The organism is Flavobacterium ammoniigenes (genome assembly GCF_020886055.1).
Classification (GTDB): Bacteria; Bacteroidota; Bacteroidia; order Flavobacteriales; family Flavobacteriaceae; genus Flavobacterium; species Flavobacterium ammoniigenes.
The window spans coordinates 1,095,756-1,211,098 of the sequence record NZ_AP025184.1; the positions used below are offsets into that span (position 1 = coordinate 1,095,756).

A 115,343-nucleotide genomic window follows, 5' to 3' on the forward strand; every position below is an offset into this window, starting at 1 on the left:
AAGTGAAAAATCAATTAAAAAGAACGGTCAAGTAGTTGATATTCCTGATTTTACAAAAGGTGCTTGGCAAACAAGAAAACCAGTATTTGGATTTGATGGAGCATTTTAGTTCGCCAAAAACACTGCTTATTATGGCAGGTGGATTAGGGAGTCGCTACCAAGGTTTGAAGCAAGTAGACGGCATCACTTCTGATGGTGCCACTGTTTTGGAATTTTCTATGTATGATGCTATAGCTGCCGGTTTTGCCAAAATCGTTATTATAATTAATTCACATCTGCCGGTTTCGTATCTCGCCAGACTTACTGATATAGCAACTCGAAAAAAGTTTGAACTTCATCTGGTGTCCCAAACAATTGACAAGTTGATTCCGGAAGAATTTAGTTATTTGTTGCAAGAAAGACAAAAACCGTGGGGAACTGCTCACGCTATTTTGTGTGCCAAAGAAACTATTCAGGAACCGTTTGTAGTAATTAATGCCGACGATTATTACGGAAAGCTAGCCTTTATAGAAATGGCTGAATATATCAATAAAGGACATATTCAACAGAATCAATTTGCTATGGTTGCTTATCCAGTATCGGCCACTTTAAGCGAAAATGGAGCTGTATCAAGAGGAATTTGTACACTGTCAAACGAAGGATACTTAGAACAGGTAATTGAACGCACCAAAATTGCTCGAGAAGGAAATACTATCGTATTTATTGAAAAAGGAGAAAAGGAAATTATTGCTTCGGATGCTTTAGTTTCCATGAATTTTTGGGGCTTTCATCCAACTGTTTTTGAAGATTTAGAGAAGGCCTTTCATGCTTTTTTAAAAGCGGTTCCTGAGCCTACTTCAGAAATCTATATTCCAACTGAAGTACAGGGATTGATCGACTCCAAAAGTGTCAAAGTAAAAGTTTTACATACCTCAGATCGTTGGCATGGAATTACCTATCCCGAAGACAAAGAGCAATTGGTTGGATTTATTTCAGAATGTGTCGAGAATCAATTATATCCTAGTAATTTGTGGGAATAATGAAAAATCAATTCCAAATTATACAGGCTTTTTTTCCTCATGCAAAAGAGGTGACAATTGAACCCATCCTAGGTGGTTTGATCAATACTACTTTTAGTGTGCAAATACAAAATGAGCAGCAGTGTAGTAACTATATTTTGCAACAAATCAACACGGCTGTTTTTCAAAATCCAAAAACGATTCAAGCCAATATTACTGTAGTAAGTAACTTTTTAAAATCAAAAAAGTATCCCCATCCTGTGTTGGAATTATGTCCCACAGTTGAAGGGGAAACTGAAACAGTTTATGATGGTGGTACGTGGCGACTTTTAGCACAAATTGAAAATAGTTACACCATCAATGTAGTTCAAAATACGGAACAGGCACATGCAATCGGAGCTTTTTTTGGTCAATTCTACACCTTTTTAAACGGAATTGATCTTCACCAAATCCAAGCGGTTTTGCCCCATTTTTTGGATACCAAAAGCAGGCTAGTTGCTTTTGAACTTGCATTGCAATCGGCTAATTCATCGCGTTTAATTGAAGCCAATGAATCAATACAATGGATGGTAAAACACCTAGACTTACCACAAAAATGGATACAACTTCAGGAACAAAAAGAGTTGTCTGTTCGTCTCATTCATGCCGATCCAAAAATCAGCAATGTGCTTTTTGACTCCGTTACCCACCAACCCAAAGCGATTATCGATTGGGATACCTTAATGCAGGGCACCATTTTATACGATTACGGCGATATGATTCGTTCGTATACCAATACAAAACCAGAAGACGATCCCAATCCAGAAGGAGTGTTCAATGCCGACTTGTACCGCGCTTTAACAGATGGTTTTTTGACTGAAACACGTGCTTTCTTAACCAAAGTCGAATTGGAAAACTTACCCTATGCGCCGCAGGTGATCATTTATATTCAGGCTTTACGTTTTTTAACCGATTATTTGAATGGGGATGTGTATTACCAATGCAGCTATCCGAAACAAAATCTAAATCGCACCAAAAATCAAATCAACCTATTAAAGAATATTTTGAAAGTCTAGTTTTAGGGCGTTCCCTGTTTGCTTCGTGCCTCGCAATGACAGGGTCTGGCTTTCGGCTGTATCTCTACGTTGCACTTCGAGGATGCCGCCTCAATCCCTAACGCAATAGCAACAATTTAAATCAAACCTGCGCGTTTCAACAACGCCTCTGGTTTTGGTTCTTGACCTCTGAAACGTTTGTACAATGTCATTGGGTGCTCGGTACCGCCTTTAGATAAGATATTGTCTTTGAATTTTGTAGCGACTTCTGTGTTGAAAATTCCTTTTTCTTGAAAATAAGCAAAAGCATCGGCATCCAAAACTTCGGCCCATTTGTAACTGTAATATCCAGACGAATAACCTCCCTGAAAAATATGAGAAAACGACACGCTCATACAATTTTCGGCTACATCTGGATACAAACTGGTACCTTCAAAAGCCACTTTTTCAAAGGCTTTAATATCTGTAATATCCGTTGGATTAGTACTGTGAAAGGCCATGTCTAATAAGCCAAAACTCAATTGGCGTAAAGTGGCCATGCCTTCTAAGAAACTCGCACTTTCTTTGATTTTTTCGACATAGTCTTGTGGAATGATTTCGCCTGTTTCATAATGTTTGGCAAACAATGCCAAAGCTTCCGGTTCGTAACACCAGTTTTCCATCATTTGCGAAGGCAATTCAACAAAATCCCAAAACACAGACGTTCCTGATAGACTAGGATAGTTAGTATTGGCTAACATGCCATGCAAACCGTGTCCAAATTCATGAAACAAAGTAGTCACTTCGTTAAAAGTTAATAGCGAAGGTTTGGTTGGAGTAGGCGGAGTAAAATTGCACACATTAGAAATATGGGGTCTTTCGTTTACACCATTTTGAATGTATTGCGGTTTGAACGAAGTCATCCAAGCACCGTTGCGTTTGCCTTTTCTTGGAAAAAAATCGGCATAGAATAGTGCTACTAATTCGTTTTTGTCATCGACAACTTCAAAAGTTTGCACGTCAGCGTGGTATTTTTCAATGGTGTCAATTTTTTTGAATGTCAATCCAAATAATTTATTGGCAATTGTAAAGGCGCCTTGCAACACATTTTCTAATTGGAAATAGGGTTTCAAAATTTCGTCGTCCAAATTGAAAAGTTTTTGTTTCAATTTTTCTGAATAATAGGGTCCGTCCCATTTTTCTAATTGCTCAATGCCGTTTAGTTCTTTCGCGAAAGCGGTTAATTGGGCCAACTCTTTTTCGGCAGCCGGTTTGGCTTTGGCTAACAAATCATTCAAAAACGTTTTAACCTGATCAGGATGTTGCGCCATACGCTCTTCTAAAACAAAGTGTGCATGAGTTTCATACCCTAATAAATTAGCTCTTTCGTAACGCAGTTTGGCAATTTGTAAGGTGATTTTTTGATTGTCGAATGCATTGTTTTGAAAGGCTTTTTTTCCTGCAGCAATACTAATTTCTTTTCTCAATTCACGATTGTCAGCATAGGTGACAAAAGGTAAATAACTCGGAAAGTCTAGGGTAAAAATCCATCCTTCTTTTGCTTTTGATTCGGCCAAAGAACGAGCCATTTCTATAACACCTTCTGGTAAACCTTTTAAGTCGGCTTCGGTAGTAATGTGCAATTCGTAATTGTTGGTTTCGGCCAACACATTTTCGCCAAAAGTCAATTTTAGTTTAGCTAATTGAGTGTCAATTTCGCGTAAGCGTACTTTTTTATCCTCAGAAAGTAAGGCGCCGTTGCGAGCAAAACTTTTGTATTTTTTATCTAATAATGTGGCTTGCTCTGGTGTTAAGGTCAGTTCGTCTTTTTGATCGTATACGGCTTTCACTCTGTGGAATAATCCTTCGTTTAATGAAATATCATTGCTGAAAGCAGTAAGTAAAGGCGATACTTCTTGTGCAATTTTTTGCATTTCGTCAGAAGTTTCAGCCGAATTCAAATTGAAAAAAATCGACGATAAACGATCCAAAGTTTGGCCTGAAAAATCCAAGGCCTCGATGGTATTTTCAAATGTGGGTTGTTCTGGATTGTTTGTAATGGTGTCAATTTCGGCACGCGCTGCTGCAATAGTGGTTTCAAAAGCAGCTTGGTAATCGCTCATTTGAATTTGAGCAAAGGGTGCCGAGTTATATGGGGTTGTGTACGTTGAGGTTAAGATAGTCATTTACAATAGTTTTTTAAATAAGTAAGGGATCAAGAATAGTTAAGAACGGTTAATATTTCTTAATTTTTCTTGATCCCTTACAGATGTTTTATAATTTATTTTTTCAATCCTTCAGAGGCTTTGATGACCGCTTCTTTTAGATTTTGTTTGTAAGCAATAATTCGGTTTAAAATAGTTGCATCTGCACTTCCGATGATTTGAGCTGCTAAAATTCCTGCGTTTTTAGCTCCGTTCAAAGCTACTGTAGCTACTGGAACTCCGCCTGGCATTTGCAAGATCGATAAAACTGAATCCCAACCGTCAATTGAATTGCTTGATTTCACGGGCACTCCGATAACTGGAAGCGGACTCATAGACGCTACCATTCCAGGTAAATGTGCCGCACCACCAGCGCCTGCTATAATTACCGAAATTCCTCTTTCGTGTGCTTTTGTGCTGAAATCAAATAATTTTTCAGGAGTTCGGTGCGCCGAAACAATATCGACTTCGGTTTCGATTCCAAATTCTTTTAAAATGTCGATGGCGTCTTGCATTACCGGCATATCCGAAATGCTTCCCATGATGATGGCTACTGTACTCATTGTTGTCTATTTAACTGATCACTTTAATCGTATTTTTTACTTGTTCGGCAATTTTACGTGCCTCGTTCACATCCTCGTTTACAATGGTAACATGTCCCATTTTTCTGAAAGGACGGGTTTGTTTTTTACCGTAAATATGTGGTGTAACCCCATTCCAACCTAATATTTTTTCAATGTTTTCGTAAACTACTGGTCCTGAATGTCCTTCTGAGCCTACCAAATTTACCATAATTCCGGCTACTTTACTATCGGTGTTTCCTAAAGGTAAATCCAATATAGCTCGCAAATGATTTTCAAATTGCGAAGTGTAACTGGCTTCAATAGAATAATGTCCTGAATTATGAGGTCTTGGCGCTACTTCGTTGACTAAAATTTCGTCGTCTTCTGTTTGGAACATTTCTACAGCTAATAATCCCACATGATGGAATTGTTGGGAAACATTCAATGCGATGGCTCTTGCTTTTTTGGCTACTGCATCATCAATTCGCGCAGGACAAATCACATATTCTACTTGATTGGCTTCGGGATGAAATTCCATTTCTACCACAGGGTAGGTTTTGATTTCGCCCGAAGGATTGCGACACACAATTACTGCCAGTTCATTTTTGAACGGAATCATAGCCTCTGCAATACATTCTACATTGGGCAATGCGTCTAAATCAGTTGCTTTTCGAACTACTTTTACACCGTTTCCGTCATAACCAAATTCGGTACATTTCCATACAAATGGCAGACTAAGTTTGTTATTTTCAACCGCGGTTTTTAGTGATGTTGTTGTGTCAAAACGGTTGTAAGCTGCAGTGGGAATGTTATGTTGGGAAAAAAAATCTTTTTGAATGCCTTTGTTTTGAATTAATTTCAACGTTTTAGGAGAAGGATAAACGGGCACTCCTTCCTCTTCTAATTTTACTAAAGCATCTAGGTTCACCAATTCGATTTCGAAAGTCAATACATCTACTTTTTTGCCAAAGCTGTACACAGTATCAAAATCCATCAAGTCGCCTTGAACAAAATGGTTGCAAGCAATTTTAGATGGAGCTTCCTCACTTGGGTCTAAAACATAGGTTTGAATGTCAAATTTTCGGGTGTCAAACAAGAGCATTTTGCCCAATTGACCACCGCCTAAAATTCCTAACTTAAAATCAGAAGAAAAATAATTCATTTGTTTTCTCTATTACTTCAATTGCTGGGCTTTTGTTGCCTAGGTGTGCAAAGATACTTAGTCCGTTGATAATTAACAATTGATAATGCATAATTCGTCATTTTAAAACTACAAATTCCCCGTCTTTTATAGATTGTCCAATCCGAATTCAGTATATTTGCTCTTTATTTTTAAAATCAAATAATGATTCAACTTCACGATAAGCAATTTGTTCCGTTTATTTCTGCCAAAGAAATCGATCTTGCGATCACTAAATTGGTTACAAAGATATCGGCTGATTATTCGAATGAAATACCTGTTTTTATTGGGGTTTTGAATGGTGCATTTATGGTAGTTTCCGATTTATTGAAACGCTATTCATCGCCATGCGAAGTGAGTTTTATCAAAATGGCTTCTTACGAAGGGACTTCTTCTACTGAGGAGGTAAAACAATTATTGGGTTTGAATCAAGACTTGACAGGAAGATCGGTAATTGTGATTGAGGATATTGTAGACACCGGCAACACTTTAGTAGCTTTGAAAGCTTTATTCGAAAAAGAAAAAGTAAAAGAATTCAAGATCGCAACCTTGTTTTTCAAACCAGAAGCCTACCAACAGGACTTACCAATAGATTATGTAGGCATTCGAATTCCGAACAAATTTATAGTTGGCTACGGCTTGGATTACGATGGTTTAGGTCGTAATTTACCCGAAGTATATCAATTGAAAGACTAATTAATAACCATATTTACAACACACAAAATAGATTTAGAAAATGATTAATATTGTTTTATTTGGGAAACCAGGTGCAGGAAAAGGAACGCAAGCCGAATTTTTAAAAGGGAAATACAATTTAACTCACCTGTCAACAGGGGATATTTTTAGATTCAATATCAAAAACGAAACGGAATTAGGAAAATTAGCCAAAACCTATATGGACAAAGGCGATTTAGTTCCTGATGAAGTGACAATCCAAATGTTGCAATCTGAAGTAGATGCTAATCCGGATTCAGCAGGTTTTTTATTTGATGGTTTTCCTAGAACGATTGCTCAAGCCGGTGCTTTGGATCGCTTTTTAGAATCAAAAGGACAACAAATTACAGCCACAGTGGCTTTGGAGGCTGATGATGAAATCTTGGTGCAACGTTTATTAGAAAGAGGAAAAACTTCGGGTAGACCAGACGATCAAGATGAAGAAAAAATTAGAAACCGTTACCAAGAATACAATGAAAAAACAGCTCCTTTGATGGGGTATTACAAAGAGCAAGGAAAGTTTTATGCTGTTGATGGCATTGGTTCTATCGCAGAAATCACAGAACGATTAAGTGCTGTAATCGATAATTTATAATACTAACAAAAAAATGTTTGGAACCTTGGATTAAAGTAATATTCGGTATTCGATTTTCTTTACATCTGATTTTAAACTTTTAACAACATACCATTGGAAATACTCATTATATTTTTCTTAATTCTTTTGAATGGCGTTTTCTCTATGTCGGAAATCGCATTGATTTCTTCGCGAAAGAGCCGATTGGAAACGGCTGCTAAAAAAGGAAGTAAGAGTGCTAAGGCGGCATTAGATTTGGCCAATTCACCCAATAAATTTCTATCGGCAGTCCAAATTGGAATTACTCTTATCGGTATTTTGACTGGTATTTATAGTGGTGATAAAATTACCGAAGATGTTGAATATTTTGTAAGTGGATTTGAGGCCATTACTCCTTATGCGCATTCAGTTGCTGTGGGAATTGTAGTGGTAGTATTGACTTTCTTCTCTTTGGTTTTAGGCGAATTATTGCCTAAGCGCATCGGATTAAATCATCCAGAATCAATTGCCAAGGCCATGGCGATGCCCATGAAAGTCATCTCAATTATTACGGCGCCATTTATTTGGTTGTTAACTACTTCAACAGAATTTTTATTGAAAATTCTTCAGATCAAACCAACCGCAGACGGTAAAGTAACCGAGGAAGAAATTAAGGCTATTATTAAAGAAGGTACTGAAGTAGGTGAAGTTCAAGAAATCGAGCAAGACATTGTGGAGCGTGTGTTTCATATTGGTGATCGAAAAGTGAATTCCTTGATGACACATCGTAGCTCTATGGTCTATCTTTCTATGGAGGATACTTTAGACGAAATTAAGACAAAAGTGTTAGACGAATTGCATTCGGTTTATCCGGTTTGTGAAGAGAATTTAGACGAGGTTGTGGGTGTGGTATTTTTGAAGGATTTGTTTGCCAATTTTGAAAAAGGCAATTTTAATTTGCGTTCCATTGCCAAAGAACCTTCCTATTTTATTGAACATACTTCGGCTTATAAGGCACTAGAAAATTTCAAAAAAACTAAGGTGCATTATGCTTTTATTACAGATGAATACGGGGTTTTTCAAGGGATAATTACCTTGAATGATATTTTGGAAGCATTGGTAGGAGACGCGGCTGACTTTGATGACGATGAATATAAATTGATTGCCAATGAAGATGGATCTTGGTTAGTGGATGGGCAATATTCATTACACGATTTCTTGACCTATTTTGACATGGATGAGTTAACTACAGACTATGAAGTGACAACGGTGAGTGGATTTATTATCACCGAATTAGGTGCTATTCCAAAAGAAGGCGATAAGTTGATTTGGAATAAATTAGAGTTTGAAGCTCAAAAAATGGATGGTGTGAAGATTGATAAAGTATTAATCACCACACTGAAAGATTTATAAAATAAAGAACAATGACAGAAGGTAACTTCGTTGATTACGTTAAAATATTTGTTTCTTCCGGTAAAGGAGGAAAAGGTTCTACGCACTTACATAGAGAAAAATTTATTGAAAAAGGTGGTCCAGATGGTGGTGATGGTGGTCGTGGTGGACACGTATATTTAGTGGGTAATAAAGGACTTTGGACTTTGTTTCACTTAAAATTTGCACGTCACGTCAAAGCCGGTCACGGTGGCGATGGAGGAGGAGACCGAAGCACAGGTGCTGATGGAGACGATAAATACATTGAAGTGCCTTTAGGAACTGTGGTTAAAGACAAAGAAACCGGCGAAGTGCTTTTTGAAATTACTGAGGACGGAGAAAAACGTATCTTGGCTCAAGGTGGTAAAGGAGGCTTAGGAAACTGGCACTTTAGAAGTTCTACGAATCAAACGCCACGTTACGCGCAACCGGGTTTGTTGGGTATAGAAATGGACGTAATTTTAGAATTGAAAGTTTTGGCTGATGTAGGATTGGTAGGTTTTCCAAATGCAGGAAAATCGACTTTGTTATCCGTTTTGACTTCGGCTAAGCCAAAAATTGCCGATTACCCATTTACTACTTTAAAACCTAATTTAGGAATTGTTGCCTACCGTGATTTTCAATCGTTTGTAATTGCTGATATTCCCGGTATCATAGAAGGTGCAGCAGAAGGAAAAGGTTTAGGACATTATTTCTTACGTCATATCGAAAGAAATTCTACCTTATTGTTTTTAGTGCCGGTGGATACACCCGACATTAAAGCCGAATACGATATTTTGGTCAACGAATTAACCAAATACAATCCAGAAATGCTCGACAAAGAACGATTGTTAGTCATTTCAAAAATTGATATGTTGGATGAAGAATTAAAGGCCGAATTGAAAACCGAATTAGATGTGGCATTTAAGGACATTCCTTATATGTTTATTTCTTCGGTGGCACAACAAGGTTTGACAGAATTAAAGGATAAATTGTGGTCGATGTTGAATGACTAAGTTTTACTTTGTTTAAAATACAAATCCGTTTCGATTGAGACGGATTTTTTTATGAAAAACCTTTTCCATTAGAGTGGAATACAAGTATTTATTTCCTTATTTTTGAAATATGAATCGATTATTATTTCTTTTATTTTTAATTCCAAGTATGCTTTGGTCTCAATCTAATTTTGAGAAAGCAGAGCAGCTTTTGGAATCAGGAAAAACAGATCAAGCACGGGTAGTGTTTGAAAATATAGTGAAAGATAATCCGTCTCAAGTCAAAGCAATAGAACGTTTGGGTGATATTGCAGGTCAAAATAAATCATGGGATAAGGCACTATTGTATTATAAAAAGGCCAAACAATTACAACCTACAGCAGCCGAATATTATTATAAATACGGCGGCGCTTTGGGTATGAAAGCCAAATCAGTAAATAAATTCAAGGCTATAGGAATGATTGACGAGATCAAATCGTCCTTTGAAAAGGCGGTTGCTTTAGATCCAAAACACAAAGAATCTCGTTGGGCCTTATTAATGTTATATTTGGAATTACCTGGAATTATTGGAGGAAGCGAAACAAAAGCAGTAGCGTATTCGAATGAACTAATGCGATTATCGCCTCTGGAAGGTTATTTATCAAAAGGATATATTGATGAATATTTTGGAAGAAATAAGAAAGCAGAGTTGAATTACTCCAAAGCATTTGAGTTAGGTAAATCAAAAGTGGCTTTTCAAAAATTATACAATTTGTATGCGTATAAATTAAAAAATTTAGAGAAAGCCCAACAGTTAAAAGAACAATTTGAAAAATAGTTAAATAGGATAATAGCGTATAAGTTTATTTTTCGAACTTATAAATGGTGTAATCCTTTAAACTCATAAACTAAAAGAATGAGAACACATTTTATTGCTATTGGCGGAAGCGCTATGCACAATTTAGCCTTGGCGCTACACAACAAAGGATACCAAGTTACAGGAAGCGACGATGCTATTTTTGAACCTTCCAAATCACGATTAGATAAGAAAGGAATTCTGCCCGCTGAAATGGGTTGGTTTCCTGAAAAAATAACTACTGATATTGAGGCCGTCATTTTAGGAATGCACGCCAAAGCAGATAATCCCGAGTTATTGAAAGCACAAGAATTGGGTTTGAAAATTTATTCGTATCCAGAATTTTTGTACGAACAATCTAAAAACAAAACGCGAGTAGTTATTGGCGGTTCTCACGGAAAAACTACGATTACTTCGATGATTTTGCATGTCATGCATTACCATAATATTGCCGTAGATTATATGGTGGGAGCCCAACTGGAAGGATTTGATACCATGGTGCATTTGACCGAAGAAAATGATTTTATGGTGCTGGAAGGCGATGAATATTTGTCTTCACCCATTGATAGACGTCCTAAATTTCATTTGTACCAACCCAATATTGCTTTGATTTCAGGAATTGCTTGGGATCATATTAATGTATTTCCAACCTACGAAAATTATGTGGAGCAATTTGAAATTTTCATCGACAAAATTACGAATGGTGGCATTTTAGTCTACAATGAAGACGATGCTGAGGTGAAACGTGTATCAGAAACCGCTACAAATCCGATTCGTAAATTACCTTATAGTACGCCTGCTTATAGTGTAAATGACGGTGTAACACTTTTGGAAACTCCTGAAGGCCCTATGCCAATTGAAGTTTTTGGTGCACATAATTTGAATAATTTGGCTGGAGCCAAATGGATTTGTCAAAATATGGGCGTTGATGAAGCCGATTTCTACGAAGCCATTGCGAGTTTCAAAGGGGCATCAAAACGTTTGGAAAAAATTGCCGAAGGAAAAGGAAGAGTTGCTTATAAAGATTTTGCGCATTCGCCAAGTAAGGTAGCTGCGACAACTAAAGCCGTGAAGGAACAATATCCGAATCGTACTTTAGTTGCTTGTTTAGAGTTGCATACCTATAGTAGTTTGAATGCTGAATTTTTGAAAGAATACGAAGGAGCGTTGGAATATGCGGATGAAGCGGTTGTTTTTTATTCGCCAGATGCAGTAAAAATCAAACAATTGGAAGAGGTGACTTACGAGCAAATTGCCAAAGCCTTTAATCGAAAAGATTTAATTATTTATACTAATCCAGCCGAATTCAAACAGTATTTGTTCAATCGAAATTTAGATAATTCCGCTTTATTGTTGATGAGTTCTGGAAATTACGGCGGATTGAATTTTGACGAAGTCAAGCAGTTGATCGAATAATAGCAACTTAAATAGTACACCTATGGAAAACGCCCCCTTTCCCATTAGTAGTTGGTCCGAAGATGATAAACCTCGGGAGAAATTGATGTTTAAAGGTAAAAATGCCTTGAGTGATTCCGAATTGATAGCGATTTTAATTGGATCTGGAAGCAGGAATGAAACGGCAGTCGATTTAAGTAAACGAATGTTGGCCAGTATTAACCAAAATTTAAATGCCTTAGGCAAACTGAGTTTGTCGCAATTGATGCAATTTAAAGGAATTGGCGAAGCCAAAGCGATTACCATAATTGCCGCCCTTGAATTAGGAAGAAGACGCAGGGTAGAAGAGACAGTTGAATGGGTTAAAATTACTTCAAGCAAAGTAATTTTTGATGTGATGCAACCCATAATTGGTGAATTACCACATGAAGAATTTTGGATAGTGTATTTGAATAATTCCAATAAGGTGATTTCAAAAACACAATTAAGCAAAGGCGGTATTACTGGAACGGTAGTAGACATACGATTGGTTTTTAAAATGGCATTAGAATTTGGAGCGACTTCCATTGTATTGTGTCACAATCATCCGTCGGGGAGTTTAAAACCTAGCGATGCCGACATCCAAATTACACAAAAATTAAAACGAGCTGGAGAGAGTTTAGAAATAGCCATTTTGGATCATGTAATAGTAACTGAAACAAGTTATTTTAGTTTTGTTGACCAAGGAATTTTGTAATTATACGAATGAAATATAAAAATATACAGCACGTTTTTTTTGATTTAGATCATACCCTTTGGGATTTTGATAAAAATTCTGAAATGGCTTTTGGTACGATATTCAAACAAAATCATCCAGAAATTGCTATAGCCGATTTTATTGAAAAATACGCACCAATTAATCAGGCTTGTTGGAAGTTGTATCAGTACGATAAAATTACTCACCAGGAATTGCGTTATAAACGACTTAAAGAATCCTTTGATGCTCTGAATTATGCTATTTCAGATCAAGCTATTCATCAAATGGCAGAGGATTATATTACTTTATTGCCCGACAATAATCATTTGTTTGACGGTGCTATTGAAATTTTAGAGTATCTGAATAGCAAATACCAATTGCATATTATCACGAATGGATTTGCGAATGTTCAATATAAAAAAATAGCCAATTCAAAAATTGATACCTATTTTAAAACGATTACCAATTCTGAAATGGCAGGAGTGAAGAAGCCTAATCCCATCATATATCAGCATGCTTTAGATTTGGCAAAAGCCCAAAAAGAACACAGTATCATGATCGGTGATTGTTTGGAAGCCGATGTACAAGGGGCCTTGGATTTTGGAATGGAAGCCCTTTTTTTCAATCCTAATAAAGAGTATAAACCCGAAAATATTATTGAAATTAACCATTTATTAGATCTTAAAAACTATTTGTAATTATGAAAAAACTACTATTTGTATTGTTGTTTACTTCGTTTTGTTTTGCTCAAAACGTGAATAACTTCAAAGCTGTAATCATCCCTTTGAAATTTGACTTTATTCGTACTAATAACCAATACCGTCTTTGTACAATTTCTAAAGCATATCTTAACACTGCAGGATTTAATGCGTATTATTCGAATGAGATATTACCAAAGGAATACGCAGATCGTTGTGATTTATTGTATTATGATATTGTGAAAGAAAATGCTTTTTTGGCTACGAAAATGTACATTGAATTAAAAGATTGTACTGGTAAAATAATTTTTAAATCAGAAACGGGATATTCTAAAGAAAAAGATACTGAGTTGGCTTATGCCGATGCATTAAAGAAAGCCTTTGTTTCTGTAACTAATTTGCATTATCAATTCGAAAAAACTTCAGCGGCTAATCCAGTTGTAGCAATAAAAAGTGAAGTTGCTCCAATTGTTGTGTCAACTGTTCCTACTGCTGTTATTGAAAAATCTACTTCAGATTTGTTGTATGCTCAAACCACAGTCACAGGCTATCAGTTAGTTGACGCTAGTCCTAAAGTGGTGTATAAATTGTACAAAACCTCTCGCTCTGATTTGTTTATTGCTTCAAAAGGCATGAACCAAGGGGTGTTGATTCAGAAGGACAATCAATGGTTTTTTGAGTATTACGAAAGCGAAAAATTAGTTTCAGAAAAAGTAGCGGTGAAGTTCTAGTAACCGTATTTGTCTTTCCATCTGTTTTTCAGGAATTCTCTGGTTGAATTTTCTCGTGTGTTATTTCCAGGTTCATAGATTGCAGTTCCTGTAATTGCATCGGGCAAGAATTCTTGTTCGGCAAAATTATTGGCATAGTCATGCGAATATTTGTAGTCTTCGCCATAACCTAGCTCTTTCATTAAGGGAGTAGGTGCATTGCGCAAGTGAATTGGAACAGAAAGATCTCCGGTTTGTTTTACGATTTGTTGTGCTTTCCCGATGGCTTGATAAGACGCATTACTTTTTGGGGAGGTTGCTAAATACACAGCGCATTGACTCAATATGATTCGGCTTTCAGGATAACCAATAGTGGCTACCGCTTGGAAGGTGTTGTTTGCCATAATAAAGGCGGTTGGATTGGCATTGCCAATATCTTCGCTAGATAGAATCAGCATACGTCTTGCAATGAATTTCACATCTTCTCCACCTTCAATCATTCGGGCAAGCCAATAGACCGCTCCATTAGGATCGCTTCCACGAATGGATTTAATAAAGGCCGAAACAATATCGTAATGTTGTTCGCCAGTCTTATCATACAAAACGGTATTTTGCTGTACTAATTCAAGTACACGATCGTTGGTAATTAAAATTTCGTCCTCATTAGAGGCGTTTACAACCAGTTCAAAAAGATTTAATAGTTTGCGTCCGTCTCCGCCAGAAAGTCGTAATAGCGCTTCTGTTTCGTTTAATTGGATGTTCTTTTCTTTTAAAACGGCATCCATTTGCATGGCTCTGTGTAATAATGCTTCTAAATCTTCTTTATTAAAGGCATTCAAGGTATACACTTGACAGCGGGATAGGAGTGCTGGAATTACCTCAAAACTTGGGTTTTCAGTTGTAGCTCCAATTAAAGTAATCCAACCTTTTTCTACAGCAGCCAATAAGGAATCTTGCTGTGATTTGCTAAAACGATGAATCTCATCAATAAACAAAATAGGATTTTTGGACGTAAATAGTCCGCCACTTTGTTTGGCTTTTTCAATGACTTCGCGAATGTCTTTTACGCCAGAATTAATGGCGCTTAAGGTATAAAATGGACGTTTGGATTCTTGCGAAATAATTTGGGCTAAGCTGGTTTTGCCTGTACCTGGAGGCCCCCAAAAGATCAATGAAGGTATAATCCCTTTTGCAATTTGCTGCGTTAGTGAACCATTTGGTCCCACAAGATGCTGTTGACTAATGTAGTCTTCTAGTTGTTGTGGACGAATGCGTTCTGCTAAAGGAGCTTCCATTGGAGTAATGGGTTATTTGTTGATTCGGTTATTTGTAATACAAATTTGAAGATTTTATTTCTAACTTCTTTGTCTAACTGCTTCGTATAGAAAGGCACCACAAGCAACAGATACGTTTAGTGATCCGATTGTCCCAAACATAGGAAGTTTTGCTTTTTCGTCTACGATTTTTAATACAGAAGGATTGATTCCTCTATCTTCTGATCCCATGATGATGGCTACCGGTTCGTTCAAAGCAATGTCGTAAATGTTTTGTTCTGTTTTTTCTGTAGCAGCTACGGTTTTGATACCAGAACCCTGAAGGTAAAAGATAGCATCTTTAATATGTTCTACTTTACAAATAGGTACATTGAATACAGCTCCAGCAGAAGTTTTTACAGTATCACCATTCACAGGTGCAGAGCCTGCTTTTTGTACGATAATGCCATTAACACCGGTGCATTCGGCAGTTCTAATTATTGCCCCAAAATTACGGGCGTCAGAGATTTGATCTAGGATTAAGAATAAAGGTTGTTTCCCCGATTCTATAGTCGATTCTACTAAATGTTCCAATTCCATAAAACCAATAGGAGAGATGCTAGCCACAGCTCCTTGGTGGTTGTTAGGTGTTAAGCGGTTTAGTTTTTCTACTGGTACATAGGAAAAATTAATATTGGCACGTTTCATCACCTTCATTAAATCCTTCATCAGTTCGCCAGCAATTTCTTTTTGAATAAAGACTTTGTCTACTGCTGTTCCTGCTTGTATGGCCTCAATAATGGCGCGTATTCCGAATATTATGTTTTCTTTTTCCATGCGGCAAAGATACAAAAAAAAACCACCAGCCAAAGGCTGATGGTTTTGATATAGTAAATCAATTTAATTGATTTGAGTAGCTATTATAATTTTTTCAAATTAAATGCATAAGTACCATAAGCACCCCAAGTCAATTTTAATTCAATATCTCCTGTACAAGAGTTAACTGAACCTGTTCCTGCCGTTACAGTATAATTTGTAGCAGAACCATAATTGAAAAATGAATATGAAGTTGCTGAAGTTACAATAGCTTTAGCTGCATCAATTGTTACAATGATATACGGTGTACCTGCATTCACGGCACTTGGGTTAGTAGAACTCAAGATTTTGAATTTAAGTGTTCCAAATGCTGCATCATAAACAACAGGAACAGTAGCTCCAACTGGATAGTCTTCCCATTCATCCTTAATTACTCTGTAGTTTCCGTTGAATAAAGACGCATCTGTTATAGGACATACTACATTTACTGTGTATCTAAATGGTGAGTTGAAAAAAGCACCACCAGTAACTGTACCAGCAGCATTAGTGCTTGTATACACTTTGCCATTTTTCATTACTTGTGCTAAACGTACTGTGAAAACATCTCCTCCAGTATATTGGCTTGCAGTCAATGAAAATTTAGTTTTTAACTCAGCGATAGTTACATCAATAGCTGCATTCATAAATTCTCTACTTCCTTGTACAAAAGATGTAGCAGGAATAGATTTTAATAAGACTTCAGCTTTAGAATTGTTTCCGTCAGCAAGATTGTTGTCTTTAAATGTAACGTAAATGTCAATTTTTTCAGTATCCTTACTTTGATTAACATCTTGTACTTCTACAACTGCAGAAAACTTACTTGTTGCAACACCTGATTCAATGATCGGGCTTGCTACTGAAAGTGTTCTTAGAGCACCTCCACCAATTTCAGTGTCATTAAGTACTTGGTCAATTACTTTATTCCCTTCTGTACAAGCAAAAAGGCTTAAAGCGATTAAAAGTACACTAACTTTATTTATTAATTTTTTCATAATAATTTATTTTAGTTACCAAGAGGGAAACCAGTTTCTGGATTATTATCCCAGAATACACGTTGTCCTACACTTGCTTTTTGTTTAACATTTGGATTTGTACCTGTTTCTGAAGCAGGGTATAAGAAAGAACGGATGAATTTACCTGGAGTTGGCTCAATGTTAGGTTGAATTCTACTTGGTAAACCAGTTCTTCTATACGCATTGTAAGCATCGATACCATTACCATAAAGTGTAATGAAAAATTCAGTCATTACCACATCTAATTTATTGGTAGCATTATCGTAGTTCAATCCAACTGAAGTCAAGTAAGAAGTATCTGCAGTTAAAGCAGGAACTCTAGTTACATCAGCTGTTTTATCTCTACCAATAAACCCTCTAACTTTAGCTAATGACTTAGTGATACCAGCTGTCATTAAAGCTTTAGCATCTCCTGTACCGCCTGGAGATAAAGCCGCTTCGGCTCTCCAAAAATCAACTGTAGAAGCTAAGATGATTGGTGTAATACCTTGTCCTTTGGCTCCAAATGAGATTCCGTTGATTGCTTTAAATGAACTGTCGTCAAATCGACCTCCAGCTGGATACAATCCTGCAGCAGTTCTTTTTTGAGCATCATTAGGTGTTCCTTCGTTATTACCGTGGTCTCTACCCCAATATCCTGCATTATTTGCAATTCTACAGTAAGTATGACCTCCAGCTAAATAGTGAGCAGGAGCTGTTTGTACAGAACAAGTCATGTCTTGTTCGTTAACAGGAGTATCACTAACTTGTCTGTAGAAATAGAAACGAATACGTGGGTCAATTACAGATTTACCATTTTTCATTTCGTTTAATAACCAGTTAGCTTGGTATCCTGAACCTACTCCAGATGGAGTATAGTTGTTTACATACTCAGGATGTCTTGAATCTGGATTGGCATTAGCTGTACCCCAGTTGAATTCAAAATCTTCTCCAGTTCCAATGAATGAACCAGCACTTACTAAAGTATTGAATTTAGAAATTGCAGTAGCATCTACTAAACGAGTTTGAAGATAAATCTTCATTTTGATAGTATTCGCTAATTTAACCCATTTTGACCATGATTTTCCATAATAGAAATCGTTAGTTGGTTCTGCAGTAGCAGTAGCGTTAAAGTTAACAATAGCTTTGTCTAACAATACAAGAGCAGCAGCATATACATCTTTACCAGAATCTAATTTTGGATTCAAATTAGAACCGTCAAAAGCTTCAGAGTAAGGAATATCACCAAAATAATCTACTAAAGTTACAATAGTATACGCTTCAATTACTTGACCGATTGCAAGGTGGTGTTTGAAACCTTTTTCAGTTGCAATAGGGTTCATTAAACGAATGTTTTTAATAATTGAACGGTAAGAATATTCCCATTCAGTATTAAAGAATGATGCACTATATGCATTTTGGTAATCTCTACCATACATATATTTCAAACGTGTTACTTCAGCACCACTGTTTCCAAAGTATTGGATTGTGTTAGCGAATTTTAACTGAACTCCATTTAATAATAAATCAGGATTTGAAGCTGATATTGGAAGTTCATTCGGATTTTCCGTTAATTCTAGGTTGGTCGTTTCACATGATGAAAACGTCACTAAACTTATCATTAGGATAAGAAAACCTACTGTTTTAAATAATTTTTTCATAGTTTTTATAAGTTTAGAATGAATTAGAATGTCGCTTTAATGCTGAAACCATATCTTTTTCCACTAGGTCCATTCAAGAAATCAAAACCTCTACCATTACCAACTCCAGTACCAATTACGTTAGGATCGAAGTTAACTCCTTTAGGAGTATTGAAGGCATTGTAGTATAAGTTGTATCCAGCTACATTAAAAGTAATGCTGCCAAATGGTGTTTTTTCTATCAATTTGCTTGGTAAAGTATATCCTAATGAAACTTCGTTCAAACGGATTACAGAACCATCATAAACACTCAATTCATCTGGTCCAAAACCAATATTGGTAAAGTAGTAATCAGAGTTGTTGATTTGAATGTCGTTTTTAGTTCCATCTGCTTTTACACCAGGTAATACAAAAGTATTTACACGGTTATCAGTATCAGCAGTTAAACCTCTCGCTAATAAAGCAGAAGAAGTACCTGAGTAGATATCCCCACCACTTACATAACTAATCAAGAATGAGAAGTTGAAGTTTTTGTATGACATTGTACTGTTAGTGTTCAATGTGAAATCTGGGTTAGGGTTACCAATAATAAATGGACCTGCTTCAATTTCGTAAGAACCTGTACTGTTTACTACATAATTGTTGTTAGCGTCTCTTTTGATTCTACTACCTACCATTACACCTAATTGCTCTCCTTCAATCGCTTGGTTACCCAAGTTAGTGAAACCTGCAACAGTTACTTTTTCTAAGTCACCTAAATCAGTAACGATCATTTCTCCTTTAAAGAAATTAGCGCCTAATTCCCAGTTGAAACCATTTTTATCATTTTTGATTGCATGAACATCAAGGTCAATTTCTAAACCGTTACCTTCTAATTTACCAATATTAGTAAATGTGTTTAGGTATCCAGTTGAATTAGCAATTGGAGTAGATGTAATCAAATCTGTAGTATATCTTTTGAAATAAGAAGCATTCAAAGAGATTCTGTTATCAAAGAATTTAGAGTCAAATCCAAATTCAATTTCTTTTAATAACTCAGGACGTAATCCAGCGTTACCTAAAGAAGAACTACCTGATTGTGCAGCGTTAACCACTCCGTTTACATCAGAGAAGTCTCTTGCAGAACTCTCAAGAGTATTGGCTACTGGATAGCTTGGTGCAAATCCTGCAGAAGTACCGTAACCTGTTCTAATTTTTAAATAGTTTAATCCTTTTACACTTTTGATGCTTGGGAAAGCCTCAGTAGCAATAAATGAAGCCGAAGCTGATGGGTAAAGAATAGTATTTTCGAATGTATTAGATACCCAGTCTTGTCTTGAAGACAAAGTTACATATAGGTATTTGTTGTAATCAAATTCTGCAGTACCATACAAACCAACAATATTACGTTGTTCTGAATATTGAATTGGTGATTGAGTACCAAAATTGTAATGTCTTAAAATACCGTAAACTTGTTGTCCTACACTTGAAACCCCTTGTCTGTCAAAGCTCTCCGCTCTTGAAGTAGCTCCAGCAGTAAAGTTCAAGTTTAATTTGTCTGTTAATGAATAATTACCATTCACCATTACGTTATGATCCCAAATCATATTGTTGTTATCATACGTTCTTAAAGATCCTTGAACAGGTCCTCTAGGCGCACCAATATTTGTTGCTACAGTATTACGCTCGTTATAAAAGTCATAACCAACTCTATAGTTTAATTTGATGTTGTCATTTAAATCATAAGTTAATGCAGCATTACCAAATGTTCTGTTAGTAATTTGGTTTACGAATGAGTTTTTAAGCGTCCAATATGGATTCAAAATATCATTTCCTGAACGGTAACTTAAGTTAGCACCTGTAATAGGGTGTTGGTATGGCCAGTTTTGCAAATCAACGTTTCTAGGAGTATAGAAAACGTCAGCATAAATAGACAATCCACCTCCTTGAACACCAGAACCGTTACTACGAGCAACAGGTGGGGTTAAGAAGTCAGTTTTAGAGAAGTTCATTGTTCCGCTAACTGTAAATTTGTTTGTTAACTTAGAACGTCCACCTAAACTGAATGAAGTTCTTTTTAATTTGTTTCCAGGAGTAAATCCTTCGTCACTTAAATTACCAAAGTTGATGTTGAAATTAGTGTTTCCGTCATCAGAACCACCAGCAACATTTAAACTTGTATTGATCACTGATCCAATTCTAAAGAAATCTTTAACATTGTTTGGAGCAGCTTTGTAAGGAATTCTTAATCCTTGGTATTCAGGGAATACAGCAGCTAAAGCTGATCTACTGTAGGGGTGAAGGATAGTTCCGTCAGTACCAATACCTGATCCAGCAGCAGCCCATCCACCTAAACCTTTTTCATAAAAACCTGGTCCCCAGTTAGAGTAGAAGTTTCCATAAGCCTGGTCAAAACCATTACCAAATTTATTTTGGAAATCTGGCAAAGAAGCAATTTCGTTGAAAAATAAAGATTGGTTTAAAGTAATTTCAGTTTTCTTAGGACCTTTTTTAGCTTGACCACCTTTAGTTGTAACTAAGATTACACCATTTCTACCTGCAGTACCATATAATGTAGTTGCAGCATATCCTTTAAGGATGTTAACATTTGCAATGTTATTTGGATCTAAGTCTAAGAAACGACTTGAACCAGAGTTACCATCAGCAAAGTTACCAGTTGCATTGGTATCGCCTGAGAAAGGCACACCATCAACAATAAATAATGGTTGAGTATTTCCAGAGATAGAGTTTAATCCACGAATGTTAATGCTAGTTCCTGAACCAGAAATACCACTTGTTTGATTAATAATTACTCCAGAAGCTTTTCCAGATAATACTCTGGCTACATCTCCTTCTGCTCTTTGTTCGATATCAGCAGCTTTGATTTCACTTACAGCATATCCAAGAGCTTTTTTCTCTCTTTTAATACCTTGGGCAGTAACCATTACCGTTTCTAATTCCACTGAGTCATCTTTAAGTTTGACATTTAGTGAAGTTGAATTAGCTACTACTTCTTGAGATTTCATCCCGATGTAGCTAAAAAGTAACACTTGGTTAGCACTCGCTTTGATAGAAAATTTTCCATCAAAATCAGTTTGCGTTCCTGTTTTGCTTCCTTTAACCAATACACTCACACCTGGAAGAGGCATGCCTGCATTGTCAGAAACAGTACCTGAAACGGTTCTTTCTTGAGCAAATGTAATTTGCGTCACTAGCGCCAAAAGCAGCACTAAGAATCCATTTAATTTTAGTTTCATTTTTAATTATTTTGAATTAGTGAAGCAAAACTCTTAATAATTTGTTAACATTCCTAATGTTTTGAAGAATTTTTTATGCGTGCATCTAAAATTTAACATTATAACGTATTGATTTAATAATGTTGTTTTTTTGTGTTTTTTGCCGATTTGACGTTTTTTTCAATCTCCAAAACACTTGATTTTGTTATATTATTAACTTATTGTCTATTTTTTGTATAGTCTGTATTTATTTTGAAAAGGCGAATTAGAAATGTGATATTCAATTTAGTTGATCAATATTAATTGTTTGTAATCTATTTCTTTATAATGACCACTGTGTTATTATTGATTTTATAAGAATCTAAATATCAAATAAATCTCATAAAACTCTAATTTTAATAATTGTATTGAAAATTAATTAATTATGGTTTGCAGAGTTAAAAATAATTTATACATTTGCGACCCCGTAAAAAGCGGGAATTTAATATAATAAGAAATTTTTAGTATTAATTATGCCAACAATTCAACAATTAGTAAGAACAGGAAGAACTCAGATAACTAAGAAGAGTAAATCGGTTGCTTTAGATTCTTGTCCTCAAAGAAGAGGGGTTTGTACGCGTGTTTACACTACTACACCAAAAAAACCAAACTCTGCAATGCGTAAAGTAGCGCGTGTACGTTTGACAAATGGTAATGAAGTAAATGCTTACATCCCTGGAGAAGGACACAATTTACAAGAGCACTCGATAGTATTAGTTAGGGGTGGAAGGGTAAAAGATTTACCAGGAGTTAGATATCACATCGTTCGTGGTGCGCTTGATACATCAGGTGTAGCAGGAAGAACGCAAAGAAGATCTAAGTACGGTGCTAAACGCCCAAAAGAAGCAAAAAAGTAATTTAAAACGTTATGACTACATGTATGTGTGATTTATTACATATATATAGGTATGACATTTAATTAAAAAAAAGACATGAGAAAAAGAGCGGCAAAGAAAAGACCACTTTTACCAGATCCAAGGTTTAATGACCAATTGGTAACTCGTTTTGTGAACAACTTAATGTGGGACGGTAAAAAATCAACAGCTTTTAAAGTTTTTTATGATGCAATTGATATCATTGAAACAAAAAAGCAAGATGCAGAAAAATCATCATTAGAAATTTGGAAAGATGCGTTAACTAATGTTATGCCTCACGTAGAAGTACGTAGTCGTAGAGTTGGTGGAGCAACATTTCAAATTCCAATGCAAATTAGACCAGACAGAAAAATTTCTATGGCAATGAAGTGGTTAATACTTTATTCAAGAAGAAGAAATGAGAAGTCAATGGCTCAAAGACTAGCTTCAGAATGTTTAGCTGCGGCTAAAGAAGAAGGAGCGGCTGTTAAGAAAAGAATGGATACTCACAAAATGGCAGAAGCTAACAAAGCTTTCTCTCACTTTAGATTTTAATTCATAAAGAAATGGCTAGAGATTTAAAATATACAAGAAACATTGGAATTGCTGCTCACATTGATGCTGGTAAAACAACAACAACAGAGCGTATTTTATTCTATACAGGAAAATCACACAAAATTGGTGAAGTACACGATGGTGCTGCAACAATGGACTGGATGGCACAAGAGCAAGAAAGAGGTATTACAATTACTTCTGCTGCTACAACTTGTGAATGGAATTTTCCAACTGAACAAGGTAAAATTTTACCTGAAACATTACCTTACCACTTTAACATTATTGATACCCCAGGACACGTTGATTTTACCGTAGAGGTAAACCGTTCGTTACGTGTATTGGATGGTTTAGTTTTCTTATTTAGTGCGGTTGATGGTGTTGAGCCACAGTCAGAAACTAACTGGAGATTAGCAGATCAATATAGAGTTCCGCGTATGGGATTCGTAAATAAAATGGACCGTCAAGGTTCTAACTTCTTGAACGTATGTCAACAAGTTAGAGATATGTTAAAATCTAACGCTGTTGCAATCACTTTGCCAATTGGTGAAGAGAATGATTTCAAAGGGGTAGTTGACTTAGTTAAAAATCAAGCTATTATTTGGCATGATGCTACTCAAGGAGCTACTTTTGATATTGTGCCTATCCCAGAAGATATGCTTGCAGAAGTAAAAGAATATAGATCAATTCTTATTGAAGCAGTAGCTGATTATGATGAAAATCTATTGGATAAATACATGGAAGACGAAAGCTCTATTACAGAGGAAGAAATCAACGTGGCTTTAAGAGCTGCGACTATGGACATGGCGATCATTCCTATGATTGCTGGTTCTTCTTTCAAAAATAAAGGAGTTCAATTCATGTTAGATGCAGTATGTAAATACTTACCATCTCCAATGGATAAAGAAGGTATTACAGGTATTCACCCTGATGATGCTGAATTATTAGAAGAAGATCAAACTAAAATATTACGTAAACCAGATGTAAAAGAGCCATTCGCTGCTTTAGCATTTAAGATCGCTACTGATCCATTCGTTGGTCGTTTGGCTTTCTTCCGTGCATATTCTGGTCGTTTAGATGCTGGTTCTTATGTTTTGAACACTCGTTCAGGAAACAAAGAAAGAATTTCTCGTATCTACCAAATGCACGCTAACAAACAAAATCCAATCGAATATATTGAGGCTGGAGATATTGGAGCTGCTGTTGGATTTAAAGATATCAAAACTGGAGATACATTGTGTGATGAAAAACACCCAATCATTCTTGAGTCTATGAAATTCCCTGCACCGGTAATTGGTATTGCTATTGAGCCTAAAACTAAGGCTGACGTAGATAAAATGGGTATGGCTTTGGCTAAATTAGCTGAGGAAGATCCTACATTTACAGTTAGAACAGATGAGGCTTCTGGGCAAACTATTATCTCAGGTATGGGTGAGTTACACTTGGATATCCTTGTAGATCGTATGAAACGTGAGTTTAAAGTTGAAGTTGACCAAGGTGAGCCTCAAGTAGAATACAAAGAAGCGTTTACAAGATCAGCTACACATAGAGAAACCTACAAGAAACAATCTGGAGGTCGTGGTAAATTCGGTGATATCGTATTTACATTAGAGCCTGCTGATGAAGTGGACGGTAAAGTTCCTGTGGGATTACAGTTTATCAACGCAGTTAAAGGTGGTAACGTTCCTAAAGAATATATTCCTTCTGTAGAGAAAGGTTTTAGAGAAGCTATGAAAGCAGGTCCTTTAGCAGGATATGCAGTAGATAGTTTGAAAGTAACGTTGTCAGACGGATCTTTCCACCCGGTGGATTCTGATGCATTGTCATTTGAATTAGCTGCTAGAATGGGGTACAAAGAAGTGGCGAAAGCTGCTGGTGCTGTTATTTTAGAGCCAATCATGAAAATGGAAGTGATCACACCTGAAGAAAACATGGGAGATATCGTAGGTGATATTAACCGTCGTAGAGGTCAGGTAAATGACATGGGTGATAGAGCTGGTGCTAAAACTATTAAGGCTGATGTGCCTTTATCTGAAATGTTTGGATATGTGACTACATTAAGAACATTGTCTTCAGGTAGAGCAACATCTACAATGGAATTTTCACACTACGCTGAAACGCCTGCTAATATTTCAGAAGCAGTAATCAAAAAAGCAAAAGGAAACGCTTAATCTTTAAGAAAATGAGTCAAAAAATCAGAATAAAATTAAAATCTTACGATCATATGTTGGTAGACAAGTCTGCTGAGAAGATTGTAAAAACGGTGAAAACTACCGGTGCAGTAGTAACAGGACCAATTCCATTGCCAACGCACAAAAAATTATTCACGGTATTACGTTCTCCACACGTTAACAAAAAAGCGAGAGAACAATTTGAAGTGATGTCATACAAGAGATTAATTGACATTTATTCATCTTCATCTAAAACTATTGATGCTTTAATGAAATTAGAATTGCCTAGTGGAGTTGAAGTAGAGATCAAAGTTTAGGTACCAGTATTTTCGAAATACAAGAGCATTCCGTTTAAGCGAAAACATTTTTTGGAATATCTGCAAATAAGTTATACTTTTGCACCTCATTTTTAAAAAATAGGATTCGCTTAAACGTGTGTTCTATATTTATATTTAATAATTAATAATTAATATTTATGTCTGGGTTAATTGGTAGAAAAATCGGCATGACTAGCATTTTCGATGAAAACGGGAAGAATATTCCTTGTACAGTAATCGAAGCTGGACCATGTGTTGTTACCCAAGTCAGAACCAAAGGTGTTGACGGGTACGAAGCGTTGCAACTTGGTTTCGATGACAAAAACGAGAAACATTCCACAAAAGCGGCTGTAGGTCACTTTAAAAAAGCGGGAACTGTTGCTAAGAAAAAAGTCGTTGAATTCCAAAATTTTGCAACTGAACAAAAATTAGGAGATCTTATTGATGTTACTATTTTTGAAGAAGGAGAGTTTGTAGATGTACAAGGTGTATCTAAAGGTAAAGGTTTCCAAGGGGTTGTTAAACGTCACGGTTTTGGTGGTGTTGGACAAGCTACTCATGGTCAACACAACCGTTTAAGAGCGCCAGGTTCTGTAGGAGCTTCTTCTTATCCATCTAGAGTATTCAAAGGAATGCGTATGGCTGGAAGAATGGGAGGAGATAATGTAAAAGTTCAAAACCTTAGAGTTTTAAAAGTAGTGGCTGAAAAGAACCTACTTGTTATTAAAGGATGTGTTCCTGGTCATAACAACTCTTATGTAATCATTCAGAAGTAATGGAAGTAAAAGTATTAGATTTCAACGGAAAAGATACTGGAAGAAAAGTTCAACTTTCTGATTCAGTATTCGCAATTGAACCAAATAATCACGCAGTATACCTTGATGTAAAGCAATATCTTGCTAATCAAAGACAAGGAACGCACAAAGCAAAAGAAAGAGCTGAAGTTGCGGGAAGTACACGTAAGATTAAAAAACAAAAAGGAACTGGTACTGCTCGTGCGGGTAGTGCAAAGAATCCATTGTTTAAAGGTGGAGGAACAGTTTTCGGACCTAGACCAAGAAGTTATTCATTTAAATTGAATAAAAACTTGAAACGTTTAGCTAGAAAATCAGCTTTCTCAATCAAAGCAAAAGAGTCAAATATCATCGTTTTAGAAGACTTCAATTTTGAAACTCCAAGCACTAAAAATTTCATTAACGTTTTGAAATCGTTAGGCTTAGAAAACAAAAAATCGTTGTTCGTGTTGGGTGATTCAAATAAAAATGTATATTTGTCGTCACGCAATTTAAAGGCTTCTAACGTAGTAAGTAGCTCAGAATTAAGTACTTACGCCATCTTAAACGCTAATAATGTAGTGCTTTTAGAAGGTTCTTTGGAAGGAATTGAAGATAATTTAAGCAAATAAATAGGAAAATGAGTATTATAATCAGACCTATAGTAACTGAAAAAGTAACCAAAGAAAGTGAAGTTTTAAACCGCTTCGGATTTTTTGTTAACAAAAAAGCAAACAAAGTTGAGATTAAGAAAGCTGTTGAGGCTACTTATGGAGTAACTGTTGTTAGTGTTAACACAATTAACGTAAGACCGGATAGAACTACCAAATACACTAAAAGTGGTTTGATCAGTGGAAAAACAAATGCTGAAAAGAAAGCATTTGTACAAGTAAAAGAAGGAGAATCAATTGATTTTTACAACAATATCTAATAGAGAACAATGTCAGTTAGAAAATTAAAACCTATTACCCCAGGTCAGCGATTTAGAGTTGTGAATGGTTATGACGCCATTACAACTGATAAGCCGGAACGCTCTTTGATAGCGCCGATAAAAAACTCTGGAGGTAGAAATAGTCAAGGAAAGATGACCATGCGTTATACGGGTGGTGGTCACAAGCAGAGATATCGTATTATTGATTTTAAACGTACTAAAGAAGGAATTCCTGCTACGGTTAAATCAATCGAATACGATCCAAATCGTACTGCGTTTATCGCTTTATTAGCTTATGCTGATGGAGAGAAAACTTATGTTATTGCACAAAACGGATTGAAAGTGGGTCAGAAATTAGTTTCTGGACCAGAATCTCAACCTGAAATTGGTAATACATTGCCATTAAGCAGAATTCCATTAGGAACTGTTATTTCATGTATTGAGTTACGTCCAGGTCAAGGAGCAGTTATTGCTCGTTCAGCTGGTACATTTGCTCAATTAATGGCAAGAGATGGAAAATATGCAACAATTAAAATGCCATCAGGAGAAACAAGATTAATCTTGTTAACCTGTTCAGCTACAATTGGAGCAGTTTCTAATTCTGATCATCAATTAGTTGTATCTGGAAAAGCAGGTAGAACAAGATGGTTAGGAAGAAGACCTAGAACAAGACCTGTTGCAATGAACCCTGTCGATCACCCAATGGGTGGTGGTGAAGGACGTTCTTCTGGTGGACATCCACGTTCAAGAAATGGAATACCAGCTAAAGGTTATAGAACTCGTTCTAAGAAAAACCCGAGTAACAAGTATATCGTAGAACGTAGAAAGAAATAATAAGATATGGCACGTTCATTAAAAAAAGGACCTTTCGTTCATTATAAGTTAGACAAGAAAGTTCAAGAAAACATTGAAAAAGGTGGTAGTGGAGTTGTTAAGACATGGTCTAGAGCTTCAATGATCACTCCAGACTTTGTTGGACAAACAATCGCAGTTCATAACGGTCGTCAGTTTGTACCAGTTTACGTTACAGAAAACATGGTAGGTCACAAATTAGGAGAATTTTCACCAACACGATCTTTTAGAGGTCACGCTGGAGCAAAAAATAAAGGTAAAAAATAAGAAGCAATGGGAGTTCGTAAAAGAGAAACAGCAGACGCAAGAAAAGAGGCTAATAAGTCACTAGCTTTTGCAAAATTGAATAACTGCCCTACTTCACCTAGAAAAATGCGCTTAGTTGCGGACTTGGTAAGAGGTCAGAAAGTGGAAAGAGCACTTAATATATTAAGATTTAGCTCAAAAGAAGCTTCAAGAAAATTAGAGAAACTATTATTATCTGCAATCAATAACTGGGAGCAAAAAAATAGTGAAGGTAATGTTACTGAAGCAGGCTTATTTGTAAAAGAGATCAGAGTAGATGGTGGAATGATGTTGAAAAGACTTCGTCCAGCTCCACAAGGTCGTGCACACAGAATTAGAAAACGTTCTAACCACGTAACAATCGTGTTAGGAGCTATTAATAACACACAAAGCAATTAATAAAGATGGGACAAAAGACAAATCCAATTGGAAATAGACTTGGTATCATCAGAGGATGGGACTCTAACTGGTATGGTGGAAATGATTATGGCGATAAATTAGCCGAAGATCACAAAATCAGAAAGTACATCCATGCTCGTTTATCAAAAGCTAGTGTATCAAAAGTAATCATCGAGAGAACTTTGAAACTTGTAACCGTTACTATCACTACTGCTAGACCTGGTATCATTATCGGAAAAGGTGGACAAGAGGTAGACAAGTTGAAAGAAGAACTTAAGAAAATTACTGACAAAGAGGTTCAAATTAACATCTTTGAAATCAAAAGACCTGAACTTGATGCTTATTTAGTTGCAACAAGTATCTGTCGTCAAATCGAGAGTCGTATTTCTTACAGACGCGCAATCAAAATGGCTATTGCTGCTTCTATGCGTATGAACGCTGAAGGTATCAAAGTTTTGATTTCTGGTCGTTTGAATGGAGCTGAGATGGCGCGTTCAGAAGGTTTCAAAGAAGGTAGAATTCCTCTATCAACTTTCAGAGCCGATATTGACTATGCTTTAGCAGAAGCACATACTACTTATGGTAGAATGGGTATTAAAGTATGGATCATGAAAGGTGAAGTTTATGGAAAGAGAGATCTTTCTCCGCTTGCTGGAATGGACAAAAAACAATCTGGTGCAGGTGGTAAAGGTGGAGATGCCCCTAGAGGTAAATCTAACTTTAATAAAGGTGGAAAACCAGACGCTCGTAAAAGAAAGTAAATTTTTAAACTAAAGAAAAATGTTACAGCCTAAAAGAACAAAATACCGTAAGGTACAGAAAGGTAAAATGAAAGGAAACTCTCAAAGAGGGCATGAACTTTCTAATGGAATGTTTGGTATTAAATCTGTACATGAAGATGGAATGTTCTTAACCTCTCGTCAAATCGAAGCAGCTCGTATTGCAGCTACTCGTTACATGAAGAGAGAAGGACAATTATGGATCAAAATATTTCCAGACAAACCAATCACCAAGAAACCTCTTGAAGTACGTATGGGTAAAGGTAAAGGAGCCGTTGAATATTGGGCTGCCGTTGTTAAACCCGGAAGAATCATGTTTGAAGTTGGAGGAGTACCTTTGTCAGTTGCAAAAGAGGCGTTACGTCTTGCAGCACAAAAACTTCCAGTAAAAACTAAATTCGTTGTTGCGAGAGATTTCGAAGCATAATCTAATTATATTATGAAACAATCAGAAATAAAAAATCTTTCTGCAGCGGAGTTGCAAGAAAAACTTAGCCAGACTAAGAAAGCTTATGCTAACCTAAAATTGGCTCACGCTATCTCACCAATTGAAAATCCTCTACAAATTAGAACTGTAAGAAGAACAATTGCAAGATTAGCTACTGAGCTTACAAAAAGAGAGTTACAATAATTGTAATCTGCTGAAAGATGGAAAAAAGAAATTTAAGAAAAGAGAGAATTGGTGTTGTTACTTCAAACAAAATGGAGAAATCTATTGTTGTTGCTGAAGTACGTAAAGTAAAACACCCTTTATACGGTAAGTTCGTGTTGAAAACTAAAAAGTATCACGCACACGACGAAAAGAACGACTGTAACATTGGAGATACTGTAAGGATAAGTGAAACTCGTCCTTTGAGTAAAACAAAATGTTGGAGGTTAGTTGAAATCATTGAAAGAGCTAAATAATTATGGTACAACAAGAATCAAGACTAAAAGTAGCAGATAACACAGGAGCTAAAGAAGTTTTAACTATCCGTGTTTTAGGAGGTACCAAAAGAAGGTATGCCTCTGTTGGTGACAAGATTGTAGTTTCTATCAAAGATGCAACTCCTAACGGAAACGTTAAAAAAGGAGCTGTTTCAACTGCAGTTGTTGTACGTACCAAAAAAGAAGTGAGAAGAGCCGACGGTTCATACATCAGATTTGATGACAACGCTTGTGTGTTATTGAATGCTGCTGGTGAAATGAGAGGAACTCGTGTTTTTGGTCCGGTAGCAAGAGAACTTCGTGAAAAACAATTCATGAAAATTGTATCATTAGCACCAGAAGTGCTTTAATTCGTTTTAAGATGATAAAGCTAAAAATAAAATCAGGAGACGTAGTAAGAGTTATTGCAGGTGACCATAAAGGTGCTGAAGGTAAAGTATTACGCGTGTACCGTGAAAAAAACAAAGCGATAGTTGAAGGTGTAAACATGGTTTCGAAACATACTAAACCAAGTGCTAAAAACCCTCAAGGTGGTATCGTTAAAAAAGAAGCTTCTATTCAAATTTCAAATATTGCTTTAATTGATCCTAAAACTAAAGGAACAACTAGAGTTGGTATTAGAGTAGAAGGAGATAAGAAAGTGAGATTTTCAAAAAAATCTAATCAAGTACTATAGTGATGGCATATACACCTAGACTAAAAGAAGAATACAAGAGCAGAGTAATTGCTGCTCTTAAAGAGGAATTCGGATATACAAACGTAATGCAAGTTCCAAAATTGGAAAAAATCGTTTTGAGCCGTGGAGTTGGTGCAGCTGTATCTGATAAAAAATTAATCGACTATGCAGTTGATGAATTGACAAAGATCACTGGACAAAAAGCAGTTTCTACAATTTCTAAGAAAGACGTTGCGTCTTTCAAATTGAGAAAAGGAATGCCAATTGGAGCAAAAGTAACCCTTCGTGGAGAAAGAATGTATGAGTTTTTAGATAGACTTATTACTTCTGCATTACCACGTGTTAGAGATTTTAGTGGTATCAAAGCTACTGGTTTCGACGGAAGAGGTAACTACAACCTTGGAGTTTTAGAGCAAATCATTTTCCCAGAAATTGATATTGATAAAGTAAACAAAATTTCCGGTATGGATATTACTTTTGTTACTACTGCTCAAACAGATAAGGAAGCAAAATCGTTATTGGCTGAATTAGGATTACCTTTTAAAAAGAATTAAGACATGGCTAAAGAATCAATGAAAGCCCGCGAGGTGAAAAGAGAAAAAACGGTAGCAAAGTATGCTGAGAAAAGAAAAGCTTTGTTAGAAGCTGGAGATTTCGTAGGTTTGCAAAAATTACCAAAAAATGCTTCACCTGTTCGTTTACACAATCGTTGTAAATTAACTGGAAGACCAAGAGGATATATTCGTCAATTTGGTATTTCACGTGTAACATTCCGCGAAATGGCTAACAACGGGTTAATTCCTGGTGTTAAGAAAGCTAGCTGGTAAGAATTAAGAATTATAAATTGGTTTAAGGTTCGATGGCAGAGTGCCATCGAAAACCAAAACCGCAAATTGATACATATGTATACAGATCCAATTGCAGATTACTTGACGCGAGTTCGTAACGCTGTGGCTGCAAACCACAAAGTTGTTGAAATTCCGGCATCTAATCTAAAAAAAGAGATTACCAAGATCTTATTTGATCAAGGGTATATCTTAAGTTACAAGTTTGAGCAGAATACCGTTCAGGGTTCTATCAAAATTGCTTTGAAGTATGATAAAGATACTAAAGAGCCTGTAATCAAAGATATCCAAAGAATTAGTAAACCAGGTTTACGTAAATACGCAGGTGCTTCTAAAATTCCAAGAATCCTTAATGGATTAGGTATTGCGATTGTTTCTACTTCTAAAGGTCTTATGACTGGGAAACAAGCTAAGCAATTGAATGTAGGTGGTGAAGTAATTTGTTACGTATACTAATATTAAAGACTATATAAGATGTCAAGAATAGGTAAAAATCCAATTGTAATTGCTGCCGGAGTAACTGTTGAAGTTGCTAATGGTGTGGTTACAGTAAAAGGAAAGAATGGTCAACTTACACAGGAGTTTTCGGACGTTACTGTAAAAGTTGAAGACGGTCAAGTTCTAGTAGAAAGATCGTCTGATCAGAAAGACCAAAGAGCAAAACACGGTTTATACAGATCTTTAATCAACAACATGATTCAAGGTGTATCTACAGGTTTTACTAAAGAATTGGAATTGGTAGGAGTAGGTTATAGAGCTTCAAACCAAGGTCAAAAATTAGATTTAGCTCTTGGATATTCACATAATATCGTTTTAGAAGTAGCTCCCGAAGTTGTTGTGGAGACTATCTCAGAAAAAGGTAAAAACCCAATTGTGAAATTAACATCATTTGACAAACAACTTTTAGGACAGGTAGCTGCGAAAATCAGAGGTTTCCGTAAGCCTGAGCCATACAAAGGAAAAGGTGTTAAATTCGTAGGTGAAGTATTAAGAAGAAAAGCAGGTAAATCAGCTTAAAAAATAAGATTATGTCATTAACAAAATCTGATAGAAGACAGAGAATTAAATTCAGAATTAGAAAGATTGTTAGCGGTACTGCTGCTAAACCTAGACTTTCTGTATTTAGAAGTAACAAAGAAATTTATGCGCAATTAATTGACGATGTAAATGGAGTTACTTTATTAGCTGCCTCTTCAAGAGAAAAAGAAATAGGAAAAGGTACAAACGTAGAAGTAGCTGCAGCAGTTGGAAAACTAGTGGGCGAAAAAGCGTTAAAAGCCGGTATTGATGCAGTAACTTTCGATAGAGGAGGTTATTTATATCACGGTCGTATTAAATCATTAGCAGAAGGCGCGAGAGCTGCTGGACTTAAATTCTAATATAGTATGTCTAATAAATACAAAAATATAGAGTTAGTAAAATCAGCTGGTCTTGAATTAAAAGACCGTTTGGTAAGTGTAAATCGTGTTACTAAAGTTACAAAAGGTGGTAGAGCATTTGGTTTTTCTGCTATTGTAGTGGTAGGTGATGAAAACGGAGTGGTAGGTCACGGATTAGGAAAATCTAAAGATGTTTCTGAAGCAATTGCGAAAGCAGTGGAAGATGCTAAGAAAAATTTAGTACGTATTCCTTTGAATGGTCAATCAGTTCCTCACGAACAAAAAGGTAAATTTGGTGGTGCACGTGTATTCTTAATTCCTGCCTCTCATGGTACTGGAGTTATTGCTGGTGGAGCTGTTCGTTCAGTTCTTGAATCAGTAGGTATTCACGATGTATTGTCTAAATCTCAAGGATCTTCAAATCCTCACAACGTAGTAAAAGCAACTTTTGATGCTTTGTTACAAATGAGAAGTGCTCACACTGTTGCAAAACAAAGAGGAGTATCTTTAGAAAAAGTTTTTAAAGGTTAATATTCAAGGAAATTATGGCTAAATTATTAGTAAAACAAGTTAGAAGTAAAATTAACTGTCCTCTTTCTCAAAAGAGAGGTTTAGAAGCTTTAGGTCTACGTAAAATGGGACAAGTTGTTGAGCATGATTCAAATCCTGCAATCCTTGGTATGTTAAATAAAGTTAAACACTTAGTTTCCGTTGAGGAAGTTAAATAACAATTATAGTTATGAATTTAAGTAACTTACAACCTGCTGAAGGTGCTACACACAATCAAAATAAAAGATTAGGTAGAGGAGAAGGTTCTGGTAAAGGTGGTACTGCTGCACGTGGTCACAAAGGAGCTAAGTCTCGTTCTGGGTATTCTAAAAAGATTGGTTTTGAAGGTGGTCAAATGCCACTTCAAAGACGTGTGCCTAAGTTTGGTTTCACAAACATCAACCGTAAAGAATACGAAGGTGTTAATTTAGATACTCTTCAATTATTAGTTGATAATGGAGTAATTACTGATACTGTTGATATGACAGTTTATGTTGCTAATCGTTTGGCTACCAAAAATGAAATCGTTAAGATTTTAGGTAGAGGTGAATTGAAAGCAAAATTGAAAGTAACTGCTCATAAATTTACTGCAACTGCTAAAGCGGCTATTGAAGCTGCTGGTGGAGAAGCTGTAACATTATAATTTTCAATTAAGATGAAGAAATTTATTGAATCAATAAGTAATGTTTGGAAAATCGAAGAGTTAAAGAATCGTATTCTTTTAACTCTTGGTTTACTTTTAATCTATCGATTTGGAGCTCAGGTTACGCTTCCAGGGATTGATGCTACACAATTAAGCGGTCTTGCAGGACAAACCAAACAAGGTATTGGTTCTGTATTGGATATGTTTACAGGTGGTGCTTTCTCTAAAGCGTCTGTTTTTGCTTTAGGAATTATGCCTTATATTTCTGCATCTATTGTGGTTCAGTTAATGGGTATGGCCATTCCTTATTTGCAAAAATTGCAAAACGATGGCGAAAGTGGACGAAAAAAGATCAATCAAATTACACGTTGGTTAACAATTGGAATAACTTTACTTCAGGGACCTACTTACATTTATAATCTATACAGAACATTACCAAGTAATGCCTTTTTATTAGGTTTTAATTCTTTTGAGTTTTTATTTTCTTCAGTGGTTATTTTAACTACAGGTACCATATTTGCAATGTGGTTGGGTGAGAAAATTACAGATAAAGGAATTGGTAATGGTATTTCATTATTAATTATGGTGGGAATTTTAGCTCGTCTTCCGCAAGCTTTTGTTCAAGAATTTACAACTAGAGTTACAAATAATAATGGTGGACCAATGTTATTGGTGATCGAAATTATTGTTTGGTTATTAGTTATTATTTCTTGTGTATTACTTGTCATGGCAGTTAGAAAAATACCTGTTCAATATGCTCGTCGTACATCAACTGGTGACTATGAACAAGACGTTATGGGTGGTAATAGACAATGGATTCCTTTGAAGCTTAATGCTGCAGGAGTTATGCCAATTATCTTTGCTCAAGCGATTATGTTTATTCCAGCTGCTGTCGCAGGTTTGTCAAAATCAGATGCTTCACAATCTATTGTGGGTGCTTTTAGTAATATGTTCGGTTTTTGGTATAATCTTGTTTTTGCAACATTGATTGTTGTATTTACATTTTTCTACACAGCAATTACAGTTCCTACTAACAAAATGTCTGATGATTTGAAAAGAAGTGGTGGATTTATTCCAGGTGTTAAGCCAGGAGTTGAAACTTCGGATTTTCTTGATAAAGTGATGTCTTTAATTACTTTCCCAGGATCTCTATTCCTTGCATTAATTGCTGTGTTCCCAGCTATCGTTGTAAGTATAATGGATGTTCAACAATCTTGGGCCATGTTTTTTGGAGGTACCTCTTTAATTATTATGGTTGGTGTTGCTATCGATACGATGCAGCAAATTAATTCGTACTTATTGAATCAACATTATGATGGTTTAATGAAAACGGGTAAAAATAGAAAAGCAGTAGCTTAATTTATGGCAAAACAATCAGCAATAGAACAAGACGGATCAATTATTGAAGCATTGTCTAACGCAATGTTCCGTGTAGAGTTAGAAAATGGACATATTGTAATTGCTCATATTTCTGGAAAAATGCGAATGCATTACATCAAATTATTACCTGGTGATAAAGTGAAACTAGAAATGAGTCCTTACGATTTGTCAAAAGCAAGAATTACTTATAGATATTAAAAGATATTTCAACAATGAAAGTAAGAGCATCAGTGAAAAAGAGAAGTGCCGAGTGCATTATCGTTCGTAGAAAAGGAAGATTATACGTAATCAACAAAAAGAATCCTAGATTTAAACAAAGACAAGGATAATTATGGCAAGAATAGCAGGGGTAGATATCCCAAAAAACAAGAGAGGTGTTATAGCACTTACCTACATCTTCGGATTAGGAAAAAGTAGAGCAATTGAGATTTTAGATAAAGCTCAAGTTAGCCAAGATAAAAAAGTTCAAGATTGGAATGATGCTGAGATCGGAGCAATTCGTGAAGCAGTATCAGCTTTCAAAATTGAAGGTGAATTGCGTTCTGAGGTTTCTTTGAACATCAAACGTTTAATGGATATTGGTTGTTACAGAGGTATCCGTCATAGATCTGGTCTTCCTTTAAGAGGACAAAGAACTAAAAACAACTCTAGAACAAGAAAAGGGAAAAGAAAAACTGTTGCTAACAAGAAAAAAGCAACTAAATAATAAGTAATATGGCTAAAGCAACTGCAAAAAAACGTAAAGTTATCGTTGAATCAACGGGAGAAGCTCATATTTCTGCTACTTTTAATAACATCATCATTTCTTTGACTAACAAAAAAGGTGAAGTTATTTCTTGGTCTTCAGCTGGTAAGATGGGTTTCAGAGGTTCTAAAAAGAATACTCCGTACGCAGCTCAAATGGCAGCAGAAGATTGTACTAAAGTAGCTCTTGAAGCTGGACTTAAAAAAGTAAAAGTATATGTTAAAGGACCAGGAAACGGACGTGAGTCTGCTATCCGTTCTTTGCATAACGGTGGAATTGAAGTTACAGAAATTATTGATGTAACTCCAATGCCTCATAATGGATGTCGTCCTCCTAAAAGACGTAGAGTATAATACTCAAAACAATTATAGTATAAACTAGATAGATTTATAGATTATCGAAGGATACGACCTGAATTCATAATCTCTATCTTAAACAATTTAAAATGGCAAGATATACTGGTCCAAGTACAAGAATCGCACGTAAATTCGGCGAGGCAATTTTCGGAGATGATAAAGCTTTCGAAAAAAGAAATTACCCACCTGGTCAACACGGGATGGCTAAAAAAAGAGGAAAAAAATCTGAGTACGCTATCCAGTTAATGGAAAAGCAAAAAGCTAAATATTCTTACGGAATTTTAGAAAAACAATTCAGAAATTTATTCGAAAAAGCATCAGCTACTAAAGGTGTTACTGGTGAAGTTTTATTACAATTATGTGAAGCTAGATTAGACAACGTAGTTTTTAGAATGGGTATTGCTCCTTCTAGAAGAGGTGCTCGTCAAATCGTTTCTCACAGACACATCACTGTAAATGGTGAAGTGGTTAATATTCCTTCTTACCACCTTAAACCTGGTGATAAAGTTGCGGTTCGTGAAAAATCTAAATCTATAGAGGCTATCGAACGTTCTTTATCTAATTCAAGTCATGTTTATGAATGGATTACATGGAATAACGATATCAAAGAAGGTACTTTTGTTTCTGTACCTGCAAGATTGCAAATTCCAGAAAACATTAAAGAACAATTAATCGTAGAGTTGTACAACAAATAATAATTGACTTAGTCGAAATTTATGGCAATATTTAATTTTCAGAAGCCCGATAAAGTTATCATGATCGATTCAACCGATTTTGAAGGTAAATTTGAATTTAGACCTTTAGAACCTGGTTATGGATTGACTGTTGGTAATGCACTTAGAAGAGTTTTGCTTTCAGCATTGGAAGGTTATGCAATCACATCGGTTCGTATCGAAGGTGTAGATCATGAGTTTTCTACTATTTCAGGAGTTGTTGAAGACGTTACCGAAATTATCCTTAATCTTAAACAAGTACGTTTCAAACGTCAAATTGAAGATATCGATAATGAAGCTGTTACTATTTCAGTTTCTGGTAAAGACCAATTAACAGCTGGTGATTTTCAAAAATTCATTTCAGGTTTCCAAGTTTTGAATCCAGAACTTGTAATCTGTAATCTTGATAGTAAAATCAAACTGAATTTCGATTTAACTATCGAAAAAGGTAGAGGATATGTTCCTGCTGAAGAGAACAAAAAACAAAATGCTGCAATTGGAACCATTTTTACAGACTCTATTTTTACTCCGGTAAAAAATGTAAAATATGCTATTGAAAACTTCCGTGTAGAGCAAAAAACAGATTACGAAAAATTAGTTTTTGAAATAAAAACTGATGGTTCTATCAATCCTAAAGATGCTCTTACTGAAGCGGCTAAAGTTTTAATTCACCATTTCATGTTGTTCTCAGACGAAAGAATCACTCTTGAGGCTGACGAAATAGCACAAACAGAATCATACGATGAGGAATCATTACACATGAGACAATTGCTTAAAACTAAGCTTGTTGATATGGATCTTTCTGTTAGAGCATTAAACTGCTTGAAAGCGGCTGAAGTTGATACACTTGGTGATTTAGTATCGTTCAATAAAAATGACCTAATGAAATTCCGTAATTTCGGTAAGAAATCGTTAACTGAACTTGATGAGTTGGTAGCGGTGAAAAACTTGACCTTCGGAATGGACTTGGCAAAATACAAACTAGATAAAGAATAATCTAATCTCCTTAGGGTAGATTACATTTCATAAAGCAATGAGACACGGAAAAAAATTCAATCACTTAAGCAGACAGACTGCACATAGAAAATCTATGTTAGCTAATATGGCTTGTTCTCTAATCGAGCACAAACGTATTAATACTACTGTTGCTAAAGCAAAAGCGCTTAAACAATTTGTTGAGCCATTAATAACAAAATCAAAAGCGGATACGACTCACAATCGTCGTATTGTTTTTTCATACTTACGTAGCAAATATGCAGTTACTGACTTGTTCAGAGATGTTGCTGCTAAAGTAGGTGACCGTCCAGGTGGATACACTCGTATCATTAAAGTTGGAAATCGTTTAGGAGATAATGCTGATATGGCAATGATCGAATTAGTAGATTTTAACGAACTTTACAACGGAGGTAAAAAAGAAGTTAAAAAAGCAAAAAGCCGTCGTGGTGGAAAAGCTAAAAAAGCAGACGAAGTAGAAGCAGCTCCAGTTGCAGAAGCTCCGGTTGCTGATGCTGAACCAACAACAGAAGCTGCTGAATAATTATGATTATAATCATTCAATAATAAGAAAAGGATAAACTAATTTTTAGTTTATCCTTTTTTTTTGAATTTTTTAATTTGAAAATCGTCAACCAATTTTTTGCATCCGCTGTATTAATGAATTAAATTTGCAGCATATTAAACTACACATGAAATACACAACTAGACAAAGTGCCATTCTATTACTAAGCGATGGGACTATTTTTCACGGAAAATCAATCGGAATTAGCGGAACTACTTTTGGTGAAGTATGTTTCAATACGGGTATGACAGGATACCAAGAGATCTTCACAGATCCTTCTTATTTTGGACAAATCATGGTAGCTACTAACGCCCACATTGGAAATTATGGTGTGAATGATAAAGAAGTAGAATCACAAGGTATTAAAATTGCAGGTTTGGTTTGTAAAAATTTCAGTTTTAATTATTCTCGTCCAGATGCTTCAGAAAGTTTAGAAGACTATTTTACCAAGCAAAATTTAATCTGTATTTCGGATGTAGATACCCGCGCTTTAGTAAGTTATATTCGTGACAATGGCGCCATGAATTCGGTTATTTGTACCGATGGTACTCCGATCGAAGAATTGAAAGCGGCTTTGGCTCAGGTTCCGGATATGAAAGGATTAGAATTAGCCTCTAAAGTTTCTACTACAACACCCTATTTCTTTGGAGAAGAAAATGCAACCTATAAAATTGCTGCCTTGGATTTAGGAATTAAAACGAATATTCTACGCAACTTTGCTAAGAGAGATTGTTACATCAAAGTATTTCCATACAACGCCACTTATGCTGATTTGGCTTCGTTCAATCCAGATGGGTTCTTCTTGTCTAATGGGCCTGGTGATCCAGATCCTTTAACAAGTGCCATTGGAGTAGCTAAAGAAATCATTGCCAATGACCAACCCTTATTTGGAATTTGTTTGGGACACCAGGTGATTGCTTTAGCCAATGGAGTGTCTACTTATAAAATGTTCAATGGTCACCGTGGAATCAATCATCCTGTTAAAAATGTGATTACTGGTAAAGGGGAGATTACGTCTCAAAATCACGGTTTTGCTGTGAATAAAGAAGAGCTAGAAAAACATCCAGATTTAGAGATTACCCATTTGCATTTGAATGACGAAACTGTAGCCGGAATGCGTATGAAAAATAAAAATTGTTTTTCAGTACAATACCATCCGGAGGCGAGTCCAGGTCCACACGATTCATCTTATTTGTTCGATCAATTTATTGAGAACATGAAAAAATAAAACACTTCTTTTGAGAGTGTTATAAAAGCGGAGTAGTTGTACTTCGCTTTTTTTATTTAACAATTTGAGGTTTTTGAGTGTTATTTTCTTTAAAACTTTGAGAATCACAAATCAAGCTTAAAATTCATTAATTAATTACAACGTTTTCGTTAATAAGATTGATTTTTTTTGTGTTTTGATTGCGAAAGATGTAATATATTTGCGCTTAAAATATAGAGTTCAACATTATAAAATAAATGATTATGAGTATTATCGTTAAAATTCACGCAAGACAAATTTTTGATTCTAGAGGGAATCCTACTATTGAAGTTGATGTTATCACAGAAAATGGTGTTTTAGGTAGAGCAGCAGTACCATCTGGAGCTTCAACTGGAGAACATGAAGCTGTTGAATTACGTGATGGAGGAAAAGCTTTCTTAGGAAAAGGAGTTTTAAACGCAGTGAACAATGTAAATACTCTTATCGCTGATGAGTTAGTAGGTACTTCTGTTTTCGAACAAAATGTATTGGATCAAATGATGATTGATTTAGATGGTACGCCAAATAAATCGAAATTAGGAGCTAATGCTATTTTAGGAGTTTCTTTAGCTGCTGCTAAAGCGGCTGCTAATGAATTAGGATTGCCATTATACCGTTACGTAGGTGGGGTTTCTGCTAATACTTTACCAGTACCGATGATGAACATCATCAACGGAGGATCGCACTCTGATGCGCCTATCGCATTCCAAGAGTTTATGATTTTCCCAGTAAAAGCAACTTCTTTCTCTCACTCTATGCAAATGGGTACTGAGATTTTCCATAGTTTGAAAAAAGTATTACACGACAGAGGTCTTTCTACGGCTGTAGGTGATGAAGGTGGTTTTGCTCCTAATTTAGCTGGTGGTACTGAAGATGCTTTGGATACTATCAAAAAAGCAGTGGAGAATGCAGGATATACTTTTGGTGACGAAATTATGATTGCTCTAGACTGTGCAGCTTCTGAATTTTATGTGAACGGAAAATACGATTACACTAAATTTGAAGGAGAAACTGGTAAAATTAGAACTTCAGAAGAACAAGCGTCTTATTTGGCTGAATTAGCTGCTAAATATCCAATTATTTCTATCGAAGACGGTATGTACGAAAACGACTGGGATGGATGGAAATTATTAACTGAGAAAATCGGTGATAAAGTACAATTAGTGGGTGACGATTTGTTTGTAACTAATGTAGAGCGTTTGTCAACTGGTATCGAAAAAGGAATTGCTAATTCTATTTTAGTAAAAGTAAACCAAATTGGTACCTTGACAGAAACTATTGCGGCTGTAAACATGGCAAAAAATGCAGGTTATACTTCAGTAATGTCTCACCGTTCAGGAGAAACAGAAGACAATACTATTGCTGATTTAGCAGTAGCATTGAACTGTGGCCAAATTAAAACAGGATCGGCTTCACGTTCTGATCGTATGGCAAAATACAATCAGTTGATTCGCATCGAAGAAGAGCTTGGAAATACGGCTTATTTTCCTGGAAAAAATGCTTTCAAGATAAAATAATTAAAGATTTCTCAAAATTTTAAAGCCATTCACGGATTGTGAATGGCTTTTTTTTTGAATTTTAACATTTTTGCCTCAGATTTCACTTTCAAATTAATATGAAATTCCCTAAATTTGAGAATTATTATTTTAATACAGTTTATTTCCTTTTTATATTATGTCAAAAATAGCAACATTAGAAATCGATGGCAATCAATTTGAACTACCCGTTATCGTTGGTAGTGAAAATGAAGGTGCGGTAGATATTAGTAAATTACGTGACGCTTCAGGTCTAATTACATTAGATCCAGGTTACAAAAATTCAGGTTCTTGCAAAAGTGAAATTACTTTCCTTGATGGTGAGTTAGGAATTTTGCGTTACCGTGGTTATTCTATCGAAGATTTGGCTGAAAAGTCCAATTTCTTAGAAGTTTCGTATTTAGTTATTTTTGGAGAATTGCCTACTGCAGAGCAGTTGCACCAATTTGAGGAAGATATTAGAAAATATACTTTGGTAAACGAAGAAATGAAAAACATCATTGACGGTTTCCCAAAAACAGCTCACCCAATGGGTGTTTTGTCTGCTTTGACAAGTGCATTGACTGCTTTCAATCCGAAGTCGGTGAATGTAGAAAACAGCAAAGAAATGTATGAAGCAGTTTGTAAGACGATGGGTAAATTCCTAGTTATTGCAACTTGGACGTACAGAAAGAGCATGGGCTTCCCATTGAATTACTATGACAATACAAAAGGTTATGTAGAAAACTTCATGCACTTGATGTTTGAATTGCCTACAGGGCCTTACAAAGCAGATCCAGTTGTTATAAATGCTTTAGACAAATTATTTATTCTGCACGCTGATCACGAACAAAACTGTTCGACTTCAACGGTACGTATGGTAGGTTCTTCACATGCTGGTTTATTTGCTTCTATCTCTGCAGGTGTTTCGGCACTTTGGGGACCATTGCACGGAGGTGCTAATCAAGCGGTACTTGAAATGCTAGAAGAAATTGCTAGTACAGGTGGTGATGCCGACAAATATTTGGCGAAGGCCAAAGACAAAAACGATCCTTTCCGTTTGATGGGATTTGGTCACCGTGTATATAAAAACTTTGATCCAAGAGCTAAAATCATCAAGAAAGCAGCTGATGAAGTATTGAGTACTTTGGGCGTTCATGATCCAATTTTGGCTATTGCCAAAAAATTAGAAGAATCGGCTTTGGAAGATGAGTACTTCAAGTCAAGAAACTTATATCCAAACGTAGATTTCTACTCTGGAATTATTTACAGAGCCTTAGGTATTCCAACTGATATGTTCACCGTAATGTTTGCTATTGGAAGATTACCAGGTTGGATCGCACAATGGAAAGAAATGCGTGAAAACAAAGAACCAATTGGTCGACCAAGACAAATTTATATCGGACATCCTTTGAGAGAATTCAAACGATAATTCGAACAAGAATATTTATAAAGCTTCACTTTCTAGTGAAGCTTTTTTTGTTATCTTAGCCCACTTAAATTCCGAATTTATGTTGCAATTACATGTACAAGACGAGACCTCGCGATTGCGTGCAGTGGTTTTAGGAACGGCAGAAAGCAATGGGCCTACACCAAAACCCGAAGAGGCTTATGATCCAAAATCATTAGAACATATCAAAGCAGGAACCTATCCTATCGAAGCGGATATGGTACCAGAAATGAATGCTTTTGAAGCAGTGTTAAAAAAATACGGGGTAACGGTTTTTCGTCCCCAATTGATTTCAGATTACAATCAAATTTTTACTCGCGATATTGGCTTCGTTATTGACAATATCTTTATTAAATCCAATATTTTACCGGATAGAGAACGGGAGTTGGATGCGATTCAATATGTAATTGATCAAATACAGCCCGCACAAGTGGTTCGTCCGCCTGAGGAAGTTCACATAGAAGGTGGTGATGTTATGTTGTGGGAGAATTACATTTTTGTAGGAACTTACAAAGGAAGTGATTACAAAGACTATATTACAGCTCGAACCAATATGCAAGGTGTGGAATATCTTAGAAAATTGTTTCCAAACAAAATAGTCAAGGAATTTGATTTGGTTAAATCCAAAATAGAAGCCCGAGACAATGCTTTGCATTTGGATTGTTGTTTTCAGCCTGTAGGCAAAGACAAAGCAATCATTTACAAACGGGGTTTTCGAGAAGAAGCCGATTATTTATTTCTAGAACAGTTGTTTGGGATCGACAATCTTTTTCATATCAAGCGAAAAGAAATGTATCATATGTATTCTAATGTTTTTTCAATAGCACCCGATGTTGTAGTGTCGGAACGTAAATTCCATAGATTGAATAAATGGCTTCGAAAAAATGGATTTACCGTAGAGGAAATTCCGTATGCTGAAATAGCCAAACAAGAAGGCTTGTTACGATGCTCGACTTTACCGTTGATTCGTGAATCGTAAACCGAAATTCGTAAACCGTGAACCAAGTACAGATAACCGATAACAAAAAAAATATGAACCAGACCACTAACGCTATTTTGATGATTCGCCCAGTGGCGTTTCGCATGAACGAACAAACTGCAGTTAATAATTACTACCAAAAGGTGTTGGACGGTTTATTGCCTGCTACGGTAAATGCCAAAGCACAACAAGAATTTGATGCTTTTGTTGACCAATTACGTGGGGTAGGTGTTCAAGTGATTGTGGTAGATGATACCACGGAAACGGACACGCCTGATAGTATTTTTCCCAATAATTGGATTTCGTTTCACGAAAATGGCGATGTAGTACTGTATCCTATGTTTGCTGAAAATCGCCGATTAGAGCGTAGAGAAGATATTTTAGATATCTTGGAAGAGGAAGGATTTCAAGTCAACGAAATTATGGATTATACTTCGGCAGAAACCGAAGGGTTCTTTTTGGAAGGCACCGGAAGTATTGTTTTAGATCGTGAAAATGGAAAAGCCTATTGTGCTTTGTCTCCGCGCGCTGATGAAGAATTATTCATTGAGTTCTGCGAAGATTTTGAATACAGTCCGGTTATTTTTGAAGCCTTTCAATCGGTTGATTCAGAGCGAAAACTCATTTATCACACCAATGTGATGATGTGTATTGGGGATACCTTTGCTGTGATTTGTGCCGATTGTATCGATGATAAAAAAGAACGTAAGATGGTCTTGGACAGCCTACGTGGTGACGATAAAGAAATTATTTTGATTACTGAATCACAACTGAATAATTTTGCGGGCAATATGCTGGAAGTTATTGGCGCTAATGAACGTCGTTATTTAGTCATGAGCGCTTCGGCTTACCAATGTTTGACTAAGAAACAAATTGCGCAACTAGAAGAACATCTGACCATTTTAAAAGTGAATTTGGATACCATTGAAGCTTGTGGAGGCGGTAGTGCCCGTTGTATGATGGCGGAAATTTTCTTACCAAGAGCTTCGGTTTAGTCGGAATAATTTGACACAATCGTTTCTTTTTTGATTACTTTTGCAGCTTAGAATTCAAATCAATGAAAAATAAAAAAACCTTGGTGCTTGGCGCTACGACCAAACCGGAACGATACGCTTTTAAAGCCATTACGAATTTGGTGGCCAAAGGACATTCGGTATTGGCGATAGGCCAAAATGCAGGAGAAGTGGCAGGAGTTAAAATACAGACCAAAGCCTTGCCTATTAAAAGTCTAGATACCGTGAGTTTGTATCTCAATCCAGCACGTCAAAGGGAGTATTACAACTATATTATTGAAGCCCATCCGAAGCGGGTTATCTTTAATCCAGGAACGGAAAATCCTGAATTTTACCAATTACTAGCGCTGAACGATATCCAAGTAGAAGTGGCTTGTACCTTGGTTCTGTTGGCTACCAATCAATACTAAGCCAATTCATTTTACAAATTCACTACTTTTGTATCCATGGAATTTTCTTCAAAACTTTTAGAAAAAGCAGTCAACGAAATGTCGCAATTACCAGGTATTGGAAAGCGTACGGCTTTGCGATTGGTTTTGCATTTGTTGAAACAACCCCAGGAGCAAACCCAGTATTTGTCACAAGCTTTAGTCACCATGCGCTCAGACATTAAACATTGCACCAGTTGCAATAATATTTCGGATAGTGCGATTTGTGAAATTTGTGCCAATCCTAGTCGGAATCATCAAATGATTTGTGTAGTAGAGGACATTCGCGATGTCATGGCGATTGAAAACACAGGTCAGTTTCGAGGAATTTATCATGTCTTGGGAGGAAAAATTTCGCCTATCGATGGCGTAGGACCGAGTCAGTTGCACATCAATGCTTTGGTAGAAAAAGTCAAACTAGGTGGGGTGAGCGAAATCATTTTTGCCTTGAGCTCTACCATGGAAGGAGATACGACTAATTTCTATATTTACAAACAAATTATGGACTATCCTGTGGAATTGTCTACGATAGCCAGAGGGATTTCGGTGGGAGATGAATTGGAATATGCTGATGAAGTGACTTTAGGACGTAGTATTGTACAACGCGTTCCTTTTGAAAAGTCTATTAAAAACAATTAAAATAAAGTCGAACGACTAACAATAGAATCCATGAAGATTACAAAAATTTGTTGCATCGGAGCCGGTTATGTAGGAGGACCTACTATGGCGGTAATTGCTCAAAAATGTCCCCACATTCAGGTGACGGTTGTCGATTTGAATGCGGAACGCATTGCCGCTTGGAACGATGAAAATGTAGATAATATTCCCATTTACGAACCAGGATTAAGCGCTGTTGTTGCGGAAGCTAGAGGAAGAAATTTATTTTTCTCTACTGAGGTAGACAAAGCGATCGACGAGGCACAATTGATTTTTATTTCGGTCAACACACCAACCAAAACCTACGGAAAAGGAAAAGGAATGGCAGCCGATTTGAAGTACATCGAATTGTGTGCGCGTCAAATTGCTCAAGTGGCCAAAGACAACAAAATTGTAGTGGAGAAATCTACTTTGCCGGTGCGTACTGCCGAGGCCATCAAAAATATTTTAGACCATACTGGCAACGGAGTGCAATTCCAAATCTTGTCCAATCCAGAGTTTTTAGCAGAAGGAACCGCGGTAGAAGATTTATTACATCCCGATAGAATTCTAATTGGTGGTGACACCACTCTTGAAGGGCAAGAAGCGATTCAAGCCTTAGTGGATGTTTATGCTCATTGGGTTCCAGCCAGCAAAATTTTAACCACTAATGTTTGGTCTTCGGAATTGTCAAAATTAACGGCCAACGCCTTTTTAGCGCAGCGAATTTCGTCTATCAATGCCATGTCAGAATTGTGTGAAAAAACGGGTGCTGATGTAAATGAAGTGGCTCGTGCCATTGGTATGGATAGCCGAATTGGCTCTAAGTTTTTGAAATCGTCAGTAGGTTTTGGAGGCTCTTGTTTTCAAAAAGATATTTTGAATTTGGTCTACATTGCCAAGTCCTATGGATTGAACGAAGTAGCCGATTACTGGGAACAGGTGATTATCATGAACGACCATCAAAAAAGACGTTTTTCTACTCAAATTGTACAAACTTTGTACAACACAGTAGCAGCAAAAAAGATAGCTTTTTTAGGCTGGGCGTTTAAGAAAGATACGAACGATACTCGCGAATCGGCGGCGATTTATGTAGCCAATGATTTGATTAACGAACAGGCCCAAATTGCAGTATACGATCCTAAAGTGTCGCAGGCAAAAGCCCTAGCCGACTTGGATTATTTAGAAACTCGTTCTAAGGAAGCCAATGCCAAACAATTGCAATCTTTTGCAAGTCCGTATGATGCTTGTCATGGAGCACATGCAATTGCAGTTTTAACCGAATGGGATGAATTCAAAACCTACGATTGGCAAAAAATCTATGATGGCATGCAAAAACCAGCCTTTGTTTTTGATGGTCGTAATTTGTTGCATCGTGCTGAAATGGAAGCTATTGGTTTTGTATACCAAGGCATCGGAGCTTAATTTTTTTTGACTTTTTAGATAATTACTAACCTTGGCGCCCTAGCGTCTTTGCGACAATAAAGGATGAACTGGTACGTACTCTACACAAAACCCAAATGGGAGAAAAAAGTGGCCGAGCAATTGCAAGCGATCGGTATCGATTGCTATTGTCCTTTGGTGATCAAAGAGCGTCAATGGTCCGATCGTAAAAAGAAGGTCGAAGTACCCTTGTTTAACTCCTATGTTTTTGTGCATTTGGAGGAGAAAGACCGTCCTTTGGTTTTTCAATCGCCTGGTGCCGTTCGCTTTTTATTTTGGTTACAAAAACCAGCCATGGTGCGCGAAGACGAAATCGCTACCATCAAAAAATGGTTATCAGCTCCAAATGCTGCCGAGATTGAAGTGGGCACTTATCAAGTAGGTGAAACGATACAAGTCGATTCGGGGCCTTTTGTAAACCAACAAGCAGTAGTGCAAGAAGTAACGGCTTCTCACTATGTTTTGGTATTGGAATCCATGGGTTGCGTGTTGAAGATGAAGCATAAATAATCCGTAAACCGTGAACTGTGAATCGTAAGTAGCTTCGCTTCGGGTCATCCCTTTTACTTTTTATTCAGAATTATTCCCCACTCAACAAGGGAATGTATAGTAAGCTGAACATTTTTAGTTAGGTTAAAGTTAATCTTACTTTCTAAATCGTATACCTCCTATTTCTTCTCATTGTATTTAGTGATATTTTAAGCTAATTATTCAGTTCTATTTGTTGTTTTAAATTGATTATTAGTATTTTAGATTTATCAAATGGGTTATTATGAATTTATCGGCTGCTGATAGCCTAAAAAAGCGCCAGTGTATAAGTTTATTTTTACTACTTTTGCAATGCTTAAAATATGCCTTTTTCAGACACGCTTATGTGACTGGAAAGGGCGAAGCCGTGAACTGAAATTAACAATTGTTTAATTTTAAATTCCATTATAATTTATGAGTACTAAACTTAGAGTCGGAATTACCTTCAGTGCCTTTGATTTGCTGCATGCAGGGCACATCACGATGTTGGAAGAAGCCAAAAGACAATGCGATTATTTGATCTGTGGCTTGCAAACCGATCCAACCATTGATCGCCCAGAAAAAAACCGTCCGGTACAATCTGTTGTGGAGCGTTATATTCAGTTGAAAGGATGCAAGTTTGTCGATGAAATTGTTCCGTATGCAACCGAGCAAGATTTAGAAGATATTTTACGTGCTTTTAAGATTGATGTTCGCATCATTGGTGACGAATACCAACATAAAAATTTCACTGGAAGAACCTATTGCGAAGAAAAAGGGATCGAACTGTGTTTTAATGTTCGCGAACACCGATTTTCAAGCAGCAGTTTACGTCAGGAAGTAGCCGACAAACAACCGAAGAAATAGTTGGCTGTTGTTAGTTATCTGTAACAAAGATAGACAACGGAAAAAAGTATATAAAAATGAATCCATCCATTATACATGTTATTCTTACAGGAGGAGTGGGGAGCCGATTGTGGCCGCTTTCTCGTAAGAGCCAACCCAAACAGTATTTAGAATTGTTTGAAGGCAAGTCCTTGTTTGAAATGACCGTGGCGCGCAACAGTCATTTGGTGAACCAAGTGATGGTCGTAGGCAATATAGACAACTGCCATTTGAGTCGCAAAGTTTTGGAAAAATCCCAAACACCCTATATTGATATTGTAGAAGCGACGCCAAGAAATACCGCTGCAGCCATCGCTTTTGCAGCTTTCGCTGCACAACCAGAGGATATTTTAATTGTGACGCCTTCCGATCATATCATTGACGAAATGGAGGCCTATACTAGCGCTATTGCTGAAGCTATTGCTAAAGCCAAGGACAATTATATTGTCACTTTTGGTATTGTACCTACCAAACCCGAAACCGGTTTTGGTTATATTGAGCACAAAGAAGACACCGTACTTGCCTTTCGAGAAAAACCCAATAAAGCTACGGCTATTGATTTTATCTCTAGAGGCAATTTTTTATGGAATAGCGGCATGTTCTGTTTCAAAGCAGGAGTGTTGTTAGACGAATTGAAAGCGTTTGAACCGGAAGTGTATGCTAAAGCCCAACAAGCTTGGGAAGCCAATCAAAATGGGCGATTGGATTTTGACTTATCTATGGCAATTCCATCCATTAGTATTGATTACGCCGTGATGGAGCGTTCCAAAAAAATCAAAGTTGTGGCTTCGCAATTTGCTTGGTCCGATTTAGGTTCTTTCGAATCGGTTTATGATTATTTGGCTGCTCAAGGCCATCCGGTCGATGCGCAGGGCAATATGGTGATTGGTACTGATGTTTTTTCGACTTTCATCGGAATGAAAAATACCATTTTTGTGGCTACTCCTGATGCTAATTTGATTTTACAAAAAGAACAATCCCAAGATGTCAAATACATTTACAATGAGTTGGAACGACAAGGCTCGGACTTATTGAACTAATACCTTATTAAATACTATTTCCGATTTACGAATCACGTTTTACAAATTACGAATAAAAAAATATGAAAAAATTACTCTTTATCGCCGTTTTGTTTTTTGCGTTGACGCCAACCCAATCAGTAGTTGCTCAAGACTTATTGAAAGGACAAAATTTAAGCACGTTAAAAGTGGATTATTTATCCGATGCCGATTTGGCTAAACTGCGTTCGCAATTGCAAAGCAACAACATGACTATTGATCAGGCTGAACCGATGGCCTTGGCCAAAGGGATGTCGGCAGCTGAATTTGTCAAGTTAAAAGCGCGTTTGGGTGGAGGTGCTACTGCAACTAAAGCAAAACAGCCTACGGAAGCTCCAACAGATAATGAGTATACTAGAAAACAAGAGCCAATTGAGAACAAAAAGGTCAAAGACACTTTGAACGCTTTGGTTTTTGGATCGGAATTATTTGACAATCCTAGCTTGAATTTTGAGCCTAATTTAAAATTGGCTACTCCAGTCAATTATGTTTTAGGACCTGGCGATGAATTGCAAATTAGCGTTTATGGGATTCAAGAATTTAGTGATGCCGTTCCGGTAACAGTAGAAGGAAAAGTCAACATTCAGTACGTAGGACAAATAGCGGTTTCGGGCATGACCATTGAGGCAGCTACTTTGAAAATTAAAAATGCAATCGCTCGCGTCTACAGTACGGTTCGTTCCGGACAATCGCAGGTGGGAGTCAGTTTGAGTCGTATTCGTACCATCAAAGTGACCTTGATTGGCAGTAAACAACCAGGTAATTATTCGGTTTCTTCTTTGGCAACGGTGTACAATGCCTTATTTTTAGGAGGTGGTCCAGCCAAAAACGGCAGTTACCGTAATATCGAGTTAATTCGAAATAATAAAGTCTACCGCACCATCGATTTGTATCGCTTTTTGGTGAATGGAAACCAATCCGATAATATTGGATTGAAAGATAATGATGTCATCCGTATTCCGGCTTATAGCCAAAGAGTCACGGTAGAAGGCGAAGTAAAACGCCCGGGTATATTTGAAATGAAATCGGGAGAGAGTTTTCAAGACCTCTTGACTTTTGCATCAGGATTCAATGAATTTGCTTTTACGGCTTCAGTGAATGTGTTGCAAAAAACAGATAAAGAATTTAAAGTAAAAGACGTCAAAGCGACCGAATATAAATTGTACAAACCAAGATCTGGCGATGTATTTACTGTAACCAAAATTTTAAACCGATTTGAAAATCGTATTAAAATTGAAGGCGCCGTGTTCAGACCCAATACCTATTCCTTTTACGAAGGCATGCGTATTGCGGATTTGATTGCCAAAGCCGATGGATTGAAAGAAGATGCCTATACAGCACGTGCAACCATTGTGCGTGTGAAGGATGATTTAACTAAAGAAGCGGTTGGAGTGAATTTGGACAAAGCGTTAGCGGGTGATGCACAGGCTAATATTTTATTAAAAAAAGAAGATATTGTTACCGTTTTTTCAATTTTGGATTTCAAAGAAGAGTACAAAGTGACTATTGATGGCGAAATTAAAAAACCGGGAGAATACGATTACAATCCTGCCCTGACCTTGAATGATTTGTTAGTGCAAGCCGGCGGATTAATTGGATCAGCTTCTAAAAGAGTCGAAGTAGCCCGTATGATTCAGTCGGAAGACATTGATAATACCAATTCAGCTCGTGCCGAATTATTCAATATAGAAATTAGCCCGAATAATAACGAGCAAGCGGAAAACTTTGTTCTAGCTCCTTTTGACGTGGTGAACATTCGACGTATGGCAGTGTACGAAAAACCAGAAATGGTTACTCTTACAGGTGCGGTGCACTACCCAGGAAAATACGTTTTGGCAGACAAGAAAGAAAAATTGTATTCTGTGATTCAACGTGCCGGTGGATTGACTCCTTTGGCCAATAACCGAGGAATGAAAATCAAACGTCCCATCAAAGCGAAACAAATTGAGGATTTAGAGAACGTTAATTTGGATGTTAATAAGAATAGTATTGACGCTTCATTGACTTCAAAAGATACCGTGGATAATTCGGCCCTTAAAAAATTAAAAGAAGAGGTAAAATTTGCTACGATTCCTATCGATTGGAATAAAATTGTTCGTAACCCGAATAACCGTACCAATATTACTTTATTGCCTGGCGATGAGATTGAAGTAGTGGAGTTTAGCGAGAGTGTAAAAGTAACAGGAAGCGTATTGTTAACTTCGGAAATCCCATACAACAGTGGAAGGGGATTGAACTATTATTTAAGTTCAGTAGGTGGTACCGATGCCAAAGCTTGGAAAAGAAAGGCCTATGTAATTTATCCTAATGGACAAGCGGCTGTAACGGGTTCCTTCTTGTTTTTCAAATCCTATCCAAAAGTAACCCCAGGTTCTCAAATTGTAGTACCTGAAAAACCATTGACTAAGAAAATGTCAACTGGCGAATGGGTGAGTATTGGTAGTGTGATGTCAAGCTTGGCCTTGTTGATTGTAACAGCGTTTAAGTAAGATTACCAATTTACGAAGTACGATATTTGATTTACGAAGTTTAACTAATACTACCAAAGATTGCTTCACATCGTTCGAAATAGCCAACAACTAACAACCGATAACTGACAACAAAGATGACTTATAGTCTCCAGCCCTTTATCAATAAAGAAAAATGCATTTCCGTAACTGGATTAGGTTATGTGGGCTTGCCTTTGGCTTTAGAGTTGGCGAAACAGTTCAAGGTCATAGGATTTGATATCAATCAGGAGCGCATTGCCTTAATGCAACAAGGGATTGATCCTTCTAAAGAATTGGACAGTACCGCTTTTGAAGGTTGCGATATTCGCTTTACAGCTGATGTTTCCGATTTACAACAAGCGCATTTTCATATCATTGGCGTACCCACGGATATTGATTCCAATAAGGTACCGAACTTAAATCCGCTATTAGGAGCGACTAAAAGTGTGGCTTCGGCTTTGAAAAAAGGGGATGTAGTAGTCTACGAATCGACGGTCTATCCTGGTTGTACCGAGGACGATTGTTTGCCTATTTTGGAATCCATTTCAGGGTTGCAAGGGGGAAAAGATTTTAAATACGGATACAGTCCGGAACGGATTGTCCCAGGAGATAAGGTGCGTACTTTGACCACCATTTTAAAAATTGTATCAGGAAATGATGCTGAAGCCTTAGAATTGATCGCTGGAATATACGGCAGTATTATCAAAGCTGGATTGCATCGTGCGGAATCCATCAAAGTGGCCGAGGCCGCTAAGGTGATTGAAAATACCCAACGCGATATCAATATTTCGTTAATGAATGAACTGGCAATTATTTTTGATAAAATGGGGATAGATACCCAAGCGGTGCTAGCTGCAGCAGGAACCAAATGGAATTTTCATCAGTACCAGCCCGGTTTGGTGGGTGGGCATTGCATTAGTGTTGATCCGTTTTATTTGATGCACAAAGCCAAAATGATCGGCATTGAGCCACAGGTTATTGCGGCAGGCCGACGTGTGAATGATTTCATCCCGTCGTTTATTGCCAAACGCATTGTACAATCCTTAATTGAACAAGATAAAAATCCAGGAAAATCAAGAGTATTGGTCATGGGCATCACCTTCAAAGAAGAGGTATCCGACATTCGCAATTCGAAAGTAGTCGATTTAATACAAGAATTAGAAGACTATTCGATTGCGGTGGATGTGATTGATCCTTTTGGCAGTCCAGCCGAATTAGAGCACGAATACAACATTCACTTGAAAGTAGCTCCAGAAGGCAAATACGACAGCATTGTCTTGGCAGTAGGGCATCAAGCGTATCGTACCATGCAACCCAAAGAGTTGGAAGTCTTGTCTAATGGACCAGTTTATCTTTTTGATATCAAAGGGGTTCTGAAGAAAGACGATTATCAAAATTATTGGAGACTGTAAGATTGACGATTTACGAAGTACGACCAAAGGCGAAGCCGAACAGAGCGAAGCTAATTACGAATCACGAATCACGGTTCACGAACTAAAATATATGGAAACACAAAACGACGAAATCACCCTCAAAGAACTACTCGAGAAAGCAAAAGAATGGTATTCCTATTTACTTTCTCATTGGAAGATCATTCTGTTAGCAGGTTTTATAGGAGCGGCTATAGGTTTAGCCTACTCTATAAGTAAAAAACCAATCTATACAGCAACTTTATCCTTTGCACTAGAAGATGAAAAAGGAGGAGGAATGAGTGGCGCTTTGGGATTGGCCAGTTCCTTAGGATTGGATTTAGGTGGTGGCAGTGGTGGCGGTGCATTCTCAGGGGCAAACCTAACTGAATTGTTCAAATCCCGCTCGATGGTGGAACAAACTTTGATGCAACCTGTACTATCAGGAGAGGATACGATTTCCTTGGCGGAAATGTATATTCGTACCCAAGAGTGGCGAGATAAATGGAATGAAAAACCAAAATTAAAGGGAATTCAATTTCCTCCTTTGACTAAGCGCAAATATTTTAGCCGGGAACACGATAGTATTATGGGTAAAATGTATGAAGACTTATCCAAGACCAGTTTGACCGTAGCTCAAAAAGACAAAAAAATATCGATAATTAGTATTAATGTGAAATCAGAAAATGAGGCTTTTGCCAAAGCCTTCTCGGAAACTTTAGCGAAGAAGGTCTCTGACTTTTATGTAGATACCAAAAGCAAGAAAGCCAGAATGAATATGGCGATATTGCAACATCAAACGGACTCTATTCGTGCCGAATTGAATGGTGCTATTACCGGAGTAGCAGTAGCCAATGACAATACCTTTATGTTGAATCCTGCTTTGAATGTGAATCGAGCGCCATCGGCCAAACGTCAAGTGGATGTGCAAGCCAATACGGCGATTTTAACCGAATTAGTCAAACAAACCGAATTGGCAAAAGTGACTTTACGTAAAGAAACTCCACTGATTCAAGTCATTGATCGACCTATTTTACCCCTGCCTAAAGAAAAGTTTGGTAAAGCTAAAGGTTTAGTGTTAGGAGGAATTTTGTCTAGTTTTATATTTATTCTTTTTTTACTTACAAAAAGGATAATAAAACAATTGCTTAGTTAATTAAAAAATTATATAATAATGAATTTAGAAAATAAAACCATATTAATAACAGGAGGCACAGGGTCTTTAGGAAAAGCCTTAACTACTCATATTTTCAAGCACCATTCGAATATTAAAAAGTTAATTATCTTATCTAGAGACGAACAAAAACAATTTCAAATGGCTCAGGAATTTCCTGAAAATCAATTTCCTCAAATTCGTTTTTTTCTTGGAGACGTTAGAGATGAGCAACGATTAATACGAGCTTTTCAGGGAGTAGATATTGTTATTCATGCCGCAGCTATGAAACATGTTCATTTGGCAGAATACAATCCAGATGAATGTATCAAAACCAATATTGGAGGTGCTCAAAATGTAATTCATGCTGCTTTACAAACTACAGTGTCTAATGTAGTAGCACTTTCAACTGATAAAGCCTGCGCACCTATTAATTTATATGGTGCAACAAAATTAACTTCTGACAAACTTTTTGTAGCTGCTAATAATATTAAAGGGGCTAATCCTATAAAATTTTCAGTAGTGCGTTATGGAAATGTTATGGGATCTAATGGTTCTGTAATACCATTTTTTCTAAAGAAAAAAAGCGAAGGAAAATTACCAATCACAGATGCTGCTATGACTCGGTTCAATATATCTTTACAAGGTGGTGTTGATATGGTGATGCATGCCATTGAACATGCTTGGGGAGGTGAAATTTTTATACCAAAAATACCATCTTATCGTATTACTGACGTAGCTACTGCCGTTGCACCAGATTGTGAACAAATAATCGTAGGGATAAGACCTGGCGAAAAAATACATGAAGAAATGATTACGGCTTCTGATTCATTTTATACCTATGATTTAGGTAAATATTATACTATTCTCCCTACTCTCCCTAATTTTAAAATAAATGATTTTATTACTTCATTTGGAGCTAAAAAGGTAACAGAGGGATTTAACTATGATTCTGGAACCAATACAGAATGGGAATCCATTGATGGTTTGAGAGCATTGATAAAAGAACATGTAGATTCAAATTTTCAGTAAATGAATTATAATAAGAGTGTTTTAATTACAGGTATATCAGGAATGCTTGGTATGGCAGTTTATAGACATTTCAAGCAATTAAATTCGTATAAAATATTCGGAATATCAAGAAATAAGAACTTTAGACTTGAAGGTGCAGAGATTTTAATAGGTGATTTAACATCAGAGGTTTTTTTAAATTCTATTCAAAGCCAAAAATTTAATTCAATTATTCATTGTTCAGCTGAGGTAAATGTTAACTTATGTGAAATTGAAAAAGATTTGGCATTTAAGGCAAATGTTTACGCAACGGAATTAATTTTTTCAATTTTGGATTCTGATAAATATATATATATATCAACAGATGCTGTTTTTGATGGTAAAGTTGGTAATTATACTGAAAATTCCTTTTTAAATCCTTTGAGTTATTATGCTGAGACAAAATTGTTGGGTGAGGGAGTGGTTAAAAAAAATGTTAAAAATCATTATATATTAAGGACTAATATTTATGGTTTTAATGTACCTATGAAAAAATCGCTCTTCGAATGGGGCTATACTGAATTAAAGGATAGTAAAACTATTAATGGGTTCAGCAATATGTATTTTAATCCAATGTACGTAGGCCAATTAGCTGAAATCATCGAAAAAATTATAGTTTCAAATATAGAATATGGAATTTATAATGTCGCTACTAATGAAAAAATATCAAAGTATGATTTTTTATTAAAAATAAAAAAAGAATTTGATTTTTCGAAACAGTATATAAATCGTATAGAATTCAATCAAAATGATTTTGTTGCGCCTAGAGCATTAAATACAACTCTAGATAATTCAAAAATTAGAATTGCAATTAAAGATTATGATTTCTCAATAGATTCCGGTTTTTCAATGTTAAGAAATGATTTTCACAGTAAATAATAATCAATTATGAAAAAAATTAAATTTGGGAATAAGATTATAGGTCAAGGCGAACCATTATATTTTATAGCTGATATCGGAGCCAATCATGACGGTGATATCAATAGGGCATATAAACTGATTGAGTTAGCTAAAGAAGCGGGTGCTGATGCCGCTAAATTTCAAAATTTTCAAGCTTCAAAAATTGTAAGTAAAATTGGTTTTGAAAAATTAGGAACCCAGTTATCTCATCAATCTTCTTGGAAAAAAAGCGTATATGAAGTATATGAAGATGCAAGTGTCTCTTTAGATTGGACCCCATTATTGAAAGCTAAATGTGAAGAAGTAGGGATTGATTTTTTTACAAGTGCTTATGATTTTGAGTCTGTTGATGCGGTTGATCCTTTCGTAGATTTATATAAAATTGGTTCAGGTGATATCACTTGGATTGAAATTATTGAATATATTGCCAAAAAAAATAAACCTGTATTAATTGCTACAGGAGCCTCAGAAATGATAGATGTTGTTAGAGCAATGAATGCTATAGAAGCTATTACAGAAGATGTTGTGTTAATGCAATGTAATACAAATTATACTTTAGATAGGGATAAATATAGATATGTTAATTTAAATGTGCTCAAATACTTTGCCCAGCGTTTTCCGAATTCAATACTCGGTTTGTCTGATCATACATTAGGACATGCAACAGTATTAGGAGCGGTAGCTTTGGGTGCTTTAGTAATTGAAAAACATTTTACCGATAGTAATGATAATGATGGGCCTGATCATAAGTTTGCCATGAATCCCAAAACTTGGAGAGAAATGGTTGATAACGCAAATGAGGTTTATTATGCTTTAGGAGATGGAGTAAAAAGAATAGAAGAGAATGAAAAAAAATCTTTAATAGTTCAAAGAAGATCTTTAAGAGCAGTTTCAGATTTTGAAATAGGTCATATTATAACACATAAGGATTTAGAAGCCCTTCGCCCAATACCAGAAGATGGTTTTTCACCATACCAAGTAAGTGAACTTCTTGGAAAAGTATTGGTAACCCCAATCGGAAAAGGGGAACATATTACAAAAAAACATATTCAATAAATAGCTATGTTAAAAGGTGAAATAACTGGACTTCGAGCGATGGAAAAAGATGATTTAATTCTTTTACGTGATTGGAGGAATAATCCTGATTTTAGAAAAAATTTTAGAGAACATAAGGAGCTAAACTTACTGAATCAAGAAAATTGGTTTGACAGAACCTACCCTAATCCAAATGATTTTATGTTTGTTATTGTTGATTTAGAAAATAACGAACCAATTGGTGCTTGCGGGCTTTTATATACAAATTGGATTAATAGGTCAACCGATTTTTCTTTTTACATAGGTCGTGATCAATTATATATTGATGATAAATATGCTTATGATGCAGCTAGGACTTTAATAAAATACGGATTTGAGGATCTTAATTTAAATAAGATATGGATGGAATTATATGAATATGACCATAAAAAATTAAATTTTTTTAAAGATAAATTTAGTTTTAAGGTAGATGGGAAGTTAAGACAGAATGCGTTTAGTGAAGGTAAATATTGGGATTCATTTATTATTTCAATATTAAAATCTGAGTTTTAAAAATGAAAAAAAAAATTGCAATAATACCTGCTAGAGGAGGAAGTAAAAGAATACCTAGGAAGAATATAAAAGAATTTTTAGGTAAGCCGATTATAGCGTATTCTATTGAAACGGCAATCTCTTCAGGATTATTTGACGAGATTATGGTTTCAACTAATGATAAAGAAATTGCCGAAATTGCATTGCAGTATGGTGCTAAAGTACCTTTTTTCAGAAGTTTAGAAAATTCAAGTGATGTAGCTACAACATTTGATGTTATTGAGGAAGTATTATTTCAATATAAACAATCAGGACTTGAATTTGATTTTGTATGTTGTTTGTATCCATGTGCTCCATTTGTAACAAAGTTCATTTTAAATGATGCTTTTTGGAAATTAACAAATCAAATGTATGATTTAGTATTTCCAATTATTAAGTATTCCTCCCCTATTCAAAGAGCAATTAGAATTGATAACAATAAAGCTAGATTTGTAAATCCAGAATTTTCTATTTATGGAACTCAAGATTTTGAAAACAAATTTTTTGATTCAGGACAATTTTATTTTTTTAAACCTAATGTATTATTGAAGGAAAAGACCCTTATAGTTGAAAATTCAGGTTTTATTCTTCTGAATAAAAATAGAGCTGAAGATATTGATGAACTGGAAGATTGGGAAGCTGCTGAAATTAAGTATAGAATAATCCATAATTTATAAAATTATATCATTTGAAAAAAATAATACTAGGCACAGTTCAAATGGGACTGGACTATGGCATAAACAATAAGCTTGGAAAAATTTCATTAGAAGAAAGTCATCAAATTTTATTGAGAGCTCATGTATATGGAATCACAACCTTAGATACTGCCGAAATTTATGGCAATGCACATCAAGTGATAGGCGATTTTCACAGATTAAATCCAAAAGTTAAATTTAAAGTGATTACCAAAATTCCTGACAATACAGTTTTTGATGAGGTAGAAAAAAAAATAAAAAAATATTGTGAAGAGCTTCATGTTGATAATCTTGAAGTATTAATGTTTCATTCTTTTGATACTTACAAAAACTGCAATCAGGATTTAGACGTTTTAGAATTATTGAAAAGGGAAGGAGTTATTAAACATATTGGAGTTTCTACTTATACGAATGAGCAGATTGAAGAATTGTTGTTAGATGACAGAATTACGGTTGTACAATTACCTTTTAATTTGTTGGATAATGAATCAATAAGAGGAGATTTATTAAAAAAACTTAAGATTAAAGGAAAAATCGTACATACACGTTCAGCTTTTTTACAAGGATTATTTTTTGCAGAGAGTTCTAAAAACAAATTAATTTATCATGAATTATCAGATGAAATTGAAGTTTTAAAAAAAATAGCGGCATCTGAAAATACTACAATTATTAATCTGGCACAAAGCTATTGTGTTAATCAAAAAAACATTGATAATGTATTGATTGGGGTTGACTCTGTAAAGCAATTAGTGGATAATTTGGAAGCTTTGGATTATGTTATAAGTACAGAATCAAAATCGAAAATTAACGCGATAAAAGTTAAAAATATAGATTTATTAAATCCTTCGTTATGGAAAAGATTAAAGTAGCGGCTATAATACAGGCAAGAAGAGGATCAACTAGGCTGCCTGATAAAGTCTTTCTTGAATTATCAAATAAACCATTGTTGGAGCATGTTGTTAATAGATTGAAAAAATCAGATTTGTTACAAGAAATCATAATAGCAACAACCGATTTACCTGATGATAATCTTATACAAACATGGGCAAATAGTAATAATATTAGCGTTTTTAGAGGTTCCGAGAATAATGTATTAGAGCGTTATTATGAAGCAGCTAAAAAATATCAGATAGATGTTATCGTAAGAATCACAGCTGATGATCCATTTAAAGATTATAGATTAGTTGATGAAGCGGTTCGAGTTTTGATTGATAATAAATTAGATTTTGTGTGTAATAATAATCCTGTTTCATTTCCAGAGGGATTAGATGTGGAAGTATTAACATTTAATGCTCTAGAGGTTTCTTATAACAATGTTATAAGTGATTTTGATAAAGAACATGTAACACAATATATACATAAAAATAAAGATAAGTTTAATATAGCTAATATTCAAAATGAAAAAGATTTGTCTTTTCATAGATGGACTTTGGATACTATTGAGGATTATCAATTTGCACAAAAAATATATTCCGAACTATATAAAGAAGGTTATGTATTTTTAAGAGAGGAAGTTTTAGAACTATTAGAAAAATCACCATTAATTTTGGAACTAAATAACAAGGTAAATAGAAGTGATTTGTATCGTTAATATTTTAATAATAATTTTATGAACAGAATATCAAATTTAGAAAAAAAGTATGTTTTAGAGGCATTAGAAAATGAGTTTGCTACTTCAAAAAACGGAATTTTCACAAATAGAATGGAATCAAAATTTTCTGAAATATTTGAGAATGAGTTTTCTATTAGTCATGTAAATGGTACGGCGACTATGCATACTGCATTACATGCATTAGGACTTAAAGAAGGAGATGAGGTAATTGTTCCACCATTGACAATGTCAAGTACTTCTTTATGTGTATTACAAAATGGTTCAATACCTATATTTGCAGATGTTGATATTAATACTTTTAACATTGATCCTAAGTCAATTAGAGAAAATATTACAGAAAAAACAAAAGCTATTATTACGGTTTCTTTATATGGATTGTCACCTGAATATGATGAGATTATTCAAATATGTGAAGAGTATAATCTTTTTTTAATTGAAGATAATGCAGAATGTTTTTTAGGTTATTATAAAGGCAAATTAGTAGGTACTTTTGGAGACTTTTCTAGTTATAGTTTTCAGGCTAGTAAACATATTAGTTGTGGTGAGGGAGGGATGTTAACAACAAAAAATGTTGAATATGCTGATGTTGCGAGAAGATTTACTTCTTTAGGATATGCCGGAGTAAGTGCAAAGCAAGCGAAAATCACAAGGAATGACATACAAGACCCAAACTATAGTCGTCACGTGTCTGTTGGTTATAACTATAGAATGTCAGAGGTTCAATCAGCTGTCATTTTGGGTCAATTGGAAAGAATACAAGAGTTAGTGAATGTAAGGATTGAAGTGGCTAAACTTTTTGATGATGCAATTCAGGGGAGTAAATTAGTAACAAAGCAATATACTCCTGATTATTGTATTAATTCGTATTGGAGTTATTCCATGGTTTTGAATACGGATAACCCAAATATTGATTGGTATAGATTTAGAGATTTATTTCAAAAAAATGGAGGTGATGGTTTTTATGCAGCTTGGAAATTGACTTACATGGAGCCATTATTTTTGAATGAAATACAAGAATATCCTGGAGTATATCAAAAATATGAAAAAGGTTTATGTCCAAATTCAGAATTTTTACAAGAAAGAATGATTCAGTTGAAAACTAATTATTGGGATTTATCTGAAGCAAAAATACAAGCTGAAATACTTAAGAAAACTTTGAATGAATTTGAGCTATAGTTTAGGCATATTTTAAATTACTAACTAAATATTATTAAGACATTAAAAATAAGTGACTAGTATTTGAAAAAAGTTGATAGACTAAATCTTTAATATTAAGGGACATAATATTCTCAAAATTTAAAAAACACTATTTTAGATTAGTGATTTTTTATTAATTGCGAGCCATTCAAAACTGAAGATAATCTTCTTAGCCATTAAAAGAAGTAAGACCATATTCTTTTAAATGTGTAACTTATAGACTCGGTACTACTGTTAGATAAGTATTGATATTACAAAAATCAATAAAAAATACTATTGGATTAGCTTATCCAGAAAAAAAATCATTAATATAGTCAAGAGACATCTTAATTGAAAAAAGCTTAAATAAATAATATAATTTCTGACTACTACTTGAAGTATTATTCATATATACAATATTAAATGAAAATTAGATGTGCAATAATTGGTAGTAAAGGTTACGTTGGAAATCATCTTGCATTTTACTTACAGCAGAGAGGAATTTTATCTCACGTGTATGACATGATGGATTGTGATGATATAAATTTCGAGAAGATAGATATTTCTAACCCAGAATCTGTAGAAAAAATAGATCTTAATGTGGATTACATATTCATGTTTGCTGGAATTACTGGAACATATAATGGGTTCGAAAAGTATCAGTTATATAATTCAATAAATGAAATTGGTTTGTTAAATCTGCTTGAAGCTATTCGTAAATCCAATTATAGACCAAAGATTATATACCCTTCAACTCGGTTGGTATATAAAGGTATAGATAAACCTTTAAAGGAAACTGATGAGATGGAGTCTAAGACAATCTATGCGGTCAATAAAATTGCATGTGAGGGTTTATTGAAGGCTTATAATTCAAGTTTCGACATTCCTTATACCATTTTCCGTATTTGTATCCCATATGGCAATCTTCTCTCTACAGACTATTCTTTTGGAACAATTGGCTTTTTCATAAAACAAGCAAAATTAGGGAATGATATTACTCTATATGGTGGTGGCAATATCAAGCGCACATTTACTCATGTAGAGGATCTTTGTTTTCAGATTGTTGAAGGAGCTTTTAATCCAAAAAGTAATGGAGAAATTTACAATATCGGTGGTGAAATACTTTCTTTGTGTGAAGCCGCTGAAATTGTAGCTCAAAAATTTGGTACAAAGGTCGTAGAGGTTCCTTGGCCTGAAAAAGATCTTCGCATTGAAAGCGGTCATACTTACTTTGATGATTTGAAGATTCAAAAGCTACTTAATTTAAAACCATATAAACGACTTCAAGATTTTTCAAATGATATTTAATTTGTAGCAATATGAGAACAAGAAACGTAGAAGATGTACAATTAGATTTCCTTGTCTCTGCCCTAAGTCATGGATCATTCATGAGAACGCAGGATATACTTTTTTGGATAAAACAACAGAATGAATCAGTAGTTTCCAAAATACATCAGATTCCAATCAGCGAGTTAAAAGGATGGAACTATAGTGATGAACGTATTCGTCATAATTCAGGTAAGTTTTTTAGTATCGATGGTATTCGAATCAAGACCAATTATCGCGACATACCAAAATGGGATCAGCCTATTATTAACCAACCTGAGATTGGTTTTCTTGGTTTTGTGGCCAAAAAATTCAATGGTGTTATGCACTTTCTAATTCAGGCAAAGATAGAACCAGGAAACTTGAATATAGTACAACTTTCACCTACTCTGCAGGCAACTCGTTCAAATTACACACGTGTTCATGGAGGAGATTCACCTAACTATTTAGAGTATTTCAATGGAGAAAAAAATGTGATGGTTCTCATTGATCAATTGCAGTCTGAGCAAGGAGCTCGTTTCCTTCATAAGCGTAATCGTAATATTATTGTTGAGGTTGACGAGAATGAAGATATACCTGTAAAGACTAATTTTATGTGGGTATCACTTGGTCAAATTAAAGAGTTGCTTAGTTTTGATAATATTGTCAATATGGATAGTCGTACTGTAATATCTTGTATCAAATTCGGTAGTTATTCGGAACATTCATTAAAATTGATGAGTTCAGTAAAGAATATGGCTGGAATAGAGTCGGAAAAACCAGATTCATTTCTCTATTCTGTTTTGAGCGAAACTAACCATATAAATGATTTACAAGACATCATTCATTGGATTACTTCACTAAAGTTTAAGTATGATCTTGAGGTTACCCCTATCGGTATATCAGAAATGCAGCATTGGGCTTACGATGGTATTACTGTAAGTCATGAAAACGGAAAGTACTTCGATGTGATCGGTGTGAGAGTAGAAATTGGTAATCGTGAGGTTATTTCATGGGATCAGCCGATGATTCGTTCAGCACAAGAGGGTTTGATAGCTTTCATTGTAAAAAAAATAAATGGAATATTTCACTTCCTTGTACAGGCAAAATTAGAATCTGGCAACTTTGATGTGGTTGAGTTGGCCCCTACTGTTCAATGTTTGACTGGTAACTATCGCAAAGGCAATAACGAATATACCATCCCATATCTGGAGCAAGTGTTAAATGCTCCAAAAGAAAACATTTGGTATAGCAGTTATCAAAGTGAAGAAGGAGGTCGTTTCTTTCAAGAGCAGAATTTAAATATCATTGTAGAGGTTGGTGATGAGTTTCCAATTGAGGTTGATGAAAATTATTGCTGGATGACACTCAATCAAATGCTCTCATTCGTTACTTATAATAATTATTTGAATATTGCAGCACGCTCATTGATTTCAAAAATAAGTTTCTATTAATATGATTAGAATTGGAATTATATGTCCTTCTGAAATTGCATTAAGAAGGTTTTTGCCGGCATTAAATAAGGCTTCAGAAAAGTTTATTTTTGCAGGAATTGCCATTGCAAGTCCAGAAGAATGGTTTGGGGATTTGACTAATGTATCTGATGAGCAAATTGAGCAACAGCAGGATAAAGAGTTTGAAAAGGCATTAATCTTTGAAAGTAAGGTTTTCAAATCATATGAGACAATAATCAAGTCAGATGAGATTGATGCCATCTACATTCCTCTTCCTCCTGCATTGCATTATAAATGGGCAAAGTTGGCATTAGAAAATGGGAAACATGTATTTATGGAGAAACCATTTACATGTTCAATGACTGATACTGTCGAGCTTATTAATATAGCATCTAAGAATCAACTTGCATTACATGAAAACTATATGTTCATCTTTCATGATCAACTTCAGGCGTTACAAGATGTGATAAATTCGGGTGAAATAGGAGATATTCGTCACTATCGCATTTCGTTTGGCTTTCCACGTAGAACTGCCAATGATTTTCGCTATAATAAAAAACTTGGAGGAGGAGCTCTTCTTGATGCAGGAGGTTATACCATAAAATATGCTACCTATCTGCTAGGTAATTCCGCACATTTATCAGCTGCCAATGTAAACTATCTGCCCGAATATGAGGTGGAGATGTTCGGCAGTGCTACAGTTGTTAACGCAACAGGTCAAGTTGCTCAATTGGCATTTGGAATGGATAACGACTATAAATGCGAAATAGAAATTTGGGGTAGCCAAGGTAGTCTCATAACTAGTCGCATTCTTACTGCACCTGCAGGATTCATTCCAACATATACAATAAAAAAGAACCAAGACATTGAGACCCGAAATCTTCCTTCTGATGATGCCTTTATGAAATCTATTCTTTATTTTAATAATTGCATTGAAAACGCAGATTTACGCGAGTATAACTACACTATTTTACATAAACAGGAAAGTATGCTTGAAGAATTTAAAAAGCTTGGAGGCTTAGAGTAGGATTTGTATGAAAGATAGAATGAACTTCCTCAAAAGAGTCCTCTTTATGAACAATATGAAATTCATTATTAAAATACTAAGCTATGGGGAAACTAATTTCTGCGAGATTAGATCTTTTGGTCACGTTGGTACTAAAATTAATCTAATATGAAATTTAATATTGAATTCATCAATAAAATATTAAAGTCAGAAGGGAGATCTCAGGAAGTTGTTAGAAACATTTTATTATCTCTTGGTACAAAAGGCATTTCAATTATAACAAGTTTATTAATAGTTCCTTTGACTATAAACTACGTTAATCCTTCACAGTATGGTATTTGGTTAACATTATCTTCCATTGTAGCTTGGATCAGCTACTTTGATTTAGGAATAGGCAATGGTTTCCGAAATCGATTTACCGAAGCCCAAACAAAAGGAGATGTAAAGCTTGCACGCGAGTATGTTAGTACTACATATTTTGCAGTAACTTGTATCGTAAGTGCAATATTTATATCTGTAATGATTGCAAATAGATATATTTCTTGGGACACACTACTTAAAGTTGATTTTATTTATAGGGCGGAGTTAAAGCGGGTTTTTACAATTATTGGAGCGTTCTTCTGTCTTAATATGGTAGTTCGTTTGTTCGGTACTTTATTGACAGCTGATCAAAAACCAGGTGTAGCATCTATTATTAATTGTGTAGGGGATGTGTTTTCACTTGCAGTTGTATTTGTACTAACTAAGGTATCGGATGGTAGTTTAACTTCTTTAGCGCTTTATTATACTGGTGTATCTTTTCTAGTCATGCTAGTATCATCTCTTTATGCTTTTGTTTTTACAAGTTATAGAAAATATGCACCTAACCCAGCTTTTATTAGACCAAAATTAATTAAAAATATTCTTTCGCTAGGAGTCCAATTTTTTATTATATCAATAAGTATGCTTGTGTTGTTTCAGGTTATAAATATTATTATCTCAAGAGAAATAGGGCCAGAGGCTGTCACACAGTATAATATTACCTTCAAGTATTATAATATTCTTCATATGATTATGACGATTATTATAGTGCCTTTTTGGTCTGCTTTCACTGATGCCTTTTTTAAAGATGATTTCAATTGGATGAGAAACACAGTCAGAAAGCTTGAAATTTGTTGGTATGTGGAAATAGGGTTTGGAATTATCATGTTATTTATAGGACCTTTCTTTTTCAAACTTTGGGTAGGAGATAGTGTTTCGGTAGATACAAAGCTTTCAATAGCCATGTTAATTTATGCAGTAGTACAATCAATAGGTGCAATCTATATGAATATACTTAATGGCCTTGGAAAGATAAGAATACAGCTTATTATTTATTGCCTTTTTGCAGTAGTTGCTTGGCCAATGCTAGTTATGACTTGTCGTAAATTTGGACTTCAAGGAGTATTAATTTTACCTTCAGCATTATTTATTTTTCAAGCAATACTAGGGAAAGTTCAAGTAAATAAGTTAATTAATAAAAGTGCTAATGGCATCTGGAATAAGTAAAAATGAATGTGTTCGTTACATTTTCTAATGCTCCATACTTCAAACAGAGGGACTTTAATGCCCAATGCGCAAGGAAATATGGTAAATTTGATAAAATAGTAGTTTATGACATTGATATAGATATGGATGATGAATTTAGAAATCAACATTTAGATATCTTGTCAGTAAAGAAAGGAGCAGGTCTTTGGCTTTGGAAAGTATATTTTATTAATAAGGCATTTAGAGAAGAATGTTCCGATGGAGATGTGATTTTCTATCTTGATGCTGCAGCTTTTTTTTATCGATCAGCCAGTCCTCTCATTAATAATATGTATGAGGATGTATTTGTAGCTCAAGTCCCATATTTAGAGGAATCGTTTACAAAGAGAGAAGTCTTAATGTTCCTAAATATAGATACTGAAGAAGTTAGGAAAAGTCGTCAGTTTCAAGCGTCATTTATAGCTTTTAGAAAATCTGCTTATAGTAAAAAGTTCTTGGATGAATGGTTGTATTTATCTTCGAATTACGAGATGATTGGCCCAGAATGTGACCGAAAAATTCAACATGAAACTTTTTTTGAACATCGTTATGATCAATCCATTCTTAGTGCTCTCTGTAAAAAATACAATATAACACCTTCTGATGACCCAACATTTCAGGGATGGCAGGGATACCCATATATGGATGGTTTGCCATATAAAGGTATCAGGAGAAAGAAAAACAATCCTGTGTGCATATTCTTGCATAGAAATAGAGGTGAGTATATGTTGATTAAAATTCTGATAAATGGGTTTAATCACCTATTCCCATACATAAGAAACAAAATCAAAGGGAAAATGGCAAAAGTTGAATAGATGTTTAAAATTGTAAATTATTTACACTTAAAGGATATCGGTTGGCTAGAGATGTTATTTGCACTCTATCCAATACTCAGTGTTTATTCATGGGGAATAGTTCCTTTGGAATTAGTAATGCCGCTCATCTTGATACTGATTGCATTAAAGCGCTGTCGTGGTCATTTTTTAAAAAGCAGAATATATAAACCTATATTAATTTTCTTAATTTTCTATATTGCTCATGAAATAATATGGCTATTTGTTATGAACACAGTTCAGTTTTATTTCATAAATGCTACAATATCCGGCATCATATGCTTGGGTTCTATTAATTTAATATTTCCAGCAATTAACAAGAAGAAACTTATAGTCTCGATTAATTATGTGGCGATTTTAAGTATCTTGGGTTTGCTGTACCATGTGCTTCTAACCAGAATGGGAGGATCGGTAGAACCTCTGAAGCTACCATTAATTGGTTTTGACTTTACTCGACTGGATGAATTAGGAGATAGACCATCTTCTTTCTATATGGAGCCTCAGGCATTTGTGTCGTTTATGCTTGTACCCTTATTTTTGGCATTGAAAGAAAATAAATTGCTATGGGCAGGCATAATAATTATTTCATTATTTTTATCAACATCTTCCACAGGTATAGCCATCTCATTTATTCTTCTTCTGTTTTATATTTTTACTCAGAAGGTTAAGTTATGGCTAAAAATATTAATTATCATAGGAGGTATAGGATTGGCTTTTCTTCTTTTGAGCTCGTCCTTTTTTGAGGTCGGTATGAATAAGATAAGTAATACCAATATTGAGCTAGCTGAACGTTTAGTGAATGGACTTTTCATTGTTCAAGAAATGAATCCTTCAGATTATGTCTTGGGAATCAGATATGCTAATCCTTATGATTATTATCTTGCTGGTAATGTAAGTAATTCTTTAGTAATGGTAAGTGATAAAGGTATGTTTGTATCTTCTTTTTGGCTAGTAATTATTAGGTTCGGGATAATTGGCTTAATAATATATTTAAATATATTTTTTAAAATTATTAATAATTATCGAGATATCCTTCCGTTTATACTATGCATATTCGTTCAATTGTTTTCTAATGCTGACATGATTGGATCAGGTTTCCTATTTCAATTTATTTTTATCCTATCATATATAGAGTACCAGAGAGATGATTCTAAGAGAAAAAATATAATCAAAATAAATAATGTGGAATAATATGAAAGTTGTGCATATTGAATCAGGCTTAGGTAACCAGATGCTCAGTTATTGTGAGTATTTGGCTTTAAAAAAGATGAATCCGACTGATGAATGTTACATTGAATTAATGGTATATAGCATTCCGGAGTGTAATGAAACAATATGTCAGTGGAATGGATATGAATTGAACCGTATCTTTGGCATTGATGCCCCAAATATCAAGGACAAATTGAGCATTGAAGAATGGAACATAGTTCTTGACAAAGTTAGAGAGAGTAAGTTTTGGAGTAAGGATTGGAACTTTCCAAAATATATTACAGAATCACTGAATACCACTGGATTGAATTTGAAGAATATCAGGGGTGACTTTGAAAGTGATGAATTTGATAAGGGAAAGAGTAGGGGCGCTCTTAATAAACTTCGTTATGAGTTTTTTAATTCTACGCGTTTGGGAGTTTCAATTAAACGTGCTATTTATAAAGCTTATGCGGAAAAATATATTAAAAGAGCAGATAATCAAAAGAATATTTTTATAGCAACAGATGAGAATATATTAACCGGACAATGGCTTACCTTCCGTTATAAGTCTAACGGGATTGAAAAGATTAGAGATGAGATTGAGCAGGCTTTTCAGTTCCCTCAGTTCACAGATTCTAAGAATAAAGAGTTTGCAGAATTTATTGATAGTCATAATACTGTCTTTATCCATGCACGACGAGGCGATATGCTTTCTGCTAATGGTTGGTGCTATAAATTCGGCTATTTTCGTGATGCTGTTAATTATATTAAGAAACGTGTTAAAAACCCAGTATTTGTTTTTTTTACAAATACTGAAAGTGTAGAATGGTGTAAGAATAATAGTGATATTTTTGCATTGAATTACAAAAAAGATAAAGTGTTTTTTGTCGATTGGAATAAAGGAATCGATAGCTTTCGGGATATGCAGTTGATGGCTCATTGCAAACATGGCATTATCACAGATAGTTCATTTGGATGGTGGGGGACATATTTTATCAAAAATCCAGATAAGATCACTATTTCTCCATCTGTTTTGCTAAATACCACACATACCATATAGTCAAAATGAAAATATTAGAACTAGGCCCATACATCCTTATTCAGGGGCATAAACATGGAATGAAGAACCAAACTGGATTCGCTTACATGTTTCGAGATATAGTGGATATGTTGGCTGATCAGCATGAGGTATATGTGATGACACAGTCTATCCTGACAGATGAAATGCATGTGGGGAAATGGGTGTTATTAAAACGAAGTATTTTTACCATTTTCAGGAACTTCTGCTGGAAGTATTTTGTAACAGCATTAAAGTTTGGAAATAAGTTTGGAATGAACTTTAAGCAGAGATTGAAGATTATATTCTACTTCCTCTCTGCAGGTCAAGTAGAAGCCGTAATAAAAACACATCGACCGGATATAATCCATATACATAGTATTGATATTTATACTGTTCCTTATTTTATGGCCGCAGCAAAGTACGATATACCAGTTATTTGTACCCTTCACGCATTGGTTTCTTTTAATAAGATGATTAGTGATAAAATGCATAGGCGAATAGAAGAGGCCTATCTTCAGATGATCATTGAGAATGGGTATGATGTTTCAGTAGTTAGTTCGGGGATGTTAGAAAGAATAACATCTCGTTATGGAATAAATAAAATACGTGTGATATTGAACTTTTTCTCAATTCTAGACAACTACCAGAGTAATATATCGTTAGGTGGGAAAAAGAATGATGTTAAAACGATTGTTTGCGTAGGATCACTTGCATATAGAAAAAACCAAATACAATTGCTTAGAGTACTTCCTGTTGTCCAAAAGCATTTTGCTGATAAATTCGAGATACAGCTTAATATTATTGGAGATGGAGAAGATTGGGATATGCTGCATACATATGTTGATAATAATAAACTTAGTGGCTTGATATTCAATGGCCGTTTGCAAAAACCAGATGTTTATGCAAATATTGAGGCTTCGGATTTGTTGGTATTGCCAAGTATTGATGAAGGCTTCGGCCTTCCGATTATTGAAGCATACAATTTAGGTACTCCAGTTGTTACATTCGGCGATCTTGATGCAATCAATGATTTGTATAGTGAGGATTGCATGGTTTTTGCAAAGGACCACAAAGACGAGACTTTAGCAAAAGCAATAATTGCTGCCCTTAGTCGAAAATGGGATAAGGACGTAATTAGAAGCTTCTCGAAAAAATTCTCAGCCGACGTCATTAGCCAGCAGTATGAAGAATATATACAAAAAGCCACAAAAGCATTAGATAAAAGAGATATAGATAAATTTATTAATAAAATTTTGTCATAATAGTGAGTCATATAAAGAATCAATATTGGGTTAGAAAAATTGTAAATAAGCTAGGCTTGTATGCTGATAACATTTCTGCAACCTTTACATCTTGCTGTAGAATAGTTCTAATGAGTTCATTCTCAATAGCAATCAAAACAAAAAAGATGTCGGAATTTAAACAGTCTAGCAAATGTTGTATCTTGGGTAATGGACCATCGCTAGGAAATGCGTTTAGCGACAGCGAAGTTATGTTAAAAGAATGTGATGTTTTTTGTATGAATATGTTTTGCATGTACGAGGGTTTCACTACTATCAAGCCTGCTTTCTATTTTCTGGTTGATCCAGACTATTTCCATCCACATAATGAATTTGCAGAAAAAGAGCTGAATAATTTAATCTATAAATTAAATAATGAGGTGACTTGGAAAATGTACCTGATGGTTCCAAATACAGCACCAAAAGGCAATCTTTTTTCAGAATTAAGTAATCCTAACATTGAAATAAGGTATTTAAATATTACAGCAGTAGACGGTTTCAAAGGCTTCAGACATTTAATCTACAAATATAGAATGGGAATGCCTAAATGTCAGACAGTCCTTAACTGTGCATTGACAACTGCAATCAATATGCAGTATGAGGTAGCCTACTTATATGGAGCGGATCATTCTTGGATCGCAGATCTTCGAGTCGATGATGAAAATGTTGTTTGTTATGGAGAACGCCATGTTTATGAAAAAGGACTGAAAGTTCGTCGATATGCGCAGGAGTTCAATATTTACACAATGTTGACTGCCTTTGCAAATATGTTCAAGTCGCACTACCTTATTGAAGTTTATGCTCGACACAAAGGTGTAAAGATCTTCAATTGCACTAGAGGGTCTTTTGTGGACGCCTACGATCGTTTTTATGATTTTTCTAAAAATAACTAGCTTAATGAATTTATCCTACTTATACTCTAAAATTTTCAAACGCTTGCATGGTAAGAGCGTTTTGAATTCTAGCGTGCATTCTTCTTCTGTAATCTATAGCGGAAGTAATATTTTGAATTGCAAGATAGACAAATATTCTTATATTGGATATGATTGCCAATTTGTAAATACAGAAATGGGTGCTTTCTGTAGTGTTGCAGATCATGTCTATGTAGGTGGACCAGAGCATCCTATGAGCTGGGTTTCTACATCTCCAGTTTTTGAGGATGTTAAGCATAGTGGTCCCACAAAACGTTTCTCCCTTTTTAAGGTTGACAATGTTGTTATTACAAGAATAGGTAGTGACGTATGGATAGGTCACGGCGCAACAATTAAAGCAGGAGTGACAATCGGCCATGGTGCGGTTATTGCTAGCAATGCAATGGTAACAAAAGATGTTCCACCCTATGCTATAGTGGGAGGAGTTCCCGCTAGAGTGATAAAGTATCGTTTCGATGAAAACACTATAGTGAATTTGTTGAAAACAGAATGGTGGTCACTAAGTGATAATCAGATTTCAATAGTTGCTAAATTCATAAAGAATCCAAAAACATTCATTGAGAAAATAAAGGAGATAGTTGATGTAGAAATAATCTAAACCAAGGTAAGAAGTATCTTAATTAGAAATACTAGTGAATATTTATTAATTTATTATTGCCAATTCAAGTATTTATGAAAATATCAATAATTACGGTTTGCTATAATAGCGACGCGACGATAGAAAAAACAATTCTTTCAGTAGCTTGTCAAACTTATAAAAACATTGAATATATTATTGTTGATGGTAATTCAAAAGATAATACGATTGAAATTGTAAAAAAATACGAAACTATAATCACCAAGTGGATTTCAGAACCTGATCAAGGTCTCTATGATGCTATGAATAAAGGTATTGCTATAGCTACAGGTGATTTAGTAGGTGTATTAAATTCGGATGACACTTTTAAATCGAATACTGTCCTGGAGGAGCTTGCTCAATTTCATTCAAGTAATGTTATAGATGCTTCTATAGGTGATATTATTCAGCATAATGATAAAAATGAAATTATAAGGTTATATTCTTCTAAAAATTGGAGTCCTACGAAACTTAGCATTGGATTTATGCCGCCACATCCCTCCATTTTTTTTAAAAGAGACCTATTTGATAAGTATGGACTTTATAATCTTAGTTTTAAAATTGGAGCTGATTATGAATTAATTACTCGCTTTTTTTTGAAGAACAGAATTAGCTGGAAATATTCGAGAATTACGACTACTTCAATGTTAGTCGGAGGAGTTAGTAGTTCTGGTTATTCATCTTATAAGTTAATTACTAAAGAAATTAAAAAAGCTTTAAAAATGAATGGTGTTATTTTTTCTTCATGGATAATTAATACACGGTTTGTATGGAAGATAATCGGGTTTGTTAAAAAATGAAAATTATTATAACAGGTGCCACGGGATTTATAGGAAAGAATCTTATTAAATATCTTAATGAATTTCATGAAATAATTCCTATAAGTATTCGATATCAAGTTAAACAGCAACTTGTTCTAAATTCAACAGGAATAATTCATTTAGCAGGTAAGGTCCACGATTTAAAAAAAGTTGATAATCCTCAAGATTATTATGAAGCTAATTTTGAATTAACCAAACAACTTTATGATTCTTTTCTGAATTCAAGTGCAACTGTTTTTGTATTTCTAAGTTCGGTCAAAGCGTCAGCAGATGAAGTAGGTGGAATATTAATTGAAAATGTTCAACCAAATCCAAAGACACATTACGGGAAGTCAAAATTATTAGCTGAGAATTATATTTTAAATAAAGATCTTCCAGAGGGTAAGCGTGTCTATATAATGCGGCCAACTATGATTTATGGGGATGGTAACAAAGGAAATTTAAATTTATTATATCGTTTGGTAGATAAAGGTTTTCCATGGCCATTAGGCGCTTTTGAGAACCAACGTTCGTTTTGTAGTATTGAAAATTTATGTTTTGTTACCAATGAAATATTAATGAATGAAAGCATACCATCAGGTATATATAATTTGGCAGATGATGGTTCTATTTCAACAAATCAACTAATTAGTCTAATTGCGAAGTCAAAGAATAAAAAAGAAATTATCTTGAGACTTCCAAAAAAAATAATACTATTTTTAGCCAATATTGGAGATATTTTTAAATTACCTCTTAATACAGAACGATTAAATAAATTAACTGAAAGTTATGTAGTCAGTAATAATAAAATAGTTACCGCAATAGGTAAACCTTTGCCGGTTAAGACAGAAGAAGGCTTAATGCATACATTTAAAACATATAAAAAGTAAAATATTTAAAACTATATCAATGAAAGTAGCCCTAATTACAGGAATTACAGGTCAAGACGGTTCGTACTTGGCGGAATTATTATTAGAAAAAGGATATCAAGTGCATGGAGTGAAAAGAAGGGCTTCTTCATTCAATACACAACGTATTGATCATATTTATCAAGATCAACATGAAGTCCATATAAATTTTAAATTACATTATGGCGATTTGACTGATTCTACTAATATTATTCGAATTATTCAAGAAGTGCAACCAGATGAGATATACAACCTTGGGGCTATGAGTCATGTGAAAGTGTCCTTCGATTCCCCTGAGTATGTGGCTAATGTGGATGGAATAGGTACTTTACGTATTTTAGAAGCGGTTCGTATTTTAGGCTTAGAAAAGAAAACGCGAATTTATCAAGCTTCCACCTCTGAATTGTATGGAGGTTTAGCCGAAAATAAAAATGAAAAAGGATTATATGATGAACATTCTCCATTCTATCCTCGTTCTCCTTATGGAGTTGCTAAGATTTATGGTTTTTGGATTACTAAAAACTATAGAGAAGCCTACAATATGTTTGCTTGTAATGGAATTTTGTTTAATCACGAATCACCCCGAAGAGGTGAAACCTTTGTGACAAGAAAAATTACCATGGCAACTGCTGCTATTGCTTTGGGGGAACAAGATTGTTTGTATTTAGGGAATTTGGATGCCCAACGCGATTGGGGACATGCTAAAGATTATGTAGAAGCCATGTGGCGTATTTTACAGCAAGACAAGCCGGAAGATTATGTAATTGCTATGGGAGAAACTACCTATGTAAGAGATTTTGTGAGAATGGCTTTTGGTGAGTTAGGAATTGAAATTGAATTCAGAGGTAAAGGAGTTGATGAAAAAGGGTATGTTAAGGCATGTAATAATCTTGAATTTCAAATTGAAATTGGTAAGCAAGTAATTGCGGTTGACCCTCAATATTTCCGTCCAACCGAAGTCGATTTATTAATTGGCGATCCAACCAAATCCAAAAGACAATTAGGCTGGGTACCGCAATATGATTTAGCAGGTTTAGTTAGTGAGATGGTAACTTCAGATGTTGAACGAGTAAAAAGAGAAATGATGTTACAACAAAATGGCTTTAGAGCTTAATTAAATCCACCATTTTATTATATGGAAAAATTGTCAAAAATATACATTGCAGGGCATCGTGGAATGGTAGGTTCCTCCATCTTAAGAGCATTGCAATTGAAGGGATATAGTAATTTTTTACTAAAGACTTCTGCGGAATTAGATTTGAGAAATCAACAAGCTGTTGCTGATTTTTTTGCCTATGAAAAACCGGATTATGTCTTTTTAGCTGCTGCCAAAGTGGGAGGTATTGTTGCTAATAATACTTATAGAGCCGATTTCATATATGAAAATATGATGATACAATCCAATGTGATTCATCAGGCGTATTTGAATGGAGTGAAAAAGTTATTGTTTTTAGGTTCGTCCTGTATATATCCTAAATTAGCAATGCAACCTTTGAAAGAAGAATACCTGCTAACAGGATTGTTAGAGCCAACCAATGAACCTTATGCGATTGCTAAAATTGCAGGAATTAAAATGTGTGATGCCTATCGGGAACAATACGGATGTAATTTTATCTCGGTGATGCCAACGAATTTGTATGGTCCAAATGATAATTACGATTTGAATAATTCCCACGTTTTGCCCGCATTGTTACGAAAATTTATTACTGCAAAAAATAATGGAGATGCAGCAGTTATTATTTGGGGAACCGGTAGTCCTTTACGTGAGTTTTTACATGCGGATGATTTGGCTGACGCTTGTTTGTATTTAATGGAAACGCACAATGAGTCTGGATTAGTGAATATTGGTGTTGGAGAAGATGTTTCCATCTTGGATTTAGCTAAAATGGTGAAACAAATTGTTGGCTTTGAAGGAAAAATTATAACTGATACTTCCAAGCCCGATGGAACACCGCGTAAGTTGATGGATGTGTCGAAGTTGACTAATCTGGGTTGGAAAGCGTCTATTAGTTTAGACGAAGGAATCAAGAAGGTTTATGAAGAAATAAAAGACCGTGATTGGTCTAAATAAATTGTTATATTATGATATTTGAAAACATACAAAACCAATTAGAAGCGAATCAATTTGAAATCGTTTCAAAAGATCATAACCGCCCTTGGGGTGGTTTTTTCGTAATTGCTGAACAGCAAGCGCAACAATTTGCCAATCAGTATTTTGACGGCTTGGAGGTGTCTACCTTAAAAAGAGGTGGAGCATTGAGTCCGAAAATATTAGTGGTAGCACCTGAGAAACGATTGTCCTGGCAGTACCACCACCGTAGAGCCGAGATATGGCGTGTTATCCAAGGTCAAGCTGGTGTCAAACGAAGTGCTAACGATGCAGAAGGCGAATTGGAACTATTGAATGTGGGAGATACGATTACTTTGCAACTAGGAGAACGTCATCGTTTAATAGGCTTGGATGATTATGCTGTAATCGCCGAGATTTGGCAGCATACGGATGCCAATCATCCTTCGGATGAAGATGATATTGTTCGGGTGCAGGATGATTTTGGAAGATAATTCTATCTACGATTTTAGCTTCGCTCCGTTCGGCTTCGCCTCGGGTCGATTTACGAAGTTTGAGGTACGATATAAGAAGTGTTCAGTGATCAGCTTTTAGTGTTCAGATTGATTGAAGTATAATTATAGAACATCTTATAAACTCATAACCATTAAACATTATAAATATAAACAAATGATTCGTTTTTTTGATTTTATTTTTTCTTTGATTGGACTAGTACTACTGAGTCCAATTGTTATTGTGTTACTAATTATTGGGTATTTTGATACGGGTTCACCTGTTTTTTGTCAAGAGCGTGTTGGCAAAAACAAGCAGCCATTTAATTTGTATAAATTTCGTTCCATGCATTTGGATACGAAATCGGTAGCGACGCATTTAGCGAATTACAGTGCGGTAACGAAATACGGTGCTTTTTTGCGCAAATCGAAACTAGATGAGTTGCCACAATTATGGAATGTCCTTTTAGGCGATATGAGTTTAGTAGGTCCACGACCTAATTTATTCAATCAAGAAGAATTAATTCAAGAGCGTGATAGCAGAGGAGTGTACCAAGTAGTTCCTGGAATTACTGGTTTGTCACAAATCAATAAAATAGACATGTCTACACCACAACTCCTAGCTGAAACTGATGCCGTAATGACCAGTCAATTGACAGTCATTCAGTATTTTTATTACATTATTGCTACGGTTTTGGGGAAAGGGTCTGGGGATAGAATGATCAAGTAATATACGATTTACGATATTTGATTTACGAATTTAAAATATAACAATTTACTATAGGAACAGATAGCGTCACTACGTTCGCAATAACAGACAACCGATAACAGACAACCGACACCAGAATACAATGACAATAGAAACAACCTCAATTCAAGATTTAGTAATTATCAATCCCACCGTATTTGAAGATGCGCGTGGGTATTTTTTTGAGGCCTATAATCAAAATGCACTAGCAGCCCAAGGGATACATATTAACTTTGTGCAAGACAATCAATCGTTTTCTAAACGCGGTACTTTGAGAGGCTTGCATTATCAAAATCCGCCTTTTGCTCAGACTAAACTTATGAGAGTGTTGGAAGGAGAAATCATTGATGTTGCTGTAGATATTAGAAAACAATCGCCTACTTATGGGCAGCATTTTGCCATTACGCTATCTGACGAAAATAAAAAACAATTGTTGATACCGCATGGTTTTGCCCATGGTTTTTCAGTCATCAGTGAAACGGCAGTCGTATTGTACAAATGCGATCAGTTTTATAACAAGGAAAGTGAAGGCGGGATTCGTTTTGACGATTCGAGTTTGAACATCGACTGGGGCATGGACTTAGCAGCCGCTATTGTGTCGGATAAAGATTTGCTATTGCCGGGGATAGAGGGGTGTAATAGTCAATTTTAATCGGGAATCGTGAACCGTAATACGTGAATCGAAATTAACTTCGCTCCGTTCGGCTTCGCCTCGGGTCGAATTACGATTTACGAATCACGCATAAATTATGAAAAAAATACTAGTAACAGGTGCCAATGGCCAATTGGGTTCTGAATTGAAGGAGTTGTCCAGCCATTATTCGCAATTCGAATGGGTGTTTGCGGATCGTTCCGTTTTGGATTTGAGTAATTTGGAATCGATATCGAAGGTATTGGAAACTATTCAGCCGCAAATTATAATTAATTGCGCCGCCTATACCGCCGTAGATAAAGCGGAAATGGAAACTGAATTAGCGGATGTTTTGAATCACCAAGCTGTTGGAGTTTTGTCACAATGGAGTGCCAACCACGATTGTCGTTTGATTCACGTTTCTACCGATTATGTGTTTGATGGCAATTCGAATGTAGCTTTAATCGAAGAGGCGCCAACAGGACCAATCAACGTCTATGGACAAACTAAATTGGCTGGAGAACAAGCATGTCTTCGAGAAAATCCCAATGCAATTGTTGTTCGTACTTCTTGGGTGTATTCGCGTTTTGGGAATAATTTTGTCAAAACGATGTCTCGCTTGATGCAGGAACGCGATAGTTTAAATGTGGTGAACGATCAAATAGGCAGTCCCACTTATGCCGCCGATTTGGCGCAAGCGATCTTAACTATAATTACGCATCCGCATTGGCAAGCAGGAATCTATCACTTTTCGAACGAAGGGGAAATCAGCTGGTACGAATTTGCTTTAGCCATTCAAGAAATTGGAGGTTTCGATTGTGCCCTATCTGGTATTCCAAGTTCGGATTATCCTACGCCAGCACAACGACCGCATTATTCCTTATTGGACAAATCTAAAATTACGACTACTTTTGGGGTGGTGGTGCCGGGATATCGAGAGAGTTTAGAAAGATGTATGAAAGCGTGAATCGTAAATCGTTAACCGTAATTCGTAAATTTCTACCCGAGGCAAAGCCGAACGGAGCGAAGCTAATCACGAATTTCGAATTTCGAATCACGAAAAAATAAATAAAATGAAAAAAATACTCATCACCGGCGGGGCCGGATTTATTGGGTCTCATGTGGTGAGACGATTTGTGAATCAGTATCCGAATTATCATATATTTAATTTAGATGCCTTGACCTATGCAGGAAATTTAGAAAACATTGCCGATATTGAAAAGGCGCCTAATTATACCTTTGTAAAAGGTGATATTGTAGACGCTCCTTTTATCGATGCCTTGTTTGCGGAACATCAATTTGATGGGGTGTTACACTTAGCAGCCGAATCGCATGTGGATCGTTCGATTACCGATCCTTTGGCTTTTGTGAAGACCAATGTGATTGGGACCATGAATTTACTGAATGCGGCCAAAACGATTTGGAAAGACCAAATGGAAGGCAAACGCTTTTACCACATTAGTACCGATGAGGTGTATGGAAGTTTGGGTGCCGAAGGTTTGTTTACTGAAACTACCGCTTACGACCCGAATTCGCCTTATTCAGCTTCGAAAGCAAGTTCCGATCATTTTGTGCGTGCTTATGGTGAAACTTATGGCTTGCCGTATGTGTTGACGAATTGTTCGAACAATTACGGTCCGTTTCACTTTCCAGAGAAATTGATTCCATTGTTCATTAATAATATTATTCATAACAAGCCGTTACCGGTATATGGTGATGGTAAATATACCCGCGATTGGTTATTCGTAGAAGACCATGCGGTAGCTATTGATTTGGTTTTCCATAAAGGAGTGAATCACGATACTTACAATATTGGCGGTTTCAACGAATGGCAAAATATCGATTTGGTCAAATTATTGTGCCGCATCATGGACGAAAAATTAGGTCGTCCAGCTGGTACTTCGGCTCAGTTGATTACTTATGTTAAAGACCGTCCAGGTCACGACTTGCGTTATGCGATTGATGCTACCAAAATCAACCAAGAGTTGGGTTGGAAACCATCCGTTACTTTTGAAGAAGGCTTAGAGCGCACGGTGAATTGGTATTTGGACAATCAAAAATGGTTGGATAACGTGACCTCGGGGGCGTATGCGAGTTATTATGAAAAGCAATATGAGAATCGGGATTCGTAATTCGTAAACCGAGAGTCGTGAATCGTGAAAATTATTTAAGCCCCCAATTAATATGAAAAATCACAAAGATTTAGATGTTTGGAAACAGTCAATGTTGTTAGCTGAACAGATTTATAACTTAACAAAAGATTTCCCAACAGACGAAAAATACGGTTTGATAAGTCAAATGAAACGAGCCGTTATATCTATTCCTAGCAATATTGCCGAAGGTGCAGCTAGAAAAGGAAACAAAGAATTTGTACAATTTATGTATATTGCTATGGGTTCTTTATCCGAATTAGAAACTCAAATACTTTTATCGCAACGTTTACAATTTGTAAATTCAGTAGATAATTATTTAGACCAAATTGAGAAAATTAAACAAATGCTTTTTGGTTTAATTCGATATATAAGTAAGCGTGACTCGTGAGTCGGATTACGAATCACAAATTACGAATCACGAAAAAATAGAAACTATGAAAGGAATTATACTCGCCGGAGGATCCGGTACAAGATTGCACCCCTTGACTTTGGCAATGAGCAAGCAAATGATGCCGGTTTATGACAAGCCGATGATTTATTATCCCTTATCGACTTTGATGATGGCTGGGATTAATGAAATTTTGATTATTTCGACGCCCCATGATTTGCCTAACTTTAAAAAGTTGTTGGGTGATGGATCACAGATTGGGTGCCAATTTAGTTATGCAGAGCAAGCCGTTCCGAATGGATTAGCGCAAGCTTTTGTGATTGGCGCTGATTTTATTGGTAACGATGCAGTGGCTTTAGTGTTGGGCGATAATATTTTCTTTGGAGCCCATATGCAAGAGTTATTGCAATCTAATACGAAACCTGATGGAGGTGTGGTATTTGCCTACCATGTTTCAGATCCGGAGCGTTATGGCGTAGTGGAGTTTGATGCCGATTTTAAGGCGCTTTCTATTGAAGAAAAGCCATTGGAACCGAAATCGAACTATGCGGTACCCGGATTGTACTTTTATGACAACTCAGTCGTGGAAATTGCTAAGAACATTCAACCTTCAGCTCGAGGCGAATACGAGATTACCGATGTCAATAAAGAATACTTGAAACAAGGTAAACTAAAAGTGGGTATTTTAAGTCGTGGAACGGCTTGGTTGGATACGGGAACCTTTGCTAGTTTGATGCAAGCGGGACAATTTGTTCAGGTATTGGAAGAACGTCAAGGTTTGAAAGTGGGATGTATTGAAGAAATAGCTTGGCGTCAAGGATTCATCACGACTGACCAATTAAAAGTAATTGCTGAACCCCTTCGCAAGTCCGGATACGGTGACTATTTGTTAGGATTGTTGAAGTTTAAGAAGTAAAATCTAAACAATTTATAATACCGAAATAATATTCTTTTACTTACAAATATTTGTTTACTTTTGAGTGTATCATTCGGTATAGTTTGATAAAGTTGTTATAAAATCAAAGTTATTTGAATAGTTATATGCCTGAAAATAAAACGAATTCCACTTCTTTTTTTTCTAAAGAAAATCTAAGATTCAGTATTAGTAGTTTGAATTATCTACCTCGATGGATCATTTTATCTATTGATTTCGGGGTGTTAATTGCCTCCTGTTTGTTTAGTTTTTTACTGTTTAGAGGTACTGGTTTGAACTTTGTGCTGACACCTTACTGGAAAGAATTATTGTTTTTCTTTTTGGTCATGAACGTTTTTTCGTTCTGGTTGTTCCGAACGTATTCGGGTATTATTCGTCACTCTTCTTATATCGATGCCGTAAAATTGTTATTTTCACAGGTCTCGATTTTGGTTTTCTTCCTGATTTTTAATTTGATTTATGAGTGGAACTTTGAGGATAAAGCCTTTTTAAATACGGCCTTGTTTGTCAATACGGTTTTCACTTTTTGCGGTTTGTTCTTGTACCGTGTGATAGTCAAGCGTACGTTTGAACTCTATTTTTCTGATTCTTCTAAAAATAAGTTGGTTCGCGTCATCATTTATGGTACCGATTCCAATGCGATTTCGGTAGCCAATGCCTTGAATTTTGAAACACCTGCTCGTTTTAAGGTAATTGGTTTTGTGGATCACAACAACCAAAATACATCCAAACGTATGTTGGATTTGCCTATTTTGGCACAAAAGAAAAAACTACCTGCCTTGTTGCGATCTATTGGTGCCGAAGGCGTTATCATTGCTGATAAAAGCTTAAGCAAAGACGAACAAATACAGATTGTAGACCAATGTTTGGAATTCAATTATAAGGTATTTACCGTGCCTTTGATTACCAACTGGGAGAACCAAAAAGAGATCTCTCAGAAAATTAAAAACATACAGATTGAGGATTTATTGGATCGTAAGCCGATTATTTTAGATGATAAATCCATTACCAAACAATTAAAAGGCAAAACAGTTTTAATTACGGGTGCAGCGGGTTCTATTGGAAGCGAAATTGTACGACAAGTATTGAGCTTTGAACCGGCCAAGTTGATTATGGTGGATCAAGCCGAAACACCTTTGCACGATCTTACTTTAGAGACCAATGCGCTGGAATCAAGCACTGAAATTTATAGTGTCATTGCCGATGTGCGTAGTCGAAAAGCTATGGAGTCTGTATTTGCAGCTTACCAACCCCAAGTGGTTTACCACGCGGCTGCCTACAAACACGTTCCTTTGATGGAGGAGAATCCAGCTCAGGCGATTATCACCAATGTGAAAGGGACTAAAAACTTAGCAGATTTATCTTGTAAATACGGAACAGAGAAATTTGTGATGGTATCTACAGACAAAGCGGTAAACCCTTCCAATGTGATGGGAGCTAGTAAACGTATTGCTGAAAAATACGTACAGTCGTTACAATGGAAACAAAAGCAAGAACAAAACGTGGCTGCCACTAAATTCATCACCACACGTTTTGGGAACGTATTGGGTTCGAATGGTTCTGTAGTGCCTTTGTTTACCAAACAAATTGCAGAAGGAGGTCCCTTAACTATCACTCATAAAGACATCATTCGATATTTTATGACCATTCCTGAAGCCTGTCAATTGGTATTAGAAGCTGGCGCCATGGGTAATGGTGGCGAGATCTATATTTTTGACATGGGAAAACCCGTTAGGATTTATGACTTGGCTGAAAAGATGATCAAATTGGCTGGCTTTATTCCTAATGTGGATATGAAAATTGACATTATAGGACTTCGACCTGGTGAAAAGTTATACGAAGAATTATTGAACGACAATTCAAAAACGATTCCAACCCACCACGAAAAAATTATGATTGCTCAAGAACTTGAGGAAGAGTTTGAAGTGTTACATAACTATATTAATGAATTAATTACGGGCTCAGTAGTCTACAACAGTAAGGCTATTGTAGCGCAAATGAAGAAAATTGTACCTGAGTTCAAGAGTATGAATTCTACTTTTGAAGTTTTGGATAAGTAATATTTCACTCACTAACCGACTACGAATCCCTGGAGAACTATTCTTTAGGGATTTTTTTTTCGTAAGTCGTGAACCGAGTATCGTAAAACGTAGCTCGTATATAAAATTAGTTTGTAAAAAGAATATATCTTAATTTCGCGTTTGAAATTTGGAAACCCCTAACTATGTTTTTTAACTCGTTGTCCTTTGCGGTTTTTTTACCCATCGTATTTGTGCTCTATTGGTTTATTTTTAATAAAAGCAAAGCCAGTCAGAATGCAGTGCTGATAGTAGCGAGTTATTACTTTTACTCCTGTTGGGATTGGCGTTTCTTGTTCTTGTTGGTGTTTTCTACCTTCTTGGATTATTACACGGGTCTCCAAATTGAAAAAGGCAAAACCGAAAGGGGAAGAAAATTTTGGTTTTGGTTGAGTATTATCGTGAATCTAGGATTTCTTGGTGTATTCAAATACTACAATTTTTTTGCTAGTTCACTTTCAGAAGCATTGAATAGCGTCGGCTTGTCTACCAGTCCGTTCTTGTTGAATGTAGTCTTACCTGTTGGAATTTCGTTTTATACTTTCCATGGTTTGTCTTATGTGATCGATATTTATTTGAAACGCATCAAGGCCGAAACGAATTTTGTCGATTACTCCCTTTTTGTGAGTTACTTTCCATTGCTAGTGGCTGGGCCAATAGAACGCGCTACGCATTTATTGCCACAAGTAAAAATCAAACGTCAATTTGATTTTGAGAAAGCCAAAGAAGGCGTCTATCAATTTTTGTGGGGATTGGTCAAAAAAGTGGTCATTGCCGATACTTGTGCGACCTATGCCAATGCTATTTTTGATTATCATTCGTCTATGAATTCGCTGTCGCTGATTTTGGGAGCGGTCTATTTTGCTTTTCAGATTTACGGTGATTTTTCGGGTTATTCGGATATGGCTTTGGGAATGTCTAAATTGTTTGGAATTGACTTATTACGCAATTTTAATTACCCTTATTTTTCTAGAGATATAGCCGAGTTCTGGCGTCGTTGGCACATTTCGCTTTCCTCTTGGTTTCGGGACTATTTGTATATTCCGTTAGGTGGCAGTAGTGGCGGTATGGGAATGAAAATTCGCAACACCTTTATTATTTTCTTAGTGAGTGGTTTTTGGCATGGTGCCAATTGGACCTTCATCGCTTGGGGATTGATTAATGCTATTTATTTTCTGCCGCTCTTGCTTTTGAAACGCAATCGAACCAATATAGAAACGGTGGTATTACAACGCAATTGGGAATCGGTTCGGGTTCTTGGTAGTATTTTGATGACCTTTATGTTGAGTTGTTTGGCTTGGATTTTCTTTAGAGCGAGTTCAATAAGTCAGGCGCTTCGGTACATTCAGCAGATTTTCACCGACCAACATTTCAGCTCTCAATTTCTTAAAAACCAACGATACAATTACGAATTACTTTTTTTAATTGGCGCTTTTGTTGTGGTAGAATGGAATTCTAGAACTAAGGTCGAGCCCATTTCAGGAAAGTACAGCGGTTTGAAATTAGTACTGTGCTTAGCCGCTATTTTGGCTTTGGGTACTTTTTCCGATTATAAAGAATTTATTTATTTTCAATTTTAATGAAACAATTTAGCCGTTTACTCGCCTTTATTTTGATTGCAATACTTCTACTGGCAGTAGTTTTGGATTGGGGCTATACTACCATTTTTCAACAATCTTCCACTAGAGGAAAAATCGAATACGTCTATCACGCTAGTCCGCAGCAATATGATGTAGTTTTTTTAGGTTCGTCTCGCGCCAACAATCATTTTGTAGCCCCTTTATTTGAAGAAAAAGGAATCAAGACGTTCAATTATGGTATGAGTGCTTCACATTTGTTTGAAGCTTCCTTATTACTAAAATTGATGATTGAACGGAAATTTGTAATCAAAAAATTGATATTGGAAACCGATATGAATTTGGCTAACGAAACTCGGGATGCCGGAATATCAGCCCAATTTTTACCCTATTTGCACGACTCGAAAATTATCAAAGATCATTTTGCTGTAGAGCAGGATTTTTGGAAGTTGTATTACATTCCGTTCTACCGATATTTGGCTTTTGATGCCAAAATTGGCTTTCGCGAAATGAACCGTAGTTGGCGACAAGTGCCAACGAACTATCTGGATAATTTAGGGTATCATCCTTTAGGAGGCAAGAAAAAAGGGAATATGAAAAATGATATTCGCAAGATGAAACCTTTGAACAATCGCTATTACAAAGAGATTAAAGCCATTTGCAAAGCGAATCATATCGAGTTGATTGCTTTAATGACTCCGATGTGTTCTAACGTAAAAGGAATGGATTATTTTGATAAAGTACAATCCAAATACCCCGAGATTCACAATTATGAAAAGGCGGTTGAAGGCGACCAGTATTTTTCTTCCTGTGGTCATTTGAACGACGAAGGCGCTCGCATGTTTACTAAAATTATTTTGAAAGATTTCTTTGGGAAACCGTAAATAGAGATTCGTAATTCGTAATTCGTAAATCGAATATCGTAAATCACACTTGTTTTTTCCAATAACGGCGTACTATAATGACCCCATTCGTAATAATTAAAGGCGCTACTATCCAAAGATGTGCTTTATTTGTTAGCAATACAGCATAGAGTACTAATGCAATGCAATTGAACCAAAAAGTGAATTGGACGCCTTTTTTGTTTTTGGCTTTGGCAAACGCGAGCAAGGCTATTAAGGCGGGATTGAACACTAAGGTGTTGTAGTTGTTTGCTAATTCTAAATGGGTAGAGTAGAATCCTAAAATGGTAAATGCGATCCCCAAAATTCCCATACTAGCTAAATAAAACGTATCACACCATTTTTTATTTAGAAGTAGAATGAATCCTAAAAACAACAAGTACGTATAAGGATTGTTCCACCATGACGAATTGGTTTCGGGTTCAAATTCTAAAAGTGTGTTGTTTTGTTTTACAATTGGTTGTTGGTTCAATTGAATTTGATCCAAACTTTCTTTCAATTCAAAAGGTAAGAAAATAGCGGTTCCTGCTTGATCTGTTTTGGTACCAAAAATGATACTGGTTCCCAACTGTTCGTAAAAATGATGGTCAAAATACGGATACAAGATGCTTCTGTAAGTCGAAACGGTATCGCCTTTTTTTACAATAACTTCCTTTTCAACTGCTTTATTGATTACGTCTACTGCCATTGAAGTGCAGTTTTGGTCGATGAATTTATAGGTGTATTCGCGGTTTTCTAATAATAAAGATTGGTTGAGTAAGGCTACTAATTTTTCTTTTTGAGGAACTGTTAGACGCAATTCTTGTTCGTAAACAGAACGTCTTTCATAAGAATAATTGGCAATAAAATCGGCATACGAATTGGCAACAGCAAAATACTGCAAATTACCTTTAACAAATTTCAGTGCAAAATTTGAAGTGCCAAAATCAAAGGCGCCATAATTATACACCACATCCATTCCGTTAGCGCTATCGTTTACTCGGATGGCGGTGTGGCCAAATAAGGCATAAATTTCGTTGCTCGTTCCGCAAGTCAGTACACTTATTTTAGCTTCTTTTGAAAGGGGAGTTGTTTGCGAGAAGCAGAACGGAATACTCATCCAAAGAACTACTAATAGAACGATTTTTTGCAGGTGTGTAAACTTCATAGTGGGACATATTGCTATCGTTTTCAAAAGTAAACTTTTTTATAAAGAGTTACTATTTTGTCATTGAAATTCTATTAAACTAGGAATGCTATCGAAAAAACCCAAGCCAAACGCAATAGCATTCACTAATTATATTAAATTTGCCCTCCTAGACGGTTATTTATTACTTATGATGACGATTAAAAAACAGATTCCCAATACGATTACATTACTCAATCTTTTCTGTGGCTGTATCGCTATGGTTATTGCCTCGAGAGCTGATTTTGAAATGGCTTTTTATTTTGTGAGTTTGGGGATTTTCTTGGACTTTTTTGATGGTTTCTTTGCCCGCTTGTTTCAAGTGTCTAGTCCCTTAGGCTTGCAGTTGGATTCTTTAGCCGATATGGTGACAAGTGGTGTAGTGCCTGGAATGGTAATGTACCAAATGATGGGAAGTGCTAGTGGGTATCCAAAAGTAGGTTGGGCTGTGGAACCATTTCCTTTTTTAGGATTTTTGATCGCTTTAGGATCGTGCTATCGCTTGGCTAACTTTAATATTGATACCCGTCAAACCGATTCTTTTATTGGTCTACCAACACCCGCCAATGCCTTATTTATTTTGAGTTTGCCCTTGGTATTGCGCTATTCCGATTCCTTTTTTGTTTTGGAATTGTTAACGAATCCTTTTGTTTTGGTTGGAATTATCCTACTTAGTGTGTACATGCTAAATGCTGAGATTCCGTTATTTTCCTTGAAAATCAAGCAAATGAGTCTGAAGAAAAACGCTTTGCAATTTAGTTTTTTAGGTTGCTCAATCGGATTGTTGGCTGTTTTTCAATATGCTGGAATTCCTTTGGTGATTGTGTTATATGTGCTGCTTTCGGTTGCGAATAATGCCTTGACTAAAATGAATCGCTTAGCTTAAACGAATTATTTTAACGATTCAGCGTAGAGTACGCTTAAAAGACAAAAAACAAGTATAGCTACAAATAATGCTACTGATTTTGGGTTGGCAAAATTGACAGTCCATCCCATCCAAGAAATTCGTTTTGGTGGCAGCAAACGATGGTCTTCTTTGTTATAATAAAAGCTACCCCATTTCCAATTGTTGGGATCTTTGTGCCATTTTTCAAGAGTTTCTTTACTTGGTTGTTCCATCATTCGAAAGTTAGAATTCTAATTTTTTCTTTCTCAATTCGAAGTTTTGTCCCAAATACACGCGACGAACCATTTCGTCTTCGACTAATTCCTCGGGAATACCTGCTTTCAAAATCCCACCTTCAAACATCAAATAGGTTTTGTCTGTAATGGCTAGTGTTTCTTGAACATTATGATCGGTAATTAAGATACCAATATTTTTATTTTTTAATTGAGCTACAATGCGCTGAATGTCTTCTACTGCAACTGGATCCACACCTGCAAAAGGTTCGTCCAATAAGATGAACTTGGGGTCAGTGGCCAAACAACGTGCAATTTCAGTACGACGTCTTTCTCCTCCAGACAATAAATCACCTCGGTTAGTACGAATGTGTTCCAAACTGAATTCGGATATCAAACTTTCCATCTTGGCTTCTTGTTCGGCTTTGGATAAAGAGGTCAATTGTAACACACTTAGAATATTATCTTCAATACTTAGTTTTCTAAAAACAGAAGCTTCTTGAGCTAAATATCCAATTCCGGCTTGAGCTCTTTTGTACATAGGATAATCTGTAATGTCCAAATTATCTAAATGAATGCTCCCTGAATTAGGCTTTACCAATCCTACAATCATGTAAAAAGAAGTCGTTTTACCCGCTCCGTTTGGACCTAAGAGACCTACAATTTCGCCTTGGTTTACTTCCACCGAAATCCCTTTCACGACACTGCGGCCTTTGTAGGTTTTTACCAAATTATCTGCTCTTAATATCATTTCTAAAGGTGTAAATTATTCAATTCGTAAATGTAACAATTGAATTGATTTATTATTGATTACTCTCTAATGCTTCCCAGAATTCATAAGCTCTGCGCAAATGCGGGACTACAATGGTTCCGCCAACCAAAGTGGCAATCCCCATAGCTTCCATCATTTCTTCTTTGGTTACTCCTTCTTTGTAACTGGTTTCCAAATGGTATTTCACGCAATCATCGCAACGCAAAACAGCAGAAGCTACTAGACCTAAAAGCTCTTTGGTCTTTACATCCAAAGCGCCTTCAGCATAGGCATTGGTATCCAAGTTAAAAATACGCTTTACTATTTTATTATTGTCTGCCAATAATTTCTCGTTCATTTTAGAACGGTACTCATTAAATTCTTGAACGATATCAGCCATTTGCTTTGTCTTTATTTCGGATTACAATTTTAGAAATCAAAATACTTGCTTCATAAATTAATAACATTGGGATAGTCACAATAATTTGACTCACCACATCTGGAGGAGTCACGATAGCGGCTACAATCAAAATTACAATCACAGCATATTTCCAGTATTTTCGTAAGAAGGTTGGTGTTACCAATCCTAATTTGGTTAAAAAGTAAATGATGATCGGTAATTCAAAAAACAATCCACAGGCGATCACACTGGTTTTAAGCATACCAATATACGAATCCACACTGAATTGATTTTTAATCACATCGCTGACCGTAAAGGTCGCGAAAAAGTTAACCGACATGGGTACGATGACAAAATAGCCAAACAAAACTCCCATAAAGAATAGAATGGACGACGTAAACACAAATAGTTTCGCATGCTTTTTTTCTTTTTCGTACAGAGCTGGGCTAATAAATTGCCAGATTTGCCATAAAATAAATGGAAATGCCAATATAAAACCGGCGGTGATGCAAGTCCAAACTAGAATGTTGATTTGCCCTTCCATATTGGTATTTTGAATGATGAAGGCCATATCTGTAACACAAATACTATCGGCAAACCCCAGCTGATGGGATAAATCACAAAATAATTGATAGGTTATAAAATCGGCTTTGGTTGGGCCAAAAATAACATCATTAAAAATAAAGTCGCTTACAAAAAAAGTTACGGTAGCCATAACAAGAATGGCAATCGTACTTTTAACTAATAACCATCTCAGTTCTTCTAGATGGTCCAAAAACGACATTTCGTTTAAATCTTTCTTCGCCATTATATAATTCCCTCTTTTAAAATATCGTGTAAATGCAATACGCCTTTGAATTCTGAATCGTCTACCACAATCAGTTGCGTGATTTTAAAGTTTTCCATCATGTGAAACGCATCAATTACCATCGCTTCTGAGGTGGTGGTTTTTGGGTTTTTAGTCATAATGTCTTGAGCCGTTACTTCAGCAAAAGAATCTCTTTCGTTCAACATGCGTCGGATATCTCCATCTGTGATAATTCCGATAACTTTGTTGTTTTCTACCACAGCAGTAACTCCTAAGCGTTTTTCGGAAATTTCAAAAATTACTTTTTTGATAGGTGCATCTGGCGCAACAATGGGTTTCAACGAATTCTCTAACATATCTTTGACGCGAAGCAACAGTTTTTTTCCTAAAGCGCCTCCTGGATGATACACCGCAAAATCTTCCGCTTTGAAATCGCGCATTTCCATCAAACATACGGCTAAAGCATCACCCATCACCAATTGGGCTGTGGTACTATTGGTTGGTGCCAAATTATTCGGACAAGATTCGCTATCTACTGTAGTGTTTAACACAATATCCGATCCTTGCGCTAAAAACGAACTCATATTGCCAGTGATGGCGATCAAAATATTGTCGAAACGTTTTAATAAAGGAACCAAAACTTTGATTTCAGGGCTATTTCCGCTTTTTGAAATACAAATCACCACATCATCTTTTTGCAGCATGCCCAGGTCACCATGAATGGCTTCGGCGGCGTGTAAAAAAAGCGAAGGTGTTCCTGTCGAATTGAAGCTGGCTACCATTTTCTGAGCAATGATAGCACTTTTGCCAATTCCAGTCACTACTAATCGTCCTTTGGATTGGTAAATTTTTTCTACCGCTGCTACAAAATTAGCGTCTAGTAAATCAGCTAGTTTTGAGATGGATAGACTCTCAGAGAGAATCGTTTTTTTGGCACTGGCCAATATATTTGATATTGTTGTCAAAACAGAATAGTTAAATTTGTGTTTGTAAAAGAAAATAGTATCTTTATGTGGTGCAAATTTATACAAAATACCACATAGTAAATAATGAATTCAAACGAAATTGATATCCATAAAGAATTAAAGAAGTATTTTGGCTTCGGACAATTCAAAGGACTGCAAGAACCTGTAATTAAAAGTATTCTCAATAAAGAAAATACTTTTGTAATTATGCCCACGGGAGGCGGTAAATCACTTTGTTACCAATTGCCTGCCTTGATTCAAGAAGGTACTGCCATTGTAGTGTCTCCATTAATTGCTTTAATGAAAAATCAAGTAGATGCTATTCGAAGTTTGTCTTCTGAAAACGGCATTGCTCATGTGTTGAATTCTTCTTTAACAAAAACCGAAATTACACAGGTAAAAAATGATATTACTGCGGGTATTACCAAATTGTTGTATGTTGCCCCAGAATCCCTAACCAAAGACGAATACGTTCAATTTCTTCAATCGGTTAAAGTATCTTTTGTTGCTATAGACGAAGCCCATTGTATTTCAGAATGGGGTCATGATTTTAGACCGGAATATCGAAATTTACGACACATTATCAAACAATTGGGCGATGTTCCCATTATTGGTTTGACCGCTACGGCTACACCAAAAGTGCAAGAGGATATCTTGAAAAACTTGGACATGTCAGACGCAACTACTTATAAAGCGTCTTTCAACCGACCTAATTTATATTACGAAGTACGTACTAAAACGAAAAATATCGAATCGGATATCATTCGTTTTATCAAACAAAATAAAGGAAAGTCAGGAATTATCTATTGTTTAAGCCGTAAGAAGGTAGAAGCAATTGCCGAGGTGTTACAGGTAAATGGGATAAGTGCAGTGCCGTATCATGCTGGTTTAGATGCTAAAACCAGAGCCAAACACCAAGATATGTTTTTGATGGAAGATGTGGAAGTGGTTGTGGCAACTATTGCTTTTGGTATGGGAATCGACAAACCGGATGTGCGTTTTGTAATTCATCATGACATTCCAAAATCTTTAGAAAGTTATTACCAAGAAACGGGTCGTGCAGGTCGCGATGGAGGAGAAGGTCATTGTTTGGCGTATTATTCGTACAAAGACGTAGAGAAATTAGAAAAATTCATGTCGGGCAAACCAGTCGCTGAACAAGAAATTGGATTTGCATTATTACAAGAAGTAGTGGCCTATGCCGAAACTTCAATGTCAAGACGTAAATTTTTATTGCATTATTTTGGTGAAGAATTCGATAGCGAAACGGGAGAAGGTGCTGACATGGATGACAATGTTCGCAATCCGAAAAACAAAGTCGAAGCCAAAAACCAAGTCGTGCAATTACTCCAAGTGGTAAGAGATACTAAACATTTATATAAGTCTAAAGAAGTAGTCTTTACTTTGATAGGTCGAGTAAATGCTGTGATTAAAGCACACAAAACCGATTCACAATCCTTTTTTGGCTGTGGTGCCGATCAAGATGAAAAATATTGGATGGCTTTGTTACGCCAAGTCTTGGTAGAAGGGTATTTAGCCAAAGATATTGAAACCTACGGTATCGTAAAAATCACGGACAAAGGATTGGATTTTATTAAAAATCCAGTTTCCTTCATGATGTCGGAAGATCATGAATACAATGAAAGCGAAGACGACGCAATTGTAAGTGCAGCCAGTTCCTCTGGAACTGCTGATGAAGCTTTGATGGCCATGTTGCGAGAATTGCGTAAGAAAGAAGCGAAAACAATAGGTGTACCACCTTTTGTGGTGTTTCAAGACCCATCATTGGAAGATATGGCGTTGAAGTACCCTATTTCTTTGGAAGAATTAACGAATATCCACGGAGTGGGTGAAGGTAAAGCCAAGAAATATGGAGCCCCTTTTGTAGCTTTAATAAATCGTTATGTAGAAGACAACGATATCATACGTCCAGATGATTTAGTGGTAAAATCTACCGGAGTCAATTCGGCGAATAAATTGTACATCATTCAAAATATCGATCGAAAATTATCACTAGATGATATTGCTTCCGCCAAAGGGATGTCGATGGATGATTTGATTAAGGAAATGGAGCAGATCGTATATTCGGGTACCAAATTGAATATCAAATATTGGATTGACGACATGTTAGACGACGATCAGCAAGAAGAAATTCATGAGTATTTTATGGAATCAGACTCTGACAAAATAGAAGATGCGCTGAAAGAATTTGATGGGGAATTCGATATTGATGAATTGCGTTTGATGCGTATTAAATTCATTAGTGAAGTAGCCAACTAATTACTCTTGGTACACTTCTCCTCGATGCGGTTTCAAAGCATCGCGAACGGCAATCATGTATGCATCAGTTACCACCATATACGCAATAGCATGCATTTCATTCTGTATTTCAAATCCAGTAATTTGAAGAGGTAATCTTTCTATCTCAATATATTCTTTAAGATGAATTTCGTGGTGTTTGGCAGTTTTTGCCGATGCAGGTCCTCTAAAATCCCAAATTAATTTAATTTTTCTTTCCATTTTTGTACCATTGAACGACAAAGGTACAAACTCTCTTATGAAATGGATGCTATTTTCATAGACCGAATTCACTTCAAAATGTTATTTTTGTGGGCTGTTGTGCCAAAAGGGTGCCACCAATATAAATTACTAATTAATGCCTCAAGAACTTTTACTTCAAGTTAGTCCTGAAATTGCAGCCGATGGCGCTTTGCTACAACAGTATTTGTCCAAACAAATAAAGGTTGGAGTAAACGATATTCAACATGTTACTATTTTGAAACGTTCTATTGATGCGCGTCAAAAAGCCATTAAGATCAATTTGAAAGTGGTCATTTATTTACAAGGAGAATTGATTCAAGAGCCAACCATTTCACTTCCCGATTATCCTAATGTAACCAACAAGCAAGAAGTAATAGTTGTAGGCGCTGGGCCAGCAGGACTTTTTGCAGCTTTGCAATTAATTGAATTGGGTTTGCGACCTATTTTGGTCGAAAGAGGAAAGGATGTTCGTGGACGTCGTCGGGATTTAAAAGCCATTAATCGTGATCATATTGTGAATGAAGATTCTAACTATTGTTTTGGCGAAGGTGGGGCAGGAACTTATTCTGATGGAAAGCTGTATACGCGTTCTAAAAAGCGAGGCGATGTGACTCGAATCCTGGAATTATTAGTTGCTTTTGGCGCTACACCTGATATTTTGGTCGATGCTCATCCTCATATTGGAACGAATAAACTTCCTCAAATTATACAGGATATTCGTGAAAAGATTATCGAATGTGGCGGGCAGGTTTTATTTGAAACCCGCGTTACTGATATTGTGATTAAAAACAATGAAGTTCAAGGTGTAGTCACTCAAAAAGGAGATACAATTTCGGCTAATAAACTGATATTGGCTACTGGACATTCGGCTCGTGATATATTTGAATTGTTGGATCGTAAAAAAGTATTTATTGAAGCGAAGCCTTTCGCTTTGGGTGTTAGAGCTGAACATCCCCAATCGTTAATTGACAGTATTCAATACAGTTGCGATTACCGTGGCGACCATTTACCACCCGCTCCTTATTCCATTGTCAAACAAGTTGGAGGTCGTGGGATGTATTCATTTTGTATGTGCCCCGGAGGTGTTATTGCACCTTGTGCGACCAGTCCAGGCGAAGTGGTGACTAATGGTTGGTCACCTTCCAAAAGAGATCAGGCAACGGCCAATTCGGGAATTGTCATCGAATTGAAGTTGGAAGATTTCAAACCTTTTGAAAAGTTTGGTCCTTTGGCTGGAATGGAATTTCAAAAGAATATTGAGCAAAAAGCCTGGCATTTGGCAGGAGAGACGCAACGTGTTCCTGCACAACGAATGGTTGATTTTGCACAAAATAAAGTATCCTCAAGTATACCTGCAACCTCTTATGTACCTGGAACAACTTCGGTTGAAATGGGGCAGGTATTTCCTGGGTTTTTAAGTCAGATTCTACGCGAAGGATTTACCGAGTTTGGTAAATCGATGAAAGGATATTTGACTAACGAAGCCATTTTGCACGCACCAGAATCGCGTACTTCGTCGCCAGTTAGAATTCCAAGAGATGGGATTAGTTTGGAGCATTTGCAAATCAAAGGGCTCTATCCTTGTGGGGAAGGGGCAGGCTATGCAGGCGGAATTATCTCTGCTGCTATTGATGGTGAAAAATGTGCCTTGAAAATTGCAGAAAGTTTAAATCTCTAACTAATTATTGCGAACCGCAACTGCTATTTTTGAGTCGGCAGTACCGTAGTATAAAAACCATTTGTTTTTAAAGAAAACCAATCCTTCTACAAAACACACTTCGTTTACTTCACCCATTTTTTCATAGGGTTTGTCAGGATGGATAAAATAACTTTGTGTACGGTCTATTAACTTATAGGGTTGGTTTTTATCAAATAAAGCTTGGCCTGCAGCGTAGGTAAATTTTGGTAATTCAGAGGTATTGAAATTGGCCGCATTACTACCATTATAAATTAAAACGATTCCTTCTTTTTGCAATAAAGCAAAGGGTCCTGGCTCTACCAATCGACTATCAAAATACCCCATTCTAGGGTGAAGTACACTAATCATTTTTTGAGTTTCTTCATTGATTGCGGCCTGCCAATGAATCAAGTCTTCCGAATAGGCCATAAACAAATCGGTATCACCAAAATACATCCAATACTTAGAATTGATTTTTGTAGCTACGATTTTATTGCCTTTTCGTTCTCCTACAATCGCACCTGATTTTGCCCAAAGGTCCTTGTATTTTTCGTCTTTCAAAACCAAGCCTTGTTTGGTCCAATGATTTAAATCGGTGGAAGTTGCAAAACACAATCGTGCGATTTTTCCATCATAAGAAGTATAGGTCATGATATATGAACCGTCTGGACATTCAATTACTCTTGGATCTTCGACTCCGCCTTTCCATTCGTAGCCCTTCATGTTGTCATTGTCGGGGAAAAAGATAGGTTCGGATTCTTTTTTAAAATGTAAACCATCTTCGCTTATCGCCAATCCTAAACGAGAAGTCATTTGGTTGTCTTGCGCTCGATAGATAAGATATACTTTATTGTCCTTTACAATGGCTGATGGATTCAATACATTGCGTTCTTCCCAATTGACTAGCTTGTTGCTCACGGGACAGCTAAACGATTGTTTTATATCTGGCGAAAGAATAGGGTTGATGCTATCTACTTTGACAAAATCAATTAGAGCCCATTTTTGTTGTTGAGCGAAAACTGAGAATGCGCCTTGTAAAATCAAGAATAAACCAATTAGGTTTTTCATACACGTAGAGTTGAATTATTTTCCGCTAGGATTCATATAATCAACGGTTAGATTCGCCATTGCTTTCATGCCAAGCACAAATCCACTTTCGTCGATATAAAAATCAGGCGTATGATGAGACGGCATCTCATCCGATTTCTTTCCTTTTGGCATACCGCCAAGGAAAAAGAAAAGTCCAGGAATTTTAGCTTGGTAGAAAGAAAAGTCTTCGGCTCCAGTTACGGCTTCAGTTAAAATTACATTGTCTTTTCCCGCTGCATTTTCCAAAGTTGGTAGCATTTTTTCGGTTAGTTGTGGGTCATTGTAGGTAATAAGAGTTTTCTTAGTAATATCTACTACGGCAGTTGCACCTGCACTTTCAGCAATGTTTGTTGCAATTTGTTTTACTCTGGAATGAATATATTCTTGTGCCTTTTTATCTAAAGTTCGGATGGTTCCGCTCATATTTAATTCTTCAGGAATAATATTGCTTCGGATACCAGCATTGACTTGGCCAACACTAACTACAGCTGCATTTTCAGTTAGCGCCATATTTCTACTCACAATGGTTTGCAATCCTAAAATAATTTGCGATGAAGTGACAATGGGGTCAATTCCTTGCCAAGGTGTAGCCCCATGCGATTGTTTACCGCTTACTTTAATTTTAAACCAATCTGACGAAGCCATGGTTCCTTTAGGGCGGTATTTTAGTTTACCCACTTCGGTTTGTGCATTGATATGAAGCCCAAAAATAACATCTACTTTCGGATTTTCTAATACTCCTTCTTTCACCATAAGTTCGGCTCCACCTTCTTCTCCTTCCGGGGCGCCTTCTTCGGCAGGTTGGAAAATAAATTTGACAGTACCTTTGATGTCTTTGCGTAACTCAGATAATATAGTTGCGGTTCCCATCAACATGGCTACATGGGTATCATGTCCACAAGCATGCATGACCGCTACTTTTTGATTGTTGTATTCTCCTTCGGCTTTGGAAGCAAATGGAAGCTTAACTCGTTCTTTCACTGGAAGTGCATCCATATCGGCGCGAAGGGCCACTACAGGACCTGGTTTTCCGCCTTTTAATATCCCAACAACCCCTGTTTTCGCTACTCCTGTTTGGACTTGAATACCAATGCTTTTAAGATAGGTGGCAATTTTTTCAGCTGTTTTAAATTCGCTATTTCCTAATTCTGGATTTTGATGAAAGTCACGTCTCCACTGAATCACTTGATTTTCTAAAGCCGCAGCTTTTTGCGCAATTTTTGTTTTAAGAACGGTATTTTGAGCTTGAACAATTGAAGTTAGGGTAAGTGCAATACAGAATATTAGTTTTTTCATTTGGTGCTTATTTTAAAAAGTGTAAAAACCAAATATACAAAAACTATCGGCACTTTTACCTTGACAAAAATTAGGTTAGTGGATTAGTTTTGGTTTTTCAAACGCTTTTTAAATAGTTTTTCAAACTTTTCAATTTTAGGTTGGATCACCATTTTGCAATAGGGTTGATTCTTATTATTGTTGTAATAGTCTTGGTGATACTCTTCTGCTTTGTAAAATTGAGTGAGGGGCTCTATAGTAGTTACTACAGGACTATCATACACTTGAGCACTTTGTAAAGCCGCTATCACATTTTTCGCTTCTTGTTTTTCTTTTTCGTTAGTATAAAAAATAACGGAACGGTATTGTGTTCCTACATCAGCGCCTTGACGGTTAAGAGTTGTTGGGTCGTGAACGGTGAAAAAGACTTTAAAAATTTCGTCTGTATTAGTTTGGGTAGGATCGTAAGTTATTTGAACCACTTCGGCATGTCCTGTTGTACCAGAGCAAACCTCTTCATAGCTTGGGTTTTTTGTTCGGCCCCCAGCATAACCGGAAACTACCGATTGAACTCCCTTTAAATTATCATATACTGCTTCGACACACCAGTAACACCCGCCACCTAAAGTAATAGTGGCCAAACTTGTACTTGATTTTTTTGGATCTACATTGGGAACAAAATCCAATGAAATGGCATTCATGCAATATCTTTTTCCAGTGGGTTCCGGTCCGTCATTGAACAAATGTCCTAAATGACTATCACATCTGCCACATAACGCTTCCGTTCGAATCATGCCGTACGATTTGTCTAATTTGAAGACGATACTTTCTTTGTTTTCTTGTTCAAAAAAACTAGGCCAGCCACAACTACTGGTGAATTTTTGGTTGGATTCAAAAAGTTTGTAACCACAAGTAGCACAATAATAAGTTCCTTTGGTTTCGTCATTCCACATGGTTCCGGTAAACGCTCTCTCGGTATCAGCTTCTCTTGCAACTGCATACAAATCAGGAGAGAGTATTTTTTTCCACTCGGCATTTGAAACGTTTAGTTTGCTCGTATCGGTATTGGAATAGTAAGGATTTTCGGGTTTAGAAATAGTATTCGACATAATTGTGGTATTGGATTTATTTTGATTTGTTGTTTGGCCACAGGCATTTAAAAATAGCAAGGGGATCAATACTAAAAAGTAGTATTTCATATTTTTGAATTTTAAATTAAAATGCAATTGAAATAAAAGCAATGTAAATTTAACTCATTTGTTGATTAGACATTCGTTAAACTTTGTTTAAAATAAAAATTCAACGTTCATGCTCCATCTTTTTTGTATTTTTGGCAATCAATAGTTGTATATGATCGAAGAGAATGTAATATTAGTGAATGAAAAAGACGAGCCTATTGGGTTGATGCCTAAGATGGAAGCGCATGAAAAAGCAGTATTACATCGTGCTTTTTCGGTTTTTGTTTTGAATGACAAAAACGAAATCATGTTGCAACAACGAGCGCATCACAAATACCATTCGCCTTTGTTGTGGACCAATACTTGTTGTAGTCATCAACGTGAAGGTGAAACAAATATCCAAGCGGGGAGTCGACGACTTTTTGAAGAAATGGGTTTTCAAACCGATTTGAAAGAATTGTTTCATTTCATTTATAAAGCCCCCTTTGATAATGGATTGACAGAGCATGAATTGGATCATGTAATGATAGGGTATTACAATGATGAACCTAAAATCAATACAGAGGAAGTTGAAGATTGGAAATGGATGCCAATTGAAGCAGTAAAATCAGACATTCAGAATAATCCCGATTTGTATACCATTTGGTTCAAAATTATTTTTGACCAATTTTATCATTTTCTAGAAGAACACACCCTTTAATTTATTTCAAATGAGAGTTACGATTTCACGAAAAGCCCATTTCAATGCGGCGCACCGTTTGTACAGAAAAGATTGGTCATTTGAACAAAATGATGCTGTTTTTGGAAAATGCAACAATCCTAATTTTCACGGACATAATTACGAACTCATTGCAAGTGTTACTGGACCAATTGATCCCGAAACAGGTTATGTTATGGATGTTAAATTCCTTTCGGATATCATCAAAGAAGAAGTTGAAAATCAAATGGATCATAAAAATTTGAATCTGGATGTTCCTGAATTTAAAGAGTTGAATCCAACAGCTGAAAATATTGTGGTGGTAATTTGGAATAAAATGAGAAAAAGAATTCCAGCTGCCCTTGATTTGGAAGTAGTTTTATATGAAACACCGCGTAATTTTGTAACCTATAAAGGAGAATAATGGCATTGGCAATAGGAGATCAAGTTCCACAATTTAAGACGACAGATACCAACGGCAATGTTTTTGACAGTACAACTATTGTTGGAAAAAAACCATTGGTGCTTTATTTTTATCCTAAGGATAATACGCCAGGATGTACCGCACAAGCCTGTAGTTTTAGAGATCAATACGAAGATTTTTTAGATTTAGGGGCTGAGGTGATAGGAGTTAGTGGCGATGATTTTGCTTCTCACCAAAAATTCACTTCGCAATACCGACTCCCTTTTTTGCTTTTGTCGGATACGAATAGAAAAATTAGGAAATTATTTGGTGTTCCAACAGCTTTATTGGGAATGCTTCCAGGCAGAGTAACCTATGTTATTGATTCGAATGGAATAATTCAAATGGTTTTCAATAGTATGTTGGCAGGTCAACACCTTTCAAAGGCACTTGCAGCAGTTAAAAAAATAGCTGCTCAATAAAAAAAAATCTCGTATTCCTTTGCTAGGCATCGGCTACTTTAATTATTTTTCATGTAGATGGAAACACTTCTATTTTAGAAATTTACATTTCGTAGCAAGGAATAGAAAGATTATGTGTACTTTTGCCCACGCAAATTAAAATAAAAAATAAAATGGCAAACGTTAAGAATTTAAAGAAAGACATCAACTACGTTTTAGGAGATATTATTGAAGCAGTTTATTTGTTTGAAATTTCTACTTCAGGAGTTCCAACACCAGAAACGAATGCTTTGATTGATGAAGCTATTGCAGCTTTTGATGTATTGATCACTAAAGTAAACGCTAAAAACGTTGAAAACAAAAAAGCTCACTTCAAACAAATCAATGTTGAATTGGAACAAACTGCTAATCAATTGATTGCTAAAATCAACGAATTATAGTCGAAAAAAACGGTAAAAAAGTGTTGAATTATTTTGGAAAATTAAATTTCAGAATTATATTTGCACCCGTTATACGCTGCCAGCGTAGCTCAGTTGGCTAGAGCAGCTGATTTGTAATCAGCAGGTCGTGGGTTCGAGTCCCTCCGCCGGCTCCAAAAACCACAACGCAAGTTGTGGTTTTTTTTATGGCCTTAAATGGCAATAAAAAAACCGTCAAATTAATTGACGGTTTTTTTATTTTGAATAGTTTGTTTTATTGTTGCTTTTTGATTGAAGCAATATACTCTGTTAATTTCTTTCCGTAAAGTGATTGAACAACCTTTGGTGACAAGGATTTATGAATCGTATCCAAATATTTTAAATTAATATCATAGATCTCTGAAAGTGCTATATATGGAGCTACTTCATAATCTTTATTATTGATGGCAAAGTTGGTTGCATACAAGTATTTTCTTTTAATGTTAGTTTCTTGTTTAGCAATGATACCATTCAATTCAATTTCATTTTTACTTTTCATTGCTTTGAATTTTTTCTCTATTAAAGTCAAACTCTCATCTTGAAAACGCTTATCTACTTTTTTGTACTCATAATATAAATCTTGATTTTTTGACCCTGTTACTTTTGCATCAGCAATGTAGTTTTCTAGATTTGTTTCGATACTAATGTCTCCTGGTTCAGCAAAGAATAATAAATTATTATCTAAAGAATTACTGACACCTCTGTCTAAGAATAGATACAGCATTTCAGGTGATTGTAAGTTGATATTAGTTTCAAAATTGGAGTTTCCATCGATTGCAATTGTATCTAATGCGACTAATTTATTATTAGCAACTCGTTGTACATATAAGGTCCCTTTTTTTAAACCTTTAATGTTCCCTGTTAGGTGCAGGTTGTTTTCTGATTTTTTTTCAGAACAGGCGAATAGTAATGTAATGGCTATGATAGCGATACTAATTTTTTTCATGTATTTGTATTTTGCCGCAAAATAACGAAAATTGTTGGAAAGCGAGATTGAATTTTAAAAAAAAACCCAATCTATTTCTAAATTGGGATTTTGGAGGAATTAATTTATTTTTAACTTTTCATCCAAGCATTTTTCATATTGGATTTTGAAGTGTCTGTAGCTTTCAAACCTTCAATTTCTTCATAGGGTAAATGAACTTTTCCAGTGATGATTTGTTCTTTACCGTCTCTTTTAATTTTGATGGTGATAGCGTCATTTTCTTTCCAATTTTCGCTATCGCCAATCATTTCATAAATGTTATCCAAAGTATAGGCTTTGTTGTTAATAGCCATAATTATATCTTTGGCTCTAAGATCCAAACTTGTATAAAACTCGATTAATTCAGTATCAGGTCGTACTAAAATTTCTTTGGTTTCTTTATTAACGGTAATGTAAGGCGATTGTCCTTTTAAGAAAACGTTACCCGCTTTTTTGTCTTTCGTTTTGATTACTCCAACTTTAGCAAGGAATGTTTCGTAAGGAATTGGTGTTGGTCCTGAAACATAGGTACTTAAAAACGCACCCACTTCAGGATACGTTAAAGCTGTAATTTTGGCAAATAATTCTTCGTCATTAAACGCTTTGGTTACACCATATTCATTCGATAATTGTTGCATTAAATTCAAAATACCTTTTTCGCCATTGCTTTTTTCGCGGATAATAATATCAATACACATTCCAATTAACGCTCCTTTTTGGTATACATTTAAGTATTGCTCTTTGTATGGACTTTTCAATACGTTAGCACTCATAGTAGTAAAAGGCATAGTATCGTTATACGATTTTGACTGTTCCATTTTCTCAGCAATTCGATTTAAAAAATCAGTTTCATCAATTAATCCTTGGTTGATTTGGAACAAATTGGCAAAATATTCGGTCACCCCTTCGTACATCCATAGATGTTGTGACATTTTTGGCGAATTATAATCAAAGTATTGAATTTCGTTTGAATGAACCGTTAATGGCGTTAGAATATGAAAAAACTCATGCGAAACGACATCAATCATTGATTTTTGCAATTCAGCCAAAGGCATCATTTCTGGTAATACAACTGTGGTAACTGTTGGGTGTTCCAATGCGCCAAAACCTTTGGCATCATTAGGTTGCATTGATGACAAGTACAATAAAACCGAGTACTTCTTAGTAGAATTAATATTGCCTAAAAAGGTTTTTTGAGCGGTCATCATTTTTTTCATTTCAGGCGTGATGCTTTCAGCAGTTACTTTACCTGAAGGGGAATACACTACAATTTGTATGTCCATTCCGTTAACATTAAAAGAAGTGTAATCGGGTTTAGCATACATAATTGGGTTTTCAACTAATTCAGCATATCGCGGTGTGTTAAAAACGTCTTTAGTAGCACTAGCATCAGAGTCAATCATAGACGTAGCTCCCCAAAGTGTTTCGGGATGCGTGATGGTAACTTGATACGGAAGGTCTTTTTGGTCTTGGAAATAGCCTACAAAACCATGTGTGTTGATCATGAAGTTTTTTCCTGCCTCAATGTTGGTTCCAGCTGGTGAAAAAATATCAGTTCCAAAGCTTCCACCTTTTTCAGTATCAAAAGTATCATTGACTAAATAGGTGATTTTGGCTAAACTTTTAGCAGATGAAATTGACCAAGTATTGTCGTCTGTTTTGGTAACAGCTAGAGCGGTTCCTTTAACATCAAAAGCCTTTAGATCCTCAATGTTTTTCCCGTAATTATCCTCAGAATAGGTTCCAGGAACAATTTTAGGAATACTGTAGGTAATTTTATCTGATTTGATTTTGGGTGCTTGAACGGTTACTTTTACTTTGTCGTCTTTCACATCTATCAGGTCGATACCTACTTTAATATCTTGAGTAGGAGTTGATTTTTTTTGGGCGTTTGCAGTGTAGCTGTTATAAAGAAAAGCTACTAAAGCAAGGGCAATTATTGATTTTTTCATTTTGAATTATTTTGATTGTGTTGTTAGTATTCTTTTTTAGGTAAATGTTACACTTACCTATAAGGACTGTATAAATGTAGAAATTATAAGCGATAATTCTGTACTTATTGGTAATTCAGGATTGGTGTAGGATGCTTTATTCTCAATATCGTCTCCCTGAATTACTTTGAATATGTGATTCATATTTGAAATAATATGGAGTTGTGCATTGGGTTTTGCTTGTTGCAATAGTTGTGCATCTTGCACACTCACTTGTATGTCTTTGTCACCATTGATTAGCAAGCTTGGAATCTGTAATTTTTTGATTTCATTTTGCGGATGGTATTTGATCCACGAAATCATGTACGGTTGCACACTCGCTCTAAATAATGAAGCGAGCATTTGGTTTTTTAATTCGAAGGTATTTCCATTTTTTAAAGTAGCTAAGTTTTTTTCTACTTCTTCTTTTAGAAAAGGAGCTTGTTTTCCAATTTGTTCCAAAAGTACTTCATCTATAGGACGACCGGCTCCAGCTATTGAGATATAAGCATCGGCATTTCCATTAGCCGCAACCATTCCAATTAAGGCTCCTTCGCTGTGCCCGGCAACAGTAATGGAGTGGTATTTTTTTTGATTTTTAAAATAAAGTATCACTGCTTTAGCATCATCTATAAAGTTATCAAAGGTAAGGCTAGCTTCATCTAATTTTCCAGAAGCCATTTGAGCAAAAATACGTTTGTCATAACTGTAAACGGCAATGTCATTATTGACTAAAGATTCCGCTAACAATTTTAAAGAGTTGTTAGTCAGTCCAATTTGATTTCCATCTCTATTGGTTGGACCTGATCCTGCTATGAGGATGACTAGCTTAGTTGCGTTATTTTGCTTTAATGGAGTATACAAAGTCCCATTTAACAGTGAATTTATAGCAATGTTTTCTGTTTTAAATAGTGGGTTGTTTTGCGAAAAAGCAGCTGACGATGCAATCAATATGAGTATATAAAGTAATTTTTTCATAGTTTGGTTATCGAATAAAAAAACTCCTGTTTATTCAGGAGTTTTTCATATTAGTCTAATTTATTTTTGATGTAATATTTGCCATCTAATTCGTCGTCAAAATCATCAATTTTTACCGGTTTTGGTTTTGGTTTGTTGGCTGCCGCTTTCTTTTTCCACATTTCGAATTTTTCTGCGGGCATTTTCTTTTTCATAATTTCTAAAACCTCTTTTTCTACTATGCCAAATTCTTTTTTAATAATTTCAAAAGGGTTTCTTTCTTCTAGGGCCAACGTCATCAATTTTTCCGTCTCTTCCCAACTTAATTCTTTACGGCTACTCTTTTTCATTGGATGAAAATAATTCAAATAGTTTTAATTTGTTAAACGTTACTACAGCTTGATTTAAAATCAGTTATCAATATTAATAAAAAAAATAATTAGTTCAATAATCGCCCTTTACTTTTTTTTCTGAAAAGGTATTTTTAATAAATTCTTCAATTCATTATGTTCTTCGGGATGCATATGTGTATCGACACCATAGACAATTTCTTCTCTTGGAAGCACCTTAAAAGTACCAAATAATCGATCCCAAATCGAAAAGATATTTCCGTAATTACTATCGGTATAAGGCATTACATAATGATGATGCACTTTGTGCATGTCTGGCGAAACAATGAAATAACTCAAAAATAAATCTACTTTTTTAGGCAAGGCAATATTGGCATGATTGAATTGCGTGGCAACAACCGATAAGGTTTGGTATAAAAACACCAGCCACATGGGACTTCCAACAAGCACAACACCTAAGGTTGTAAATACAAATCGAATCACACTTTCACCAGGATGGTGTCGATTAGCTGATGTGGTGTCAATCCATGTGTCAGTATGATGAATCAAATGAAAACCCCAAAGGAATTTTACTTTGTGTTCTACCAGATGTACTAAGTAAGCTCCAATTAAATCTAATAGTAATAAACCAATAATTGTATAGGCAGCTATTGGCATCTCAGGAAGCCATTGTAATATTCCAAAATTATTTTGATAGGCCCAATCGGCTACATTTAATAAAATAAAAGCCAAACAGAAATTGACTATTATGGTAGTGAGTGTAAAAAAGATATTAATCCCGGCATGATGCCATCTTTTGTACTTGAAATTAAACAAAGGAAAGGCATTTTCAATCAGCCAGAAAATAGTGATTCCTCCTACTAAAATTAAGCTTCTGTGTGAAGAAGGTATGGTCGAAAAATAATCAATAATGGTTTGCATAATGGAACGATTTGAATCCAAATATAAACAATTATTTAATGGAGCGAAAAGTTAAGTTAATTCTTGTTCCAATGGGTTTAGCCGTTTTTGGAATTTGGTGTTTCCAAAAATGTTGGGTGCTTCCTTTCATTAATAAAAGACTGCCGTGTTCTAATACAATACTCTTTTTAGCATCAGCTATTGTATTGTGTTTGAGCTGAAAAACCCGTTCCGAACCAAAACTTAACGAGGCAATAATTGGGTTGATACCTAACTCTTTTTCGTTATCGGCATGCCAACCGTTACTGTCTTTTCCGTCTCGGTATTGGTTGAGTAATACGGTGGTAAATTGCCAGCCAGTTGTTTCCTCAATATAGTATTTTATTTTTTGCAAAAGGGAATTCCAAGGATGTGGTTGCATCTTGATATTCGAATAGGAATAGGGCTTTCCTTCATTGCCATACAAAGCAGTCAATCGAGGTTGTGGATGTGTTTTGCCGAAGATTGTAATGTTATCTTGTTGCCAAGCAATACCTTGAAGTAATTCGGCATAGATCGAATCAGACTGTTCTTTGTCAAAAAACTTCGGGTAGTAGATAATCTCGGCATCAGGTAAATCCAATACAACGGGCTCCGATTTAAATAACGATTCCAAACTAGTTAGTTAATTTGTTTGCGATCCATTTCAGATAAGTCACTTAAATGCAAACGTAAGGCATTGACTGAAATACTGATTTCCCAAAACGATAACCCAAGTGAGATTAACAAACTCAATAAACTCAATCCGAAGAAGTAAATGCTGATTCCTGGTTCGTCAAAAAACAACAATAGCATGGCAAAAACAGATAAAAACAAGCATAAAACTCCAGCCATTTGCATGTACCGAATTAAGGTTAGGCGCAGATTCAGATTTTTGATTTCCAATAAAATCATGCTATTCTCTTTCTCTTTGTATACTTTTTTTAGTCCACGGATAATACTAGCAATAGTTAAGAATCGATTGGTGTAGGCTAAAAGAATTAACGAGGTTGCTGAGAAAAGTAGTGCAGGAGTTCCAATTTCTATAGTCATAATGCAATTAATATAGTTTGTGGTGGCAAAGTTCGGTATTCTTTATCATAGTTTTAATTTTTTTTCCAATAACTTCCAATCCAACTGTAACAAAACGATCTGATTTTAGTCTAAAGAACCAAACGAAATTATCACAATGAAAAAGATTTTTATTTTACCCGCTTTATTTTTCGGATCATTACTCCATCTTGCTGCCCAAGAGAACACTAAAAAAGCAGAAGAACTTAAAGAAGTAACCATTACTAAATCCAAGAAAGCAATAGAGCAGCGCGCCGATCGAACCATTTTTGATTTTGCTAATCAACCAAGTCTAAATTCTGGGTCTGTTTTAGAAGGATTGAAAAAATTACCGGGTTTAATCGCTTCAGATATAGCAGGAATGATGTACCAAGGGAAGCAATTAGAAGTGTTTATGGATGGAAGACCTTTGAATATTTCCTCCAATGAATTGAATGGTTTTCTAGAAGGGATGCCTGCCAATGCGATTGAAAAAATCGAAATTATTACGCAGCCAGGAGCAGAATTTCCTGCCACTTCAGGAGGAGCAATTTTAAATATTGTCACCAATAAAAATGCAAAGAACTTTTTGAGTGCTACCTATACTAATAGCACTAATGTAACATCTTATGATCATTTGCGATGGAGAGTTAACAATAGCGTTTTATTGAATGCCAAAAACAAATACTTTGGATGGCAATTGAATATGGGGCAAAACTACAGAGAAAGTGCAATGTGGAGTTCTTTTCTGAAAGAAGTTTCAGGAAGCCAAACCCCAATTTCAAATACAGATTCCGATAGAACTGGGAGAACTAATTTTGTAAAATCAGCGGTAACTTTTGATTTGAAAAAAGACCGTTTATTATTGAACTATGATTTAAATTATAATAATAATGGAAGTACAACACTGTCTAACGGTCCTGGTTTTTCGACTAACGATAATTCAGATTCTAAAGGATGGAGACAAGATGCAGTAGCTACCTACCAAAAACGTTTTGATGACAAAACTAAAAAATTGGATTTTAGATTCAATTTCAATCGCAATCAAAACGATTTTGTATTGAACTCTTTTGGAAATTCAACGGCTGTATTAGATAATTCCTCAGACCAAAAATTCTATAACTTCAAATTTGATTATTCGCAACCCATTGCTTTTTCTGACGAAGGCAAAATAAGTTTTGGTAGTTTGCATGAAGCCTTATACTTTGAAACTCAAAACAGAGGGGTCACCAATTTAGATTACGAGAGAAAAACCACTGCTGGGTATTTTGAGTTGCAAACCAAATTCAAAAGTATGAGTTTTATTTTGGGAGGAAGAGCCGAGGATTATAGTATTTCAGGAAAAACAAATACTACTACTTTGACGCCATTCAATCAGTTTCGATTTTTCCCAAATGCCAGTGCACAGTATAACTTTAACAAGGCAGTGTTTTTTAATCTGAATTACAATAAGAAAATTACTTTGCCAAGTACTTCGGCCTTAAATCCAAACAATACGAGTTATCAAAATCCAAATCTTACCAATGAAGGAAATCCCAATTTGGAACCTACCATTTTTGATAATTATGAAGTGAAGTTGAGTGCTTATGATTATGCATTTATTGGCTATTCTGTGAGTTCGGCTAAGAATCAAGTGATACAACGCGTTCGTTTAAATTCAAACATTTTGATTAATACTTTCGAAAACGTAGCGGAAATTAAAGTGCATAATTTTAATATTGGTATGCCAATTCCCTATATGTTGTTTACCAAAGGATTGGCCGAAACGATGAAGATGAATGTCAATCCAGATGAAATGAACTTTTTATTTGTCTATGCGGCTTACCAACTTCATCAAATACCAGCGATAGAAACCAAAGGATTCTGGGTGTACAATTTGATGTCGCAAATAGTATTGCCAAGTAAAATTAAGTTCGTTACTAATTTTAGTTACATCACTGCCAAAGGAAATTACTATTATTTCATTGCCAACAAGCCATTCAACAATACAGTTGATTTGTCATTGTCTAAAAAGTTCTTGAACGATCAATTGTCGATTTCAATTAATGCAGATGATATTTTTAACACCAACCGATTTGTGTTCAACTCTTACAATACGCCATTGTTGTTAAGCAACAAAATGGATACCCGTCGTTTTGGTTTTAGTATTAATTATAAGATTCCAACTAAAAATAAATTGGCGAGAGAAACCCCAATCTTATTGAACAAGGATAAAAAAGAAGAAACTGGAATTATAGGAAACTAATATAAAAAACCCTGCTAGTATCTAGCAGGGTTTTTCTTTTATACGAAGTTCGTATTATTTTAAGATGTCAAAACTGCGTTTTACAAAAGCGGTTAAGGCTTCTCCTTTCAATAAGTTTTGAGACAATTTAGCCAAGTCTAATGCTTGTTTGATCAAACTTTCTTGAGCGGCTTTGTCCTCGGTGTTCAAAATAGTGGTAGCCAAATCAGAATTGGTGTTCACCACTAAGTTGTACATTTCAGGCATATTGCCCATACCAAACATACCGCCACCGGTTTGACTCATTTCTTTCATTCTTCGCATGAACTCCGGTTGCGTGATAATGAATGGTGCCGATTGACTATCTAACGCCTCTAATTGTACCGTATAGTTTTGCTTTGGCACAATAGTTTCTACTACCGTTTTCAAACTCGTTTGTTCTTCGTCTGATAATTTAGAAATAGTAGTGTCTTCTTTTTTGATTAAATTATCAATATGGTCTGAATCCACACGCACAAAAGTAAGGTCGCTATTGTCGCCTTCAATTTTTTGGATCAGGTGCGAAATAATTGGCGAATCCAATAACAAGACTTCGTATCCTTTTTCTTTTGCAATTTCGATGTACGAGTGTTGTGCTTCTTTATTGCTAGCGTAAAGTATTACTAATTTGTCGTTTTTATCGGTTTGTTTTTCCTTTAGCTTTTCTTTCAATTCATCCAAAGTAAAGTATTGGTCATCTACCGTTGGGTACAAAAAAAAAGCGCCTGCTTTTTCATAGAATTTATCTTCAGACAGCATTCCATATTCCAAAACAATTTTGATATCGTTCCATTTTTGTTCAAAATCGGCTCGATTCTCATTGAATAAAGCTTTTAGTTTATCGGCTACTTTACGAGTAATGTAATTTGAGATTTTCTTCACCGCAGCATCCGCCTGTAAACCCGAACGTGAAACATTCAGTGGAATGTCTGGTGAGTCGATTACACCTTTTAACATTGTCAAAAATTCCGGTACAATGCCTTCGACATTATCGGTAACAAATACTTGGTTTTGGTACAATTGGATTTTGTCTTTCTGAATTTGTAAATCCGATCCTAATTTTGGGAAGTACAAAATTCCAGTTAAGTTGAAAGGATAATCTACATTCAAATGAATGTTGAATAAGGGCTCTTCAAACTGCATTGGGTACAATTCGTGGTAGAATTTTTTGTAGTCCTCTTCGTTTAATTCAGCCGGTTGTTTGGTCCAAGCCGGATTTGGGTTGTTGATGATATTATCCACTTCAATAGTTTCAGGTTTTGCGTCTTCGGCAGCACCTTCTGGTAAAGGAAGTGTTTCTGTTTTGGTTCCAAATTTAATTGGAATCGGCATGAATTTATTGTAACGATTCAGTAATTCTCTGATTTTAGCTTCTTCTAAAAATTCCAAAGAATCTTCAGCAATATGCAAGATAATTTCAGTTCCTCTATCAGTTTTGTCAGCTGGTTCCAAAGTAAATTCGGGACTACCGTCGCAAGTCCAGTGAGCAGCTGGTTCGTCTTTGAATGACTTAGTGATGATTTCTACTTTTTCAGCCACCATAAACGCCGAGTAGAATCCAAGACCAAAGTGTCCAATAATTCCTGAATCTTTAGCCGAATCTTTGTATTTGTCTAAGAATTCTTCTGCTCCAGAAAAAGCGACTTGGTTAATGTATTTTTCTACTTCGTCAGCTGTCATCCCCAAACCTTGATCAATGATGTGCAGTTTTTTGCCTTCTTTGTCAATTTTTACTTCAATAATGGGATTGCCATACTCTACTTTGGCTTCGCCAATGCTAGTTAAGTGTTTTAATTTTAAGGTAGCGTCTGTTCCATTTGAAATCAATTCGCGCAAGAAAATTTCGTGATCGCTGTATAAAAATTTCTTGATTAAAGGGAAGATGTTCTCTACCGAAACATTAATTTTTCCAGTTGTCATAGTGTATAAATTTTAAGTTTAAATTGATGGTTTTCTAGTTTTCAAATAGAATACCATTTTGTAAAAATGTGACAAATTGTCGCTAGCCTTCTCGGATTCAAATTAAAGATTGTAAATTTGGCTTCTTTAAAATCCAGCATGCTCGAACTTACTACTATTAGCTTTACTTATATTGACCAACCCGTTATTAAGGAGTTGAGTTGTGTCGTACACCAAGGACAAAATATATCGGTCATTGGCGAAAGCGGCTGTGGTAAAAGCACCTTGCTGAAATTGATTTATGGATTGTACGATTTGGATTCGGGAACCATTAATTATCATGGAAATCCTATTTTAGGACCCAAATACAATTTAATCCCTGGTGAGGATTACATTAAGTATTTGGCACAAGATTTTGATTTGATGCCGTATATCACTGTCGAAGAAAATGTGGGTAAATTCCTTTCGAATATTTACCGAGACAAAAAGAAAGCTCGTGTTCAGGAATTGTTGGAAATGGTCGAAATGACTGACTACGCCAAAGTGAAAGCCAAATACTTGAGTGGCGGTCAACAACAGCGCGTGGCTTTGGCCAGAGTTTTAGCTTTGGAACCTCAAATTTTATTGTTGGACGAACCCTTTAGCCAAATCGATTCCTTTCGAAAAAATGCCTTACGTCGAAATGTATTCCAGTATTTAAAAGAAAAGAAAATTACATGCATTATAGCCACTCACGATAGCACTGATGCCTTATCTTTTTCGGATGAAACGATCGTAATGCAGGACGGAAAAATTATTGCTAAAGATGCGCCTCAAAACCTATATCATCATCCAAAGAATAGATACGTTGCTTCCCTTTTTGGCGAAGTCAATGAAATAGAATTGGATGGGAAAACACATTTGGTTTACCCACACCAACTTCAATTAGACCCTAATGGAACACTAAAAGGGAAGGTTCAACAATCCTATTTCAAGGGCAGCCATTATCTAATTGCTTTCACTTCAGGAAAACAAACCTTGTTTTTTGAAAATGATACTTGGCTAAGTGAAGGAACTCCAATTGCTCTAAACATTTTAATAAAATTGTTATAAATCGGCTAAATCCGATTTATTTATTACTTTAGTTTTTTTATTCCTAACGGGATCATTCATTAAATTTAATACCTACAATATGTACCACTCCAAAATAACAGGCTTAGGATATTATGTTCCTGACCATGTAGTTACCAATGATGATTTGTCTAAAATCATCGATACCAATGACGAATGGATTCAAGAAAGAACAGGGATTCAAGAACGTCGCCATATAATTCCAGGACAAGACACGACGACTTCTATGGGCGTTAAAGCTGCAACCATTGCGATTGAACGTTCTGGAGTTGCCAAAGAAGATATTGATTTTGTGGTTTTTGCCACCCTAAGTCCCGATTACTATTTTCCAGGACCTGGAGTTTTAGTGCAACGCGATTTGGGTTTGCGAACTGTTGGTGCATTGGATGTTAGAAACCAATGTTCTGGATTTGTATATGCTTTGTCGGTAGCCGATCAATACATTAAAACGGGAATGTATAAAAACGTTTTGGTGATTGGTTCTGAAGTACAATCTACTGGTTTGGACATGACCACACGAGGTCGTGGGGTTTCGGTTATTTTTGGTGATGGAGCAGGAGCGGCAGTTTTGAGCAGAGAAGAAGATGTAACCAAAGGTATTTTATCTACACATTTGCATTCAGAAGGTTTGCATGCCGAAGAATTAATTGTAAAAGCACCCGGAATGGGCGGTCGTTGGGTAACGGATATTTTAGAAGATAAAAACCCAGACGACGAAAGTTATTTCCCGTATATGAATGGCCAATTTGTTTTCAAACATGCTGTAGTTCGTTTTGCTGAGGTAATTAACGAAGGATTGGAAGCCAATAATTTGAAAGTAGATGACATTGACATGTTGATTCCGCATCAAGCTAATTTGAGAATCTCTCAATTTATTCAGAAAAAATTCGGATTGAAAGACGAACAAGTTCACAATAACGTGATGAAATTTGGCAACACCACTGCAGCCTCTATTCCGATCGCTTTGACAGAAGCTTGGGAACAAGGTAAAATCAAATCAGGCGATACGGTTGTTTTAGCAGCTTTTGGTAGCGGTTTTACCTG

Annotated in this window: 126 protein-coding genes and 1 tRNA gene (2 of these 127 cut by a window edge); 101 read left to right on the plus strand and 26 right to left on the minus strand. The window is 35.7% G+C overall.

What is annotated here, in order from left to right; all coding sequences use genetic code 11:
- The 3 genes in view from LPC21_RS04825 to LPC21_RS04835 are tightly spaced (each overlapping or abutting the next) and all read left to right on the plus strand, a layout consistent with a single transcriptional unit that may run on beyond the window.
- On the plus strand, positions 1–109 hold the 3' end of the coding sequence (locus LPC21_RS04825; RefSeq protein WP_229318437.1) for a Gfo/Idh/MocA family protein. It extends 1,289 nt beyond the left edge of the window; the window shows 109 of its 1,398 coding nt (coding positions 1,290–1,398); its start codon lies beyond the left edge, outside the window; the stop codon is at positions 107–109.
- Positions 60–1,019 (plus strand): nucleotidyltransferase family protein, encoded by a 960-nt coding sequence (locus tag LPC21_RS04830; protein WP_229318439.1) that lies wholly within the window; start codon positions 60–62, stop codon positions 1,017–1,019. The genes LPC21_RS04825 and LPC21_RS04830 overlap by 50 nt, the downstream gene beginning before the upstream one ends.
- Positions 1,019–2,053 carry a phosphotransferase enzyme family protein gene (locus tag LPC21_RS04835; protein WP_229318441.1) on the plus strand — a complete coding sequence of 345 codons (1,035 nt, stop codon included), beginning with the start codon at positions 1,019–1,021 and terminating at the stop codon, positions 2,051–2,053. The genes LPC21_RS04830 and LPC21_RS04835 overlap by 1 nt, the downstream gene beginning before the upstream one ends.
- 116 nt (positions 2,054–2,169) lie before the next feature.
- Here the strand turns inward: LPC21_RS04835 and LPC21_RS04840 are convergent, their stop codons facing one another.
- From LPC21_RS04840 to LPC21_RS04850, 3 genes are all read right to left on the minus strand, one after another.
- Positions 2,170–4,197, minus strand: coding sequence for a M3 family metallopeptidase (locus LPC21_RS04840; protein ID WP_229318443.1), 2,028 nt, complete (start codon positions 4,195–4,197; stop codon positions 2,170–2,172).
- 95 nt (positions 4,198–4,292) lie between these two features.
- Positions 4,293–4,778 carry a 5-(carboxyamino)imidazole ribonucleotide mutase gene (purE, locus tag LPC21_RS04845; RefSeq protein ID WP_229318451.1) on the minus strand — a complete coding sequence of 162 codons (486 nt, stop codon included), beginning with the start codon at positions 4,776–4,778 and terminating at the stop codon, positions 4,293–4,295.
- 10 nt (positions 4,779–4,788) lie between these two features.
- Positions 4,789–5,940: a 5-(carboxyamino)imidazole ribonucleotide synthase gene (locus LPC21_RS04850; protein WP_229318453.1), complete on the minus strand. Its 1,152-nt coding sequence runs from the start codon at positions 5,938–5,940 to the stop codon at positions 4,789–4,791.
- A 183-nt stretch (positions 5,941–6,123) separates the two neighbouring features.
- Here LPC21_RS04850 and hpt point away from each other — a divergent pair, with 183 nt between their 5' ends.
- From hpt to LPC21_RS04895, 9 genes are all read left to right on the plus strand, one after another.
- Positions 6,124–6,654 carry a hypoxanthine phosphoribosyltransferase gene (gene hpt / locus LPC21_RS04855; RefSeq protein WP_229318455.1) on the plus strand — a complete coding sequence of 177 codons (531 nt, stop codon included), beginning with the start codon at positions 6,124–6,126 and terminating at the stop codon, positions 6,652–6,654.
- Between the two features lie 40 nt (positions 6,655–6,694).
- The gene (locus LPC21_RS04860; protein WP_229318457.1) at positions 6,695–7,267 is read left to right on the plus strand and encodes an adenylate kinase; all 573 of its coding nucleotides are present in this window, start codon (positions 6,695–6,697) and stop codon (positions 7,265–7,267) included.
- 93 nt (positions 7,268–7,360) lie between these two features.
- Complete coding sequence (locus LPC21_RS04865; RefSeq protein WP_255657593.1) at positions 7,361–8,638, plus strand: hemolysin family protein; 1,278 nt, start codon at positions 7,361–7,363, stop codon at positions 8,636–8,638.
- A gap of 11 nt (positions 8,639–8,649) precedes the next feature.
- Positions 8,650–9,651 carry a GTPase ObgE gene (gene obgE, locus LPC21_RS04870; protein ID WP_229318459.1) on the plus strand — a complete coding sequence of 334 codons (1,002 nt, stop codon included), beginning with the start codon at positions 8,650–8,652 and terminating at the stop codon, positions 9,649–9,651.
- Positions 9,652–9,760: 109 nt separating this feature from the next.
- Positions 9,761–10,447: a tetratricopeptide repeat protein gene (locus LPC21_RS04875; protein WP_229318461.1), complete on the plus strand. Its 687-nt coding sequence runs from the start codon at positions 9,761–9,763 to the stop codon at positions 10,445–10,447.
- Between the two features lie 78 nt (positions 10,448–10,525).
- The gene (locus tag LPC21_RS04880) at positions 10,526–11,881 is read left to right on the plus strand and encodes a UDP-N-acetylmuramate--L-alanine ligase (protein WP_229318463.1); all 1,356 of its coding nucleotides are present in this window, start codon (positions 10,526–10,528) and stop codon (positions 11,879–11,881) included.
- Between the two features lie 22 nt (positions 11,882–11,903).
- Complete coding sequence (gene radC / locus LPC21_RS04885) at positions 11,904–12,596, plus strand: RadC family protein (protein WP_229318465.1); 693 nt, start codon at positions 11,904–11,906, stop codon at positions 12,594–12,596.
- Between the two features lie 8 nt (positions 12,597–12,604).
- Entirely contained in the window at positions 12,605–13,294 is a 690-nt protein-coding gene (locus tag LPC21_RS04890) for a YjjG family noncanonical pyrimidine nucleotidase (RefSeq protein WP_229318466.1), read from the plus strand.
- A 2-nt stretch (positions 13,295–13,296) separates the two neighbouring features.
- Complete coding sequence (locus tag LPC21_RS04895) at positions 13,297–14,025, plus strand: hypothetical protein (protein ID WP_229318468.1); 729 nt, start codon at positions 13,297–13,299, stop codon at positions 14,023–14,025.
- On the opposite strand, the gene LPC21_RS04900 is transcribed toward LPC21_RS04895, so the two are convergent.
- The 5 genes from LPC21_RS04900 to LPC21_RS04920 form a co-directional block, all read right to left on the minus strand.
- Positions 14,022–15,299, minus strand: coding sequence for a replication-associated recombination protein A (locus LPC21_RS04900; RefSeq protein WP_229318470.1), 1,278 nt, complete (start codon positions 15,297–15,299; stop codon positions 14,022–14,024). The genes LPC21_RS04895 and LPC21_RS04900 overlap by 4 nt on opposite strands.
- Before the next feature lie 60 nt (positions 15,300–15,359).
- Positions 15,360–16,094: a 23S rRNA (guanosine(2251)-2'-O)-methyltransferase RlmB gene (gene rlmB, locus LPC21_RS04905; protein ID WP_229318472.1), complete on the minus strand. Its 735-nt coding sequence runs from the start codon at positions 16,092–16,094 to the stop codon at positions 15,360–15,362.
- Between the two features lie 83 nt (positions 16,095–16,177).
- The gene (locus tag LPC21_RS04910; RefSeq protein WP_229318475.1) at positions 16,178–17,104 is read right to left on the minus strand and encodes a hypothetical protein; all 927 of its coding nucleotides are present in this window, start codon (positions 17,102–17,104) and stop codon (positions 16,178–16,180) included.
- An 11-nt stretch (positions 17,105–17,115) separates the two neighbouring features.
- On the minus strand, positions 17,116–18,765 hold the full coding sequence (locus LPC21_RS04915; protein ID WP_229318477.1) for a SusD/RagB family nutrient-binding outer membrane lipoprotein: 1,650 nt from the start codon (positions 18,763–18,765) through the stop codon (positions 17,116–17,118).
- A gap of 23 nt (positions 18,766–18,788) precedes the next feature.
- On the minus strand, positions 18,789–21,980 hold the full coding sequence (locus LPC21_RS04920; RefSeq protein ID WP_229318478.1) for a SusC/RagA family TonB-linked outer membrane protein: 3,192 nt from the start codon (positions 21,978–21,980) through the stop codon (positions 18,789–18,791).
- Positions 21,981–22,471: 491 nt separating this feature from the next.
- On the opposite strand from LPC21_RS04920, the gene rpsL reads away from it, so the two are divergent.
- The 78 genes from rpsL to LPC21_RS05310 all read left to right on the plus strand — a co-directional run bounded on the left by rpsL (position 22,472) and on the right by LPC21_RS05310 (position 87,812).
- On the plus strand, positions 22,472–22,855 hold the full coding sequence (rpsL, locus tag LPC21_RS04925; protein WP_007136570.1) for a 30S ribosomal protein S12: 384 nt from the start codon (positions 22,472–22,474) through the stop codon (positions 22,853–22,855).
- A gap of 75 nt (positions 22,856–22,930) precedes the next feature.
- Positions 22,931–23,407: a 30S ribosomal protein S7 gene (gene rpsG, locus LPC21_RS04930; RefSeq protein WP_121337677.1), complete on the plus strand. Its 477-nt coding sequence runs from the start codon at positions 22,931–22,933 to the stop codon at positions 23,405–23,407.
- An 11-nt stretch (positions 23,408–23,418) separates the two neighbouring features.
- Entirely contained in the window at positions 23,419–25,575 is a 2,157-nt protein-coding gene (gene fusA, locus LPC21_RS04935; protein ID WP_229318480.1) for an elongation factor G, read from the plus strand.
- An 11-nt stretch (positions 25,576–25,586) separates the two neighbouring features.
- A complete protein-coding gene (rpsJ, locus tag LPC21_RS04940) occupies positions 25,587–25,892 on the plus strand; it encodes a 30S ribosomal protein S10 (protein WP_007803605.1) in 306 nt (101 codons plus the stop codon).
- A 158-nt stretch (positions 25,893–26,050) separates the two neighbouring features.
- On the plus strand, positions 26,051–26,668 hold the full coding sequence (gene rplC / locus LPC21_RS04945; protein ID WP_229318482.1) for a 50S ribosomal protein L3: 618 nt from the start codon (positions 26,051–26,053) through the stop codon (positions 26,666–26,668).
- Positions 26,668–27,297 carry a 50S ribosomal protein L4 gene (gene rplD / locus LPC21_RS04950; protein WP_229318484.1) on the plus strand — a complete coding sequence of 210 codons (630 nt, stop codon included), beginning with the start codon at positions 26,668–26,670 and terminating at the stop codon, positions 27,295–27,297. The genes rplC and rplD overlap by 1 nt, the downstream gene beginning before the upstream one ends.
- An 8-nt stretch (positions 27,298–27,305) precedes the next feature.
- Complete coding sequence (gene rplW, locus LPC21_RS04955; RefSeq protein ID WP_229318493.1) at positions 27,306–27,596, plus strand: 50S ribosomal protein L23; 291 nt, start codon at positions 27,306–27,308, stop codon at positions 27,594–27,596.
- A 9-nt stretch (positions 27,597–27,605) separates the two neighbouring features.
- A complete protein-coding gene (gene rplB / locus LPC21_RS04960; RefSeq protein WP_059114053.1) occupies positions 27,606–28,430 on the plus strand; it encodes a 50S ribosomal protein L2 in 825 nt (274 codons plus the stop codon).
- A gap of 6 nt (positions 28,431–28,436) precedes the next feature.
- The gene (gene rpsS, locus LPC21_RS04965) at positions 28,437–28,715 is read left to right on the plus strand and encodes a 30S ribosomal protein S19 (protein ID WP_229318495.1); all 279 of its coding nucleotides are present in this window, start codon (positions 28,437–28,439) and stop codon (positions 28,713–28,715) included.
- A gap of 6 nt (positions 28,716–28,721) precedes the next feature.
- Entirely contained in the window at positions 28,722–29,132 is a 411-nt protein-coding gene (gene rplV / locus LPC21_RS04970) for a 50S ribosomal protein L22 (RefSeq protein ID WP_229318499.1), read from the plus strand.
- Between the two features lie 5 nt (positions 29,133–29,137).
- Complete coding sequence (gene rpsC, locus LPC21_RS04975) at positions 29,138–29,893, plus strand: 30S ribosomal protein S3 (RefSeq protein WP_229318501.1); 756 nt, start codon at positions 29,138–29,140, stop codon at positions 29,891–29,893.
- 19 nt (positions 29,894–29,912) lie between these two features.
- Entirely contained in the window at positions 29,913–30,338 is a 426-nt protein-coding gene (rplP, locus tag LPC21_RS04980) for a 50S ribosomal protein L16 (RefSeq protein WP_017495016.1), read from the plus strand.
- 12 nt (positions 30,339–30,350) lie between these two features.
- Positions 30,351–30,542: a 50S ribosomal protein L29 gene (gene rpmC / locus LPC21_RS04985; RefSeq protein WP_229318503.1), complete on the plus strand. Its 192-nt coding sequence runs from the start codon at positions 30,351–30,353 to the stop codon at positions 30,540–30,542.
- Positions 30,543–30,559: 17 nt separating this feature from the next.
- Positions 30,560–30,817, plus strand: a complete 258-nt coding sequence (gene rpsQ, locus LPC21_RS04990; RefSeq protein WP_229318505.1) for a 30S ribosomal protein S17 — start codon at positions 30,560–30,562, stop codon at positions 30,815–30,817.
- Between the two features lie 2 nt (positions 30,818–30,819).
- The gene (gene rplN / locus LPC21_RS04995; protein ID WP_007803649.1) at positions 30,820–31,188 is read left to right on the plus strand and encodes a 50S ribosomal protein L14; all 369 of its coding nucleotides are present in this window, start codon (positions 30,820–30,822) and stop codon (positions 31,186–31,188) included.
- A gap of 11 nt (positions 31,189–31,199) precedes the next feature.
- Positions 31,200–31,514, plus strand: a complete 315-nt coding sequence (rplX, locus tag LPC21_RS05000; protein WP_229318507.1) for a 50S ribosomal protein L24 — start codon at positions 31,200–31,202, stop codon at positions 31,512–31,514.
- 2 nt (positions 31,515–31,516) lie between these two features.
- Entirely contained in the window at positions 31,517–32,068 is a 552-nt protein-coding gene (gene rplE, locus LPC21_RS05005) for a 50S ribosomal protein L5 (RefSeq protein WP_047774308.1), read from the plus strand.
- 3 nt (positions 32,069–32,071) lie between these two features.
- The gene (gene rpsN / locus LPC21_RS05010; protein ID WP_121337687.1) at positions 32,072–32,341 is read left to right on the plus strand and encodes a 30S ribosomal protein S14; all 270 of its coding nucleotides are present in this window, start codon (positions 32,072–32,074) and stop codon (positions 32,339–32,341) included.
- A gap of 75 nt (positions 32,342–32,416) precedes the next feature.
- Entirely contained in the window at positions 32,417–32,815 is a 399-nt protein-coding gene (rpsH, locus tag LPC21_RS05015) for a 30S ribosomal protein S8 (RefSeq protein WP_229318508.1), read from the plus strand.
- Between the two features lie 18 nt (positions 32,816–32,833).
- Complete coding sequence (gene rplF / locus LPC21_RS05020) at positions 32,834–33,376, plus strand: 50S ribosomal protein L6 (RefSeq protein ID WP_229318509.1); 543 nt, start codon at positions 32,834–32,836, stop codon at positions 33,374–33,376.
- An 11-nt stretch (positions 33,377–33,387) separates the two neighbouring features.
- Positions 33,388–33,738 (plus strand): 50S ribosomal protein L18, encoded by a 351-nt coding sequence (rplR, locus tag LPC21_RS05025; protein WP_229318510.1) that lies wholly within the window; start codon positions 33,388–33,390, stop codon positions 33,736–33,738.
- 6 nt (positions 33,739–33,744) lie between these two features.
- A complete protein-coding gene (gene rpsE / locus LPC21_RS05030) occupies positions 33,745–34,269 on the plus strand; it encodes a 30S ribosomal protein S5 (RefSeq protein ID WP_229318511.1) in 525 nt (174 codons plus the stop codon).
- A 14-nt stretch (positions 34,270–34,283) separates the two neighbouring features.
- Complete coding sequence (rpmD, locus tag LPC21_RS05035; protein WP_229318512.1) at positions 34,284–34,466, plus strand: 50S ribosomal protein L30; 183 nt, start codon at positions 34,284–34,286, stop codon at positions 34,464–34,466.
- Positions 34,467–34,477: 11 nt separating this feature from the next.
- A complete protein-coding gene (gene rplO / locus LPC21_RS05040) occupies positions 34,478–34,930 on the plus strand; it encodes a 50S ribosomal protein L15 (RefSeq protein ID WP_229318514.1) in 453 nt (150 codons plus the stop codon).
- 12 nt (positions 34,931–34,942) lie between these two features.
- On the plus strand, positions 34,943–36,289 hold the full coding sequence (gene secY, locus LPC21_RS05045) for a preprotein translocase subunit SecY (protein WP_229318516.1): 1,347 nt from the start codon (positions 34,943–34,945) through the stop codon (positions 36,287–36,289).
- Between the two features lie 3 nt (positions 36,290–36,292).
- The gene (gene infA, locus LPC21_RS05050) at positions 36,293–36,508 is read left to right on the plus strand and encodes a translation initiation factor IF-1 (protein ID WP_007136545.1); all 216 of its coding nucleotides are present in this window, start codon (positions 36,293–36,295) and stop codon (positions 36,506–36,508) included.
- Positions 36,509–36,522: 14 nt separating this feature from the next.
- A complete protein-coding gene (gene ykgO, locus LPC21_RS05055) occupies positions 36,523–36,639 on the plus strand; it encodes a type B 50S ribosomal protein L36 (RefSeq protein WP_002987490.1) in 117 nt (38 codons plus the stop codon).
- 2 nt (positions 36,640–36,641) lie between these two features.
- Positions 36,642–37,016 carry a 30S ribosomal protein S13 gene (rpsM, locus tag LPC21_RS05060; protein WP_229316092.1) on the plus strand — a complete coding sequence of 125 codons (375 nt, stop codon included), beginning with the start codon at positions 36,642–36,644 and terminating at the stop codon, positions 37,014–37,016.
- A gap of 8 nt (positions 37,017–37,024) precedes the next feature.
- Positions 37,025–37,408, plus strand: coding sequence for a 30S ribosomal protein S11 (gene rpsK / locus LPC21_RS05065; RefSeq protein WP_229316093.1), 384 nt, complete (start codon positions 37,025–37,027; stop codon positions 37,406–37,408).
- A gap of 92 nt (positions 37,409–37,500) precedes the next feature.
- Positions 37,501–38,106, plus strand: a complete 606-nt coding sequence (rpsD, locus tag LPC21_RS05070; protein ID WP_229316094.1) for a 30S ribosomal protein S4 — start codon at positions 37,501–37,503, stop codon at positions 38,104–38,106.
- Between the two features lie 21 nt (positions 38,107–38,127).
- Complete coding sequence (locus LPC21_RS05075) at positions 38,128–39,120, plus strand: DNA-directed RNA polymerase subunit alpha (RefSeq protein WP_026706997.1); 993 nt, start codon at positions 38,128–38,130, stop codon at positions 39,118–39,120.
- A gap of 37 nt (positions 39,121–39,157) precedes the next feature.
- Positions 39,158–39,661, plus strand: coding sequence for a 50S ribosomal protein L17 (gene rplQ / locus LPC21_RS05080; RefSeq protein WP_229316095.1), 504 nt, complete (start codon positions 39,158–39,160; stop codon positions 39,659–39,661).
- A gap of 148 nt (positions 39,662–39,809) precedes the next feature.
- Positions 39,810–40,910, plus strand: coding sequence for a glutamine-hydrolyzing carbamoyl-phosphate synthase small subunit (carA, locus tag LPC21_RS05085; protein ID WP_229316096.1), 1,101 nt, complete (start codon positions 39,810–39,812; stop codon positions 40,908–40,910).
- 242 nt (positions 40,911–41,152) lie between these two features.
- Positions 41,153–42,445 carry a phosphopyruvate hydratase gene (gene eno, locus LPC21_RS05090; RefSeq protein ID WP_229316097.1) on the plus strand — a complete coding sequence of 431 codons (1,293 nt, stop codon included), beginning with the start codon at positions 41,153–41,155 and terminating at the stop codon, positions 42,443–42,445.
- 157 nt (positions 42,446–42,602) lie between these two features.
- Entirely contained in the window at positions 42,603–43,874 is a 1,272-nt protein-coding gene (locus LPC21_RS05095) for a citrate synthase (protein WP_229316098.1), read from the plus strand.
- Positions 43,875–43,953: 79 nt separating this feature from the next.
- Positions 43,954–44,871, plus strand: coding sequence for a dimethylarginine dimethylaminohydrolase family protein (locus LPC21_RS05100; protein ID WP_229316099.1), 918 nt, complete (start codon positions 43,954–43,956; stop codon positions 44,869–44,871).
- Positions 44,872–44,924: 53 nt separating this feature from the next.
- The gene (gene ctlX, locus LPC21_RS05105) at positions 44,925–45,866 is read left to right on the plus strand and encodes a citrulline utilization hydrolase CtlX (protein ID WP_229316100.1); all 942 of its coding nucleotides are present in this window, start codon (positions 44,925–44,927) and stop codon (positions 45,864–45,866) included.
- A gap of 62 nt (positions 45,867–45,928) precedes the next feature.
- On the plus strand, positions 45,929–46,294 hold the full coding sequence (locus tag LPC21_RS05110) for a CoA-binding protein (RefSeq protein ID WP_229316101.1): 366 nt from the start codon (positions 45,929–45,931) through the stop codon (positions 46,292–46,294).
- A 36-nt stretch (positions 46,295–46,330) separates the two neighbouring features.
- A complete protein-coding gene (recR, locus tag LPC21_RS05115) occupies positions 46,331–46,951 on the plus strand; it encodes a recombination mediator RecR (protein WP_229316102.1) in 621 nt (206 codons plus the stop codon).
- A gap of 30 nt (positions 46,952–46,981) precedes the next feature.
- Positions 46,982–48,373, plus strand: a complete 1,392-nt coding sequence (locus tag LPC21_RS05120; protein ID WP_229316103.1) for a UDP-glucose 6-dehydrogenase — start codon at positions 46,982–46,984, stop codon at positions 48,371–48,373.
- Positions 48,374–48,436: 63 nt separating this feature from the next.
- Positions 48,437–48,901, plus strand: coding sequence for a UpxY family transcription antiterminator (locus LPC21_RS05125; RefSeq protein WP_229316104.1), 465 nt, complete (start codon positions 48,437–48,439; stop codon positions 48,899–48,901).
- 432 nt (positions 48,902–49,333) lie between these two features.
- Positions 49,334–49,765, plus strand: coding sequence for an adenylyltransferase/cytidyltransferase family protein (locus tag LPC21_RS05130; RefSeq protein WP_229316105.1), 432 nt, complete (start codon positions 49,334–49,336; stop codon positions 49,763–49,765).
- Between the two features lie 56 nt (positions 49,766–49,821).
- Positions 49,822–50,823, plus strand: coding sequence for a mannose-1-phosphate guanylyltransferase (locus LPC21_RS05135; protein WP_420828052.1), 1,002 nt, complete (start codon positions 49,822–49,824; stop codon positions 50,821–50,823).
- A 62-nt stretch (positions 50,824–50,885) separates the two neighbouring features.
- Complete coding sequence (locus LPC21_RS05140; RefSeq protein WP_229316106.1) at positions 50,886–53,330, plus strand: SLBB domain-containing protein; 2,445 nt, start codon at positions 50,886–50,888, stop codon at positions 53,328–53,330.
- A 116-nt stretch (positions 53,331–53,446) separates the two neighbouring features.
- Positions 53,447–54,742, plus strand: a complete 1,296-nt coding sequence (locus LPC21_RS05145; RefSeq protein WP_229316107.1) for a nucleotide sugar dehydrogenase — start codon at positions 53,447–53,449, stop codon at positions 54,740–54,742.
- Between the two features lie 91 nt (positions 54,743–54,833).
- On the plus strand, positions 54,834–55,895 hold the full coding sequence (locus tag LPC21_RS05150) for a Wzz/FepE/Etk N-terminal domain-containing protein (RefSeq protein ID WP_229316108.1): 1,062 nt from the start codon (positions 54,834–54,836) through the stop codon (positions 55,893–55,895).
- Positions 55,896–55,913: 18 nt separating this feature from the next.
- Complete coding sequence (gene pseB, locus LPC21_RS05155) at positions 55,914–56,924, plus strand: UDP-N-acetylglucosamine 4,6-dehydratase (inverting) (RefSeq protein ID WP_229316109.1); 1,011 nt, start codon at positions 55,914–55,916, stop codon at positions 56,922–56,924.
- Entirely contained in the window at positions 56,925–57,821 is an 897-nt protein-coding gene (locus LPC21_RS05160; RefSeq protein WP_229316110.1) for a dTDP-4-dehydrorhamnose reductase family protein, read from the plus strand.
- 9 nt (positions 57,822–57,830) lie between these two features.
- On the plus strand, positions 57,831–58,898 hold the full coding sequence (locus tag LPC21_RS05165; RefSeq protein WP_229316111.1) for an N-acetylneuraminate synthase family protein: 1,068 nt from the start codon (positions 57,831–57,833) through the stop codon (positions 58,896–58,898).
- A gap of 6 nt (positions 58,899–58,904) precedes the next feature.
- Positions 58,905–59,429, plus strand: coding sequence for a GNAT family N-acetyltransferase (locus LPC21_RS05170; RefSeq protein WP_229316112.1), 525 nt, complete (start codon positions 58,905–58,907; stop codon positions 59,427–59,429).
- Between the two features lie 2 nt (positions 59,430–59,431).
- Complete coding sequence (gene pseF / locus LPC21_RS05175) at positions 59,432–60,124, plus strand: pseudaminic acid cytidylyltransferase (protein ID WP_229316113.1); 693 nt, start codon at positions 59,432–59,434, stop codon at positions 60,122–60,124.
- Positions 60,125–60,135: 11 nt separating this feature from the next.
- Entirely contained in the window at positions 60,136–61,011 is an 876-nt protein-coding gene (locus LPC21_RS05180; RefSeq protein WP_229316114.1) for an aldo/keto reductase, read from the plus strand.
- A complete protein-coding gene (locus LPC21_RS05185; protein ID WP_229316115.1) occupies positions 60,993–61,733 on the plus strand; it encodes a glycosyltransferase family protein in 741 nt (246 codons plus the stop codon). Before LPC21_RS05180 ends, LPC21_RS05185 begins: the two co-directional genes overlap by 19 nt.
- An 18-nt stretch (positions 61,734–61,751) precedes the next feature.
- Positions 61,752–62,930: a DegT/DnrJ/EryC1/StrS family aminotransferase gene (locus tag LPC21_RS05190; protein WP_229316116.1), complete on the plus strand. Its 1,179-nt coding sequence runs from the start codon at positions 61,752–61,754 to the stop codon at positions 62,928–62,930.
- A 423-nt stretch (positions 62,931–63,353) separates the two neighbouring features.
- Complete coding sequence (locus tag LPC21_RS05195) at positions 63,354–64,238, plus strand: NAD-dependent epimerase/dehydratase family protein (RefSeq protein ID WP_229316117.1); 885 nt, start codon at positions 63,354–63,356, stop codon at positions 64,236–64,238.
- Positions 64,239–64,249: 11 nt separating this feature from the next.
- Positions 64,250–65,689 carry an NDP-hexose 2,3-dehydratase family protein gene (locus tag LPC21_RS05200; RefSeq protein ID WP_229316118.1) on the plus strand — a complete coding sequence of 480 codons (1,440 nt, stop codon included), beginning with the start codon at positions 64,250–64,252 and terminating at the stop codon, positions 65,687–65,689.
- A gap of 1 nt (position 65,690) precedes the next feature.
- The gene (locus LPC21_RS05205) at positions 65,691–66,716 is read left to right on the plus strand and encodes a Gfo/Idh/MocA family protein (RefSeq protein ID WP_229316119.1); all 1,026 of its coding nucleotides are present in this window, start codon (positions 65,691–65,693) and stop codon (positions 66,714–66,716) included.
- Positions 66,717–66,863: 147 nt separating this feature from the next.
- The gene (locus LPC21_RS05210) at positions 66,864–68,222 is read left to right on the plus strand and encodes a lipopolysaccharide biosynthesis protein (RefSeq protein WP_229316120.1); all 1,359 of its coding nucleotides are present in this window, start codon (positions 66,864–66,866) and stop codon (positions 68,220–68,222) included.
- A 2-nt stretch (positions 68,223–68,224) separates the two neighbouring features.
- The gene (locus tag LPC21_RS05215) at positions 68,225–69,055 is read left to right on the plus strand and encodes a hypothetical protein (protein ID WP_229316121.1); all 831 of its coding nucleotides are present in this window, start codon (positions 68,225–68,227) and stop codon (positions 69,053–69,055) included.
- The gene (locus LPC21_RS05220) at positions 69,056–70,264 is read left to right on the plus strand and encodes a hypothetical protein (protein WP_229316122.1); all 1,209 of its coding nucleotides are present in this window, start codon (positions 69,056–69,058) and stop codon (positions 70,262–70,264) included.
- 1 nt (position 70,265) lies between these two features.
- Positions 70,266–71,324, plus strand: a complete 1,059-nt coding sequence (locus LPC21_RS05225) for an alpha-1,2-fucosyltransferase (RefSeq protein ID WP_229316123.1) — start codon at positions 70,266–70,268, stop codon at positions 71,322–71,324.
- 5 nt (positions 71,325–71,329) lie between these two features.
- The gene (locus LPC21_RS05230; RefSeq protein ID WP_229316124.1) at positions 71,330–72,586 is read left to right on the plus strand and encodes a glycosyltransferase family 4 protein; all 1,257 of its coding nucleotides are present in this window, start codon (positions 71,330–71,332) and stop codon (positions 72,584–72,586) included.
- 110 nt (positions 72,587–72,696) lie between these two features.
- Entirely contained in the window at positions 72,697–73,497 is an 801-nt protein-coding gene (locus LPC21_RS05235; protein WP_229316125.1) for a hypothetical protein, read from the plus strand.
- A 4-nt stretch (positions 73,498–73,501) separates the two neighbouring features.
- Complete coding sequence (locus tag LPC21_RS10290) at positions 73,502–74,134, plus strand: CatB-related O-acetyltransferase (RefSeq protein WP_269807771.1); 633 nt, start codon at positions 73,502–73,504, stop codon at positions 74,132–74,134.
- Positions 74,135–74,208: 74 nt separating this feature from the next.
- Complete coding sequence (locus LPC21_RS05245) at positions 74,209–74,952, plus strand: glycosyltransferase family 2 protein (RefSeq protein ID WP_229316126.1); 744 nt, start codon at positions 74,209–74,211, stop codon at positions 74,950–74,952.
- Positions 74,949–75,842 (plus strand): NAD-dependent epimerase/dehydratase family protein, encoded by an 894-nt coding sequence (locus LPC21_RS05250; protein WP_229316127.1) that lies wholly within the window; start codon positions 74,949–74,951, stop codon positions 75,840–75,842. The genes LPC21_RS05245 and LPC21_RS05250 overlap by 4 nt, the downstream gene beginning before the upstream one ends.
- A 19-nt stretch (positions 75,843–75,861) precedes the next feature.
- Entirely contained in the window at positions 75,862–76,974 is a 1,113-nt protein-coding gene (gene gmd / locus LPC21_RS05255; RefSeq protein WP_229316128.1) for a GDP-mannose 4,6-dehydratase, read from the plus strand.
- Positions 76,975–76,995: 21 nt separating this feature from the next.
- Positions 76,996–77,931 carry a GDP-L-fucose synthase family protein gene (locus LPC21_RS05260; protein ID WP_229316129.1) on the plus strand — a complete coding sequence of 312 codons (936 nt, stop codon included), beginning with the start codon at positions 76,996–76,998 and terminating at the stop codon, positions 77,929–77,931.
- Between the two features lie 11 nt (positions 77,932–77,942).
- Positions 77,943–78,422 (plus strand): cupin domain-containing protein, encoded by a 480-nt coding sequence (locus tag LPC21_RS05265; RefSeq protein ID WP_229316130.1) that lies wholly within the window; start codon positions 77,943–77,945, stop codon positions 78,420–78,422.
- A gap of 175 nt (positions 78,423–78,597) precedes the next feature.
- On the plus strand, positions 78,598–79,149 hold the full coding sequence (locus LPC21_RS05270; RefSeq protein WP_229316131.1) for a sugar transferase: 552 nt from the start codon (positions 78,598–78,600) through the stop codon (positions 79,147–79,149).
- A gap of 121 nt (positions 79,150–79,270) precedes the next feature.
- Entirely contained in the window at positions 79,271–79,819 is a 549-nt protein-coding gene (gene rfbC, locus LPC21_RS05275; protein ID WP_229316132.1) for a dTDP-4-dehydrorhamnose 3,5-epimerase, read from the plus strand.
- 97 nt (positions 79,820–79,916) lie between these two features.
- A complete protein-coding gene (rfbD, locus tag LPC21_RS05280; protein WP_229316133.1) occupies positions 79,917–80,765 on the plus strand; it encodes a dTDP-4-dehydrorhamnose reductase in 849 nt (282 codons plus the stop codon).
- Positions 80,766–80,871: 106 nt separating this feature from the next.
- A complete protein-coding gene (gene rfbB, locus LPC21_RS05285) occupies positions 80,872–81,930 on the plus strand; it encodes a dTDP-glucose 4,6-dehydratase (protein ID WP_229316134.1) in 1,059 nt (352 codons plus the stop codon).
- 52 nt (positions 81,931–81,982) lie between these two features.
- A complete protein-coding gene (locus tag LPC21_RS05290) occupies positions 81,983–82,339 on the plus strand; it encodes a four helix bundle protein (RefSeq protein ID WP_229316135.1) in 357 nt (118 codons plus the stop codon).
- A 46-nt stretch (positions 82,340–82,385) separates the two neighbouring features.
- Complete coding sequence (rfbA, locus tag LPC21_RS05295) at positions 82,386–83,255, plus strand: glucose-1-phosphate thymidylyltransferase RfbA (RefSeq protein WP_229316136.1); 870 nt, start codon at positions 82,386–82,388, stop codon at positions 83,253–83,255.
- 194 nt (positions 83,256–83,449) lie between these two features.
- Positions 83,450–85,333: a polysaccharide biosynthesis protein gene (locus LPC21_RS05300; protein WP_420828053.1), complete on the plus strand. Its 1,884-nt coding sequence runs from the start codon at positions 83,450–83,452 to the stop codon at positions 85,331–85,333.
- A 164-nt stretch (positions 85,334–85,497) separates the two neighbouring features.
- Positions 85,498–86,931 carry an MBOAT family O-acyltransferase gene (locus tag LPC21_RS05305; RefSeq protein WP_229316137.1) on the plus strand — a complete coding sequence of 478 codons (1,434 nt, stop codon included), beginning with the start codon at positions 85,498–85,500 and terminating at the stop codon, positions 86,929–86,931.
- Entirely contained in the window at positions 86,931–87,812 is an 882-nt protein-coding gene (locus LPC21_RS05310; protein WP_229316138.1) for a hypothetical protein, read from the plus strand. The genes LPC21_RS05305 and LPC21_RS05310 overlap by 1 nt, the downstream gene beginning before the upstream one ends.
- A 43-nt stretch (positions 87,813–87,855) precedes the next feature.
- Here LPC21_RS05310 and LPC21_RS05315 read toward each other — a convergent pair whose 3' ends face one another.
- Positions 87,856–88,977 carry a lipoprotein N-acyltransferase Lnb domain-containing protein gene (locus LPC21_RS05315; protein ID WP_229316139.1) on the minus strand — a complete coding sequence of 374 codons (1,122 nt, stop codon included), beginning with the start codon at positions 88,975–88,977 and terminating at the stop codon, positions 87,856–87,858.
- Positions 88,978–89,149: 172 nt separating this feature from the next.
- Between LPC21_RS05315 and LPC21_RS05320 the strand changes: the two genes are divergently transcribed.
- Positions 89,150–89,881, plus strand: a complete 732-nt coding sequence (locus LPC21_RS05320) for a CDP-alcohol phosphatidyltransferase family protein (RefSeq protein ID WP_229318554.1) — start codon at positions 89,150–89,152, stop codon at positions 89,879–89,881.
- A gap of 5 nt (positions 89,882–89,886) precedes the next feature.
- On the opposite strand, the gene LPC21_RS05325 is transcribed toward LPC21_RS05320, so the two are convergent.
- The 5 genes from LPC21_RS05325 to LPC21_RS05345 are packed head-to-tail and all read right to left on the minus strand — an operon-like array spanning position 89,887 to position 93,038.
- Positions 89,887–90,117, minus strand: a complete 231-nt coding sequence (locus LPC21_RS05325; protein ID WP_229316140.1) for a DUF5808 domain-containing protein — start codon at positions 90,115–90,117, stop codon at positions 89,887–89,889.
- 7 nt (positions 90,118–90,124) lie between these two features.
- Positions 90,125–90,865: an LPS export ABC transporter ATP-binding protein gene (lptB, locus tag LPC21_RS05330; RefSeq protein ID WP_229316141.1), complete on the minus strand. Its 741-nt coding sequence runs from the start codon at positions 90,863–90,865 to the stop codon at positions 90,125–90,127.
- Between the two features lie 52 nt (positions 90,866–90,917).
- Positions 90,918–91,265: a carboxymuconolactone decarboxylase family protein gene (locus LPC21_RS05335; RefSeq protein ID WP_229316142.1), complete on the minus strand. Its 348-nt coding sequence runs from the start codon at positions 91,263–91,265 to the stop codon at positions 90,918–90,920.
- On the minus strand, positions 91,258–92,073 hold the full coding sequence (gene tatC / locus LPC21_RS05340; protein ID WP_229316143.1) for a twin-arginine translocase subunit TatC: 816 nt from the start codon (positions 92,071–92,073) through the stop codon (positions 91,258–91,260). Before tatC ends, LPC21_RS05335 begins: the two co-directional genes overlap by 8 nt.
- Complete coding sequence (locus LPC21_RS05345; RefSeq protein ID WP_229316144.1) at positions 92,073–93,038, minus strand: KpsF/GutQ family sugar-phosphate isomerase; 966 nt, start codon at positions 93,036–93,038, stop codon at positions 92,073–92,075. The genes tatC and LPC21_RS05345 overlap by 1 nt, the downstream gene beginning before the upstream one ends.
- Before the next feature lie 84 nt (positions 93,039–93,122).
- On the opposite strand from LPC21_RS05345, the gene recQ reads away from it, so the two are divergent.
- The gene (gene recQ / locus LPC21_RS05350) at positions 93,123–95,318 is read left to right on the plus strand and encodes a DNA helicase RecQ (protein WP_229316145.1); all 2,196 of its coding nucleotides are present in this window, start codon (positions 93,123–93,125) and stop codon (positions 95,316–95,318) included.
- On the opposite strand, the gene LPC21_RS05355 is transcribed toward recQ, so the two are convergent.
- The gene (locus tag LPC21_RS05355; protein WP_229316146.1) at positions 95,319–95,558 is read right to left on the minus strand and encodes a hypothetical protein; all 240 of its coding nucleotides are present in this window, start codon (positions 95,556–95,558) and stop codon (positions 95,319–95,321) included.
- A 136-nt stretch (positions 95,559–95,694) separates the two neighbouring features.
- Between LPC21_RS05355 and LPC21_RS05360 the strand changes: the two genes are divergently transcribed.
- The gene (locus tag LPC21_RS05360) at positions 95,695–97,257 is read left to right on the plus strand and encodes an NAD(P)/FAD-dependent oxidoreductase (RefSeq protein ID WP_229316147.1); all 1,563 of its coding nucleotides are present in this window, start codon (positions 95,695–95,697) and stop codon (positions 97,255–97,257) included.
- Here LPC21_RS05360 and LPC21_RS05365 read toward each other — a convergent pair whose 3' ends face one another.
- From LPC21_RS05365 to LPC21_RS05375, 3 genes are all read right to left on the minus strand, one after another.
- Entirely contained in the window at positions 97,258–98,325 is a 1,068-nt protein-coding gene (locus tag LPC21_RS05365; RefSeq protein ID WP_229316148.1) for a glycoside hydrolase family 130 protein, read from the minus strand.
- A 15-nt stretch (positions 98,326–98,340) separates the two neighbouring features.
- A complete protein-coding gene (locus LPC21_RS05370) occupies positions 98,341–99,642 on the minus strand; it encodes an amidohydrolase (RefSeq protein ID WP_229316149.1) in 1,302 nt (433 codons plus the stop codon).
- Between the two features lie 83 nt (positions 99,643–99,725).
- The gene (locus tag LPC21_RS05375) at positions 99,726–100,820 is read right to left on the minus strand and encodes a bifunctional methionine sulfoxide reductase B/A protein (protein ID WP_229316150.1); all 1,095 of its coding nucleotides are present in this window, start codon (positions 100,818–100,820) and stop codon (positions 99,726–99,728) included.
- Positions 100,821–100,971: 151 nt separating this feature from the next.
- Between LPC21_RS05375 and idi the strand changes: the two genes are divergently transcribed.
- From idi to LPC21_RS05400, 5 genes are all read left to right on the plus strand, one after another.
- Positions 100,972–101,499 (plus strand): isopentenyl-diphosphate Delta-isomerase, encoded by a 528-nt coding sequence (gene idi / locus LPC21_RS05380; protein ID WP_229316151.1) that lies wholly within the window; start codon positions 100,972–100,974, stop codon positions 101,497–101,499.
- Positions 101,500–101,509: 10 nt separating this feature from the next.
- Complete coding sequence (locus tag LPC21_RS05385) at positions 101,510–101,920, plus strand: 6-pyruvoyl trahydropterin synthase family protein (RefSeq protein WP_229316152.1); 411 nt, start codon at positions 101,510–101,512, stop codon at positions 101,918–101,920.
- The gene (locus LPC21_RS05390; RefSeq protein WP_229316153.1) at positions 101,920–102,381 is read left to right on the plus strand and encodes a peroxiredoxin; all 462 of its coding nucleotides are present in this window, start codon (positions 101,920–101,922) and stop codon (positions 102,379–102,381) included. The genes LPC21_RS05385 and LPC21_RS05390 overlap by 1 nt, the downstream gene beginning before the upstream one ends.
- A 152-nt stretch (positions 102,382–102,533) precedes the next feature.
- Positions 102,534–102,800 carry a hypothetical protein gene (locus LPC21_RS05395; protein WP_229316154.1) on the plus strand — a complete coding sequence of 89 codons (267 nt, stop codon included), beginning with the start codon at positions 102,534–102,536 and terminating at the stop codon, positions 102,798–102,800.
- A 78-nt stretch (positions 102,801–102,878) separates the two neighbouring features.
- A tRNA-Thr gene (locus LPC21_RS05400) sits at positions 102,879–102,955 on the plus strand.
- Between the two features lie 98 nt (positions 102,956–103,053).
- Here LPC21_RS05400 and LPC21_RS05405 read toward each other — a convergent pair.
- From LPC21_RS05405 to LPC21_RS05435, 7 genes are all read right to left on the minus strand, one after another.
- Entirely contained in the window at positions 103,054–103,764 is a 711-nt protein-coding gene (locus tag LPC21_RS05405) for a DUF4369 domain-containing protein (RefSeq protein ID WP_229316155.1), read from the minus strand.
- A gap of 110 nt (positions 103,765–103,874) precedes the next feature.
- Positions 103,875–105,734, minus strand: coding sequence for a M61 family metallopeptidase (locus LPC21_RS05410; protein WP_229316156.1), 1,860 nt, complete (start codon positions 105,732–105,734; stop codon positions 103,875–103,877).
- Positions 105,735–105,791: 57 nt separating this feature from the next.
- Positions 105,792–106,730, minus strand: coding sequence for an alpha/beta hydrolase (locus LPC21_RS05415; RefSeq protein WP_229316157.1), 939 nt, complete (start codon positions 106,728–106,730; stop codon positions 105,792–105,794).
- 50 nt (positions 106,731–106,780) lie between these two features.
- Positions 106,781–107,059 (minus strand): DUF2805 domain-containing protein, encoded by a 279-nt coding sequence (locus LPC21_RS05420; protein ID WP_229316158.1) that lies wholly within the window; start codon positions 107,057–107,059, stop codon positions 106,781–106,783.
- 108 nt (positions 107,060–107,167) lie between these two features.
- Positions 107,168–107,980 (minus strand): sterol desaturase family protein, encoded by an 813-nt coding sequence (locus LPC21_RS05425; RefSeq protein ID WP_229316159.1) that lies wholly within the window; start codon positions 107,978–107,980, stop codon positions 107,168–107,170.
- Positions 107,981–108,011: 31 nt separating this feature from the next.
- A complete protein-coding gene (locus tag LPC21_RS05430; protein WP_229316160.1) occupies positions 108,012–108,614 on the minus strand; it encodes an alpha-ketoglutarate-dependent dioxygenase AlkB family protein in 603 nt (200 codons plus the stop codon).
- A 5-nt stretch (positions 108,615–108,619) separates the two neighbouring features.
- On the minus strand, positions 108,620–109,030 hold the full coding sequence (locus LPC21_RS05435; RefSeq protein WP_229316161.1) for a DUF2721 domain-containing protein: 411 nt from the start codon (positions 109,028–109,030) through the stop codon (positions 108,620–108,622).
- Between the two features lie 136 nt (positions 109,031–109,166).
- Between LPC21_RS05435 and LPC21_RS05440 the strand changes: the two genes are divergently transcribed.
- The gene (locus tag LPC21_RS05440) at positions 109,167–111,272 is read left to right on the plus strand and encodes a TonB-dependent receptor domain-containing protein (protein WP_229316162.1); all 2,106 of its coding nucleotides are present in this window, start codon (positions 109,167–109,169) and stop codon (positions 111,270–111,272) included.
- Between the two features lie 54 nt (positions 111,273–111,326).
- Here LPC21_RS05440 and htpG read toward each other — a convergent pair whose 3' ends face one another.
- The gene (gene htpG, locus LPC21_RS05445) at positions 111,327–113,210 is read right to left on the minus strand and encodes a molecular chaperone HtpG (RefSeq protein WP_229316163.1); all 1,884 of its coding nucleotides are present in this window, start codon (positions 113,208–113,210) and stop codon (positions 111,327–111,329) included.
- A gap of 138 nt (positions 113,211–113,348) precedes the next feature.
- On the opposite strand from htpG, the gene LPC21_RS05450 reads away from it, so the two are divergent.
- Together LPC21_RS05450 and LPC21_RS05455 are read left to right on the plus strand one after the other, a co-directional pair.
- A complete protein-coding gene (locus LPC21_RS05450; protein WP_229316164.1) occupies positions 113,349–114,281 on the plus strand; it encodes an ABC transporter ATP-binding protein in 933 nt (310 codons plus the stop codon).
- Positions 114,282–114,360: 79 nt separating this feature from the next.
- Positions 114,361–115,343 carry the 5' portion of a 3-oxoacyl-ACP synthase III family protein gene (locus LPC21_RS05455; RefSeq protein WP_229316165.1) on the plus strand. 25 nt of this gene lie beyond the right edge of the window, so the window shows 983 of its 1,008 coding nt (coding positions 1–983); the start codon lies at positions 114,361–114,363; the stop codon falls past the right edge of the window.

What these genes read in the sequence shown, in the direction of transcription:
- LPC21_RS04835 (WP_229318441.1), top strand. Translation starts at nt 1,019, where the DNA reads ATGAAAAATCAATTCCAAATTATACAGGCTTTTTTTCCTCATGCAAAA.
- LPC21_RS04840 (WP_229318443.1), bottom strand. Translation starts at nt 4,197, where the DNA reads ATGACTATCTTAACCTCAACGTACACAACCCCATATAACTCGGCACCC.
- purE (WP_229318451.1), bottom strand. Translation starts at nt 4,778, where the DNA reads ATGAGTACAGTAGCCATCATCATGGGAAGCATTTCGGATATGCCGGTA.
- LPC21_RS04850 (WP_229318453.1), bottom strand. Translation starts at nt 5,940, where the DNA reads ATGAATTATTTTTCTTCTGATTTTAAGTTAGGAATTTTAGGCGGTGGT.
- hpt (WP_229318455.1), top strand. Translation starts at nt 6,124, where the DNA reads ATGATTCAACTTCACGATAAGCAATTTGTTCCGTTTATTTCTGCCAAA.
- LPC21_RS04860 (WP_229318457.1), top strand. Translation starts at nt 6,695, where the DNA reads ATGATTAATATTGTTTTATTTGGGAAACCAGGTGCAGGAAAAGGAACG.
- obgE (WP_229318459.1), top strand. Translation starts at nt 8,650, where the DNA reads ATGACAGAAGGTAACTTCGTTGATTACGTTAAAATATTTGTTTCTTCC.
- LPC21_RS04875 (WP_229318461.1), top strand. Translation starts at nt 9,761, where the DNA reads ATGAATCGATTATTATTTCTTTTATTTTTAATTCCAAGTATGCTTTGG.
- LPC21_RS04880 (WP_229318463.1), top strand. Translation starts at nt 10,526, where the DNA reads ATGAGAACACATTTTATTGCTATTGGCGGAAGCGCTATGCACAATTTA.
- radC (WP_229318465.1), top strand. Translation starts at nt 11,904, where the DNA reads ATGGAAAACGCCCCCTTTCCCATTAGTAGTTGGTCCGAAGATGATAAA.
- LPC21_RS04890 (WP_229318466.1), top strand. Translation starts at nt 12,605, where the DNA reads ATGAAATATAAAAATATACAGCACGTTTTTTTTGATTTAGATCATACC.
- LPC21_RS04895 (WP_229318468.1), top strand. Translation starts at nt 13,297, where the DNA reads ATGAAAAAACTACTATTTGTATTGTTGTTTACTTCGTTTTGTTTTGCT.
- LPC21_RS04900 (WP_229318470.1), bottom strand. Translation starts at nt 15,299, where the DNA reads ATGGAAGCTCCTTTAGCAGAACGCATTCGTCCACAACAACTAGAAGAC.
- rlmB (WP_229318472.1), bottom strand. Translation starts at nt 16,094, where the DNA reads ATGGAAAAAGAAAACATAATATTCGGAATACGCGCCATTATTGAGGCC.
- LPC21_RS04910 (WP_229318475.1), bottom strand. Translation starts at nt 17,104, where the DNA reads ATGAAAAAATTAATAAATAAAGTTAGTGTACTTTTAATCGCTTTAAGC.
- LPC21_RS04915 (WP_229318477.1), bottom strand. Translation starts at nt 18,765, where the DNA reads ATGAAAAAATTATTTAAAACAGTAGGTTTTCTTATCCTAATGATAAGT.
- LPC21_RS04920 (WP_229318478.1), bottom strand. Translation starts at nt 21,980, where the DNA reads ATGAAACTAAAATTAAATGGATTCTTAGTGCTGCTTTTGGCGCTAGTG.
- rpsL (WP_007136570.1), top strand. Translation starts at nt 22,472, where the DNA reads ATGCCAACAATTCAACAATTAGTAAGAACAGGAAGAACTCAGATAACT.
- rpsG (WP_121337677.1), top strand. Translation starts at nt 22,931, where the DNA reads ATGAGAAAAAGAGCGGCAAAGAAAAGACCACTTTTACCAGATCCAAGG.
- fusA (WP_229318480.1), top strand. Translation starts at nt 23,419, where the DNA reads ATGGCTAGAGATTTAAAATATACAAGAAACATTGGAATTGCTGCTCAC.
- rpsJ (WP_007803605.1), top strand. Translation starts at nt 25,587, where the DNA reads ATGAGTCAAAAAATCAGAATAAAATTAAAATCTTACGATCATATGTTG.
- rplC (WP_229318482.1), top strand. Translation starts at nt 26,051, where the DNA reads ATGTCTGGGTTAATTGGTAGAAAAATCGGCATGACTAGCATTTTCGAT.
- rplD (WP_229318484.1), top strand. Translation starts at nt 26,668, where the DNA reads ATGGAAGTAAAAGTATTAGATTTCAACGGAAAAGATACTGGAAGAAAA.
- rplW (WP_229318493.1), top strand. Translation starts at nt 27,306, where the DNA reads ATGAGTATTATAATCAGACCTATAGTAACTGAAAAAGTAACCAAAGAA.
- rplB (WP_059114053.1), top strand. Translation starts at nt 27,606, where the DNA reads ATGTCAGTTAGAAAATTAAAACCTATTACCCCAGGTCAGCGATTTAGA.
- rpsS (WP_229318495.1), top strand. Translation starts at nt 28,437, where the DNA reads ATGGCACGTTCATTAAAAAAAGGACCTTTCGTTCATTATAAGTTAGAC.
- rplV (WP_229318499.1), top strand. Translation starts at nt 28,722, where the DNA reads ATGGGAGTTCGTAAAAGAGAAACAGCAGACGCAAGAAAAGAGGCTAAT.
- rpsC (WP_229318501.1), top strand. Translation starts at nt 29,138, where the DNA reads ATGGGACAAAAGACAAATCCAATTGGAAATAGACTTGGTATCATCAGA.
- rplP (WP_017495016.1), top strand. Translation starts at nt 29,913, where the DNA reads ATGTTACAGCCTAAAAGAACAAAATACCGTAAGGTACAGAAAGGTAAA.
- rpmC (WP_229318503.1), top strand. Translation starts at nt 30,351, where the DNA reads ATGAAACAATCAGAAATAAAAAATCTTTCTGCAGCGGAGTTGCAAGAA.
- rpsQ (WP_229318505.1), top strand. Translation starts at nt 30,560, where the DNA reads ATGGAAAAAAGAAATTTAAGAAAAGAGAGAATTGGTGTTGTTACTTCA.
- rplN (WP_007803649.1), top strand. Translation starts at nt 30,820, where the DNA reads ATGGTACAACAAGAATCAAGACTAAAAGTAGCAGATAACACAGGAGCT.
- rplX (WP_229318507.1), top strand. Translation starts at nt 31,200, where the DNA reads ATGATAAAGCTAAAAATAAAATCAGGAGACGTAGTAAGAGTTATTGCA.
- rplE (WP_047774308.1), top strand. Translation starts at nt 31,517, where the DNA reads ATGGCATATACACCTAGACTAAAAGAAGAATACAAGAGCAGAGTAATT.
- rpsN (WP_121337687.1), top strand. Translation starts at nt 32,072, where the DNA reads ATGGCTAAAGAATCAATGAAAGCCCGCGAGGTGAAAAGAGAAAAAACG.
- rpsH (WP_229318508.1), top strand. Translation starts at nt 32,417, where the DNA reads ATGTATACAGATCCAATTGCAGATTACTTGACGCGAGTTCGTAACGCT.
- rplF (WP_229318509.1), top strand. Translation starts at nt 32,834, where the DNA reads ATGTCAAGAATAGGTAAAAATCCAATTGTAATTGCTGCCGGAGTAACT.
- rplR (WP_229318510.1), top strand. Translation starts at nt 33,388, where the DNA reads ATGTCATTAACAAAATCTGATAGAAGACAGAGAATTAAATTCAGAATT.
- rpsE (WP_229318511.1), top strand. Translation starts at nt 33,745, where the DNA reads ATGTCTAATAAATACAAAAATATAGAGTTAGTAAAATCAGCTGGTCTT.
- rpmD (WP_229318512.1), top strand. Translation starts at nt 34,284, where the DNA reads ATGGCTAAATTATTAGTAAAACAAGTTAGAAGTAAAATTAACTGTCCT.
- rplO (WP_229318514.1), top strand. Translation starts at nt 34,478, where the DNA reads ATGAATTTAAGTAACTTACAACCTGCTGAAGGTGCTACACACAATCAA.
- secY (WP_229318516.1), top strand. Translation starts at nt 34,943, where the DNA reads ATGAAGAAATTTATTGAATCAATAAGTAATGTTTGGAAAATCGAAGAG.
- infA (WP_007136545.1), top strand. Translation starts at nt 36,293, where the DNA reads ATGGCAAAACAATCAGCAATAGAACAAGACGGATCAATTATTGAAGCA.
- ykgO (WP_002987490.1), top strand. Translation starts at nt 36,523, where the DNA reads ATGAAAGTAAGAGCATCAGTGAAAAAGAGAAGTGCCGAGTGCATTATC.
- rpsM (WP_229316092.1), top strand. Translation starts at nt 36,642, where the DNA reads ATGGCAAGAATAGCAGGGGTAGATATCCCAAAAAACAAGAGAGGTGTT.
- rpsK (WP_229316093.1), top strand. Translation starts at nt 37,025, where the DNA reads ATGGCTAAAGCAACTGCAAAAAAACGTAAAGTTATCGTTGAATCAACG.
- rpsD (WP_229316094.1), top strand. Translation starts at nt 37,501, where the DNA reads ATGGCAAGATATACTGGTCCAAGTACAAGAATCGCACGTAAATTCGGC.
- LPC21_RS05075 (WP_026706997.1), top strand. Translation starts at nt 38,128, where the DNA reads ATGGCAATATTTAATTTTCAGAAGCCCGATAAAGTTATCATGATCGAT.
- rplQ (WP_229316095.1), top strand. Translation starts at nt 39,158, where the DNA reads ATGAGACACGGAAAAAAATTCAATCACTTAAGCAGACAGACTGCACAT.
- carA (WP_229316096.1), top strand. Translation starts at nt 39,810, where the DNA reads ATGAAATACACAACTAGACAAAGTGCCATTCTATTACTAAGCGATGGG.
- eno (WP_229316097.1), top strand. Translation starts at nt 41,153, where the DNA reads ATGAGTATTATCGTTAAAATTCACGCAAGACAAATTTTTGATTCTAGA.
- LPC21_RS05095 (WP_229316098.1), top strand. Translation starts at nt 42,603, where the DNA reads ATGTCAAAAATAGCAACATTAGAAATCGATGGCAATCAATTTGAACTA.
- LPC21_RS05100 (WP_229316099.1), top strand. Translation starts at nt 43,954, where the DNA reads ATGTTGCAATTACATGTACAAGACGAGACCTCGCGATTGCGTGCAGTG.
- ctlX (WP_229316100.1), top strand. Translation starts at nt 44,925, where the DNA reads ATGAACCAGACCACTAACGCTATTTTGATGATTCGCCCAGTGGCGTTT.
- LPC21_RS05110 (WP_229316101.1), top strand. Translation starts at nt 45,929, where the DNA reads ATGAAAAATAAAAAAACCTTGGTGCTTGGCGCTACGACCAAACCGGAA.
- recR (WP_229316102.1), top strand. Translation starts at nt 46,331, where the DNA reads ATGGAATTTTCTTCAAAACTTTTAGAAAAAGCAGTCAACGAAATGTCG.
- LPC21_RS05120 (WP_229316103.1), top strand. Translation starts at nt 46,982, where the DNA reads ATGAAGATTACAAAAATTTGTTGCATCGGAGCCGGTTATGTAGGAGGA.
- LPC21_RS05125 (WP_229316104.1), top strand. Translation starts at nt 48,437, where the DNA reads ATGAACTGGTACGTACTCTACACAAAACCCAAATGGGAGAAAAAAGTG.
- LPC21_RS05130 (WP_229316105.1), top strand. Translation starts at nt 49,334, where the DNA reads ATGAGTACTAAACTTAGAGTCGGAATTACCTTCAGTGCCTTTGATTTG.
- LPC21_RS05135 (WP_420828052.1), top strand. Translation starts at nt 49,822, where the DNA reads ATGAATCCATCCATTATACATGTTATTCTTACAGGAGGAGTGGGGAGC.
- LPC21_RS05140 (WP_229316106.1), top strand. Translation starts at nt 50,886, where the DNA reads ATGAAAAAATTACTCTTTATCGCCGTTTTGTTTTTTGCGTTGACGCCA.
- LPC21_RS05145 (WP_229316107.1), top strand. Translation starts at nt 53,447, where the DNA reads ATGACTTATAGTCTCCAGCCCTTTATCAATAAAGAAAAATGCATTTCC.
- LPC21_RS05150 (WP_229316108.1), top strand. Translation starts at nt 54,834, where the DNA reads ATGGAAACACAAAACGACGAAATCACCCTCAAAGAACTACTCGAGAAA.
- pseB (WP_229316109.1), top strand. Translation starts at nt 55,914, where the DNA reads ATGAATTTAGAAAATAAAACCATATTAATAACAGGAGGCACAGGGTCT.
- LPC21_RS05160 (WP_229316110.1), top strand. Translation starts at nt 56,925, where the DNA reads ATGAATTATAATAAGAGTGTTTTAATTACAGGTATATCAGGAATGCTT.
- LPC21_RS05165 (WP_229316111.1), top strand. Translation starts at nt 57,831, where the DNA reads ATGAAAAAAATTAAATTTGGGAATAAGATTATAGGTCAAGGCGAACCA.
- LPC21_RS05170 (WP_229316112.1), top strand. Translation starts at nt 58,905, where the DNA reads ATGTTAAAAGGTGAAATAACTGGACTTCGAGCGATGGAAAAAGATGAT.
- pseF (WP_229316113.1), top strand. Translation starts at nt 59,432, where the DNA reads ATGAAAAAAAAAATTGCAATAATACCTGCTAGAGGAGGAAGTAAAAGA.
- LPC21_RS05185 (WP_229316115.1), top strand. Translation starts at nt 60,993, where the DNA reads ATGGAAAAGATTAAAGTAGCGGCTATAATACAGGCAAGAAGAGGATCA.
- LPC21_RS05190 (WP_229316116.1), top strand. Translation starts at nt 61,752, where the DNA reads ATGAACAGAATATCAAATTTAGAAAAAAAGTATGTTTTAGAGGCATTA.
- LPC21_RS05195 (WP_229316117.1), top strand. Translation starts at nt 63,354, where the DNA reads ATGAAAATTAGATGTGCAATAATTGGTAGTAAAGGTTACGTTGGAAAT.
- LPC21_RS05200 (WP_229316118.1), top strand. Translation starts at nt 64,250, where the DNA reads ATGAGAACAAGAAACGTAGAAGATGTACAATTAGATTTCCTTGTCTCT.
- LPC21_RS05205 (WP_229316119.1), top strand. Translation starts at nt 65,691, where the DNA reads ATGATTAGAATTGGAATTATATGTCCTTCTGAAATTGCATTAAGAAGG.
- LPC21_RS05210 (WP_229316120.1), top strand. Translation starts at nt 66,864, where the DNA reads ATGAAATTTAATATTGAATTCATCAATAAAATATTAAAGTCAGAAGGG.
- LPC21_RS05215 (WP_229316121.1), top strand. Translation starts at nt 68,225, where the DNA reads ATGAATGTGTTCGTTACATTTTCTAATGCTCCATACTTCAAACAGAGG.
- LPC21_RS05220 (WP_229316122.1), top strand. Translation starts at nt 69,056, where the DNA reads ATGTTTAAAATTGTAAATTATTTACACTTAAAGGATATCGGTTGGCTA.
- LPC21_RS05225 (WP_229316123.1), top strand. Translation starts at nt 70,266, where the DNA reads ATGAAAGTTGTGCATATTGAATCAGGCTTAGGTAACCAGATGCTCAGT.
- LPC21_RS05230 (WP_229316124.1), top strand. Translation starts at nt 71,330, where the DNA reads ATGAAAATATTAGAACTAGGCCCATACATCCTTATTCAGGGGCATAAA.
- LPC21_RS05235 (WP_229316125.1), top strand. Translation starts at nt 72,697, where the DNA reads ATGAGTTCATTCTCAATAGCAATCAAAACAAAAAAGATGTCGGAATTT.
- LPC21_RS10290 (WP_269807771.1), top strand. Translation starts at nt 73,502, where the DNA reads ATGAATTTATCCTACTTATACTCTAAAATTTTCAAACGCTTGCATGGT.
- LPC21_RS05245 (WP_229316126.1), top strand. Translation starts at nt 74,209, where the DNA reads ATGAAAATATCAATAATTACGGTTTGCTATAATAGCGACGCGACGATA.
- LPC21_RS05250 (WP_229316127.1), top strand. Translation starts at nt 74,949, where the DNA reads ATGAAAATTATTATAACAGGTGCCACGGGATTTATAGGAAAGAATCTT.
- gmd (WP_229316128.1), top strand. Translation starts at nt 75,862, where the DNA reads ATGAAAGTAGCCCTAATTACAGGAATTACAGGTCAAGACGGTTCGTAC.
- LPC21_RS05260 (WP_229316129.1), top strand. Translation starts at nt 76,996, where the DNA reads ATGGAAAAATTGTCAAAAATATACATTGCAGGGCATCGTGGAATGGTA.
- LPC21_RS05265 (WP_229316130.1), top strand. Translation starts at nt 77,943, where the DNA reads ATGATATTTGAAAACATACAAAACCAATTAGAAGCGAATCAATTTGAA.
- LPC21_RS05270 (WP_229316131.1), top strand. Translation starts at nt 78,598, where the DNA reads ATGATTCGTTTTTTTGATTTTATTTTTTCTTTGATTGGACTAGTACTA.
- rfbC (WP_229316132.1), top strand. Translation starts at nt 79,271, where the DNA reads ATGACAATAGAAACAACCTCAATTCAAGATTTAGTAATTATCAATCCC.
- rfbD (WP_229316133.1), top strand. Translation starts at nt 79,917, where the DNA reads ATGAAAAAAATACTAGTAACAGGTGCCAATGGCCAATTGGGTTCTGAA.
- rfbB (WP_229316134.1), top strand. Translation starts at nt 80,872, where the DNA reads ATGAAAAAAATACTCATCACCGGCGGGGCCGGATTTATTGGGTCTCAT.
- LPC21_RS05290 (WP_229316135.1), top strand. Translation starts at nt 81,983, where the DNA reads ATGAAAAATCACAAAGATTTAGATGTTTGGAAACAGTCAATGTTGTTA.
- rfbA (WP_229316136.1), top strand. Translation starts at nt 82,386, where the DNA reads ATGAAAGGAATTATACTCGCCGGAGGATCCGGTACAAGATTGCACCCC.
- LPC21_RS05305 (WP_229316137.1), top strand. Translation starts at nt 85,498, where the DNA reads ATGTTTTTTAACTCGTTGTCCTTTGCGGTTTTTTTACCCATCGTATTT.
- LPC21_RS05310 (WP_229316138.1), top strand. Translation starts at nt 86,931, where the DNA reads ATGAAACAATTTAGCCGTTTACTCGCCTTTATTTTGATTGCAATACTT.
- LPC21_RS05315 (WP_229316139.1), bottom strand. Translation starts at nt 88,977, where the DNA reads ATGAAGTTTACACACCTGCAAAAAATCGTTCTATTAGTAGTTCTTTGG.
- LPC21_RS05320 (WP_229318554.1), top strand. Translation starts at nt 89,150, where the DNA reads ATGACGATTAAAAAACAGATTCCCAATACGATTACATTACTCAATCTT.
- LPC21_RS05325 (WP_229316140.1), bottom strand. Translation starts at nt 90,117, where the DNA reads ATGATGGAACAACCAAGTAAAGAAACTCTTGAAAAATGGCACAAAGAT.
- lptB (WP_229316141.1), bottom strand. Translation starts at nt 90,865, where the DNA reads ATGATATTAAGAGCAGATAATTTGGTAAAAACCTACAAAGGCCGCAGT.
- LPC21_RS05335 (WP_229316142.1), bottom strand. Translation starts at nt 91,265, where the DNA reads ATGGCTGATATCGTTCAAGAATTTAATGAGTACCGTTCTAAAATGAAC.
- tatC (WP_229316143.1), bottom strand. Translation starts at nt 92,073, where the DNA reads ATGGCGAAGAAAGATTTAAACGAAATGTCGTTTTTGGACCATCTAGAA.
- recQ (WP_229316145.1), top strand. Translation starts at nt 93,123, where the DNA reads ATGAATTCAAACGAAATTGATATCCATAAAGAATTAAAGAAGTATTTT.
- LPC21_RS05355 (WP_229316146.1), bottom strand. Translation starts at nt 95,558, where the DNA reads ATGGAAAGAAAAATTAAATTAATTTGGGATTTTAGAGGACCTGCATCG.
- LPC21_RS05360 (WP_229316147.1), top strand. Translation starts at nt 95,695, where the DNA reads ATGCCTCAAGAACTTTTACTTCAAGTTAGTCCTGAAATTGCAGCCGAT.
- LPC21_RS05365 (WP_229316148.1), bottom strand. Translation starts at nt 98,325, where the DNA reads ATGAAAAACCTAATTGGTTTATTCTTGATTTTACAAGGCGCATTCTCA.
- LPC21_RS05370 (WP_229316149.1), bottom strand. Translation starts at nt 99,642, where the DNA reads ATGAAAAAACTAATATTCTGTATTGCACTTACCCTAACTTCAATTGTT.
- LPC21_RS05375 (WP_229316150.1), bottom strand. Translation starts at nt 100,820, where the DNA reads ATGAAATACTACTTTTTAGTATTGATCCCCTTGCTATTTTTAAATGCC.
- idi (WP_229316151.1), top strand. Translation starts at nt 100,972, where the DNA reads ATGATCGAAGAGAATGTAATATTAGTGAATGAAAAAGACGAGCCTATT.
- LPC21_RS05385 (WP_229316152.1), top strand. Translation starts at nt 101,510, where the DNA reads ATGAGAGTTACGATTTCACGAAAAGCCCATTTCAATGCGGCGCACCGT.
- LPC21_RS05390 (WP_229316153.1), top strand. Translation starts at nt 101,920, where the DNA reads ATGGCATTGGCAATAGGAGATCAAGTTCCACAATTTAAGACGACAGAT.
- LPC21_RS05395 (WP_229316154.1), top strand. Translation starts at nt 102,534, where the DNA reads ATGGCAAACGTTAAGAATTTAAAGAAAGACATCAACTACGTTTTAGGA.
- LPC21_RS05405 (WP_229316155.1), bottom strand. Translation starts at nt 103,764, where the DNA reads ATGAAAAAAATTAGTATCGCTATCATAGCCATTACATTACTATTCGCC.
- LPC21_RS05410 (WP_229316156.1), bottom strand. Translation starts at nt 105,734, where the DNA reads ATGAAAAAATCAATAATTGCCCTTGCTTTAGTAGCTTTTCTTTATAAC.
- LPC21_RS05415 (WP_229316157.1), bottom strand. Translation starts at nt 106,730, where the DNA reads ATGAAAAAATTACTTTATATACTCATATTGATTGCATCGTCAGCTGCT.
- LPC21_RS05420 (WP_229316158.1), bottom strand. Translation starts at nt 107,059, where the DNA reads ATGAAAAAGAGTAGCCGTAAAGAATTAAGTTGGGAAGAGACGGAAAAA.
- LPC21_RS05425 (WP_229316159.1), bottom strand. Translation starts at nt 107,980, where the DNA reads ATGCAAACCATTATTGATTATTTTTCGACCATACCTTCTTCACACAGA.
- LPC21_RS05435 (WP_229316161.1), bottom strand. Translation starts at nt 109,030, where the DNA reads ATGACTATAGAAATTGGAACTCCTGCACTACTTTTCTCAGCAACCTCG.
- LPC21_RS05440 (WP_229316162.1), top strand. Translation starts at nt 109,167, where the DNA reads ATGAAAAAGATTTTTATTTTACCCGCTTTATTTTTCGGATCATTACTC.
- htpG (WP_229316163.1), bottom strand. Translation starts at nt 113,210, where the DNA reads ATGACAACTGGAAAAATTAATGTTTCGGTAGAGAACATCTTCCCTTTA.
- LPC21_RS05450 (WP_229316164.1), top strand. Translation starts at nt 113,349, where the DNA reads ATGCTCGAACTTACTACTATTAGCTTTACTTATATTGACCAACCCGTT.